This is a genomic window from Rhodococcoides kroppenstedtii, from assembly GCF_900111805.1.
GTDB classification, from domain to species: Bacteria; Actinomycetota; Actinomycetes; order Mycobacteriales; family Mycobacteriaceae; genus Rhodococcoides; species Rhodococcoides kroppenstedtii.
On the sequence record NZ_FOJN01000003.1, the window covers coordinates 1 to 114517 of the forward strand.

Annotated in this window: 106 protein-coding genes, 3 tRNA genes and 1 other RNA gene; 38 read left to right on the forward strand and 72 right to left on the reverse strand. The window is 69.9% G+C overall.

Translation table 11 applies throughout. The features are described 5' to 3' along the window. Positions 1-69 precede the first annotated feature (69 nt). Positions 70-357: an integrase core domain-containing protein gene (locus BMZ18_RS04160; protein WP_170851447.1), complete on the forward strand. Its 288-nt coding sequence runs from the start codon at positions 70-72 to the stop codon at positions 355-357. A 582-nt stretch (positions 358-939) separates the two neighbouring features. Here BMZ18_RS04160 and BMZ18_RS04165 read toward each other — a convergent pair. The 6 genes from BMZ18_RS04165 to BMZ18_RS04190 all read right to left on the reverse strand — a co-directional run bounded on the left by BMZ18_RS04165 (position 940) and on the right by BMZ18_RS04190 (position 7397). After that, a tRNA-Thr gene (locus BMZ18_RS04165) sits at positions 940-1015 on the reverse strand. 63 nt (positions 1016-1078) lie between these two features. Then, positions 1079-2266, reverse strand: coding sequence for a DNA polymerase III subunit delta' (locus tag BMZ18_RS04170; protein ID WP_068366275.1), 1188 nt, complete (start codon positions 2264-2266; stop codon positions 1079-1081). A 10-nt stretch (positions 2267-2276) separates the two neighbouring features. Continuing rightward, positions 2277-3227: a DUF808 domain-containing protein gene (locus BMZ18_RS04175; protein ID WP_068366273.1), complete on the reverse strand. Its 951-nt coding sequence runs from the start codon at positions 3225-3227 to the stop codon at positions 2277-2279. 33 nt (positions 3228-3260) lie between these two features. Continuing rightward, a complete protein-coding gene (gene topA / locus BMZ18_RS04180; RefSeq protein WP_068366270.1) occupies positions 3261-6278 on the reverse strand; it encodes a type I DNA topoisomerase in 3018 nt (1005 codons plus the stop codon). Between the two features lie 197 nt (positions 6279-6475). After that, entirely contained in the window at positions 6476-7054 is a 579-nt protein-coding gene (locus BMZ18_RS04185; protein WP_068103953.1) for a hypothetical protein, read from the reverse strand. Between the two features lie 139 nt (positions 7055-7193). Next, positions 7194-7397 carry a cold-shock protein gene (locus tag BMZ18_RS04190; RefSeq protein ID WP_005248460.1) on the reverse strand — a complete coding sequence of 68 codons (204 nt, stop codon included), beginning with the start codon at positions 7395-7397 and terminating at the stop codon, positions 7194-7196. Between the two features lie 308 nt (positions 7398-7705). Here BMZ18_RS04190 and BMZ18_RS04195 point away from each other — a divergent pair, with 308 nt between their 5' ends. Continuing rightward, positions 7706-10042: a DNA 3'-5' helicase SftH gene (locus BMZ18_RS04195; RefSeq protein ID WP_074921797.1), complete on the forward strand. Its 2337-nt coding sequence runs from the start codon at positions 7706-7708 to the stop codon at positions 10040-10042. Here BMZ18_RS04195 and BMZ18_RS04200 read toward each other — a convergent pair. After that, positions 10039-11376, reverse strand: a complete 1338-nt coding sequence (locus tag BMZ18_RS04200) for a cytochrome P450 (RefSeq protein ID WP_068366728.1) — start codon at positions 11374-11376, stop codon at positions 10039-10041. The genes BMZ18_RS04195 and BMZ18_RS04200 overlap by 4 nt on opposite strands. Before the next feature lie 91 nt (positions 11377-11467). Between BMZ18_RS04200 and BMZ18_RS04205 the strand changes: the two genes are divergently transcribed. Continuing rightward, a complete protein-coding gene (locus tag BMZ18_RS04205; RefSeq protein WP_068366726.1) occupies positions 11468-12079 on the forward strand; it encodes a DUF998 domain-containing protein in 612 nt (203 codons plus the stop codon). 65 nt (positions 12080-12144) lie between these two features. On the opposite strand, the gene BMZ18_RS04210 is transcribed toward BMZ18_RS04205, so the two are convergent. Genes BMZ18_RS04210 through ssd form a run of 7 tightly spaced genes read right to left on the reverse strand, consistent with a single transcriptional unit; the run spans position 12145 to position 16675 of the window. Further along, complete coding sequence (locus tag BMZ18_RS04210) at positions 12145-12492, reverse strand: Rv3654c family TadE-like protein (RefSeq protein WP_068366723.1); 348 nt, start codon at positions 12490-12492, stop codon at positions 12145-12147. Then, positions 12489-12800, reverse strand: coding sequence for a TadE family type IV pilus minor pilin (locus tag BMZ18_RS04215; RefSeq protein ID WP_170851448.1), 312 nt, complete (start codon positions 12798-12800; stop codon positions 12489-12491). The genes BMZ18_RS04210 and BMZ18_RS04215 overlap by 4 nt, the downstream gene beginning before the upstream one ends. A gap of 17 nt (positions 12801-12817) precedes the next feature. After that, positions 12818-13015 (reverse strand): DUF4244 domain-containing protein, encoded by a 198-nt coding sequence (locus BMZ18_RS04220; RefSeq protein WP_068103971.1) that lies wholly within the window; start codon positions 13013-13015, stop codon positions 12818-12820. Between the two features lie 57 nt (positions 13016-13072). Continuing rightward, positions 13073-13639, reverse strand: a complete 567-nt coding sequence (locus tag BMZ18_RS04225) for a type II secretion system F family protein (RefSeq protein ID WP_235606342.1) — start codon at positions 13637-13639, stop codon at positions 13073-13075. Beyond that, entirely contained in the window at positions 13636-14421 is a 786-nt protein-coding gene (locus BMZ18_RS19310; protein WP_068103975.1) for a type II secretion system F family protein, read from the reverse strand. The genes BMZ18_RS04225 and BMZ18_RS19310 overlap by 4 nt, the downstream gene beginning before the upstream one ends. Continuing rightward, positions 14418-15596, reverse strand: coding sequence for a TadA family conjugal transfer-associated ATPase (locus tag BMZ18_RS04235; RefSeq protein WP_074921798.1), 1179 nt, complete (start codon positions 15594-15596; stop codon positions 14418-14420). The genes BMZ18_RS19310 and BMZ18_RS04235 overlap by 4 nt, the downstream gene beginning before the upstream one ends. After that, positions 15593-16675, reverse strand: a complete 1083-nt coding sequence (gene ssd, locus BMZ18_RS04240) for a septum site-determining protein Ssd (protein WP_244516408.1) — start codon at positions 16673-16675, stop codon at positions 15593-15595. Before ssd ends, BMZ18_RS04235 begins: the two co-directional genes overlap by 4 nt. Positions 16676-17014: 339 nt before the next feature. Between ssd and BMZ18_RS04245 the strand changes: the two genes are divergently transcribed. Beyond that, positions 17015-17818, forward strand: coding sequence for an HAD family hydrolase (locus tag BMZ18_RS04245; protein WP_068363094.1), 804 nt, complete (start codon positions 17015-17017; stop codon positions 17816-17818). Between the two features lie 397 nt (positions 17819-18215). On the opposite strand, the gene BMZ18_RS04250 is transcribed toward BMZ18_RS04245, so the two are convergent. From BMZ18_RS04250 to BMZ18_RS04270, 5 genes are all read right to left on the reverse strand, one after another. Next, positions 18216-18965: a Fic family protein gene (locus BMZ18_RS04250; protein ID WP_068363097.1), complete on the reverse strand. Its 750-nt coding sequence runs from the start codon at positions 18963-18965 to the stop codon at positions 18216-18218. 9 nt (positions 18966-18974) lie between these two features. Next, on the reverse strand, positions 18975-20666 hold the full coding sequence (locus BMZ18_RS04255; RefSeq protein ID WP_139203840.1) for an ABC transporter ATP-binding protein: 1692 nt from the start codon (positions 20664-20666) through the stop codon (positions 18975-18977). A gap of 2 nt (positions 20667-20668) precedes the next feature. Continuing rightward, positions 20669-21595 carry an ABC transporter permease gene (locus BMZ18_RS04260; RefSeq protein WP_068103985.1) on the reverse strand — a complete coding sequence of 309 codons (927 nt, stop codon included), beginning with the start codon at positions 21593-21595 and terminating at the stop codon, positions 20669-20671. Positions 21596-21600: 5 nt separating this feature from the next. Beyond that, positions 21601-22524 (reverse strand): ABC transporter permease, encoded by a 924-nt coding sequence (locus BMZ18_RS04265; protein ID WP_068103987.1) that lies wholly within the window; start codon positions 22522-22524, stop codon positions 21601-21603. Positions 22525-22629: 105 nt separating this feature from the next. Next, positions 22630-24246 (reverse strand): peptide ABC transporter substrate-binding protein, encoded by a 1617-nt coding sequence (locus BMZ18_RS04270; RefSeq protein WP_170851449.1) that lies wholly within the window; start codon positions 24244-24246, stop codon positions 22630-22632. A gap of 398 nt (positions 24247-24644) precedes the next feature. Here BMZ18_RS04270 and acs point away from each other — a divergent pair, with 398 nt between their 5' ends. Further along, positions 24645-26624 carry an acetate--CoA ligase gene (gene acs / locus BMZ18_RS04275; RefSeq protein WP_068363100.1) on the forward strand — a complete coding sequence of 660 codons (1980 nt, stop codon included), beginning with the start codon at positions 24645-24647 and terminating at the stop codon, positions 26622-26624. Between the two features lie 86 nt (positions 26625-26710). Here the strand turns inward: acs and BMZ18_RS04280 are convergent, their stop codons facing one another. Then, on the reverse strand, positions 26711-28000 hold the full coding sequence (locus tag BMZ18_RS04280; protein WP_068363138.1) for an MFS transporter: 1290 nt from the start codon (positions 27998-28000) through the stop codon (positions 26711-26713). A 318-nt stretch (positions 28001-28318) separates the two neighbouring features. Between BMZ18_RS04280 and BMZ18_RS04285 the strand changes: the two genes are divergently transcribed. Next, entirely contained in the window at positions 28319-28840 is a 522-nt protein-coding gene (locus tag BMZ18_RS04285; RefSeq protein ID WP_068363103.1) for a phage holin family protein, read from the forward strand. Positions 28841-28848: 8 nt separating this feature from the next. After that, complete coding sequence (locus BMZ18_RS04290) at positions 28849-29793, forward strand: alpha/beta fold hydrolase (protein WP_068363107.1); 945 nt, start codon at positions 28849-28851, stop codon at positions 29791-29793. Here BMZ18_RS04290 and BMZ18_RS04295 read toward each other — a convergent pair. The 6 genes from BMZ18_RS04295 to nth form a co-directional block, all read right to left on the reverse strand. Then, a complete protein-coding gene (locus tag BMZ18_RS04295) occupies positions 29756-30796 on the reverse strand; it encodes an Rv1355c family protein (RefSeq protein ID WP_068363110.1) in 1041 nt (346 codons plus the stop codon). The genes BMZ18_RS04290 and BMZ18_RS04295 overlap by 38 nt on opposite strands. Before the next feature lie 55 nt (positions 30797-30851). After that, the gene (locus BMZ18_RS04300) at positions 30852-31970 is read right to left on the reverse strand and encodes a GGDEF domain-containing protein (RefSeq protein WP_068363113.1); all 1119 of its coding nucleotides are present in this window, start codon (positions 31968-31970) and stop codon (positions 30852-30854) included. A 150-nt stretch (positions 31971-32120) separates the two neighbouring features. Next, positions 32121-33317, reverse strand: coding sequence for a MarP family serine protease (locus tag BMZ18_RS04305; protein WP_068150652.1), 1197 nt, complete (start codon positions 33315-33317; stop codon positions 32121-32123). Continuing rightward, a complete protein-coding gene (locus BMZ18_RS04310) occupies positions 33314-33949 on the reverse strand; it encodes an NUDIX hydrolase (RefSeq protein ID WP_068363140.1) in 636 nt (211 codons plus the stop codon). Before BMZ18_RS04310 ends, BMZ18_RS04305 begins: the two co-directional genes overlap by 4 nt. Positions 33950-33990: 41 nt before the next feature. Next, positions 33991-34659: a TlpA family protein disulfide reductase gene (locus BMZ18_RS04315; protein WP_068363116.1), complete on the reverse strand. Its 669-nt coding sequence runs from the start codon at positions 34657-34659 to the stop codon at positions 33991-33993. Then, positions 34656-35342 carry an endonuclease III gene (gene nth, locus BMZ18_RS04320; protein WP_082895026.1) on the reverse strand — a complete coding sequence of 229 codons (687 nt, stop codon included), beginning with the start codon at positions 35340-35342 and terminating at the stop codon, positions 34656-34658. Before nth ends, BMZ18_RS04315 begins: the two co-directional genes overlap by 4 nt. Positions 35343-35549: 207 nt before the next feature. On the opposite strand from nth, the gene BMZ18_RS04325 reads away from it, so the two are divergent. Beyond that, the gene (locus BMZ18_RS04325) at positions 35550-35822 is read left to right on the forward strand and encodes a hypothetical protein (RefSeq protein ID WP_068104004.1); all 273 of its coding nucleotides are present in this window, start codon (positions 35550-35552) and stop codon (positions 35820-35822) included. Between the two features lie 127 nt (positions 35823-35949). Next, positions 35950-36624 (forward strand): Crp/Fnr family transcriptional regulator, encoded by a 675-nt coding sequence (locus BMZ18_RS04330; protein WP_027506688.1) that lies wholly within the window; start codon positions 35950-35952, stop codon positions 36622-36624. Between the two features lie 68 nt (positions 36625-36692). Here the strand turns inward: BMZ18_RS04330 and BMZ18_RS04335 are convergent, their stop codons facing one another. Further along, positions 36693-37475 (reverse strand): MBL fold metallo-hydrolase, encoded by a 783-nt coding sequence (locus tag BMZ18_RS04335; protein WP_068104005.1) that lies wholly within the window; start codon positions 37473-37475, stop codon positions 36693-36695. A 68-nt stretch (positions 37476-37543) separates the two neighbouring features. Here BMZ18_RS04335 and BMZ18_RS04340 point away from each other — a divergent pair, with 68 nt between their 5' ends. Next, positions 37544-38419 (forward strand): Gfo/Idh/MocA family protein, encoded by an 876-nt coding sequence (locus BMZ18_RS04340; RefSeq protein WP_068363143.1) that lies wholly within the window; start codon positions 37544-37546, stop codon positions 38417-38419. Here the strand turns inward: BMZ18_RS04340 and BMZ18_RS04345 are convergent. Together BMZ18_RS04345 and sp36 are read right to left on the reverse strand one after the other, a co-directional pair. Further along, positions 38416-38871 carry a RidA family protein gene (locus BMZ18_RS04345; RefSeq protein ID WP_068363123.1) on the reverse strand — a complete coding sequence of 152 codons (456 nt, stop codon included), beginning with the start codon at positions 38869-38871 and terminating at the stop codon, positions 38416-38418. The genes BMZ18_RS04340 and BMZ18_RS04345 overlap by 4 nt on opposite strands. Next, on the reverse strand, positions 38871-39035 hold the full coding sequence (gene sp36 / locus BMZ18_RS19610) for a Sp36 family protein (protein WP_167323208.1): 165 nt from the start codon (positions 39033-39035) through the stop codon (positions 38871-38873). The genes BMZ18_RS04345 and sp36 overlap by 1 nt, the downstream gene beginning before the upstream one ends. Before the next feature lie 67 nt (positions 39036-39102). On the opposite strand from sp36, the gene bagA reads away from it, so the two are divergent. Next, positions 39103-40140, forward strand: coding sequence for an ATPase BagA (gene bagA / locus BMZ18_RS04350; protein ID WP_371828482.1), 1038 nt, complete (start codon positions 39103-39105; stop codon positions 40138-40140). Continuing rightward, the gene (gene bagB / locus BMZ18_RS04355) at positions 40140-41264 is read left to right on the forward strand and encodes an ATPase BagB (RefSeq protein WP_068363125.1); all 1125 of its coding nucleotides are present in this window, start codon (positions 40140-40142) and stop codon (positions 41262-41264) included. Before bagA ends, bagB begins: the two co-directional genes overlap by 1 nt. A gap of 407 nt (positions 41265-41671) precedes the next feature. On the opposite strand, the gene BMZ18_RS04365 is transcribed toward bagB, so the two are convergent. Continuing rightward, complete coding sequence (locus tag BMZ18_RS04365) at positions 41672-42331, reverse strand: DUF8020 domain-containing protein (protein WP_068363130.1); 660 nt, start codon at positions 42329-42331, stop codon at positions 41672-41674. Between the two features lie 606 nt (positions 42332-42937). Beyond that, positions 42938-43261: a WhiB family transcriptional regulator gene (locus tag BMZ18_RS04370; protein ID WP_068104015.1), complete on the reverse strand. Its 324-nt coding sequence runs from the start codon at positions 43259-43261 to the stop codon at positions 42938-42940. Positions 43262-43559: 298 nt separating this feature from the next. Between BMZ18_RS04370 and BMZ18_RS04375 the strand changes: the two genes are divergently transcribed. After that, positions 43560-45929 carry a penicillin-binding protein gene (locus tag BMZ18_RS04375; protein ID WP_269465601.1) on the forward strand — a complete coding sequence of 790 codons (2370 nt, stop codon included), beginning with the start codon at positions 43560-43562 and terminating at the stop codon, positions 45927-45929. 32 nt (positions 45930-45961) lie between these two features. Here the strand turns inward: BMZ18_RS04375 and BMZ18_RS04380 are convergent, their stop codons facing one another. Next, the gene (locus BMZ18_RS04380; RefSeq protein WP_074921800.1) at positions 45962-46435 is read right to left on the reverse strand and encodes a GatB/YqeY domain-containing protein; all 474 of its coding nucleotides are present in this window, start codon (positions 46433-46435) and stop codon (positions 45962-45964) included. 111 nt (positions 46436-46546) lie between these two features. Here BMZ18_RS04380 and BMZ18_RS04385 point away from each other — a divergent pair, with 111 nt between their 5' ends. The 3 genes from BMZ18_RS04385 (at position 46547) to BMZ18_RS04395 (ending at position 49230) form a co-directional block, all read left to right on the forward strand. Beyond that, on the forward strand, positions 46547-47491 hold the full coding sequence (locus tag BMZ18_RS04385) for a metallophosphoesterase (RefSeq protein WP_206028075.1): 945 nt from the start codon (positions 46547-46549) through the stop codon (positions 47489-47491). Positions 47492-47523: 32 nt separating this feature from the next. Then, a tRNA-Pro gene (locus BMZ18_RS04390) sits at positions 47524-47597 on the forward strand. Positions 47598-47697: 100 nt separating this feature from the next. Beyond that, positions 47698-49230, forward strand: coding sequence for a DUF2207 family protein (locus BMZ18_RS04395; RefSeq protein WP_074921802.1), 1533 nt, complete (start codon positions 47698-47700; stop codon positions 49228-49230). A gap of 28 nt (positions 49231-49258) precedes the next feature. On the opposite strand, the gene BMZ18_RS04400 is transcribed toward BMZ18_RS04395, so the two are convergent. From BMZ18_RS04400 to BMZ18_RS04440, 10 genes are all read right to left on the reverse strand, one after another. Further along, complete coding sequence (locus BMZ18_RS04400; protein ID WP_068366613.1) at positions 49259-50248, reverse strand: LLM class F420-dependent oxidoreductase; 990 nt, start codon at positions 50246-50248, stop codon at positions 49259-49261. 33 nt (positions 50249-50281) lie between these two features. Beyond that, positions 50282-51082, reverse strand: coding sequence for an SDR family NAD(P)-dependent oxidoreductase (locus tag BMZ18_RS04405; protein WP_068366610.1), 801 nt, complete (start codon positions 51080-51082; stop codon positions 50282-50284). A gap of 25 nt (positions 51083-51107) precedes the next feature. After that, positions 51108-52901, reverse strand: a complete 1794-nt coding sequence (locus BMZ18_RS04410) for a glycoside hydrolase family 15 protein (protein ID WP_068366606.1) — start codon at positions 52899-52901, stop codon at positions 51108-51110. Then, complete coding sequence (locus BMZ18_RS04415) at positions 52898-53569, reverse strand: HAD family hydrolase (RefSeq protein ID WP_068366616.1); 672 nt, start codon at positions 53567-53569, stop codon at positions 52898-52900. The genes BMZ18_RS04410 and BMZ18_RS04415 overlap by 4 nt, the downstream gene beginning before the upstream one ends. 231 nt (positions 53570-53800) lie before the next feature. Continuing rightward, positions 53801-53989, reverse strand: a complete 189-nt coding sequence (locus BMZ18_RS19315; RefSeq protein WP_139203841.1) for a hypothetical protein — start codon at positions 53987-53989, stop codon at positions 53801-53803. A gap of 173 nt (positions 53990-54162) precedes the next feature. After that, complete coding sequence (locus BMZ18_RS04420; protein ID WP_068364287.1) at positions 54163-55686, reverse strand: catalase; 1524 nt, start codon at positions 55684-55686, stop codon at positions 54163-54165. 141 nt (positions 55687-55827) lie between these two features. Beyond that, positions 55828-57534: a GMC oxidoreductase gene (locus tag BMZ18_RS04425; protein WP_068364284.1), complete on the reverse strand. Its 1707-nt coding sequence runs from the start codon at positions 57532-57534 to the stop codon at positions 55828-55830. Then, positions 57531-59072, reverse strand: coding sequence for a flavin-containing monooxygenase (locus BMZ18_RS04430; RefSeq protein WP_068104039.1), 1542 nt, complete (start codon positions 59070-59072; stop codon positions 57531-57533). The genes BMZ18_RS04425 and BMZ18_RS04430 overlap by 4 nt, the downstream gene beginning before the upstream one ends. Then, entirely contained in the window at positions 59069-59647 is a 579-nt protein-coding gene (locus BMZ18_RS04435) for a TetR/AcrR family transcriptional regulator (protein ID WP_068364281.1), read from the reverse strand. The genes BMZ18_RS04430 and BMZ18_RS04435 overlap by 4 nt, the downstream gene beginning before the upstream one ends. 44 nt (positions 59648-59691) lie before the next feature. After that, on the reverse strand, positions 59692-60789 hold the full coding sequence (locus tag BMZ18_RS04440; RefSeq protein WP_068364278.1) for a glycosyltransferase: 1098 nt from the start codon (positions 60787-60789) through the stop codon (positions 59692-59694). Positions 60790-60995: 206 nt separating this feature from the next. Between BMZ18_RS04440 and BMZ18_RS04445 the strand changes: the two genes are divergently transcribed. Both BMZ18_RS04445 and BMZ18_RS19615 read left to right on the forward strand, forming a co-directional pair. After that, on the forward strand, positions 60996-61193 hold the full coding sequence (locus BMZ18_RS04445) for a PspC domain-containing protein (RefSeq protein ID WP_068104045.1): 198 nt from the start codon (positions 60996-60998) through the stop codon (positions 61191-61193). Between the two features lie 240 nt (positions 61194-61433). After that, positions 61434-62117: a hypothetical protein gene (locus BMZ18_RS19615; RefSeq protein WP_156511632.1), complete on the forward strand. Its 684-nt coding sequence runs from the start codon at positions 61434-61436 to the stop codon at positions 62115-62117. 9 nt (positions 62118-62126) lie between these two features. Here the strand turns inward: BMZ18_RS19615 and BMZ18_RS04455 are convergent, their stop codons facing one another. Then, on the reverse strand, positions 62127-63158 hold the full coding sequence (locus BMZ18_RS04455) for an aspartate-semialdehyde dehydrogenase (RefSeq protein ID WP_068364272.1): 1032 nt from the start codon (positions 63156-63158) through the stop codon (positions 62127-62129). Positions 63159-63162: 4 nt separating this feature from the next. Then, positions 63163-64428, reverse strand: a complete 1266-nt coding sequence (locus BMZ18_RS04460) for an aspartate kinase (RefSeq protein WP_068104052.1) — start codon at positions 64426-64428, stop codon at positions 63163-63165. A gap of 130 nt (positions 64429-64558) precedes the next feature. Here BMZ18_RS04460 and BMZ18_RS04465 point away from each other — a divergent pair, with 130 nt between their 5' ends. The 3 genes from BMZ18_RS04465 to BMZ18_RS04475 all read left to right on the forward strand — a co-directional run bounded on the left by BMZ18_RS04465 (position 64559) and on the right by BMZ18_RS04475 (position 68773). Further along, a complete protein-coding gene (locus tag BMZ18_RS04465; protein ID WP_139203842.1) occupies positions 64559-66322 on the forward strand; it encodes an FUSC family protein in 1764 nt (587 codons plus the stop codon). 134 nt (positions 66323-66456) lie between these two features. Beyond that, positions 66457-68274, forward strand: a complete 1818-nt coding sequence (gene leuA / locus BMZ18_RS04470) for a 2-isopropylmalate synthase (RefSeq protein ID WP_068363945.1) — start codon at positions 66457-66459, stop codon at positions 68272-68274. A 163-nt stretch (positions 68275-68437) separates the two neighbouring features. Further along, positions 68438-68773, forward strand: coding sequence for an STAS domain-containing protein (locus BMZ18_RS04475; RefSeq protein WP_068363981.1), 336 nt, complete (start codon positions 68438-68440; stop codon positions 68771-68773). On the opposite strand, the gene BMZ18_RS04480 is transcribed toward BMZ18_RS04475, so the two are convergent. Continuing rightward, entirely contained in the window at positions 68706-69668 is a 963-nt protein-coding gene (locus tag BMZ18_RS04480; RefSeq protein WP_082895073.1) for a LysR family transcriptional regulator, read from the reverse strand. The two genes, BMZ18_RS04475 and BMZ18_RS04480, sit on opposite strands and share 68 nt — an antisense overlap. Before the next feature lie 73 nt (positions 69669-69741). On the opposite strand from BMZ18_RS04480, the gene BMZ18_RS04485 reads away from it, so the two are divergent. Continuing rightward, positions 69742-70668, forward strand: coding sequence for an EamA family transporter (locus BMZ18_RS04485; protein WP_068363976.1), 927 nt, complete (start codon positions 69742-69744; stop codon positions 70666-70668). A 45-nt stretch (positions 70669-70713) separates the two neighbouring features. Here the strand turns inward: BMZ18_RS04485 and BMZ18_RS04490 are convergent, their stop codons facing one another. Next, a complete protein-coding gene (locus BMZ18_RS04490) occupies positions 70714-71334 on the reverse strand; it encodes a TetR/AcrR family transcriptional regulator (RefSeq protein WP_244516409.1) in 621 nt (206 codons plus the stop codon). Between the two features lie 195 nt (positions 71335-71529). Here BMZ18_RS04490 and BMZ18_RS04495 point away from each other — a divergent pair, with 195 nt between their 5' ends. Together BMZ18_RS04495 and BMZ18_RS04500 are read left to right on the forward strand one after the other, a co-directional pair. Beyond that, positions 71530-72840 carry a Mur ligase family protein gene (locus BMZ18_RS04495; RefSeq protein WP_068104083.1) on the forward strand — a complete coding sequence of 437 codons (1311 nt, stop codon included), beginning with the start codon at positions 71530-71532 and terminating at the stop codon, positions 72838-72840. After that, complete coding sequence (locus BMZ18_RS04500; RefSeq protein WP_068363942.1) at positions 72833-73537, forward strand: type 1 glutamine amidotransferase; 705 nt, start codon at positions 72833-72835, stop codon at positions 73535-73537. Before BMZ18_RS04495 ends, BMZ18_RS04500 begins: the two co-directional genes overlap by 8 nt. Before the next feature lie 248 nt (positions 73538-73785). Here BMZ18_RS04500 and BMZ18_RS04505 read toward each other — a convergent pair whose 3' ends face one another. The 4 genes from BMZ18_RS04505 to BMZ18_RS04520 form a co-directional block, all read right to left on the reverse strand. After that, positions 73786-74856: an AbrB family protein gene (locus BMZ18_RS04505; protein ID WP_244516410.1), complete on the reverse strand. Its 1071-nt coding sequence runs from the start codon at positions 74854-74856 to the stop codon at positions 73786-73788. A gap of 20 nt (positions 74857-74876) precedes the next feature. Next, on the reverse strand, positions 74877-75275 hold the full coding sequence (locus BMZ18_RS04510) for a universal stress protein (protein ID WP_068104087.1): 399 nt from the start codon (positions 75273-75275) through the stop codon (positions 74877-74879). 27 nt (positions 75276-75302) lie between these two features. Next, positions 75303-76685, reverse strand: coding sequence for a CitMHS family transporter (locus BMZ18_RS04515; protein ID WP_068363936.1), 1383 nt, complete (start codon positions 76683-76685; stop codon positions 75303-75305). Positions 76686-76759: 74 nt separating this feature from the next. Then, positions 76760-77743, reverse strand: a complete 984-nt coding sequence (locus tag BMZ18_RS04520) for a Bug family tripartite tricarboxylate transporter substrate binding protein (RefSeq protein WP_244516411.1) — start codon at positions 77741-77743, stop codon at positions 76760-76762. Positions 77744-77886: 143 nt separating this feature from the next. On the opposite strand from BMZ18_RS04520, the gene BMZ18_RS04525 reads away from it, so the two are divergent. Together BMZ18_RS04525 and BMZ18_RS04530 are read left to right on the forward strand one after the other, a co-directional pair. Further along, a complete protein-coding gene (locus BMZ18_RS04525) occupies positions 77887-79566 on the forward strand; it encodes a sensor histidine kinase (RefSeq protein WP_244516412.1) in 1680 nt (559 codons plus the stop codon). Position 79567: 1 nt separating this feature from the next. Beyond that, entirely contained in the window at positions 79568-80248 is a 681-nt protein-coding gene (locus BMZ18_RS04530) for a response regulator (protein WP_068363933.1), read from the forward strand. A 4-nt stretch (positions 80249-80252) separates the two neighbouring features. On the opposite strand, the gene recR is transcribed toward BMZ18_RS04530, so the two are convergent. Genes recR through BMZ18_RS04550 form a run of 4 tightly spaced genes read right to left on the reverse strand, consistent with a single transcriptional unit; the run spans position 80253 to position 81989 of the window. Further along, positions 80253-80864, reverse strand: a complete 612-nt coding sequence (gene recR / locus BMZ18_RS04535; RefSeq protein WP_068104096.1) for a recombination mediator RecR — start codon at positions 80862-80864, stop codon at positions 80253-80255. Between the two features lie 10 nt (positions 80865-80874). After that, positions 80875-81213, reverse strand: coding sequence for a YbaB/EbfC family nucleoid-associated protein (locus BMZ18_RS04540; protein ID WP_068104098.1), 339 nt, complete (start codon positions 81211-81213; stop codon positions 80875-80877). Positions 81214-81252: 39 nt separating this feature from the next. After that, positions 81253-81558 (reverse strand): hypothetical protein, encoded by a 306-nt coding sequence (locus tag BMZ18_RS04545; protein WP_068104100.1) that lies wholly within the window; start codon positions 81556-81558, stop codon positions 81253-81255. Then, positions 81555-81989 (reverse strand): SRPBCC family protein, encoded by a 435-nt coding sequence (locus tag BMZ18_RS04550; RefSeq protein WP_068363930.1) that lies wholly within the window; start codon positions 81987-81989, stop codon positions 81555-81557. The genes BMZ18_RS04545 and BMZ18_RS04550 overlap by 4 nt, the downstream gene beginning before the upstream one ends. A 209-nt stretch (positions 81990-82198) precedes the next feature. Between BMZ18_RS04550 and BMZ18_RS04555 the strand changes: the two genes are divergently transcribed. Genes BMZ18_RS04555 through BMZ18_RS04565 form a run of 3 tightly spaced genes read left to right on the forward strand, consistent with a single transcriptional unit; the run spans position 82199 to position 86046 of the window. Next, the gene (locus BMZ18_RS04555; protein WP_068363957.1) at positions 82199-83587 is read left to right on the forward strand and encodes an FAD-binding oxidoreductase; all 1389 of its coding nucleotides are present in this window, start codon (positions 82199-82201) and stop codon (positions 83585-83587) included. Continuing rightward, a complete protein-coding gene (locus BMZ18_RS04560) occupies positions 83584-84897 on the forward strand; it encodes a class I SAM-dependent methyltransferase (protein ID WP_068363927.1) in 1314 nt (437 codons plus the stop codon). Before BMZ18_RS04555 ends, BMZ18_RS04560 begins: the two co-directional genes overlap by 4 nt. Next, positions 84898-86046 (forward strand): alpha/beta hydrolase family protein, encoded by a 1149-nt coding sequence (locus tag BMZ18_RS04565; protein WP_068363922.1) that lies wholly within the window; start codon positions 84898-84900, stop codon positions 86044-86046. Positions 86047-86124: 78 nt separating this feature from the next. Here the strand turns inward: BMZ18_RS04565 and BMZ18_RS04570 are convergent, their stop codons facing one another. The 4 genes from BMZ18_RS04570 to BMZ18_RS04585 all read right to left on the reverse strand — a co-directional run bounded on the left by BMZ18_RS04570 (position 86125) and on the right by BMZ18_RS04585 (position 90510). Then, complete coding sequence (locus BMZ18_RS04570; RefSeq protein WP_068363919.1) at positions 86125-88275, reverse strand: 3-hydroxyacyl-CoA dehydrogenase NAD-binding domain-containing protein; 2151 nt, start codon at positions 88273-88275, stop codon at positions 86125-86127. A 14-nt stretch (positions 88276-88289) separates the two neighbouring features. After that, the gene (locus BMZ18_RS04575) at positions 88290-89501 is read right to left on the reverse strand and encodes an acetyl-CoA C-acetyltransferase (protein WP_068363954.1); all 1212 of its coding nucleotides are present in this window, start codon (positions 89499-89501) and stop codon (positions 88290-88292) included. A 146-nt stretch (positions 89502-89647) separates the two neighbouring features. Further along, on the reverse strand, positions 89648-90325 hold the full coding sequence (locus tag BMZ18_RS04580; RefSeq protein WP_068363916.1) for a GAP family protein: 678 nt from the start codon (positions 90323-90325) through the stop codon (positions 89648-89650). After that, entirely contained in the window at positions 90322-90510 is a 189-nt protein-coding gene (locus BMZ18_RS04585; RefSeq protein WP_068363951.1) for a hypothetical protein, read from the reverse strand. The genes BMZ18_RS04580 and BMZ18_RS04585 overlap by 4 nt, the downstream gene beginning before the upstream one ends. Before the next feature lie 109 nt (positions 90511-90619). Here BMZ18_RS04585 and BMZ18_RS04590 point away from each other — a divergent pair, with 109 nt between their 5' ends. Then, positions 90620-91765 (forward strand): sensor histidine kinase, encoded by a 1146-nt coding sequence (locus BMZ18_RS04590; protein ID WP_068363913.1) that lies wholly within the window; start codon positions 90620-90622, stop codon positions 91763-91765. Next, positions 91762-92397, forward strand: coding sequence for a response regulator (locus BMZ18_RS04595; protein ID WP_068363910.1), 636 nt, complete (start codon positions 91762-91764; stop codon positions 92395-92397). Before BMZ18_RS04590 ends, BMZ18_RS04595 begins: the two co-directional genes overlap by 4 nt. On the opposite strand, the gene BMZ18_RS04600 is transcribed toward BMZ18_RS04595, so the two are convergent. The 5 genes from BMZ18_RS04600 to ffs form a co-directional block, all read right to left on the reverse strand. After that, positions 92394-94640, reverse strand: coding sequence for a DNA polymerase III subunits gamma/tau (locus BMZ18_RS04600; RefSeq protein WP_074921803.1), 2247 nt, complete (start codon positions 94638-94640; stop codon positions 92394-92396). The genes BMZ18_RS04595 and BMZ18_RS04600 overlap by 4 nt on opposite strands. A gap of 38 nt (positions 94641-94678) precedes the next feature. Next, positions 94679-95263, reverse strand: a complete 585-nt coding sequence (locus tag BMZ18_RS04605; protein WP_068364290.1) for an HhH-GPD-type base excision DNA repair protein — start codon at positions 95261-95263, stop codon at positions 94679-94681. Between the two features lie 346 nt (positions 95264-95609). Then, on the reverse strand, positions 95610-96326 hold the full coding sequence (locus tag BMZ18_RS04610; protein ID WP_170851451.1) for a hypothetical protein: 717 nt from the start codon (positions 96324-96326) through the stop codon (positions 95610-95612). Between the two features lie 455 nt (positions 96327-96781). Continuing rightward, positions 96782-98062 (reverse strand): aspartate aminotransferase type Ic, encoded by a 1281-nt coding sequence (locus tag BMZ18_RS04615; protein WP_068104121.1) that lies wholly within the window; start codon positions 98060-98062, stop codon positions 96782-96784. A 41-nt stretch (positions 98063-98103) separates the two neighbouring features. After that, positions 98104-98198: signal recognition particle sRNA small type (gene ffs, locus BMZ18_RS04620), an RNA gene on the reverse strand. 93 nt (positions 98199-98291) lie between these two features. Here ffs and BMZ18_RS04625 point away from each other — a divergent pair. Continuing rightward, positions 98292-98379: transfer RNA gene (locus tag BMZ18_RS04625), tRNA-Ser, on the forward strand. Between the two features lie 39 nt (positions 98380-98418). On the opposite strand, the gene BMZ18_RS19620 is transcribed toward BMZ18_RS04625, so the two are convergent. After that, a complete protein-coding gene (locus BMZ18_RS19620) occupies positions 98419-98565 on the reverse strand; it encodes a hypothetical protein (RefSeq protein WP_156511634.1) in 147 nt (48 codons plus the stop codon). Between the two features lie 46 nt (positions 98566-98611). Beyond that, positions 98612-99532 (reverse strand): DUF2797 domain-containing protein, encoded by a 921-nt coding sequence (locus tag BMZ18_RS04630; protein ID WP_082895095.1) that lies wholly within the window; start codon positions 99530-99532, stop codon positions 98612-98614. Positions 99533-99560: 28 nt separating this feature from the next. Here BMZ18_RS04630 and BMZ18_RS04635 point away from each other — a divergent pair, with 28 nt between their 5' ends. Further along, positions 99561-100100 carry a hypothetical protein gene (locus BMZ18_RS04635; protein WP_068364301.1) on the forward strand — a complete coding sequence of 180 codons (540 nt, stop codon included), beginning with the start codon at positions 99561-99563 and terminating at the stop codon, positions 100098-100100. A gap of 157 nt (positions 100101-100257) precedes the next feature. Continuing rightward, positions 100258-101166 (forward strand): alpha/beta fold hydrolase, encoded by a 909-nt coding sequence (locus BMZ18_RS04640; protein WP_244516413.1) that lies wholly within the window; start codon positions 100258-100260, stop codon positions 101164-101166. Positions 101167-101232: 66 nt separating this feature from the next. On the opposite strand, the gene BMZ18_RS04645 is transcribed toward BMZ18_RS04640, so the two are convergent. Beyond that, positions 101233-102612, reverse strand: coding sequence for an MFS transporter (locus BMZ18_RS04645; RefSeq protein WP_068364298.1), 1380 nt, complete (start codon positions 102610-102612; stop codon positions 101233-101235). A gap of 173 nt (positions 102613-102785) precedes the next feature. Between BMZ18_RS04645 and BMZ18_RS04650 the strand changes: the two genes are divergently transcribed. The 4 genes from BMZ18_RS04650 (at position 102786) to BMZ18_RS04665 (ending at position 106229) form a co-directional block, all read left to right on the forward strand. Then, positions 102786-103724 carry a LysR family transcriptional regulator gene (locus tag BMZ18_RS04650; protein ID WP_068104128.1) on the forward strand — a complete coding sequence of 313 codons (939 nt, stop codon included), beginning with the start codon at positions 102786-102788 and terminating at the stop codon, positions 103722-103724. Positions 103725-103749: 25 nt separating this feature from the next. Next, positions 103750-104652 carry a tRNA glutamyl-Q(34) synthetase GluQRS gene (gene gluQRS, locus BMZ18_RS04655; protein ID WP_074921805.1) on the forward strand — a complete coding sequence of 301 codons (903 nt, stop codon included), beginning with the start codon at positions 103750-103752 and terminating at the stop codon, positions 104650-104652. Positions 104653-104765: 113 nt separating this feature from the next. Continuing rightward, positions 104766-105395, forward strand: coding sequence for an RDD family protein (locus BMZ18_RS04660; RefSeq protein ID WP_074921807.1), 630 nt, complete (start codon positions 104766-104768; stop codon positions 105393-105395). A 96-nt stretch (positions 105396-105491) separates the two neighbouring features. Beyond that, the gene (locus tag BMZ18_RS04665; protein ID WP_068104134.1) at positions 105492-106229 is read left to right on the forward strand and encodes a queuosine precursor transporter; all 738 of its coding nucleotides are present in this window, start codon (positions 105492-105494) and stop codon (positions 106227-106229) included. Between the two features lie 51 nt (positions 106230-106280). On the opposite strand, the gene tgt is transcribed toward BMZ18_RS04665, so the two are convergent. The 6 genes from tgt to BMZ18_RS20155 all read right to left on the reverse strand — a co-directional run bounded on the left by tgt (position 106281) and on the right by BMZ18_RS20155 (position 114396). Continuing rightward, positions 106281-107507 carry a tRNA guanosine(34) transglycosylase Tgt gene (tgt, locus tag BMZ18_RS04670; RefSeq protein WP_068365850.1) on the reverse strand — a complete coding sequence of 409 codons (1227 nt, stop codon included), beginning with the start codon at positions 107505-107507 and terminating at the stop codon, positions 106281-106283. Continuing rightward, the gene (locus tag BMZ18_RS04675; RefSeq protein ID WP_082895228.1) at positions 107504-109384 is read right to left on the reverse strand and encodes an ABC transporter ATP-binding protein; all 1881 of its coding nucleotides are present in this window, start codon (positions 109382-109384) and stop codon (positions 107504-107506) included. The genes tgt and BMZ18_RS04675 overlap by 4 nt, the downstream gene beginning before the upstream one ends. 38 nt (positions 109385-109422) lie before the next feature. Continuing rightward, positions 109423-111156, reverse strand: a complete 1734-nt coding sequence (locus BMZ18_RS04680) for an ABC transporter ATP-binding protein (RefSeq protein ID WP_068365852.1) — start codon at positions 111154-111156, stop codon at positions 109423-109425. Between the two features lie 4 nt (positions 111157-111160). Further along, positions 111161-113476, reverse strand: a complete 2316-nt coding sequence (locus BMZ18_RS04685) for an MMPL family transporter (RefSeq protein ID WP_068365853.1) — start codon at positions 113474-113476, stop codon at positions 111161-111163. 46 nt (positions 113477-113522) lie between these two features. Next, positions 113523-114146, reverse strand: coding sequence for a TetR/AcrR family transcriptional regulator (locus BMZ18_RS04690; protein ID WP_068365854.1), 624 nt, complete (start codon positions 114144-114146; stop codon positions 113523-113525). Between the two features lie 115 nt (positions 114147-114261). Next, entirely contained in the window at positions 114262-114396 is a 135-nt protein-coding gene (locus BMZ18_RS20155; protein WP_280141951.1) for a hypothetical protein, read from the reverse strand. Between the last annotated feature and the right edge of the window lie 121 nt (positions 114397-114517).

Below are 114517 nucleotides of genomic sequence, written 5' to 3' on the forward strand. Positions count from 1 at the left end.
AAGTTCTCGGATGGAAGACCCCGACCGAGGTCTTCACCGAGCAGCTAAGCTCACTCCAACAGCCCGGTGTTGCAACGACCGGTTGAACTTGCCCAGTACACCAGCTGGGTTTTCGGCCAACGACTGCGCACGGCAGGACTGCTCGGGTCGATGGGTCGGGTGGCCTCGAGCGTCGACAACACGATGATGGAATCGTTCTGGTCGACGATGCAACGCGAGCTGCTCGACACCCGATCATGGGACACCCGAGATCAGCTCGCCTCCGCGATCTTCGAATGGATCGAAGCCTGGTACAACCCGCACCGCCGGCACTCCGGGATCGGCTACTCCTCGCCAGTGGAATACGAACACGGGTGACGGTGATGCCGCGGGAGCCGAAGTAGCTGTACAGGTTCGGCAACTGCCGCCACCGCACCACATTCGCCGCCCCATCCAGGGCATAGGTCGCCGGTGCCCGCAACCGACCCTCCGTCAACGATCCCTGCGCGGGGGTGGCGGTGGCCCGGTTCACCATTGCGTCGGTGACGTCGACGGTCAGCTCGGTGACCAGGGCGCCGCACTCAATGACGGCGTCCTCCATCGACAGGCAGAACAACGTGGGTGCGTCCTTGGCGGCGAACGCTCTCGAAAAACGTCGCACGGATCCGGCACGGCAGCGGTGCACCGCCACATCGGACCACGGTGAGTCCGCGCACGTCCGCACCTCCAACGGGTCGCGTTACGGGTCGTGTCACCGTCGTGTCATCGAGACTGAAAGCCCTGGTCAGAGCCACCGGGACCGGGGACCTTTACAGTCTGGATGAAAAGGTCTGTTCCGAATACTTGCTGGTCAGAGCGGTGCCGCCGTGTACTCCACGGACCTGCGGCACTTCATTCGGGCACACCCAGGACTGAAAAAGCGGTCATGCGAATCGCATAACCGCTGTTCAGCTTACGTTTTGGAGCCGCCTTGGGGAATCGAACCCCAGACCTTTTCATTACGAGTGAAATGCTCTACCGACTGAGCTAAGGCGGCGCGGCCCCGCGAGGAGCCGGGACGAGTCTAACCACTCGCCCCGGCCACCACCAAAACGGGCCCCTACCTCGCCGCCGCGCCCAGCGTGGCCACCATCGCGTCGACGGCGAACTTGGGCTTGACGTTCATCTCGAGCGCCTCCCGGCACTGCAGGATCGCCTCGATGCAGGTCAGCAACGACTCCGACGAGCACACCGACGCCAGCCCCCGCGCCTGGTCGACCATGTCCGGGTGGGTGAGCGTGGACTCGGCACCGAACGACTGGGCCAACGCGTCCCGATAGAGCCCCGCGAGGTCGATGAGCGCTCGGTCCAGCGCGTCGCGGCCGGTGCGGGTCCGGCGGGACTTCTGCCGCGCCTCGAGCTCCTTCAGCACGCCCGCCGAGCCGCGCAGCGCGCCCGCCGCACCCTTGCCGGTGCCGCCCGCGCCGAGCGCGGTGCGCAGCTCCTCGGTCTCCTGCTCGTCGCGCGCCGCGTTGAGCTCGACCGCGTCGAGTTCGGCAGCCTTCACCAGCTCCTCGACGACGGCGTACTGCGTGGCGGGACGCAGCGCGGCCTTGGCGATGCCCAGGGCCCGCTGGCGGCGGTCGCGCGCGTCGGCGTCCGTCGCGAGTCGCCGAGCCCGACCGACGTGCCCACCTCCGACGGAGGCCGCCCACGCGGCCGTCTTCTCGTCCAGACCGTCGTTCTCGCGCAGGACGCGGGCGATGTCGTCGGGCTTGGGGGTGACGAGCGCGACGTGGCGGCACCGCGAGCGGATGGTGACGGCGATGTCCTCCGGATCCACCGACGGCGCGCACAGCAGGAAGATGGTCCGCGCCGGCGGCTCTTCCACCGCCTTGAGCAGGGCGTTGTACGCCCGCTCACCGAGCCGGTCCGCGTCCTCGATGACGACGATCTGCCACAGTCCGGTGGACGGACGACGCGCGGCCATCTGCACGACGTCCCGCATCTCCTTGACCGAGATGGACAGGCCTTGCGGGACGATGCGGCGCACGTCGCCGTGTGTCCCGTGCAGGGTGGTGGTGCAGGCGTGGCAACGGCCGCAGCCGACGACGTCCGGATCGGTGCACTGCAGCGCGGCGGCGAAACAGACCGCGGCGATGGACCGGCCCGAGCCGGGCGGGCCGGTGAAGAGCCACGAATGCGTCATGCGCGATCCGATGTCACCCTCACGGGCGGCGTGCGCCGCGTCGGTCAGCTCGGCCACCACCTCGTGCTGGCCGACCATTCGATCGAACACTCCCGCCATGACGGCGAGCCTAGTGCTGCGCTCCGACACTGCCCGACCGACGGCCGCGCAGGCGCGCGATGCCTGCCAGGACGGCCACCACGATCGACCCGACGATCAGACCCAGCAGGGCGGAGAACAGGGTGTTGACGATCCAGGCCAGAACTCCCCCGATCCCGCCGACGCCGTGCACCGCCTCCTCGGCGTGATGCACCAGCTCGTACAGCGGGTGGAAGCCGAGCTCGTCGATACCGACCAGCAGGATGTGGCCGCCGACCCACAGCATCGCCGCGGTACCGACCACGGACAGCACGCTCATGACCTTCGGCATCCCGCGGACCAGACCGCGACCGACGGTCTGCGCGACACCCGACGACGTGTCGGCGAGACGGAGGCCGATGTCGTCCATCTTCACGATCAACCCGACGACGCCGTAGACCACCACGGTGATCACCACGGCGACGACGGCGAGAATGATCAGCCGCGACCAGAAGCCCTCCGAGGCGATGGTGTCGAGAGCGATCACCATGATCTCGGCGGAGAGGATGAGGTCGGTGCGCACGGCTCCGGCGACGACGGTGTCCTCGTCCCGCGGGCCGTCCTCCTCGTGATCGTGCGCGCCGTGCCCGCTGATCGCGCCCCAGATCTTGTGCACCGCTTCGTAACTCAGATACGCACCGCCGACCATGAGGATCGGCGTGAGCAGCCACGGCAGGAACTGGCTGAGGAGCAGCGCGATCGGCAGGATGATGATCAGCTTGTTGCGCAGCGAGCCGACCGCGATGCGCTTGACGATCGGGAGTTCCCGCTCCGCCGCCAGGCCGCGGACGTACTGGGGCGTGACCGCGGTGTCGTCGATGACCACTCCGGCGGCCTTCGCGGTGGCCTTTCCGGTGGCGGCGCCGACGTCGTCGATGGACGCCGCCGCCAGGCGCGCGAGCGCGGCGACGTCGTCGAGCAGGGCAACCAGTCCTCCGGCCATGGGCCGACCTTACGCCGTACTCGGGTCGGCCGATCAGCCGTCCGTGGCCTCCGTCGCCGTGGACTTCGCCGCGGCCGTCTTCTTGGCCGGCACCTTCTTGGCCGCCGTCTTCTTCGCTGCCGCGGTCTTCTTGGTCGCCGCCTTCTTCGCCGGAGCCTTCTTCGCCGCCGTCTTCGTGGCCGCCGTCTTCGTGGCCGCCGTTTTCTTGGCCGCCGTCTTCTTGGCTGCGGTCTTCGTGGCTGCCTTCTTGGTGGCCTTCTTCTTCACCGGACCGCGCGCGCGACGGTCGGCGAGGAGTTCCATCGCCCGCTCGTCCGTGATCGTGGCGACCTCGTCGCCCTTGCGCAGGCTCGCGTTGGTCTCCCCGTCGGTGACGTAGGGGCCGAAGCGGCCGTCCTTGATCACCATCGGCTTCTCGCTCACCGTGTCCACGCCGAGCTCACGCAACGGCGGAGTCGCCGCACCCTGACGGCCGCGACGCTTCGGTTCGGCGTAGATCTTCAGTGCCTCGTCGAGCGTGACGGTGAAGATCTGCTCCTCGGTCGCCAGCGAGCGCGAGTCCGTGCCCTTCTTCAGGTACGGGCCGTAGCGACCGTTCTGGGCGGTGATCTCCTCCTTGGACTCGGGATCGACACCCACGACGCGCGGGAGCGACAGCAGCTTCAGCGCGTCCTCGAGCGTGACGGTCGCGAGGTCCATCGACTTCAGGAGCGAACCGGTGCGCGGCTTGACGGCCGCCGCCTTCTTCGCGGCCTTCTTGGCTGGTGCCTTCGCCTTGGTGGCCACGGCCGTTCCGCCGCCGCCGTCCGAGCCACGTTCCACCGGAACGATGTCCGGGACCGGCTCGGGCTCCTCGGGGACGATCTCGGTGACGTAGGGGCCGAAACGACCTTCCTTGGCGACGATCTCGTGTCCGCTCGCCGGATCGACACCCAGCTTGCGGCCCTCCTGCGGCGTCGAGAACAGCTTCTCGGCGTACTCGACGGTCAGCTCGTCCGGCGGCAGATCGTCGGGCAGGTTGGCGCGCTGGGAGATCGGGTCGCCGTCGGGATCGTCGGGGTTCTGCACCATGCGCTCGAGATAGGGCCCGTAGCGGCCCACGCGCACGTGGATCTCGCGTCCCTCGGCGTCGTCGAACAGCCGGATGGAGTTGATCTCGCGGGCGTCGATGTCCTCGAGGTTGGTGCCCACCATCTTCTTCAGGCCACCCGAGCGGGCAACCGACCCCTCGGCGCCGGTCTCACCGCCGAAATAGAACGCGGTCAACCAGTTTCCGCGACGCTCGCGGCCGTCGGCGATCGCATCGAGGTCGTCCTCCATGCCGGCCGTGAAGTCGAAGTCCACCAGGCGGCCGAAATGCACCTCCAGCAAACCGATCACGGCGAACGCCACCCAGGACGGGACCAGCGCGCTGCCACGCTTGTAGACGTAGCCGCGGTCGAGGATGGTCTTGATGATCGACGAATACGTCGACGGGCGACCGATTCCCAGCTCTTCGAGCGTCTTGATGAGCGACGCCTCGGTGAAGCGAGCGGGCGGGTTGGTGGTGTGACCGTCGGGATCGAGGCCGGTGGCCGTGACCGCCTGCCCCTTCTCCAGTGCGGGCAAGCGGGATTCGGCGTCGTCGGACTGACCGCCGGCCTGATCGTCGACACTCTCGACGTAGGCCTTGAGGAAGCCCGGGAACGTGATCGTCCGGCCCGACGCACTGAAGGTGCAGTCCTCACCGGTTCCCGCGGTGCCCGAGATCCGCAGTGACAGCGTGGTTCCGCGCGCGTCCGCCATCTGCGACGCGACGGTGCGCTGCCAGATGAGTTCGTAGAGACGGAATTCGTCGGTGTCGAGGGAGCTGTGCAGCTGGCCCGGCGTGGCGAAGGAGTCGCCGGCCGGGCGAATGGCCTCGTGCGCCTCCTGCGCGTTCTTCACCTTGCGCGTGTACTGCCGCGGGGAGTCGTGCACGTACTCGGGGCCGTACAGCTCGGTGGCCTGACGACGAGCAGCATCGATGGCCGACGCCGACAGATTCGTCGAGTCGGTACGCATGTAGGTGATGTAGCCGTTCTCGTACAGCCGCTGCGCGATCCGCATGGTGCGCTCGGAGGACATACGGAGCTTGCGTCCGGCCTCCTGCTGCAGCGTCGACGTCATGAACGGCGGGTACGGGCGCCGCGTGTACGGCTTCGACTCGGCCGAGGCGACGGTGAGATCGACGCCGTCGAGGGCCTCGGCGAGACGACGGGCATGGGCCTCGTCGAGCACGGTGACGCCGTCGGACTTCAGCTTGCCGTCGGCACCGAAGTCGCGGCCCGTCGCCACGCGGGCACCGTCGACCGACACCAGCCGAGCGCCGAACGCCCGCGGGGTGGCCTCGGCGCCGGCGTCGAGCTGGGCCGAGATGTCCCAGTATTCGGCTGAGCGGAACGCCATGCGCTCTCGCTCGCGCTGGACGATGACGCGCGTCGCCACCGACTGCACGCGGCCCGCCGACAGCTTCGGCATGACCTTCTTCCACAGAACCGGCGAGACCTCGTACCCGTAGAGGCGGTCGAGGATGCGGCGTGTCTCCTGGGCGTCGACGAGGTCGGTGTCGAGGTCGCGGGTGTCGTCGGCCGCGGCGAGGATGGCCGGCTTCGTGATCTCGTGGAAGACCATCCGGCGGACGGGCACCTTGGGCTTGAGCGTCTCGAGCAGGTGCCAGGCGATGGCCTCGCCCTCACGGTCGGGGTCGGTGGCGAGGTAGAGCTCGTCGGCGTCCTTCAGGAGCGACTTGAGCTCGCTGACCTTGCCCTTCTTCTCGGGGCTGACGACGTAGAGGGGCTCGAAGTCGTGATCGACGTCGACACCGAGACGCGCCCACGATTCGCCTTTGTACTTGGCGGGCACGTCGGCGGCACCGCGTGGGAGGTCGCGAATATGACCCACCGACGCCTCGACCACGTAGTCCTTGCCCAGGTAGGGCGCGATCTTGCGGGCCTTGGTGGGCGACTCGACGATCACCAGACGACGGACGCCGCCGGACGACGACCCCGTCGACTTGTCCCCTGCTGCCACGTGCTGCCGAACCTTCCTGGCCTCGCCGGACGAGACCCCTTCCAACCACGGTCGACGCCTCGAACCGCTCGAGGTCGACACCATACAGAGTGACACACGTGCACCGATCCGCCGTTTCGGCGCGATCGGCGGGGGCGTCCGCGCCTGTCACGACGCGTGGGCGGTGCCCGGTCTCACGGCGCCGTGGGCGCACGGTGTCACGGCGTCGTCGGCCACTCCACCACACCCGGCGGCGCCTCGCCCACCGTGTCGACCAGGCGCCCGAGCCGTCGTCGACCCGTGATGCGCAGTTCGGGCGTGGATCCGCGGGCGCCGGCCAGCGTCGGCGCGATGCCGACGCGCATCAACGACTCCGCGAGGACGGGATGCGTGTCCGGTGCGTGCGGGTCCAGGCCGAACGCGAAGCGGGACCCGTCGGCGGCGAGCCGGCCCGAGGCGAGCGCCCAGGCGCGCAGTGCCCGCGGTCCGGGTGTCCACCCGGCGGGCACCGCCTTGACCGCCCCGCGGGTCCAGGACCGCGCCGTCGGCATCAACTCGGGAGTCGGGGCGGACCTGACCAGCGGGTGACCCTCGTCGGTGTCCGCGATCTCGGGTGTGATGCCGCAGTCGGCCATCATGTCCGCGATCGCCTGCGCTCGCCACAGCCGGTCGACGACGACGGACACCCGCGCTCCGCCCGCGACCGTCACCACCTGACCCGGAGCAGCCAGCAACCCCGCGAGGTCGTCCACCGCGGGCGGTGTCGACTCGGCGGAGAAGAAGGACAACTGACTCACAGTCGCGACAGTAGGTCACCGATGACCCCGGCGGGCGGCGACGGGTCGAGAGCACATCGGGCCCGTGACGAACGAATCCCCCGCCACCCGGAAGGGGTGACGGGGGATTCGCGCCTCGTGCGTGGATCCGATCCGAGGATCAGACTGCGCGGACGCCCGTGGCCTGGGGGCCCTTGGTGCCCTGGCCGACCTCGAACTCCACGCGCTGGTTCTCCTCGAGGGTGCGGAAGCCGCTGCCCTGGATCTCGGAGTAGTGGACGAAGACGTCAGCGGAGCCGTCCTCGGGTGCGATGAAGCCGAAGCCCTTTTCGGCGTTGAACCACTTCACAGTTCCCTGTGCCATGCTTGTCTATCCTTCTTCTTGACCACCGGATGCGGTGAACGGCACTTACAGTTCACCGGGCCGGTTCCGACCGCCGACGTGATTTTCCCCCGGAGGGTGGAGCTTCACGCACCGCGCTCGCAACAATAGATCCTGCGAGCGTGAACACGAACACAGAAGCTGCGACCGAGAACAGTGAACCACGTCGCGCGTCCGCACGCGACAGTCGCGCGCAACAAGTTCGTAAACCTTGTCGGGGCCCGCCGTCGGTGCTCGCACCTACCATCCGACCTGCGTCCCCATCGGCATCAGAGAACAGGACAGAACAGTTGAGCGCCACCGTCGACACGTCCGCCACCAGCTTCGGCGGCGCGTTGTTGGACCGTGCTCTGGCCGGGACGCCGACGGGGGAATCGCCGCTGACCCACTCGGTCGAACTGCCCGGTCGCGAGGCCCGGACGGCACCGTGGCCGGAGTGGCTCGATTCCCGGATCGTGCGCACGTTCGTCGACTGCGGCATTCCCGAACCCTGGAGTCACCAGGCCGACGCGGCGACGCTCGCGAAATCCGGCCGGCACGTCGTCGTCTCCACGGGAACGGCGTCGGGCAAATCGCTGGGTTATCGCATGCCCATTCTGTCGACGCTGTCCGAGAATCCCCGCGCCACCGCGCTGTACCTCGCCCCCACCAAGGCGCTCGGATCCGATCAGCTCCGGGCCGCGGTGGACATGACGGACACTCTCGCTCGCGCCGGATTTCCCGACATCGCGCCGAGCGATTACGACGGTGACACTCCCGTCGAGGTCCGCCGTTGGGCGCGCGCGAACTCCCGCTGGATCTTCACCAATCCGGACATGCTGCACCTGTCGCTGCTGCAGGGCCATCGTCGGTGGGCGCACTTCTTCCGCAACCTGGCCTACGTCGTGGTCGACGAGTGCCATTCCTACCGGGGGGTCTTCGGTTCGCACGTCGCCCTGGTGATGCGTCGACTGCGCCGCATCGCCGCGCGGTACGGCGCGAATCCGACGTTCGTGCTGGCCAGTGCCACCGCGTCGGCGCCCGGCGCGGCGGCGAGCCGCCTCATCGGAGCGCCGTGCGTCGAGATCACCGAGGACGGATCCCCGCACGGTCCGCGCACCGTCGCCCTGTGGGAACCGCCGCTGCTGGACGTGACCGGCGAGAACGGCGCTCCGGTGCGCCGCGCCGCCGGGTCCGAGGCCGCGCGCATCATGGCCGATCTGGTGGTCGAGGGTGCCCGCACGCTCACCTTCGTCCGGTCGCGGCGCGGCGCGGAACTCACCGCCCTCGGCACGTCGAGACTGCTCGCCGACGTCGACCCGGACCTGCCGGGGCGCATCGCGGCGTATCGAGCCGGGTACCTCGCCGAGGACCGACGCGCCCTCGAGCGCGCCCTGTCCGACGGACGACTGCTCGGCGTGGCCACGACGAACGCGCTGGAACTCGGCGTCGACATCGCCGGCCTCGACGCCGTCGTCGTCGCCGGCTTCCCCGGCACCGTCGCCTCGTTCTGGCAGCAGGCCGGTCGCTCCGGACGTCGTGGTCAGGGATCTCTGGTGGTCCTGGTCGGGCGGGACGACCCGTTGGACACCTATCTGGTCCACCATCCGTCGGCGTTGCTGGACAAGCCGATCGAAGCGACGGTCACCGACCCCACCAACCCCTACGTGCTCGGGCCCCAGTTGCTCTGCGCCGCAGCGGAACTGCCGCTGTCCGACGACGAGATCGCCGAGTGGAACGCCGAGGACGTCGCCCACCGCCTGGCCGAGGACGGCGACCTCCGCCGTCGGCCGCACGGGTGGTACGTCACCTCCGACACCCCGCCGCACGGCGAGATCGACATCCGCGGTGGCATCGGCTCGCAGATCGCGATCGTCGACGGCACCACCGGCCGCATGCTGGGCACCGTCGACGCCGGCCGCGCCCCCGCCACCGCCCACCCGGGCGCGGTGCACATCCATCAGGGCGAGTCGTTCGTCGTCGACACGCTCGACTTCGACGACCACGTCGCCGTCGTGCACCCCGAGGAACCCGACTGGACGACGTCGGCACGCGAGGTCACCGAGATCGTCGTCGAGGACTACCTCGAGCACCGTCGGCACGGCGAGGTCGACGTCGCCCTGACGCGCGTGCAGGTCAGCCATCAGGTGGTCGGCTACCTGCGGCGGCTGCCGTCCGGGGAGATCCTCGACTCCGTCGAACTCGACATGCCGGTCCAGACCCTGCACACCCGAGCGGTGATGTACACGATCACGCCGGAGCTGCTCGCCCGCGCCGGCGTCGGGCCGGAGCGCGTGCCGGGGTCGCTGCACGCCGCCGAGCACGCGGCCATCGGCATGCTCCCGCTGGTGGCCACGTGCGACCGGTGGGACATCGGCGGCGTGTCCACCGCGCTGCACGGGGACACCGGCCTGCCCACCGTGTTCGTCTACGACGGGTACGACGGTGGGGCAGGCTTCGCCGACCGGGGACACGCGGTGCTCGCGACCTGGCTGGCCGCGACCCGGGACGCGATCGCGTCGTGCGAGTGCCGATCCGGCTGCCCCTCGTGCGTGCAGTCACCGAAGTGCGGCAACGGCAACGATCCGCTGGACAAGGACGGCGCGGTCCGCGTGCTCGACGCCGTGCTGGGCGAGCTGGCGGACTAGGCGTCCACCGTCGCGGGCTCGCCCAGCGAGACGGGCAACGACGAATATCCGTGCAGGACACGGGTGTTACGACGAGTACCGGCCCCGACGGTGGTGAGGTTCGGGAATCGATCGAACAGGGTGCGCAGCGCGACCTCGCTCTCGGCGCGAGCCAGCGCCGCACCGAGGCAGAAGTGCCGACCTCCCGAGAACGAGAGGTGCTTGTTGGCATTGGGCCGGCCGACGTCGAAGCGGTCCGGGTCCTCGAAGACCTTCGGGTCCCGGTTACCCCCGGAGAGGGCGCACACCACGATCTTGCCCTTGTCGATGGTCCTACCGGCCATCTCCACCTGATGCCTGGCCACGCGCGCGGTCATCTGCACCGGCGTCTCGAGGCGCAGCATCTCGTCGATCGCGTTGGCCCACAACGACGGATCCTCCTGCAGGCGCGCAAGCTGATCGGGGTTGCGCACCAACAGGTCGATGCCACTGCCGAGCAGATTGACGGTGGTCTCGAAGCCGGCGGCGAGGACCAGACCGGCCGTCGCGCGCAGCTCCTCGTCGTTCAGGTAGACGCCGTCCTCGGAGGCATCGATGAGCTGGCTCATCAGGTCGTCGCCGGGGTTCTTCCGGAGCTCGGCGATGTGCGCGGACAGCCACGCGTCGAATCCCCGCAGGCCCTTCTCGACTTCCTCGAACTGCGGCCACGTGAGGCCCAGATCGAGGCTGGGAGCGGCCAGCTCACCGAACTCGAGCACCCGCTGCTGCTCGCTCGCCGGCACGCCGAGGACGTCACTGATGACGGCGACGGGCAGCTTGGCGCAGTACGCGGGCACGATGTCGACGGTGGACGCCCCGCTCGCCACCAGCTCGTCGAGAAGGGTGTCGGCGACCTCCTGGACACCGTCGCGCATCTTGTTCACGGCGCGCGCCGTGAAGACGGACGACACGAGCTTGCGGTACCGGGTATGCGAGGGCGGCTCGACCGCCAGCAGTGACGGCGGGGCCAGTGGATGCAGCGCACCCGACCGCGTCCTCTTCTCGATGAGGCGCATGGGCGCCGGCATGTTGCTGCCCTGGTTGACGGTGCGGAAGTCGTCCGACCGCAGCAGATCGAAGATCAGCGCGTGATCGACGGTCAGAAAGGCCACTTTGCCCTTCACCAACGGTCCACGCTCACGGAGTTCCTGGTGGATGATCTTCGGGTTGGCGCGCGTCGCGGGGTCGGCGATCAGCTTCGCCTGCGGATCCCCCGTACGAACCCCCAGCTTGGCGACCGTACGCACCAGCCCGTGTACCGCGGCCCAGCGCAGTCGCGCCTTGGCTCCGTCTAACAGTCCTCCACCGTGTGTCATCTACTCGCCCCCGTCGTCGTCGTCGCGCACCCCAGCACGAACACTTCTCTCACTATGCGCAGTTCGCGCCGGACTGTCTACCGTCCGAGGCATGCGTTTGCGCCGTGCCGTCGCCGCCCTGTGGGTGAGCACCGTCCTCTACTGGCCCGCTCAGGTCCTGGTCGCCAAGGCGTGGCCCACCCCGTACAGCTGGCGCGACGACGTCATCAGCGCACTGGGCGCCGCGACCTGCACCGAGTACTGCTCCCCGGATCACGGCGTCATGAACGCCACCTTCGTCGCGGTCGGCGCCCTCACCGCCGCGGGGGCCGCCGTGCTGGTTCCGCAGACCACGGGTCGCGATCGCACCGGCTGGCTCCTGATCGCTGCCTCCGGACTGGCCACCTCGGCCGTCGGGTTCCTTCCCATGGACGTCTCTTCCGCCGCGCACAACCTCGCCGCAAAGATCCATTGGGCACTGCAGGTCGCGGGCATGATCGTCCTCGCCACCGGCTCGGCTGGACGAGACCGACGAGCACTGGCCCTGGCCGTCGCGTGCACTGCCGCCGCCGTGATCGGCGGCGCAGCCTTCCTCACCCCCGGCACGTGGGGGCTCGGAGCCGGGCTGTCCGAGCGGATCGCGCTGGACAGTCTGAACGTCTGGACCATCGGCATGGGTGTGCTGCTGCTCCGCGGCCTGCGACCGGTGAGCCCTTCCCGCTGACCGCTCCTGCTCTCGCGGACGGTGCACCATCCGCAGCTGCACGAACCATCCGCGGAAAGCGCCGCTCACTCCACCGGCCCCGCCCGCGACACCGCAACGGCCTCCCGGACCCCGAACCGCCCCAACCGCACGGTCACTCGGAATCGCACCTCGAGATCCCACCCCTCGGCGGCGCAGGTCGCGAGCACCGCTCCCATGCGGTCACCCACGACCCGCGCCGCCGCGCACCCCGCCGCGTCCCCCTCGACCAGGGCCGCAGCCCCGGCCAGCGCGGCGAGATCCGCAGCCGCCTGCACTCGATGTCGTGCAGCAACGGCTACCCCCACCCACATCACCGTCGCGGTGACCACCACGAGCGACAGCACCACGAACGCCCCGATCACCGAGGCCGACCCGCGATCCCCCTCGCTCACCGCGGGTCCGCCTCGGGTTCGACCACTGCGACCGCCTCGGCGGCGACTTCGACTCCGGGCAGCGGCGACGCCGCCTCGACCCGCACCGTCACCCACTCCCCGTCCCGCGTCACCACCACCTCGGCGTCCCGCGGCGCGACGCGACGGGCAGCGACGACGGCATCGGGATCCCCCAGCGCGGACAGCCTCGCCCCTTCCCGCGCCGCATCGACACAGCGGATGTGCGCGGTGACCGTCACCAGCGCCCCCACGCACAGCACCACCACCGCCACGATGGCGGCGATGGCCAGTGCCGCTTCGACGGTCACCGCCCCGGCGTCCCCCCTCAGACCGTGGTCTGCAGAGCCCGGTCGATGATTCCGGTGAGGGCGGAGACGATCGAGTCGCCCGTCACCACCGTGTAGAGCACCGCCCCGAAAGCGGCGGCCGCGATGGTGCCGATGGCGTACTCCGCCGTCGACATCCCGTCGTCCTCCGCGAGGACCTCGAGCATCCTGTTCTGCACCCTGTGCACCACGGACATGTTCTCCCCCTTCGTGATCCGCCGAGGCCGATCCCCGACGGCGTTTCTCTGGACCCGTCACGGGATCCCGCCTCCCTGAAGCACCGACCCGGCCAGTCCGACGACCACCGGCACGATGCCGAGGCAGACGAACGCGGGCAGGAAGCACAGCCCCAGCGGACCGGTGACGAGGACCCCGGCTCGATCCGCGCGGGCGACGGCCTCGTCCTCGGCCCGACGACGCTGTTCCGCCGCGGAGCCGGCCAGCGCATCGGCCACCGAGGTCCCGGACCGTGCGGACCGTCGCAGCGCACGGGCCACGGTCTCGGTCGCCGGGTGTTCGGCCAGTGGAGCCCATGCCGATTCCGGTTCGGCACCCAGAGCGAGCAACGCACCGGCGCGGGTCAGCGCGGAGGCCAACGGCTCGGGTGCGAACTCGGCGACCGCGTGCGCGGCTGCCGGGACGGTGGCGCCGCCGCGCACGCAGGCGGCGAGGAGATCGAGGGTTCCGGCGACCGCGTGCGCATCACAGCTCGGCGATGCCGTGGCCGGGGCCGACGGCTCCCGAACCGACCCACGCCGGCACACGGACCGAGCGGGGGCGACCAGCACGGCGAGCGCGAGCAGGATCGCCGCCCCCGTCACCGGACCACTCCCGCCACGATGCGATCGGTCCACAGCAGCCCCGCGCACACCAGCGTCACGCCGACGACGCCGAGCACCCCACCCGCGCCGTCCCCGCTGAGGACTGCGAGTGGCGCCGCCCCCATCGCCTGGCCGAGAGCGATACCGAGCACCGGCAACACCGAGAGCACGGTGGCCGTCGCCCTCGCCCCGGCCGTGGACGCCTCGGTGCGACGACCGAACCGCACCCGCGCGTCGAGATCGTCCCGCACGGACCGCAGGACGACGGCGGGCGCGAGGCCGTGCCGCTCGCAGATCACCCAGGCGGAGGCCATCCGGGTCCAGTCGAGCCGGCTGTCTCCTTGCTCTCCGGCGCCGGTGAGCCCGGTGGACAGGGCCCCGCCGAGCTCGGAATGGGCAGCGGCCGCGGCGAATCGGGAACCCACCTCACCGGGGTGATCACGAGCGACCGCCCGACAGGCCGCCGCGGGATCGGCACCCACCGCGAGTTCCGCGACCATCGTGTCCACGCCGCCGACCAACGCTGCGGTGACGGCGCGGTCGGCCCGGCGGCGCGTCGTCGCCCGCCGGCGCAAGAAGACCGTCGCCGTGACGACGGTGACCGCGATCGCCGGCGCCGGGCCGAGCGCAAGGACGGTGGCGAGCACGACGGCCGCAGCGGCGATCACCGGTAACCGCCCGGAGCCGATCCGGACGACACGGCGTGGCCCGTGCACCACCCGTCGGCGCGGCGGTCGCGACGGCCACACCAGAAGCGCCGCGGCGAGAACCAGCAGGCTCACCGTGCCCCCTCCGACCCGAGAAGCTCGTGCAGTCGCGCCCGGCCCGGCCCCGTCGGTGCGTCCCGCGACCACGCCGGGAGCACGCGACACACGCCGTCGTCCCCCGGCGTCACGACGCCGATCGAGGCGAGCACTCGGCGGCCGTCGTCGAGTCGCGCCGTGTGCAGCACCACGTGGACCGCGGCGGCCAGCTGACTGTGCAGGGCGGCGCGGGACAAGCCACCGAGCGCCGCCAGGGCTTCGAGGCGCGCAGGAACCTCCTCGGGCGAGTTGGCGTGCACCGTCCCGGCTCCCCCGTCGTGCCCGGTGTTGAGCGCGGTCAACAGGTCCACCACCTCCGGCCCGCGCACCTCCCCCACCACGATGCGATCCGGCCGCATCCGCAACGCCTGGCGGACGAGGTCGCGCACGGTCACCTCGCCGACTCCCTCGACGTTGGCGGGGCGGGCCACCAAGGTGACGACGTGGGGGTGGGCCGGGGCGAGTTCCGCCGCGTCCTCGACGCAGACGATGCGCTCGCGGGGGTCCACCTCACCGAGCAGTGCCGCGAGCAGGGTCGTCTTCCCGGTTCCGGTGCCACCGACCACGAGGAACGCGACCCGGCGAGAGACGATGCGCCGCACCAGATCCTCCGCGCCGTCCGCGAAGGTGCCGGCCGAGGCGAGCGCGCCGAGCCCTTGCGACGCCGGGCGCAGGACGCGCAACGACAGGCAGGTGCCGCGCCGCGCGACGGGCGCGAGGACGGCATGCAGACGCACCCCGAAGGACGCAGAATCGACCCCCGGCAGGCGGCCGTCCACCCACGGCTGGGCGTCGTCGAGGCGGCGTCCGGCCGCGACCGCCAGCCGTCCCGCGAGCCGCCGCACGGCCGCGTCGTCGTCGAACCGCACGTCGGCGCGTTCCAGTCCGCGGCCGCGGTCGACCCAGACCTCGTCCGGACGACTGACGAGCACGTCGGTGACACCCGGTTCGCGCAGTACCGCGTCGAGGACGCCCGCTCCGCGAAACTCCGTGTCGAGGACGTGCAGGACACGGAGCAGCTCCGCGTCCCCCACCACGCCACCCGCCTCGGCGCGGACGGCGGCGGCGATCGCGGCGGGCGTCGGCTCGGAGCCGTCCGCAGTCAACCGGTCGCGGACTCGCCCCAGCAGATCACCGGTGACCCAGCCCGTCACGACGGACCCCCCACCAGGGCGAGGACGGCGGCTGCAGCGGCGGCGAGCGGCGACCGGGGTCGCAGATCCAGCCCGCCGTGGTCCAGGGTTGCGGCGAGACGACGCTCGGGGCGCATGGTGGCCAGGACCGGTGCCTCCGCGGTGCGCTCGACGTCGTCCGCACGCAGTCCCCCGGGGGCCGGGCCGCGAATCACGAGACCGACGTTCGCGGTGCGACTCTGCAGAGTCGCGACGACGGCGCGGGCCGCCCACGAACCCCGCACCGTCGCCGGCACGACGACCGTGACCAGGTCGGCCGCCTCCACGGCAGCCCACTGCTCGGGCCCGGGCGAGCGCGGTGCGTCGCAGACGGCGAGTTCGCCCGCACGCCGAACGGACGCCAGCACCGCGGTGAGGGCGCCGGGGTCGACGTCCGAAGGTCGGCCTCGTGCGCAGGACAGCACGGCGAGGCGATCACGCGCGGGCAACGCGTCGTGCAGGGCACGAGCGTCGACGCGGCCGCCGACGACCAAGTCGGGCCACCGCAGTCCCGGCCGATCGTCCACGCCGGCCGCAAGGTCGAGTCCCCCACCGCACGGATCCGCGTCCACCAGCACCGTGAGCGCCGAGCGTGCCGACGTCAGGGCGAGTGCCGTCGCGAACACCGAGGCCCCGGCTCCGCCGCAGCCGCCGATCACCGTGACGACGGCGCCGTCCGCGTCGCGTCCCGGAACGGCCGCGATCAGCGCCATGAGGTCGGCTTCACGGTTCGGCAGGTCGAGCACGTGCGGTGTCCCGAGGGTGGCCGCGCTCTGCCACGCCGTCACGGTCGGCGCACCGTCCGAGACCACGACGACGCCCGGACGGCGCGGGTGCCGTCGGCGCACCGCGTCGGCGGCAGCGGACTCGGAGAGCACGACGGTGGTCGCGCCGAGCCACCCCGCTCGGTCCGGGACCGTCGACCGCACGTCGACCGCACGGCCTGCCGCGGCCACGACCCGTCGCACGTGGTCGGACAGGGTGGGCTCGCCGATCACGACGGTCACGGCGGCGTCGGACGCGGCAGCGGGGGTCGACGCGGAGAATTCGGGCGAGGTCACGCCGCCGATCGTGCGCCGCTCGCGAGACCGGGCGAGCGCGTCGACGACCACCCGGGGATGACGACGACGCCCGGGGAGAACGCCGTCGACGGGTCGGACCGGCGTGCTAGGCGACCGGCGAGAGACCCCGGACATGGGACGACCCCCGCCAGGGGGGGGAGGAGGCGGGGGTCGTCGACGTTCAGCCCCGGGGGGTCGGGCTGAACGCGCCCGATTCGTGACCGGGCACAACGAAGTCTACACCCGACTGCGCTCGGACCACATCGCCGCGCGGCGAGTCGTCACAGCAGGTCCGGCGGACTTTCGGAGACCGACAGGCCCGCCCGTTACCCTGACCGGGTGAGCAGCACCGAAGCACCCGGACGCGTCGCCGCGTTCTTCGATCTGGACAAGACGATCATCGCGAAGTCGTCGACCCTGGCGTTCAGCAAGCCCTTCTTCGACGGCGGACTGATCAACCGGCGCAGTGTGCTCAAGAGCAGCTACGCCCAGTTCCTGTTCCTGGTGTCCGGTGCGGACCACGATCAGATGGAGCGCATGCGCATCCACATCGCGAGCATGTGCACCGGGTGGGACGTCGAGACGGTTCGCACCATCGTCGCGGAAACCCTGCACGACATCGTGGATCCGCTGGTGTTCGCCGAGGCCGCCGATCTGATCGCCGACCACAAGCTGCGCGGTCACGACGTGGTGATCGTGTCCGCGTCCGGCGAGGAGGTGGTCACCCCGATCGCCGACGATCTGGGCGCCGACCATCACGTCGGTACGCAGATGGCGATCGAGGACGGCAAGTACTCGGGCGAGATCTCGTTCTACTGCTACGGGCCGGGCAAGGTCGAGGCGATGGAGAAGCTCGCCGCCGAGCACGGGTACGACCTGTCCCGCTCGTACGCCTATACCGACTCGGTCACCGACCTGCCGATGCTCGAGGCCGTCGGGCACCCGACGGCGGTCAATCCCGATCGTGGTCTGCGCAAGGAGGCCGCGAGCAAGGGGTGGCCGATTCTCACCTTCTCGAACCCGGTCTCGTTGCGCAGCCGGTTCACCGCGCCGTCGTCGAGCACCGTCGCCGGGGTCGCCGCCTCCCTCGCCGCGGTGGCGGCCGGCGCGGTCTCGTACGGCGTGCTGCGTCGCCGTCGCTGAATCGATCGGGCCGCCGGAAGCCCTTGCTGTGGCGTCGATCACAGAGTAAGAATGGACGCACGGAAAGACGGAAGGCCAAGAGCGAGCCGGAAGAGAAGGAACGCTCTCCCAGCCGGGCTTTCCCGGCACGGACCGACGGTACCCACGCGTAGCGCGCCGCTATGATGGCACAAGTGTTGTGGGCCTGCGGAATTCGGGCGGACGACGTGAGAACTCTGCACTGGTTGTGGACACGAACGAAGGTCGCCACGCATTCTCGCCGAGGCCACGTGGAGTTTCTCCACCGCAACCCACCCTGCACGCCTGGTAACCGCGGATTCCGTGCCGACGGGCGACGACGCCGGAGTGAGATCCCGGCACCGTCGCCCGTTGTCATGTGCGGGCCCGTCGGGTCGCCTCAGGCCGGCTGCGCGTTCTCCGCGATCGTCGTCGCCTCGGCGGCACCGGCCTCGAACGACCCGCAGCACAACAGGACCCAGCTCCCCACGCCGCGCTCGGTACCGCCCGCGAAGCCCTCGACACCCGTGCGGTAAGCGGCGAGCCGCTTGGCCCAGCTCTCCTCCGGCACACCCAGATTGTGGGGATCGAGGCCGGACGCGACGGCCACCAGCCGCGACGCCGCGCGCGCGACCACGCCGTCGGCCGTCCCGAACGGCCGCAGGGACACCAACTCTCCGTGGACGATCGCCGCGACCACCGGCGCCGGCGCCCGCGTCCCGCCGGTGACGAGGTCGGCCAGGATCGACAGCCGCTGCGCGACGTCGTCACCCGCCCGCGGACGACCCAGCTGGTCCTGATCGTCGACGAGGTCCGCCGCGGCCAACAGATGGAGACGAGCCAACGCCTGGAGCGGGGCGCGTCGCCACGTTCCGACGGTGCTGGTGAGCGCGTCGCCGTCGAGTGCCTGCGCCACCCGGAGCGCACCGGCGAGGATCGGCGGGGCCGTGCCGTCGTCGGCGACGGCGGTCGAGGACCCCGCGATCACCGCCGACGCGCGGGCCGCCCGCACCGCCGCCTCGGCGGCCGTGGCCGGCCACCCCCGTCGGTTCGTCTTGTGCCGGTGTACCTCGGCGAGCGCGTCGCGAGCCCGGTCGGCGGCGTCCCGGACGCCCGGTAGGTCGAGGATCGGAGCCAGCGGATCGGTCACGGGGCGAATCTACCGACCGCCCGCCTGCTCGGCGGCCAGCAGTTCCGCCCGCTCCCGGCGCCGCACGGCCTGCTGCTCGGGGTCCGGCACGGGCACGGCCGCGAGCAGACGCTTGGTGTACGGGTCGGACGGCGAGCGCAGGATGCGGTCGGTGCGGTCGAACTCGACCAGCTTGCCCTTGCTCATCACCGCGATGCGACGGGCCAATACCTCGACGACGGCGAGGTCGTGACTGATGAACAGGCACGCGAACCCGTATTCGCGCTGGAGCTCCTGGAACAGCTCGAGCACCTTGGCCTGCACCGAGACGTCGAGAGCCGACGTCGGCTCGTCAGCCACCAGCAGAGTCGGTTCGAGGGCGAGGGCCCGGGCGATGCCCACGCGCTGCCGCTGACCGCCCGAGAGCTGGTGCGGGTACCGGTTGCGCATGTCGCGGGACAGGTGCACCTGGTCGAGGAGCTCCTCCACCTTCTTGTTCCGCTGCGTGCGGTCCATCTCGGTGTGCAGGAGCATCGGCTCCGCGATGGACTGGCCGATGGGCCAGCGGGGGTTCAGCGACGACCCCGGATCCTGGAAGACGATGCCCACCTTGCTGCACACCGGGCGCAGCGCACGGGTGGACGCCGACGTGATGTCGGTACCCGCCACGGACAACGACCCGGAATGCAGCTTCAGCAGACCCACCGCGGCCTTGCCGATGGTCGACTTGCCGGAGCCGGACTCGCCCACCAGGCCGACGACCTCGCCCGGCTCGATGGACAGGCTGACCCCGTCGACCGCGCGGAACCCGCCGGTGCGGCGGGAACCGGGGTACTCGATGACGGCATCGGTGAGCTCGAGGGCGTACGTGACGTCCGGGGTGTCGTCCGTGCCCTGCTCGCCCGCCCGCGATCCCAGATGGGGAACGGACGCGAGCAGCTCGCGGGTGTAAGCGTGGTCCGGGCGATGGAAGATGTGGTCGGCGGTGCCCTGCTCGACGATGTCGCCGTTCCGCATCACCAGGATGCGGTCGGCCATGTCGGCGACCACGCCCATGTCGTGGGTGATGAGCACGATGGCGGCGTCGACTCGGCCGCGCAGATCCCGCATGAGCTCGAGAATCTCCGCCTGCACGGTCACGTCGAGCGCCGTGGTCGGCTCGTCGGCGATGAGCACGGCCGGCTCCGACGCGAGCGCCTGAGCGATCATGGCGCGCTGACGCTGTCCACCGGACAGCTGGTGCGGGTAGTAGCCGACGCGCTTCTCGGGCTCCGGCATCTCGACCAACCGCAGCAACTCGATGACGCGGTCCTTGGCCTGCGCCTTGGTGACGTCGCTGTGCGCGCGAATGGCCTCGGTGATCTGCCAGCCGATGGTGTAGACCGGGTTCAGGGCCGTCATCGGCTCCTGGAAGATCACGGCGATGTCCTTGCCGCGCACGCCGTTCAGCTCGCGTTCCTTCAGGCCCGTGAGTTCGCGACCGTTCAGCGTGATGCTGCCCGCGACCCGGCTGTTGTCGGCCAGCAGCCCCGGTATGGCCATGGCCGTCGTGGACTTGCCCGAGCCGGATTCGCCCACGATGGCGAGGATCTCCCCGCGCGCCACCTCGAAGGACACGTCGCGCACGGCCGTGCGCCAGGTCTTGTCGACCTCGAAATCGATGGTCAGACCGGAGACACCGAGGATCGGGGCCGCCGCGTCCGATGTTGCCTGTTCCGTCATCGTCAGCTCCGTTTCGGGTCGAGCGCGTCACGCAGCGCGTCGCCCATGAGGATGAAGGCCAGCACCGTCACCGACAGGAAGGCTGCCGGGAAGAGCACCAGGTGCGGCGAGGTGGAGATGTAGTTCTGGCCCAGGTTGATCTGCAGGCCCCACGAGATCGCGGGCAACTGCAGACCGATACCGAGGTAGGACAGCGTCGCCTCCGCGGCGATGAACGTGCCGACGGCGATGGTGGCGTACACCAGCACCGGCGCCAGGGCGTTCGGCAGGATGTGCCGGACCAGGATGCGGTAGGTGCTCGCACCGAGAGCCTGTGCGGCCTGGACGTATTCGCTCTGCTTGATGCTGATGACCGACGAGCGGACCAGACGCATGGCGGTCATCCAGCCGAAGGCCACCAGGGCCAGGGCGACCGTCACGACCGTGCGCTCGCTGGTCACGGTGAGGAGCACCAGGGCACCGAGAAGCAGCGGGATACCGAAGAATATGTCGGTGAACCGCGCCAGCAGGCTGTCGAGGAAGCCGCCGAAATAGCCTGCGAGAGCGCCGATCAGCACGCCCACGATCAGGACGCCGATCACGGCGAGCAGGCCGATGGTGAGCGAGATCCGCGCACCGTAGATGACATTGGCGTAGTAGTCGCAGCCCTGCAGGTCGGTACCGAACCAGTGCTCGGCGCTCGGCTTCAGCCGGGTGTTCGTCAGGGTGCAGTCGCGCGGATCGATGCCGCGGGCGAACAGCTGCGGCACCACGGCCATGAGAACGAGGACCAGGGTGATGACGGCGCCGAACCAGAAGAACGCGCTGCGCCGCAGCTTCTTCCACGCGTTGCCCCAGAGGCTGGCCTGGCCGACGAGGTCCTGCGCCTCACCGGTGACGACGTTGCCCGGCTCGCCCTCGGCGGCCGCGTGCTGTGCATCGGAGGTCATGGTGCCTACTCGTATCGGATTCGGGGGTCGAGCAGTGCGTAGAGCACGTCCACGACCAGGTTGAAGAAGATGTAGAAGAACACCATCAGCGTGACGATGCCGACGACGACGGCGCCCTCCTGGTTCTGCACGGCATCGAAGATCGCGCGCCCCAGACCGGGAATGTTGAACACCGACTCGGTGACGATCGCGCCGCCGAGCAGCGACCCGACGTCGGCACCGATGAAGGTGACGACGGGAATCATGCTGTTGCGCAGGGCGTGCCGGAACACGATGCGTCGGTATCCGACGCCCTTGGCGCGGGCGGTGCGGATGTAGTCCGCCGCCATCGCCTCCGACACCGCGGTGCGGGTCAGTCGGGCGACGTACGCCATGGACAGCGCCGCGAGCACCAGGCCGGGCAGCAGGTAGCTGTACCAGCCGGCGTTGATGCCGGCGATGGGGAACAGATCCAGCTTGTAGCCCAGCAGGTACTGGGCGACGAAGCCGAGCACGAACACCGGCACCGACACCAGCAGCGTGGTCGAGACCAGCACCAGGTTGTCGAAGAAGGAGTTCCGGCGCAGGCCGCTCAGGACACCGGCGGCGATACCGATCAGTGCCTCGAAGACGATGGCCACGATCGTCAGCCGCACCGTGACGGGCAGGCGCTGCGAGATGGTGTCCAGAACGGGTCGGCCGGCGAAGTCGGATCCGAAGTCGCCCTGCAGAAGTCCGCCGACGTACTTGACGTACTGCACCAGGAACGGATCGTCCAGGTTGTACTGCGCACGCAACTGCGCGACGACGGCGGGGGCGAGCGGGCGATCGCCCGCCAGGGCGCGAATGGGGTCGCCCGGCAGGGCGTAGACCATCGCGAAGATCAAAAAGCTGGCGCCGATGAGGACCGGAACGGTCAACAACAATCGGCGAGTGATGAAGCGACCCACTTCGGTTCTCCTCGACAGGGGCCTCGCGCCGTGCGGCACGGGCCGACAGGTCACGCACCGGTGGGGCGCTCTGCTGTCAGGCAGAACGCCCCACCGGGTGGTCGGTCAGTTGACCGTGACGTCCGCGACCTCGATGTCGCCGAACAGGTCGATCTTGACGTTGTCCACGCGGTCGCTCCACACGGCCTGGTTCAGGCCGTGGAACAGCGGGGTGGCCGGCAGGTCGCGGAACAGGATGTCCTCGGCCCGCTGGTACTGCGTGGTCGCGTCCTCCAGGCTGTCGGCGTTGTTACCGTCCGACAGGGCCGCGTCGAACTCCGGGTTGGAGTAGAACGGCTTGTTCGACCCCGCCGGCGGGAGAGCCGCCGTGCTGTACGTGGGAGCCAGGAAGTTGTACAGCGACGGGTAGTCCATGATCCAGCCGGAGCGGAACGGGCCGGTCATGCCCTTCTGATCCTGCAGCGGCAGGTACTGGGCGAACTGGAGGTCGCCGCGCAGGACGTACTCCACGCCGAGGTTGGTGCGCAGCTGATTGCCGATGGCGGTCATCCAGGTGTCGTGCGCCGCACCGGCGTTGAACCACAGGTCCACCGGCTGGGACCGGTCGAAGCCGGCCTCGTCGAGCAGCTGGTTCGCGCGATCGACGTTCAGCTCGCACTTGCTGCCGCAGGCGTCCTCGCGGTACCCGTCGACCACGGGCGAGCCGAAGGACGTCGCCGGGGTACGGGTGTTGGTGAAGATCGCCTCGGTGATCGCCTGGCGGTCGATCGCCATCGAGAATGCCTCGCGCACACGCGGATCGGAGTACCGCGGGTCGTACGTCGGGAATCCGAGGGCCGTGATGTCGGGACGTGCACGCTCGGCGTAACGGTCACCGAACTGGTCGCGGGCGGTGGCCCACGCGTCGGACGGCAGGTCCAGCATCACGTCGAGGCCGCCGGCCTGGACGTCGGTGTAGCCGGTGTTCAGCTCGGTGTAGACCTTGAACTGCACGCCCTGCGCCTGTGCGGCGTCGTCGCCCTTGTAGTCGTCGTACTTGGTCAGGGTGATGCCCTGGCCCTGGACGAAGTCCTGGTCGGCTTTGAACGGGCCGTTGCCGATCGGCTTGCGGCCGAACGCATCCGGATCCGCGTAGAACGATTCGGGCAGCGGCGAGAACGCCGAGTAGCCGAGCGTCACCGGGTAGATCGCGAACGGCTCCTTCAGCTGCACGCGAATGGTGGTGTCGTCCACCGCCGTCAAGCCGGACATCGCCGTCGCGGCGGGCGCGGCGCCGTCGGCGGCCTGCAGATCGTCGTAACCGGCGACGTTCTCGAAGAAGTACGACGCCTGGTACGCGTTGGTCGAATTCGCCGTGTAGTTCCACGCGTCGACGTAGGACTTCGCATTCACCGGCGTGCCGTCGTGGAACGTCCAGTCCGGCTTCAGCTTGATGGTCCAGGTGACCTGGTCGTCCGACTCGACGGACTCGGCGACGCCGTTGTACTCGACCTCGCTGGTCTCGTCGTTGTAGGTCACCAGCGGGGTGAACAGTGCCTTGAGGACCTGGTTGCCCTCGCTCTCGGTGGTGTTGCCGGGAACCAGCGGGTTCTCGGGCTCGCCGATGTAGAGGCTGTAGACGCCCTCCGCGCTGGAGGAACCTCCCCCGCCACCACAGGCCGCGAGCATGCCGACGGCCACGAAGCCGACCGACACGATCGCGAGCGCGCGCTTGATCCTCACAATCGATCCTCCATACATGTCCTGCGGGACAGGGTGCTGCCCTCGACAGATCCGTGGACGTCCACGGGCTCGGGTGTGGCCGCATGCGATGGTGCGACCCGGATATTCGCTTGACTGTAGACACACTCCGCACCCGTGTCGTCGACTCCCCCGAAATTGGCGGCCACCGAAACACAGCCGTAATTCGGGCAGGACCGGACCTGTCCGGTCGGACAGCCTGATGGGACGGTTTTTCGGACCCCTCGCCGCCCGTCGCCGCAGACCACCGCCCATCGCGCTCAACCGACCTCTCGGCGCACGCGCCGTCGTGCTGCCCGATGCAACGGTGCGGCGCCCGTCACACGTGACTACCCTCACACCCGTCAGAGAAGACCAGTCCGAGAGGGGCCAGGAGCACCATGACCGAGACGGTGACCGGCGGCGACGCAGCCGCGGCAACGACCGACACGACGGAGTCGGAACACCCCGTCTCCTACGCTCCGAGCGAGGAGTTCGTCCGCCGGGCCAACGCCGGCGAGGAGCTCTACCGGGCCGCCGAGCAGGACCGACTGGCCTTCTGGGCCGAGCAGGCGAACCGCCTCCACTGGCACACCCCCTTCGAGGAGGTCCTCGACTGGTCGGATGCACCCGTCGCCAAGTGGTTCGTCGGCGGCGAACTCAACGTCGCCTACAACTGCGTCGACCGGCACGTGCACGAGGGCCGCGGCGACCAGGTGGCCATCCACTGGGAGGGCGAGCCCGGCGACAGCCGCGACCTCACCTACAGCGATCTCCTCGCCGAGGTGAGCCGCGCCGCCAACGCCTTCACCGACCTCGGCCTCGTCGCCGGCGACCGCGTCGCCATCTACATGCCGATGGTCCCCGAGGCCATCGTGTCGATGCTCGCGTGCGCGCGACTCGGCCTCACGCACAGCGTCGTCTTCGCCGGCTTCTCCTCGTCCGCGCTGCGTTCGCGGATCGACGACGCGCAAGCCAAGCTCGTCGTCACCACCGACGGACAGTGGCGTCGTGGCAAGGCGGCACCGCTCAAGGAATCCGTCGACGAGGCCGTCGACGGCGCGGAGTCCATCGAGCACGTGCTCGTGGTCCGGCGCACCGAGATCGACACCCCGTGGACGGAGGGCCGCGACCTCTGGTGGCACGAGACCGTCGGGCAGGCGTCCGCGGAGCACGAGGCGCAGCCGTTCGACAGCGAGCATCCGCTGTTCATCCTCTACACCTCGGGAACCACTGGGAAGCCGAAGGGCATCATCCACACCTCCGGCGGCTACCTCACCCAGACCGCCTACACCCACCACTACGTCTTCGACCACAAGCAGGGCCAGGACGTCTTTTGGTGCACCGCCGACATCGGCTGGGTCACCGGCCACAGCTACATCGTCTACGGCCCGCTGGCCAACGGAGCCACGCAGGTGGTCTACGAAGGAACGCCGAATTCGCCCGACGAGCACCGTCATTGGAACATCGTCGAGAAGTACGGCGTCACCATCTACTACACCGCGCCGACGTTGGTCCGCACGTTCATGAAGTGGGGCCGCGAGATTCCGGATGCCCACGACCTGTCGTCGATCCGCCTGCTGGGCAGCGTCGGCGAGCCCATCAACCCCGAGGCGTGGCGGTGGTTCCGTGACGTCGTCGGCGGCGGCACCGCACCCATCGTCGACACGTGGTGGCAGACCGAGACCGGCGCCATCATGGTCTCGCCGCTTCCCGGTGTCACCCACACCAAGCCGGGATCGGCGCAGACGCCGCTGCCGGGCATCTCCGCCAAGATCGTCGACGACGACGCCAAGCCGCTCGGTCCCGGCGGCAACGGCTACCTGGTGCTCGACGAGCCGTGGCCGTCGATGCTCCGCGGTATCTGGGGCGACATGGAGCGGTACAAGGACACCTATTGGTCGCGCTACGCGACCGAGGGGTGGTACTTCGCCGGCGACGGGGCCCGGTTCGACGACGACGGCGACCTCTGGGTTCTCGGACGCGTCGACGACGTCATGAACGTCTCCGGCCACCGCATCTCCACCTCCGAGGTGGAATCCGCCCTCGTGAGCCATCACGGGGTGGCCGAGGCGGCCGTCGTCGGCGCGTCGGACGAGACCACCGGCCAGGGCATCGTGGCCTTCGTCATCCTGCGCGGCGGCGTCGAGAACACCGGCGACGAGCTGATCGCCGAGCTCAAAGCACAAGTGAGCAAGGAGATCTCGCCGATCGCGAAGCCGCGCCAGATCACGGTGGTGCCGGAGCTGCCGAAGACCCGGTCCGGCAAGATCATGCGCCGCTTGCTGCGCGACGTCGCCGAGGGCCGCGATCTGGGCGACACCTCGACACTGGTCGACCCGGCCGTCTTCGACGCGATCAGTCAGGCCAACGCGAAGTAGTTCCCCGCCTCCCCTTCCGCGCTGCCACCGTGCACCGGCGCTGCGAGCATGCAGCGCGCGAGCGCGGTGGCAGCGCGGGAGTCGGTTCAGACCCGGTCCAGGTCCGCATCCCGCGTCTCGCGCATGACCACCAGCGCGAACAGCGTCAGCGCCGCCGCCACGGCGAGGTACACCCCGACCCAGGCCACGCCGTAGGAATTCACGAGCCAGGTGGCGATGAACGGCGCGACGGCCGCACCGAGGATCGAGGCGGTGTTGTACGAGATGCCCGAGCCCGTGTAGCGCACGTTGGTCGGGAACAGTTCCGGCAGAACGGCACTCATCGGTCCGAACGTCAGACCCATCAGGGCCAGACCGACGCACATGAACACCAGCATGCGGCCCGCGGTGGCCGTCTCCGGAGCGGCGACCCACCCGAAGCTCAGGCCGAACACGATGATCGCCGACGTCACCACGATCAGCGTGATGCGACGTCCGAACCGGTCCGCGAGCCAGCCGGAGACGGGGACGAACGCGGCGAAGAACAGCACCGAGATCAGCTGCAGCCCCAGAAAATCCGTGTAGGCGATGGACACGGCGACCCCGCTGGCGTCGACCACCTTGCCGGTGCCGTAGCTGACCACCCACGTCGTCATCACGTAGAACAGCGTGTAGGTGGCCAGCATGACGAAGGTGCCGAGGACCAGCGGCCGCCAGCTGGTGCGGAAGACCTGCGCCACGGGCGTCTTGACCCGCTGCCCCTGCGCGACGGCGCGCTTGAACACCGGGGTCTCCTCCAGCTTGAGCCGGACGTAGAGGCCGATGATCACCATGACGGCGCTGAGCAGGAACGGCACGCGCCAGCCCCACGTGAGGAAGGCATGATCGGACGCCGAGGTCTTGGCGTCGTAGTCCATCAGCGTCATCAGCACGAGGAAGATGCCGTTGGCCATGAGAAAGCCGATCGGCGCGCCGAGCTGCGGCCACATCGCGGCCCACGCTCGCTTGCCCTTCTTCGCGGTCTCGGTGGCCAGCAGAGCCGCCCCGCTCCATTCCCCACCGAGGCCGACACCCTGCGCGAAGCGCATCAACGCCAACAACATCGGAGCGATGATGCCGACGCTGTCGTAGGTGGGCAGGAGCCCGATGAGGAAGGTCGCGATGCCCATCGTGAGGAGCGACCCGACGAGGGTCGCCTTGCGGCCGATGCGGTCGCCGAAGTGACCGAAGAGGATGGAGCCGACCGGCCGAGCGACGAACGCCAGGCCGAAGGTGGCGAAGGAGGCGAGCAGCGCCGTGGTGTCGTTACCCGCCGGGAAGAACAGGCGAGGGAACACGAGCACGGCGGCTGTGGCGTAGATGTAGAAGTCGAAGAATTCGATGGAGGTACCCACCATCGAGGCGACGACGATGCGGCTACGGGGAACCCCGTCGACCACGTCGGCGTCGGTTGTCGGACCGTCGGTGGGAACCTGGTCCGCGGAAGTGCTGGTCACGTGTGTGCTCCTGCGGCATGGAGATCGGAAGTACGAGAAGACCCGACCGGGGCGGGTCGACCCGGGAAAAAATACCCGAGTGCTCGCTCGGGCGGACCGAATCCCGCTGCGCGCGGTCGGTGGGACTCGGGGACGATAGGGTGAGCCCCGACGGGGTATGGATCCCATCGGGCGTGCCGGACGGCACGCGAGACGAGAGAACGTCGAAGGGGACAACACGTGAGCAGCAGCCGAGGCGATTCCCACGCCGACACCACCGTTCCGGCCGGCGTGTCCTCCATTCCGCTCACGGACGTCGACAGTCGGTCGAACCCGGCCACCGCCAGCATCGGAGCACTGGTCAAGGACGCCACCACCCAGGTCTCGACGCTCGTGCGCGCCGAGGTCGAGTTGGCCAAGGCCGAGGTCACCGGTGAGATCAAGAAGGGCCTGCAGGGCAGCGTCCTGTTCGTGCTGGCCCTCGCCGTGCTGATCTTCAGCTCGTTCTTCTTCTTCTTCTTCCTGGCGGAGCTCCTCAACACCTGGGTCGTGCGGTGGCTCGCGTTCCTCATCGTCTTCCTGATCATGGTGGCCATCACCGCGCTGCTCGCCTTTCTCGGCTACCTGCGGGTGAAGAAGCTGCGCAAGCCCGAGAAGACCATCGACTCGCTCAAGGCCACCGCGACCGTGATCCCGGGTCAGCGCGGCTCCGACGCTCCCGAACTGGCCGCGAAGGACGTTCGCGCCCCGCTCACCCGCTGACGCCGGCGGTGCCCGCACCGGATCCCGCCACGGTTCGACTCCCCGGACCGTGGCGTCACCGCGACGTGCGGGCCAACGGCATCAAGTTCCATGTCGCGGAGATCGTCCCCGACCGGTCGATCGACGACCCCACGCCCGAGCTGGTCCTGCTCGTCCACGGGTTCGCCGACCTCTGGTGCTCCTGGCGCGCGCAGGTGATCGACCTCGGCGCCGCCGGCTATCACGCCGTCGCCGTCGACCTACGGGGCTACGGGGACACCGACAAGCCACCGCGCGGGTACGACGGCTGGACCCTCGCGGGCGACATCGCCGGATTGATCCGCGCGCTCGGCCACACCGACGCCCACATCGTCGGCCACGCCGACGGTGGGTTGGTCTGCTGGGCCACGGCGGCGCTGCATCCTCGCTCGGTCCGCAGCATCGCCCTGCTCGCGTCCCCGCATCCCCTGGCGCTGCGCCGCGCGGCCGTGCGTGACCGCGGACAGCGACGCGCGCTGCTGCCCACCTTCCTGCGGTATCAACTCCCCCGCGTCCCGGAACGCGCCCTCACCGCGCAGGACGGCGCGGAGGTGGAACGGTTGGTTCGCGAGCGCTCGTCGGAGAGGTGGCAGGGCTCGCCGGATTTCCCGACGACGGTGGACGTCATGCGGCGGGCCATCCTCGTGCCGGGGGTCGCCCACAGCACGCTGGAGTACCAGCGCTGGGCCTTCCGGAGCCAGTTCCGACCGGACGGGCGCCGGTTCGCGTCCGTCGTCGACACCGTTCTGGACCTCCCGGCACTGCAGATCCTCGGCGGCGCCGACCCCTACGTCGTGAGCCGCACCGCCCGCCGCGACGCCCACTGGGCCCCTCGCATCACGACGCACGAACTTCCCGGCGTCGGCCACTACGTGCACCACGAAGAGCCGGAGCGCGTCACCGAGTTGCTGCTGGAGAATCTCCGCCGCTCGTGAGAGGGTCCTCGAGGTGGGCCACCGCCGCGTCGAGACCGACCCGTAGCCGACCCGACGGCGGCGCCTCGCCCCGCACGAAGGCCCGGACCGCGGCAGCCACCGACGCACCGCCGAGCGCCACGTCACCCGCCAGCTGCGGCCACGTCGACAACGACGTGCCGATGTGCGGCAGCGACGCCGCCATGCGCGGCGTGATCGACTCGGCGCCCAGGATGCGGGGTGCGAGGCGAGCGCGGTCATCCGCGGACAACGACGCGAGTCCGGCGAGGTCGAGATCGCCGAGCAGGCCGTGGAAGAACGGGCGGGCGCCGTCGAGATCGAACCGTTCGACGTCGAGGACTCCGCCGTCGCTGGTCTCCATGATCACCGGGATGCCCCGCCGACGAGCGTGCTCGCGCACGAGGAACTTCGCCGCGACGGAATCGCATTCCTCGATGACGAGGTCGAGGCCGTCCAGGAAGTCGTCGATCACGGCCTCGTCCACTCCCGTCGGGAAGGTGCGCACCGTGAGATACGGGTCCACCTCGGCGATCCGCCGCGCAGCGACGACCGACTTGTTCACGCCGAGGTCGAACACCGTGGCCGGGACGCGGTTGAGGTTCGACAGGTCGAGTTCGTCGAAATCGGCCAGCCGCAACTCACCGCACAGTCCCTCGAGCGCCAGGGTGTGCGCCACCGCGTGACCGACGCTGAGCCCGACGACGCCGATCCGGACATCGAGGGCGCGGGCCTGCTCGTCGAGCGTGAGTTTGTCCCGGTTCCGGTCGAGCCGCAGGCGTCGGAAGCCGACCGGGCCGAGGACCCGGACGAGCGAGCGTCGCCACGGATAGTGCACCCACCGCACGGGCTCGTCCGGACCCGCGACGGGCGTGGGCAGGAGAGCCCCGAGCGAGAGTGCCTGCTCCGCCGTCGTGTCGATCACGGTGGTCGACTCGTCGTGCAGCAGCACCTCGGCGGCGCGGGTGTCCGCATCGTCCCGGGGATCGAACACGCGGTGGGTCACACGGACTCCGTTCTGTCGTCGAAGGGCGCCGGCGGATCCACGGGCCGGCCGTCCGTCACGACGCTCCTCGGCGCAACACCTCGAGGCGATCGCGCCGGGACGAGATCCCGCCGAGCGGCCACTCCACCGAATCCTCCAGGGCGAAGGCGACGCGGTCCCGGCCGGAGGTCTTCGCGGTGTACAGCGCGCGGTCCGCGGCGTAGGTCAGGCGGTCCAGCGTCGTCTCGACGTCGACCACCGCATCCGCCGAGCCGGGCCGCACGTCGGCCTGCGCGACGCCGATACTGACGGTCACGTCGCACGACGAGCGCACGGCCTCGAGAATGTGCTCCTCGAGTCCGGTCACCGTGGCGGCCACCCGCAGGACCAAAAACTCCTCACCACCGAGCCGGGCGACGACGGCGTCGGACGGCACCTGCCGCGCGATCGCCTCCGCGACGGTCGTCAGCACGTCGTCACCCGCAGCGTGGCCACGGGTGTCGTTGACGGCCTTGAAATGGTCGACATCGACGAGCGAGACCACGACGGACTTCCGCGTGAGGCACGCACGGGCGAGCAGCGCCTCCACCTCCGGCAGCATGCCGCGACGGTTCAACAGACCCGTCAGGGGATCGGTGTTGGCGAGAGTCTCGAGTCGCTCGGTGACCGATTCCAGGGACGTTCGCATCGCGGCGATGAGCAACGCCGGCACGATCACGGTGGTGACTGCGGCGCCCGCGGCGACGAAGCGGACCACTCCCTCGGCACCGTTGATGCTCAGCGCGAGGGCGAGTATCACCGCGGCACCGGTCAGGGACAGAGTCACCCGCCGAGGCGATCCCGACGCCGCGAGCGCCGGCACGACCGCGAGCATGGCGGTGACGGCGCGCGCGCCGGACGGGTCCGCGATGAGGAACGCGCACACGGCCACGCCGAGCATGCCGCCGGATCCGAGCACGGTGAACTGACGGTCGGTCAACGTGCCCACCCGCACGGTGAAACCCACGGTCACGACGGTGAAGACGACGATGCCGACCAGAATCGGCAGGGTGCCGGGGCGGAGGAACGTCGGTTCGAGCACCGCGATCAGCAACAGCGGCAGCGCACCGCCGGCGCTGAAGATGACTCCCTTGGAGCGTGTGTCGAAATGCGATTCGCGCTCCGGCCGGAGACGCCGGTCGGCACGGCGTGTCATGCGTGCCTCACCTCCCCGGGGGACGATGCGCCGACGGAACACCGATGTCACCTCGCACCGACGAACGAGTCCGGCCACCCCCGACAGTGCGGACCCACGTCGCCACCGTACGCGGAGAACGCTGCCTGCGGCACCTCCGTCGCACAGTTCTCAGACGACACAGGCGCCGGTTCCGACGGCGTTCCCGTTCTGCAGGCCCAGAGCGACCTCTTCGGCGACTTCCGCTGCCGTGAGCACGAATCCGGTATCCGGATCGTCCACCGCCGCACCGAACACGACGCCCAGAACCAGACCGTCCGTGCTCATCAACGGACCGCCCGAGTTGCCCTGCCGGATCGACCCGCGCACCGTGTACACCTCTCGTTCGACGGTGCCCGTGCGATAGATGTCCGGGCCCGACAAGTTCAACGTCTCGCGCACGCGCGCGGGCGACGCCGTGTACGGGCCGCCGCCCGGGTAGCCGAGCACGACGGCGTCGGTCCCGGACTGCGCGCGCTCGGGGGCGAACTGCAGGACGTCCGCGCGCAGACCGGGCACGGCGAGGACCGCGACGTCGATGGACGGATCGAACAGCACGACGTTCGCGTCGAGCGGACCGTCCTGCGTGTCGACGGCGACCGACGACGTCCCTGCCACGACGTGGGCGTTGGTGATGAGCCGTTCGGGTCCGATGACGAACCCGGAGCCCTCCAGCGCGCGCTGGCAACTCTGCGCGATCCCGCGAACCCGCAGGACGCTGTCCGCGACGTCGGCGGCCACCGGCGACTGCGCGACGCTCGGGTCGGGCGGGCCCACGTCCGCGACCGGGGTGCGCCCGAAGGGGCCGATGACGTCGGGCAGTCCTGAGGTGTCGAGCAGCGCGGAGAAGTCGTTGGGAATCTCGCGCACCCAGTCCGGCGCGAGTCGGTCCACCGCGCCGAGCACCGCCGACCCGCGGACCGCGGCGGCGATCTGCGGTTGCGAGGTGGCCGTCAGGGGCACCGCGAGCAGCCATGCAGCCACCAGTACCGCCACGGCCTGCAAACCGGCGCCGATCACGCTGTCCACGCCGCGGGCCACCGGACTGTGGATGCCGCTGCGCAGCGCGCGCCCCAGCACCATGCCGGCGATCTCGCCGACGACGACCACGACCACGATGAGCCCGATACCGGCGAGAATGCGCAGGCGAGGTTCCTCGACGTGGACCAGCACCTTCGGAGCCAGCAGGATGCCCGCCACCGCGCCGATGACGACGCCCAGGAAGGCGAAGGCCGACGCGACGGCGCCCTGGCGCCACCCCGAGGACGCCGCGAGCACGGCGACCAGCACGACGACGATGTCGAGCCACGTCGATCCGGTGACCGTCACAGCAGCTCCGATCCCGCGGCGGCCAGGGCGGTCTCGAGATCTCGCACGTCCGCGGTGTCCCAGGGGACGGTCCATCCGGCCGTGTCGAGAATGCCCGCCAGCACGCCGGCGGTGAATCCCCACACCAACATGCCGCGCACGTCGAACGCCGGTCCCCGGTAGCCCAGCGGATGCCGGACGACGAATCGACGAGCCGGATCCAGCAACTCGCGCAGCGGTACCGCCTCGACCCGCGCCACCTCGGCCGTGTCGATCACCCGGACCGGCCCGGGCCGACGCCAGTAGGCCAGCACCGGCGTGACCTCGAATCCCGACGGCGGCACGAAGATCGGGTCGAACGTCGCGAGTGGATCGACCCCGTCGGCATCGAGGCCGGTCTCCTCCGCGGCCTCGCGGAGGGCCGTCCCCACGGCGCCGCCGTCGCCCGGGTCCGCGGCTCCGCCCGGAAACGCGACCTGACCGCTGTGCTGGCGCAGCGAGGACGCCCGTTGCGTCAGCAGGACCGTCGCGTCGTCGGGCAGGGAGTCCGCGGCGGGGTCACCGCCGAACAGCACCAGCACGGCAGCAGGCCGGCCGTCCGCATCCGGCGGTGTCTGCAGCCGGGTGATCGGATTGTCCGGGTGCTGCGCCATCGATCCGGCGTCGACGAGACCCTGCAGCCACGACGGCCCGCTCACGTGGCCACCCCCAGTCGGGTGCGGACCGCCTCGGCGATCTCCTCGACCGACCGGAACGGTTGCGGCAGTACGGCGGCGACGTCGCCGGACGGGTCCAGCAGCACGGACACCGGCAGCACCGCCGGCGCGCCCACCGCCGCGGCCACGGACTTGCCGCCGTCCTGCACGCCGGGGAGGCGAACGCCGTAGTCGGTGAGTCGGGCAAGCGCGCTGCCCTGCTGCGGATCCTCGTGCACCGTCAGAACGGTAACCGCATCACCGGCGCGCGCCGCGTACTGCTGCAGATACGGCAGTTCCTCGGCGCACGGTTCGCACCAGTGCGCCCACAGATTGAGCACGACGGGCCGACCGGCCACCGCGCGCCCGAGATCGATCGGTGCGCCGTCCGCGAGGCACGTCACCTGCAGGCCGGCCAGCGGGCCGGTGGAATCCGCGGCACCACCATCGGCCGGCCGCGGACACTCCGCGAGACCCGCCGCGGCCCGCTCGGCGCCGAGGTCGACGGTCGGCGCGTCACCGGTGGCGGTGGTGCCCGCCCGGTCGCGGTACTCGGCGAAGCTGCCCGGCGTCGACACGTCGTCGTTGCGAGGCCAGATGGCGACGATCAACGCGATCACCACCACGAGCGCAGCGAGCGACCACCGAGCGGCCGACGACGGTCTCACCGCTCCACACCGGCCAACGCGAGAATGTGGTCGGTCTCGGGACCGCGCACGAGGGCGGCGGCCTTGCGCGCGTCCGTGGGCCCGGTGCCGTTGGCGGGACACAGCGGAGCGAGCAGACAGACGCCGCACGCGGGCGTCCGGGCATGACAGACCCGGCGGCCGTGGAAGATCACGCGGTGCGAGAGCACCGTCCAGTCCTTTTTCGGAATCAACGCACCCACCGCGTGCTCGACCTTGACCGGATCTTCGTCGGCGGTCCATTCCCATCGGCGCACGAGCCGACCGAAGTGCGTGTCGACGGTGATCCCCGGGACGTCGAACGCGTTGCCGAGCACGACGTTGGCCGTCTTGCGACCGATCCCCGGCAGGGTGACGAGGTCCTTCAAGCGGGGCGGGACCTCGCCGTCGAACCGCTCGAGCAGCTCCCGACCCAGGCCGATCAGCGACGTCGCCTTGTTCCGGTAGAAGCCGGTGGAGCGGATGTACTCCTCGAGTTCCGTCCGGTCCGCCTCCGCGTAGTCCCGCGCCGAGCGGTACCGGGCGAACAACGCGGGCGTCGTCTCGTTCACCCGCTTGTCCGTGCACTGCGCCGACAGGATCGTCGCCACCGCGAGCTCGAGCGGCGTGGTGAAGTCCAGCTCACAGTAGACATGCGGGAACACCTCGCCCAGCTGTCGGTACATCCGCCGGGCGCGGCGCGTCAACGCCAGCGGAGTCTCCGACCGAATACCCACGTGAGGGCTGTTTCCGGGTGTTCTGGGCACGACCACGACTCTACGGACACGCTCCGACAGAGCCCTCGATCCGTCCGGCGGACCACCCCGCCGCCGTGGCCGAGGCGGGTCGCCACCGTGTTCTCCCCGTGACCGAGGCAGTGTTTACTCCTCGGTATGCAAGCTCTCGCTGTAGTGCTGTTCCCGGTCTTGCTGATGCTGTTCGCGCTCGCCATGGAGCGCTTCGAGGTCCGCCTCAACCGCGTCGGCGTCCGCGAGCAGGAAGTGCAGGAGTTCCTCGACGCCGCCAGCTCCTCCGAGGTGGCGACGCTCGCGGCCGAGGGCTTCCCGCACGCCCTCGCGCGCTTCAAGACCCGTCGTCGGCGCGGCGGCGAGGTCGCCGACGACGACATCGCCATGCTCGACGACAGGGCGCGCCGCGCCAGCTGACACACCCGTGGGTGGCCGTGCTCACTCCCCGACCGCCCGAGCGACGTAGACTTCCCTCCCGGTACGACTGGACGCAGTCGGATGGCTACGAACGGCGCAGTCATTCGCGGATCGGCAAGGAGCACACGTGGACGAGGTTCTGGCACGGGCCGGCATCTTCCAAGGGGTCGAGCCGTCGGCGGTGTCGGCGCTCACGAAGCAGCTGCAGCCCGTCGACTTTCCGCGTGGACACGTGGTCTTCAACGAGGGCGAGCCCGGGGACCGCCTCTACATCATCGTGAGCGGCAAGGTGAAGCTCGGCCGCCGCTCCCCGGACGGCCGCGAGAACCTCCTGACGATCATGGGACCGTCCGACATGTTCGGCGAGCTGTCCATCTTCGATCCGGGCCCGCGCACGTCCACCGCCACCACGGTCACCGAGGTCCGCGCCGTGAGCATGGACCGCGACGCTCTGAAGGCCTGGATCGATCAGCGTCCGGAGATCGCCGAGCAGTTGCTCCGCGTGCTCGCACGTCGCCTCCGTCGCACCAACAACAGCCTCGCCGACCTGATCTTCACCGACGTGCCCGGTCGCGTCGCCAAGGCACTGCTGCAGCTCGCGCAGCGTTTCGGCACCCAGGAGGCCGGCTCCCTGCGCGTGGTGCACGACCTCACGCAGGAGGAGATCGCGCAGCTCGTCGGCGCCTCCCGCGAGACCGTCAACAAGGCGCTGGCCGACTTCGCACACCGGGGTTGGTTACGCCTCGAGGGCAAGAGCGTTCTGATCTCCGACTCCGAGCGCCTGGCGCGTCGCGCCCGATAGTCGCAGCGCGTCGCGCCCGATAGTCGCAGCGCGTCGCGCCCGACAGTCGCGCCCGATGACGACAGCGGTCAGCTGCGCAGGTACTCCAGCTGCGCCTTGACCGACATCCGGGCCGCCGGCCACAGCCGCTTGTCGACGTCCGCGTAGACGTGGCGTACCACGGCCCGTGCCGACGCGTCCGCACCGAGGACGTCCAGGGCCCCACGTACCTGGTCCAACCGCTGTTCGCGGTGCGCGCGGTAGGCGCGAGCGAGCACGGCGGTGTCGGGATGGTCGGGTCCATGGCCGGGCAGGACGGCTCGCCCCTCCCCCAGTTGTTCGAGCCGGTCGAGGGAGGCGAGATAGTCGCCGAGGCTCCCGTCCTTCCCGTCGAGCACCGAGGTCCCGCTGCCCAGCACGGTGTCACCGGTGAGGACGGCGTCGGGCAACAGGAAGCTCACCGAGTCGGCGGTGTGACCGGGCGTGGCGACGACGGTGAGGTCCAGTCCGGCCGCGGTGATCACCTCGCCGTCTTCGAGCGGTGCGGCGTCGCCGCGAAGGTAGGTGGAGGTCACGGCGCGTACGGGCGCGCGAGTCAGGCGGTGCAGCCGGGCGATGCCGCCGGTGTGATCGTGGTGGCGGTGGGTGACGAGCACGAGGGCGACGGGTCCGCACGCGGCGACGGCGTCGACGTGGGCGCGGCTGCGCGGTCCCGGATCGACCACCACGCACCGGTCCTCGCCCGGTGCGCGCAGAATCCAGGTGTTCGTCCCGTCGAGGGTCATCTTGCCGGGGTTGTTCGCCAGCAGGACCGACGCCGTGGGTGTCACCCGGCGGAGTTGCCCGTAGGCGGGATGCGCGAGACCGGCCATGATCCCACCCAACCACACCCCGGATCGGCACAGTCGGGGTGCAGCTCGAGAAGAACGAGGAGAGAACCGTGCGTATCGGACTCGTCGGCGCCGGCCCTTGGGCGCGCCAGGCCGCCGTTCCCGCCCTCACGGCACACGACGGCGTCGACTTCGTCGGCATCTGGGCGCGCCGCCCGGAGGCCGCGGCGGAGGTGGCACCGGGGGTGCCGATCGTCGACTCGGTCGACGCGCTCATCGACTCGGTCGACGCAGTGGCGTTCGCCGTGCCGCCCGAGGTCCAGGCGGACCTGGCGGTGCGGGCGGCGGAGGCGGGCCGACACGTGTTGCTGGACAAGCCGATCGCCGGGACGGTCGACGATGCCGAGCGGCTGGCGGCGGCCGTGGAGCGGGCCGGCGTGGGCTCGATGGTGACGCTGACGCGTCGCTTCGCCGAGGAGACGCGTTCGTTCCTTCGCTCGGCCGGCGCGCAACGCACGGCCGGCGTCACCGCGACGTGGCTGTCCGGGGCGTTGCTGGGCGGTGAGTACGCCGGCTCGACCTGGCGTCACGACGGCGGCGCGCTGATGGATGTCGGTCCGCACGTCGTCGATCTGGTGGAGGCCGTGCTGGGCCCGGTCACCGACGTGCCCTTCGCGCGTCGTGACGTCGACTCCGACACGTGGGCGATCACGCTCGACCACGACGGCCGGGTGAGCCAGGTGACGCTGTCCATGCGAACGCCCGTGCGGCCGTCCGTGCTGCGTGTGTCCGCGAGCGGGCCCGACGGGCTGGTGGAGCTGCAGGAGCGCACCACCCCGCCGGACCGGTGCTACGCGGTGTTGCTTGAGGAGTTCCTGGCGTCGGTGCGGCTCGGAGTGCCGCACGAGTGCTCGGTGCACCGCGGCCTGCACCTGCAGCGCGTCCTGGCGCAGGTGACCGCGCGGCTCACCGAGCAGGGCGGCTAGGTCCGCACCTCGACGATCAACTCCACCTCGACGGGGGCGCCGAGCGGCAGTTCGGCGACACCGACCGCGGATCGGGCGTGGACACCGGCGTCGCCGAAGACGTCACCGAGCAGGTGGGAGGCGCCGTTGATCACGCCGGGTTGTCCGGTGAAACCCGGTGCGGAGGCGACGAATCCGACCACCTTGACCACGCGGGTGATCGACTCGAGACCGACCAGCGCGTCGATCGCGGCAAGCGCGTTCAACGCGCAGAGTCGGGCGGCCTCCGTCGCGACCTCGGGATCGACCTCGGCGCCGACCTTGCCCGTCGCGTGGAGAGCGCCGTCCACTATCGGCAGCTGCCCGGACGTGAAGACGTGGTTGCCGCTGCGCACGGCCGGGACGTAGGACGCCACCGGCGGCACGACCGGCGGCAGGGTCAGGCCGAGCTCGGCCAGGCGCTCGCGGATCATCAGCCGACGGGACGCTTGAAGTAGGCCACGAGCTGCTCGCCGGTGGGCCCGGGGGTCACCGTGACCAGTTCCCAGCCCTGGGATCCGAAGTTGTCGAGGATGGTCTTGGTGTTGTGGATCAGCAGAGGTGCAGTGAGGTATTCCCACGTCGTCGATGCGCTCATGGGTGCAAACCCTAGCGAAGACCCGTGAAAGACCCTCGCCAACCGGACTTTCTATAGGCTCGGCGCTGTGTCCGACAAGCCCGACATTCCCGAGAACCCGGCGACGCACGAGTCCACCGGCTGGCCACCCGAGGCGGCGCGGGCGCGTCTGCACTTCGTCTCCGGCAAGGGTGGCACCGGGAAGTCGACCGTCGCGGCCGCGTTGGCCCTCGCTCTCGCCGCGGGCGGCCGGAAGGTCCTGCTGGTCGAGGTGGAGGGCCGCCAGGGCATCGCGCAACTCTTCGATGTCCCGCCGCTGCCGCCCGTCGACACCAAGGTCGCGTCCGCGGAGGGCGGCGGCGAGGTGTACGCCCTGGCCGTCGACATCGAGACCGCGTTCCTCGAGTACCTCGACATGTTCTACAACCTCGGTTTCGCGGGGCGTGCGATGCGGCGAGTCGGGGCGATCGAGTTCGCCACGACGATCGCGCCGGGGCTTCGCGACGTGCTGCTCACCGGCAAGGTGAAGGAGCGCGCGGTCGCGACGAGCAAGGACGGTCGCCCGCTCTACGACGAGATCGTGGTCGACTCGCCCCCGACGGGCCGGATCGGCAGCTTTCTCGACGTCACCACGGCCATGCGGGATCTGGCGAAGAGCGGGCCGGTGCGGTCGCAGAGCGAAGGCGTGGTGCGCCTGCTGCACTCCGAGCAGACCGTGGTGCACCTGGTGACGCTGCTCGAGGCCCTGCCCGTGCAGGAAACCGCCGACGCCGCAGCCGAACTCGCCGCGGCCGACCTACGGCTGGGCACCGTCGTGGTCAACCGGAGTACCGCGTCGTACCTGCCGGACGCGGTGTTGGACGAAGCCGCCGACGGTGTCATCGATTCCGCCGCGGTGCAGCGCGTGCTCGCCGGGGCGGGAATCACGTTGTCCGAGGACGACTTCGCCGGATTGCTGACCGAATCCATCGAGCACGCCGCGACCGTGCGCACGCAGCGGGAGAGCGCGCGCCGGCTCGAGACGCTGCCGGCGGCGCGGCTGGTGCTGCCCACGCTGCCCGACGGGATGGATCTCGGCGGTCTGTACGAACTGGCTGCTCACTTGACCGAACAGGGAGTCCGCTGATGGCCACCGTGCCCACTCTCGACGTCGCGTCCATTCTCGAGAACCCCGCATCGCGCATCGTGGTGTGCTGCGGTTCCGGCGGCGTCGGCAAGACGACGACGGCCGCGTCGATGGCCCTGCGCGCCGCCGAAAGCGGCCGAAAGGTGGTGGTGCTCACGATCGATCCGGCCCGACGGCTCGCACAGGCACTCGGGGTGGGCGAGCTCGACAACAGCCCGCAGCCCGTCGCGCTGGGCCCCGAGGCCACGGGCGAACTGCACGCGATGATGCTGAACATGCGGCGCACGTTCGACGAGATGGTGATCGAACACTCGACGCCGGAGAAGGCCCAGCAGATCCTGAACAATTCCTTCTACCAAACCGTGGCGTCGTCGTTCTCCGGCACGCAGGAGTACATGGCGATGGAGAAGTTGGGGCAGTTGGCCGCCGACGGCGAGTGGGACCTGGTGGTGGTCGACACCCCGCCGTCCCGTAACGCCCTGGATTTCCTCGACGCACCTCAGCGGCTCGGCTCGTTCCTCGACGGCCGCATGATCAAACTGCTGATGGCCCCCGGGCGGGGTATCGGCCGCGTCGTCACCGGCGCCGTCGGGCTGGCGATGCGGGGCGTCTCGTCCATCGTCGGCTCTCAGATGCTGTCGGACGCTTCGGCGTTCGTGCAGTCGCTCGACTCGATGTTCGGTGGCTTCCGCGAACGCGCACGCCACACGTACGAGCTGCTCCGCCACGAGGGCACCCATTTCGTGGTGGTGGCGGCGGCCGAGCCGGATGCCCTGCGAGAGGCGTCGTTCTTCGTCGACCGCCTCAGCGCCGACGGGATGCCCCTGGCCGGCCTGGTGCTCAACCGAACGCACCCGACGCTGAGCTCGCTGTCCCCGGACCACGCGTCGAGCGCGGCGGACACGGTCTCCGGCTCCGGCGATCCCGACGACGAGCTCGCTGCCGGGATCCTGCGCGTGCATGCCGATCGGGCCCGCACGGCCACCCGCGAACTGGCCTTGCTGCGCCGCTTCACCGCGGCCCATCCGCGGGTGCCGGTGGTGGGTGTGCCGTCGTTGCCGTTCGAGGTCTCGGACCTGACCGCCCTGCGCGCCGTGGGCGATCAGCTCACCGGAACGGCCTGATCGCGACCGGCCGGAATCCTGCGCCCGCGCCGGTCCGAGTGACCTCGCGCACGATCGACTCCATGGTGGTGACCACCGCCGGGCCGACGCAGGGCACGCCGAGGTAGGCGCGGCGGTGTCGTAGTCGGGCAGGACCCGCACGATGTGTCCGATCACGCGATCCCGCTCGAACTCCGGCGTCACCGCGTCGCCGGGATCACCGCAGTGGCCCGCGGTGAGTCCGACGCTCCGGCCCGCGTCGTCCGTTCCCACGACCGTCACCGTGCAGATGGATCGGTCGGCGACCACCACGGGGGACCCGCCGCCGACGGGCACCGGGTCGGCAGCGGAGGCGATGCCTCCGCCGCCGACCACGAGACCGGCGAGCACGAGGGCCGACGCAGCGACGTGACGCGCTCGCACGATGCCTACTTCTTCGGAGCCGGCGGCGCCTGCAGCAGCGTCACGAACTGCTGAGCGTTGCCCGCGACCGCACCGAGACCGCCGATTGCCGTGCCCGCCAGGGACGCGCCCGAGCCGAGCAGCACCGCGCCGCCGATGCAGCCGGCGAGCGGGCCCGCTCCGAAGAGGAGCGCCACGGGTGCCGACACGACGCCGGCCGCGGTGGCGCCGAGGAGGCAGCCGCCGACCAGACCGCTGGCGGCACCGAGGAATCCGCCCACCGAGGCGCTGAGCGCGATGTTGTCCTTGACGCCGGCGACGGCGGCCGGGAGGTCGACCGGCACGGTGCCGGGGAGGTCGTAGACCGGGGTGGTCGGCGCCGCGGCGTCGACGGCGAGGGTGGCGGTGTTGCCGTCCACCTGCGCGGAGACGGGGTGGACCACGCCGTCCAGCGCCAGTCCGAGCGGAACGGAGTCGACGACGACACCGGCGGCGTCGCGCACCACGAGGTGGTTGTTCTCGGTGCTCAGGGTGCCCGAGTCCGTCGTCACCACGACGCCGGTGCCGGCGGCCACCGCGTTCCAGTGCACCTCGGGTGCCGTCGGGTTCGCATACGCGGTGGCCGACGCCCCGCCCAGAGCCACGATCGTCATGGCGGCGACCGCCGCCATCCTGTTGAGCTTCATGCCAGTCCTTTGCCGCGTCGAGGTCGAGCCCGGGTGTCGGGCCGACTAATGCGGAGCCGTCGAGCTCCGGGCACGGCGAAACAGACCGTCTCGTCAGAGGTGAGGTGGTCGAAAGTCGCTGTGCCGACGGAAGTCTCGGTGGGGCCGGGGCACGTGTCAATCGACGGCGAGGTGTCCGCCGGGCGACGGAACGGCGGCGGGACGGACCGGGGACACGGGACCGGAACGAGCGGTCCGCGGGCGATGGAGCGGGCGGGCTGTCGGCGGCGCGTCGAGTGGCGGGCGACGGCGTCGACAGGGCATCACCGCAGGTGACGGGGCCACGAGGCGGCGGGAGGCGGCGAGGTGATCCCGCTCGGCGGACCGACGAGGATCGGGCGAACGGGACGGACCGGCGGGCGAGAGCACGAGACCGCGTGACGACGAAACGGGACGGATCGGACGACACCGTCGCGGCGGGACGGCGATACCGGCCCCACCCGTCCGTCGTCCGTTCACCGAGAATTCATGCTCCGGCGGACCCGCAACATGGTGGCCGATAGTGAACTGTCCCACCGCAATTCGGACATCGCGGTGGGACAGGACAAGCGTGCGTCGGATGCGGAGTCAGACCGCCGACTGGTGCTGACGCTGCGCCTCGAAGAATTCGGCCCACGACTCGACGTCGGGGTGCTGCTTGATCAGAGCGCGCCGCTGACGCTCGGTCATGCCGCCCCAGACACCGAACTCGACCCGGTTGTCCAGAGCGTCGGCTCCGCACTGCATCAGGACGGGGCAGTGACGGCAGATGGTGGCGGCCTTGCGCTGCGCCGCACCGCGAACGAAGAGCTGGTCGGGGTCCACACCCCGGCACCGCGCCTGCGAGACCCACGCGATGCGCGCTTCGGCCTCTCCGATGTCGAGCGCGGAGTTCGACGTTCCTGCGTGCATTCGAAGATCCCTTCACCGTCCGAGAACACCGGGACCAGCCGGTGTCCGGTACCGCTGCCGTGATGCGCCACCTGCTGCACACCCACCCGAGCGCTACCCCACTAACCGGAGTGATTGTTAGCTGAATCACAACGGCCTGATCAATGTAAGCGACAGCCCAGCAGCGAAGCAAGGTGGGCGGTCAGATTTCTGGTACGGGCGTGCGGACTGCGACGTAAGCCCAGGTCACGGGGTCGACGCGGGCGGGCTGCCGCCGAGACCACCGGCCCGCGGCCCGGCGACCCGTACTCTGTTCAGCGTGTCGATCGCCAGAACAGTCGCCAAGCTCGCCGGGTGCAGCGCCCTCGCGGGTGCCTTGCTCGCCGGAGTGATGTTTCCGCTCGCCGGTGGGTTCGGCTACGCCTCGAACCGCGCGGCCGACACCGTGGACAACGTCTCCGCCGAGTTGGTCGAGGGCACGGTTCCGGCGGTGTCGACCATGGTCGACGCCGCGGGCAACCCCATCGCCTGGCTGTACGAGCAGCGCCGATTCGAGGTGCCGAGCGATCGCATCTCCAACGAGATGAAGCTCGCCATCGTCTCCATCGAGGATCGTCGCTTTGCCGAGCACGACGGCGTCGACTGGCAGGGCACCGTCCGCGCGTTCCTCACGAACACCACCAGTGGTCAGGTAGAGCAGGGCGCGTCGACGCTCGATCAGCAGTACGTGAAGAACTACCAGTTGCTCGTCGTCGCCAAGACCGACGCGGAACGCCGGGCGGCGATCGAGACGACTCCCGCTCGCAAGATCCGTGAGATCCGCATGGCGCTCACGCTGGACAAGCGACTGACCAAGGACGAGATCCTCACCCGCTACCTCAACCTGGTGCCGTTCGGTAACTCGTCGTACGGCATCCAGGACGCGGCCCGGACCTACTTCGGGGTGGACGCGGCCGACCTCACGCTCACCCAGGCCGCCATGTTGGCCGGCATGGTCCAGTCGAGTTCCGCGTTGAACCCGTACACGAACTACGACGGCGTCATGGACCGTCGCAACACCGTGCTCGACACGATGATCCAGAACATCCCCGAGCGCGCCGCGGAGATCGAGGCCGCGAAAGCCGAGCCGCTCGGTGTCCTGCCGGAGCCGAATCAGCTTCCGCGCGGATGCATCGCGGCCGGCGATCGCGGGTTCTTCTGCGACTACGCCCTCCAGTACCTCGCCGACGCCGGCATCAGCAAGGAGCAGGTGGACAAGGGCGGGTACCTCATCCGCACCACGCTCGACCCCGAGGTGCAGGCCAGCACGTCCGCCGCGCTGACCGGGAACAGCAATCCCAACCTCGACGGCGTCGCGACGGTGATGAACGTGATCGCGCCGGGCCAGGACGATCACCGCATCCTCGCGATGGGCTCGTCGCGGCGCTACGGGCTGAACGGCGACGCCAACGAGACGGTGCAGCCGCAGCCGTATTCGCTGGTCGGCAGCGGTGCCGGATCGATCTTCAAGATCTTCACGACCGCCGCGGCCATGGAGAAGGGACTCGGCACGTCGGCCGTTCTCCAGGTCCCCAGCCGCGTCGAGGTCAAGGGCCTCGGTGACGGCGGTGCACGCGGCTGCCCGCCCTCGACCTACTGCGTCACCAACGCCGGCACCTACCCGGCGGCCCTCTCGGTGACCGACGCCCTCGCCCAGTCCCCCAACACCGCGTTCGTGAAACTGATCGAATCGGTCGGCGTCACCCCGACCGTCGACATGGCCGTCCGCCTCGGACTGCGGTCCTACACCCTGCCGGGCACCGCCGGCCAGGGGACGGACCAGAGCCTCGCCGACTACCAGAAGGAGGCCAACCTGGGCTCCTTCACCCTCGGCCCCACGTACGTCAACCCGTTGGAGCTGTCCAACGTGGCCGCCACCATCGCCTCCGGGGGCAAGTGGTGCCCGCCGAACCCGATCGACAGCGTCTTCGATCGCAGCGGCAAGCAAATCCCGGTGACGCATCAGGCCTGTGAGCAGGTGGTCGAGCCCGGGTTGGCGAACACCCTGGCCAACGCGATGAGCAAGGACGACCAGCCGGGCGGGACCTCCGCGTCCGCGGCCGCGTCCGTCGGATGGACGCTGCCGATGGGCGGCAAGACGGGGACCACGGAGTCCCACCGGTCCTCGGGCTTCCTCGGCTTCACCAACCGCTACGCGGCGGCCGCCTACACCTACGGCGACTCGCCGACGCCCAGCGAGATCTGCTCGTTCCCGCTGCGCCCGTGCGGATCGGGCAACCTGTTCGGCGGTAACGAGCCCGCCCGCACCTGGTTCGACGCCATGGATCCCGTGGCCACCAAGTTCGGCGACGTCTCGCTTCCCCCGGTCGATCAGAAGTTCGTCCGCGGGTCGGCCAACGGCCAGGTTCCGGACGTGGTGGGACTGAACCAGGGGTCGGCACAGTCGCAGGTGCAGGCCGCCGGCTTCCGCGTGTCCATCGCCACCACTGCATCGTCGGAACGACGAGGCACGGTGGTCAGCACGTCGCCGTCCGGTTCGGCGATCCCCGGCTCGACGATCACGCTGTACGTGTCGGACGGCTCCGTGCGTCCGTCGCCGGCCCGGCCCGCGCCCGGCCTCACGCTGCCGTCGTTGCCGCCGGACGTGACCATCCCGCCGATCCCCGGCCTCACCGCACCCCCGCGGTAGGGTCCGGCCGGGGCTCGGCCTCCGGGCTCGCGTCAGAGGCGGGCGCGCACCGCGGCGGAGAGCCGTGAGCCGTCGGCCTTGCCCGCGGCAATGGCGGTGGCGGCCTTCATGACCTGGCCCATCTGCCGCATGCCCGGCCGCTCGCCGAGCTCCTCGGCGACCTGCGCGATGGCGGTGTCGGCGACGTCCGCGAGTTCCGCGTCGTTGAGCGGGGTCGGCAGGTACTCGTCGATGATCTGTGCCTCGGCGCGCTCCGTCGCGGCAAGTTCGCCGCGCCCGTTCTGGGTGTAGATCTCGGCGGACTCGCCGCGCTTCTTCGATTCCTTGGCCAGCACCCGCAGCACGTCGTCGTCGGTCAACTCGCGTGCTTCCTTGCCGGCGACCTTCTCGGCGCCGATCGCCGACAGCAGCATGCGCAGCGTGGCGGTCCGCAGCGCGTCCTTCGCCTTCATCGACGTGGTGAGGTCCGCGCGCAGGCGCTTTTCGATGTCAGAGTTCTCGGCCATGCTCGAAACGGTATCCTCGACGAGGTGTCCGGCAAATCCGCGTTCCCTTCTCGTCCGGCCTCCGCCGCGTCCGTCGGTGCTGCCTCGTCCGCTCGCGCGGCCCGTGAGGTTCTGTCCACCCCCGCCGGCGTCGCCGCCCTCGCGGTCGGCAGTGCGGCCGCGGGACTGACGTACGCGACGGCCGTGGAGCGCAACGCCTTCACGCTGCGGGAGGCGACCCTCCCCGTCCTGGCGCCCGGCAAGCCCTCGCTGCGGGTGCTCCACATCAGCGACCTGCACATGATGCCGAACCAGAAGCTCAAGCAGACCTGGCTGCGAGAGCTCGACCGTCTCGAGCCCGATCTGGTGGTGAACACCGGGGACAACCTGTCCCACCGGAAGTCGGTTCCGGCGGTGGTGCAGTCCCTGGGCGGTCTGCTCGGTCGGCCCGGCCTGTTCGTCTTCGGCTCCAACGACTATTTCGCACCGGTGCCCAAGAACCCCCTGAAGTACTTCCGGAAGAACCACACCCGCGTGTTCGGCGACGCGCTGCCGTGGCAGGACCTGCGCGCCGCGTTCACCGAGCGCGGGTGGCTCGACGTGACCCACGTCCGTCGTGAACTCGAGGTGTCCGGCGTGCGGATCGCCACCGCCGGCGTCGACGACCCCCATCTCCAGCGCGACCGGTACGACACGATCGCGGGCAACCCCAACCCGGTGGCGGACGTCAGCATCGGACTGACCCACTCCCCCGAACCCCGCGTGCTCGATCGCTTCGCCGCGGACGGGTACGACCTGGTTCTGGCCGGGCACACGCACGGGGGGCAGCTGTGCCTGCCGTTCTACGGTGCGCTGGTGACCAACTGCGGACTCGACCGATCGCGGGTGAAGGGTCCGTCGCGGTGGGGCGCGCACACCCGTCTGCACGTGTCGGCCGGCCTGGGCACCTCGCCGTACGCCCCCTACCGGTTCTGCTGCCGCCCCGAGGCCACCCTGCTCACGCTCGTGCCGAGCGGTCGCGCACGGGAAAGTGCGCCCGAGGTGGGCGTTTCGCGTTCCGAGGCGGTCGTGCGTTAGAGTGATGCGGCTGCCCGCGAGGGTGGTGATCACGGGGTGTGGCGCAGCTTGGTAGCGCGCTTCGTTCGGGACGAAGAGGTCGTGGGTTCGAATCCCGCCACCCCGACTCGTGGTTGAGACACGAAGGAAAGGCCCTGCGCCGGGATGCCGGTGCGGGGCCTTTCCGCTTGCCCGGGCGCACCGCGCGGTCTGCTTATCATGACGGCATGACCCGCACCCGGCTCGTCGTTGCGATCGTTGCCCTCGGGGTGGTTCTGGGGCTCACCGGATGTTCGACGTCGTCCTCGGCGGACGCTCGCTTCGACGGGCTCGTCGCCGGTGAGCGCGTCTACGACCTGACGGAGTTCTCGCTCGACGGCGCGGAAACGGACGCCCTCGACCGACGGCTCGAGTCACTGCGGGCGGAAACGGGCGCCGACGTCGTCGTCTACGTGCGCGAACTCGACGCCGATCCCGACGACACTCTCGACCAGGTGGAAGCGCTCCAGCAGACCTGGGTCGCGGCCACCGGCGTCGACCAGGACGTCGCCGGTGCGATCCTGGTCAACCGCGAGCCCGGCACCACCGACGAGGCTCGCGCCGGCATCTTCGTGGGGTCCCGGTTCGACGACGGCAACGTCCCGTCGGACGAGCAGGAGGCCATCGTCGAGGACGCCCTGATCCCGCCGCTGAAGGACGGAGACGTGGCGGGCAGCCTGAACGCCGGACTCGACCGGCTGCAGTCGTCCATCGTGAACGGGCCGCCGGTCACCGCGCTGGATCGGTTCGCCGACGGGCCGGGGTCGACGTGGCTCCCCTGGACCGGACTGATCGTCGTGCTGGTCGGCGCCGTCGCGGCGTTCTCGCTCTACCGTCGTCGGCCACGGCCGAGTCTGCCCCCCGACTCGCCGACGACGTACCGACCGGACCACCACACCGACCCGGCGGTGGCGACGGCCCTGGTGCACCGCAGCAACCAGGCGAGCGCCACGTCGGCCACCGTGCTGGCGCTCGCCGCCGACGACGCCGTCGCCTTCGAACCCGACGGGAAGAAGCACGGGAAGCCGACGATCCGCGTCCGACTCCTGGACGAGAGCAAGGCCCGGGGAGAGGTGCCCCGCGCCGTGTGGGGCCGGCTGGCCGAGCACGCCGTGGACGGCGTCGTCGACCACGCAGCGCTGACGAAGGTCGCGTCGAACACCCGCTCGATCGGTCGGGTGGTCGAAGCCGAGTTGGACGCGCGGGGGTGGCGTGCCCACGGAACCGGACCGGTGCGCTGGGCGTTCGGTGGACTCGCCTTGCTCGGCGGCGCGGTCATGGTGGGCGCGGCGGTGGTCGCCGCGGCCGGGGCACCGATCATGCTGGTCGCGGCGATTCCGGGCGGGTTGTTGCTCGTGACCGGCCTGATCATGACGGTGGCCTACCCGGGCCTGACCGCCGCCGGCCTCGACGCCGCCCGGCCGTGGGAGGCGTACCGGGACGGCCTGAAGGCGGCGGCAAAGAAGGACGACACGGCCGTCGACCTCGACGCGGCGCTGCCCGACATCGTCGCTCTGGGTCTCGGTTCGGCGTACCGGAAGCGGCTCGAGTCGGGCCCGGAACTGCGGGCGTTCACCGCGCCCGCCGGACTGCCGCTCGCCGTCGATCCGTCGGTGGTGAACTGGGCCGCGTTCACCGCGACGTTCGGAGCGAGCTCGTCGTCCGCCACGGTGTCCGGCGGGGGCGCCGGGGGCGGGGGCGGCGCGGCGGGCAGTACTTGAGCCGGCCCCGTCCTCACCGCGGCGCCGGTCAGGACGACGCTGCCCGCAACTTCTCCAGCAGCGGACCCGCCGCCTCGGCCAGGAAACGCTCCTGCGTCTCGTCCCCCACCTGCACCAGCGCGATGTCCGTGAACCCGGCCTCCCAGTAGGGCTTCACCTTCTCGACGATCGCGTCGAGGTCCGGTCCGCACGCGATGGTCTCCGCGACATCTTCGGGCCGCACGAACTGCGTGGCCCCGGCGAAGCCCGCCGTGGTGGGCAGGTCGGCATTGACGGCCCACCCGCCCGCGAACCACCGAAACTGCTCGTGCGCCAGCGTGATCGCCGCCTGCTCGTCCGGACCCCAGCAGATCGGGATCTGGCCGATCTTCTTCGACTTCTGTGCGAGGCCGGTGCCGACGTGCCGCGCCTTGTCCCAGCCCTCGATCAGCTCGGGCTTGGGCTCGGTGGAGATCATGTGGTCGGCCAGCGGGGCGAACCGCTCGATGGACTTCTCGCCGCTGACCGCGACGCCGATCTCGAGCGGGGTGTCGGGGGTGTCCCACAGCCGCGCCGAATCGACGCGGTAGTGCTCGCCCTCCCACGTGATCAGCTCGCCGGACTGCAGCTGTCGGATGATCTTGACGGCTTCCTCGAACATGTCCTGCCGCTTGTCCACCGACGGCCAGCCCTGGCCGACCACGTGCTCGTTGAGGTTCTCACCGCTGCCGAGACCCAGGGTGAAGCGTCCGTCCGCGAGGATCTGGAGGGTGGCGGCCTTCTGCGCGACGACGGCGGGGTGATAGCGGATGATCGGGCAGGTCACGTACGTGTAGAGCTCGACCCGCGAGGTCACCTGCGCGACCGCGCCCAGCATCGTCCAGGCGTAGGACGCGTGGCCCTGCGCCGACAACCACGGCGAGTAGTGATCGCTCGAGACCTCGAAGTCGAACCCGACGTTCTCGGCCTTTTCCGCGTAGTCGACGAGCTGCTTGGGCCCGCTCTGCTCGGTCATGAGGGTGTATCCGAAGCGTGTCATGTGTTGTCCGTTCGTGCGTCGAGTGTTCGGGACCTAGATGGTGGCGACGGATCCCGAGTCGACGCGGTAGTTGCTGCCGTTGACGAAGGCGGCGCGCTCGGAGCACAGGAACGTCACCACGGCCGCCACTTCCTCCGGGGTACCCCGTCGACCGAGTTCCATGAACGGACGTTCTTCCTTCAGGAAGCTCTCGATTGCCTCGTCACGATCGGTGCCACGCTCGTCGGCACGCTTGTCCATCATGGCGTCGGTCATCGGCGTGTGAATGAAGGCCGGTGACACGGCGTTCACCAGGACACCCTCCGACGCGTAGGTCTTGGATAACCCCTTGGTGAGCGAGAGGATGCCGGCTTTGGCTGCGCAGTACGGCAATTCGTCGATGTAGGGCTGCTCGGCGTCCTCGGAGGCCAGCAGGACGATGCGACCCCATCCGCCCTGGCGGAGTTCCGGGAGGAACGCGCGGATCAGCCGCACCGGTCCGAGCAGATCGATCTCGACGGTCGATGCCCACCCGTCGTCGTCGATCTCGTGGAACAGTCCCTGCGCACCGGTGACGCCGGCGCTCTGCACGAGGATGTCGACGGAGCCGAGGGCCTCGACGGCGCGCCGATGCAGGTTCGCGACCGACTCCGAATCGGTCACATCCGCCGCGATCGCGGTGACGGCGCCGTCCGGTCCGGTCAGCTTGCCGGCCGATTCGGTCAGCTTCTCCTCGTCCTTGTCGCTGACGACGACGCGGACGCCCTCGTCGAGCAGCATCTGTGCGGTGCACCAGCCGATGCCCGAGTCGGCACCCGTGACGACGGCCGTGCGGCCCTTGATTCCGAGATCCATGAGTGCGCTCCAGTTTCGTTGTGGGTCAGGCGGTGTGGTCGTGGCCGCGAGCGAGGGTCAGCGCGGAATTGATGAGGGCCAGATGGCTCAGGCCCTGCGGGAAGTTGCCGAGGTGCGTGGTGGTGCCGCGGTCCGGAGTGCGGTGCGGATCCACCATCTCCGCCCACAGCCCGACGTCGTTGGCGCTGGCGACCAGGCGATCCATGAGATCCGACGCCTCGTCCTCGCGGCCGATGTGCGCCAGAGCGTTCACCACCCAGAACGAACAGGCCACGAAGGTGCCCTCGACGGTCTGCATCCCCGAATAGCGGTACAGGTGATCACCCGCACCGAGTTCGGAGCGGAGGGCGTCGATGGTCGACGACATGCGTGCGTCGTCGGTGCACGGGCTGCCGGCGTGCAGTAGGACCGACGCGTCCAGCTGATCGGTGCCGGGGTACCAGACGTAGGCCTGTTTGTCCTCGGACCAGCAGTGATCGCGAATCCACTCGGCGATGCGGTCGCGTTCGGTGACCCAGCGGTCCGCGATGCCCGGGATCATGCCCTGCTCGGACAGGTGGACGGCTCGGTCGAGGGCGTGCCAGCAGCCCATTTTCGACGACGTGTAGTGCTGTTCGTCCGGAAGCTCCCACAGTCCGGCGTCCTTGCTGCGCCAGATGTCGCACGTCGTGTCCGCGATGGCGGCGAGCAGTCGACCGGTCGGCGCGTCGAGGATGTTGCCGGCGTCGACGTACAGGGAGACGATGTCGAACAGATCGCCGAAAATGCCCTGCTGCAGCTGGGTCGCCGCGTCGTTGCCGGCGATCACCGGGCCGATTCCACGCCACCCCGGAACATCGGGATACGAACTGCCGCCAGGGATTTCACCGTTCAGCGTGTAGAAGACCTGGGTGAGCTTGTCGTTGCGGCGGATGATGCGCAGCAGCCAGGCGACGGCCGCGTGCACCTCCTCCCGCAGACCGAAACGGATCATCGCCTTGATGGTGTAGGCGGCGTCGCGCACCCACGCGTAGCGGTAGTCCCAGTTCTTCGCACCCGCCCACCGCTCCGGGAGCGAGGTGGTCGCGGCAGCAGCGATTGCCCCGGAGGGGCTGTACAGCAACAGTTTCAGAGCCAGCGCACTGCGGTGCACCGCCTCCTTCCACGGCCCGTCGTACCGGAACTCCTCCGACCAGTGCTGCCAGTTGCGCACGGTGCGGTCGATGCCGGCGTCGACTTCCTCCGGGGTGGGCAGGTACAGCGGTTCGACCTCGGTTCCGACGACGGCGACGGTCGACCGCGAACCGGTCGTCGTGGTGAACCGCCCACGGATGGACCGGGTGTCCTTGTCGACGTCGTCCGCGTTCAGGGTGCGGACACCGAGAGTGATGCCGTCGACCCGCAGGACCGTGCCGTGCACGGTGTCGTACGCCCACGGCGAGGCGTTGCCCAAGCAGGTTCCGGGGACGACGGCCCACTCCATGTCGACGGTGCCCGACACGCCCTCCACCCGACGGGCGAGCTCGGTCCACGGAAGACGTCCCGCGACACCGGTGTTGAGGGAGTCCGTCATCCGTGCCACGCCCGTCTCGGTGGTGAACGTGGTGATGAGGACGTTGGTGCCGTCGTAGTAGGAGCGCTCGGTGGTGTACTCACCCACCGGATGCAGCGCGATGTAGCCGCCCTCGTCCGCATCGAGCAAGGCCGCGAAGACCGGCCGGGTGTCGAGGTTGGGGACGGGAAGCCAGTCGATCCGCCCGTCCGTGGCGATGAGAGCCACAGTCCGACCGTCGCCGATCGCCGCGTAGTTCTCGATCCCGGTGTAGCCGTCCTGCCTCATCGTCGGTCGAGCAACCGTGCGATCGCCGAATCGTCCAGCGAGGACCGAAGATCCGCGGGGTCGTCGTACACCTCGATCGCCCCGGCGTCCCGCAGTTCTGCGGCCGAGATGCCGCCGCTGCGCACCCCGATGCAGTCGACCTTCGCCGACCTCGACGCCTCGACGTCCCACACGCTGTCTCCGACGAACACGGCGCGATCCGCCGGCACACCCGCACGCTCGAGCGCGATGTCGACGATGGGCGGCTCGGGCTTGGCCGTCTCGACGTCCTGCGACGACGTGGACTCCGAGACGATGTCGTCGACACCCAGAACGTCACGGAGGATGGACAATTCGTTCTCCGGCGCCGACGTCGCAAGCACCACCTGCAGGCCGCGTCGCTCGATTTCGGCGAGAAGCTCGCGCGTTCCGGGCAGCGGCTCGAGCATCGGAGCGAGTTCCTCGTAGTACTGCGTGTGGAGTTCCTTCGCGTGCTGCGCTCGCTCCTCCTCGGCGTCACCGGTGAGCGACTCGAGGAGCTTGCCGCCGTCCATGCCGATCGACCGATGCGTCCGCCACGCCGCCACCGGAATCCCCGCCTCACGGAAAGCGCGGGTCCAGGCGTGGACATGGGCGTAGTTCGAGTCGACGAGGGTGCCGTCGATGTCGAAGAGCACGGCGGGGGACATGGTCACCCCGGTCGGCTACCCGGCGGTCCATTTCCACAAACGGTCGGGGGGTTCGGCTCGGGGTTTTCGGTGGGGGCGGGTGCACCTGCGCAGGTTGCAGCCAACCTCACCGGTTGCAACCCGCGCACTTGGCGGGAACCTGAGCAGGTGCAGCCGCCACTGCGAACCTGCTTCCCTTTCCGCAACCTGCTCCGGTTACAACAGAAGCAACCTGCGGGAACCGGAGCAACGTCAGCCGCGGACCGCCGACACCACCCTGACCGGCGCGCCGTCGGTCGTGCGGGGTGTCCACACTCCCTGCACCGTCGTGGCAGCGACCGCACTCGGAGTCACCGCATCGGTCGAGATCATGGTGCCGTCGTCGCAGCTCAGTCCTCCGCCGTCGGCCGCGGCGCACACCACTCCGTCTGCGGTGGTCAATGACATCGGACTGACGAACCGGTCACCCGCCGGAAGCCATGGCAGGTGGCTGTTACGCCGCCACGAAGAGCCGACGCGACAGGATACTGGACACGCCCGCCCTAAACGTGATTTACATCACACATAGGTACACCCCACCCCGGCGGACCGGGGTGGGGTGCGGGGACCTGCGATCAGACCCGAGCAGCCTCGTCCGCTGGGTCGTCGACGGCACCGGCTCCGGTGGTGGGAGCGGTCTCGCCCTGCCCGGCGCGCACACCCTCCTCGACCTTCTTGCCGATCTCGGGGTCGACGTTCCGCCAGTACTCGAACACGCGCAGCAGCACCGGCTCGGTCACGCCGTTGAGGGCGTGGCCGACGATGTTGTCGACCAGCCGGTCACGGGCGTCGTCGTCCATGACCTCCCGCACCAACTGCCCGGCCTGGACGAAGTCGCCGTCCTCGGGGTGCTGGACGTAGCCGGTTCGAACGAACCGCGGCTCGAAATCCCATGCGCCGTCGTCGCCGTAGCGGTTGCTGTCGGCAGCGGGACCGCCGTACGAGTTGGGCGCGTACACCGGCGTGTCCGCCGAGTTGTAGTGGATGTTCATCGCGCCCTCCTTCGAGTAGGAGTTGATTTCCGCCTTGGCGCGGTTCACCGGCAGCTGCGCGTAGTTGGTGCCGATGCGGTAGCGATGCGCGTCCGCGTAGCTGAAGATGCGGCCGAGCAGCATCTTGTCCGGGCTCGCGCCGATGCCGGGCACCAGGTTGGACGGCTCGAAGGAGCTCTGCTCGATCTGGGCGTGGAAGTTTTCGGGATTGCGGTTCAGCGTCATCCGGCCGACCTCGATCAGCGGGTAGTCCTTCTGCGACCACACCTTGGTCAGGTCGAACGGGTTGAAGCGGTAGTTCTCCGCCTCGTCGTACGGCATGATCTGCACCTTCACGGTCCAGCTCGGGAAATCGCCGTTGCGGATGGATCCGAACAGATCCTGACGGTGGTGATCGGGCGACGTGCCGGCGAGTTCGTCGGCCTTGTCCTGCGTCAGGTATTCGATGCCCTGATCGGTCTTGAAGTGGAACTTCACCCACGACTTGGTGCCGTCCGCCGCGATGAACTGGTAGGTGTGCGAACCGAAGCCGTCCATGTGGCGGAACGACTTCGGGATGCCACGGTCGCCCATGAGCCACGTGACCTGGTGCGCCGACTCGGGCGAGAGCGTCCAGAAGTCCCACTGCATGTTGTTGTCCCGCAGGCCTGAATCCGGCATGCGCTTCTGGCTGCGGATGAAGTCCTGGAACTTGAGGGGATCGCGCACGAAGAAGACCGGCGTGTTGTTGCCGACCATGTCCCAGTTGCCCTCGGTGGTGTAGAACTTCAGCGCGAAACCGCGCGGGTCACGCCAGGTGTCCGGGCTGCCCTGCTCACCGGCGACGGTGGAGAAGCGCGCGAGGACCTCGGTGGTGGCGCCGGGCTGGAACACCGCAGCGCGCGTGTACTTCGAGATGTCGCCGGTGACCTCGAACGTGCCGAAGGCACCCGATCCCTTGGCATGCACCACGCGCTCCGGCACCCGCTCCCGGTTGAACTGCGCCATCTTTTCGATGAGGTAGTGATCGTGCAGGAGAATCGGCCCCTGCGCACCGGCGGTCAGCGAGTGCTCATCGCTCGGGACGGGAACTCCCGCGTTGTTGGTGGTGGGCTTGGGCGTCGTCATGGATCCACTGCCTCCTGCTGATCGGGGGACGCGGGGGCAGCCGCGTCATCGGAACGGCTACCCGCTCCCCCGCTCACGCAACCGTGACCCGGTCCGAACATCGTCCGGACCGGGCTGGGGCCGAGTGAGGACCGGGCAGCGTCAGCGATCCTGGCCGACCACCGTCAGCGGTAACCGGAGAGCGCCCGGTGCGTGCGCCGGCACCACCGGTGCGGCCGGCGTCTGCGGCGGCAGGGACACGTAGTCGCCCTGCATCGGCGGACGACGGTCCTCCTCGCCCTTGTTCGGCCACAACGCCAGAGCGCGCTCGGCCTGGGCGGTGATGGTGAGCGATGGGTTGACGCCGAGGTTGGCGCTGACCGCGGAGCCGTCCACCACGTGCAACCCCTCGTACCCGTACACCCGGTGGTAGGGATCGATGACGCCGCGCTCGGGCGTGGCCCCGATGACACAGCCACCGAGGAAGTGGGCGGTCATCGGAATGTCGAAGACGTCGGCGAAGGACCCGCCGGGATCGCCGCCGATCTTGTCCGCCGCCTTGCGAATGGCGACGTGACCCTCCGGGATCCATTTGGGCGGCGGGGTGCCACCGCCGGGCCGCGAGGTGAGGCGCCGACCGAATCGGCCCTTCTTCGACCCCAGTTCGAGCGAGTTGTCGTCCGTCTGCATGACCAACGCGATGACCGTGCGCTCCGACCAGTTGCGCACCGACAGGCTCCGCAGCGTCGCAGCCGGATGCCGCACGGCGACGCCCAGGGTCTTCAGCGGCCGGGGCAGTCGACCGCCACCGTCGCTGAGCACGGTCTGCAGGAGCCCGATGGCGTTGCTGCCCTTGCCGTATCGCACCGGCTCGATGTGCGTGTGGTCGTTCGGGTGGAACGACGACGTGATGGCCACGCCCTCGGTGAAGTCGATCTGGCGGTCGCGGGCGGTGGCCGCGAGCACCGCCTCGGAGTTGGTGCGCACCACCGAGCCGAGTTTGTCCGACAGGCGGGGCAGCTCACCGCTCTCCTTCATGGCGAGCATGAGCTTCTGGGTGCCGTAGGTGCCGGCCGCGAACACCACCTGAGAGGCGGTCATCACGGTCTCGCTGCGGCGCAGCTTCGCGCCCGTGCGGCGCACGCGTACCTCGTACCCACCGCCGGACCGAGGGCGCACCGAGGTCACCGTGGTGAGCGGATGCACGGTCGCCCCGGCACGTTCGGCCAGGTGCAGGTAGTTCTTGACCAGCGTGTTCTTCGCGCCCACCCGGCAGCCGGTCATGCAGGACCCGCATTCGGTGCAGCCGGTTCGGGTGGGACCGACGCCCCCGAAGTAGGGATCGGGAACGTCCTTGCCCTTCTGTCCCGGCGCACCGAAGAACACGCCGACGGGCGTCGTGCCGAAGGTGTCGCCGACGCCCATCTCCTCGGCGATGTCGCGCATGATCTTGTCGGCGGGGGTGATGGTGGGATTGTCCTCGACGCCGAGCATGCGCTTGGCCTGGTCGTAGTACGGCGCCATCTCCTTCTCCCAGTCGGTGATGTCACCCCACTGCGGATCCCGGAAGAAGGGGGTCGGCGGCTGGTACAGGGTGTTCGCGTAGTTCAGCGACCCACCACCGACACCCGCACCGGCCATGACGAGGACGTTCGGCAGCAGGTGGATCCGCTGCAGCCCGTAGCACCCGATCAGCGGCGCCCACAGGTACTTTCGCAATCGCCAGCTGGTCTTGGGCAGTTCGTGATCCTCGAACCGTCGACCCGATTCGAGGACGCCCACTCGGTAGCCCTTCTCGGTGGCGCGCAACGCCGCGACGCTGCCGCCGAAGCCGGACCCGATCACGATGACGTCGTACGTGTCCTTCATGCCTCCACCTTCTCGGTCGCGCGGTCGTCCTGCGTCGCAGCCACCGGACGCAGCGTCCGGTAGTTCTCTCGATCGAAGTTCTTGGTGGCCCGACGGAAGAGCCAGGTGAACGTCGGCCACATCGCCGAATTGCGGCCGCTGGCATCGAGATACCAACTCGAGCACCCGCCCGTGTTCCACACCGTGCCGGCGAGATCGCGGTCGAGGCCGGCGTTCCAGGCGTCCATCGCGTCCGGACGCACGTCCACCGCGTCGACGCCGGCGTCGGACATCTCCCGCAACGCGGATTCGAGATAGGCCGACTGCGATTCGAGCATGTAGACGATCGAGCTGTGCCCGAGGTTCGTGTTGGGCCCGTACATCATGAACAGATTGGGGAAACCGGCGACGGTGGTGCCGCGGTACGCCCGCGGGCTGCCCTGCCACCGCTCGGCGAGCGTGACACCCTCCCCGTCGCGGATCAGGTGCGCCACAGGGGGTTCCGTCGGGGTGAACCCGGTTCCGAAGACGATGACGTCGACCTCGCGCTCGCGACCGTCGCGGTCGACGACGCCCGTGGGCGTCACCGCCGTCAACCCGGAATCGACCAACTCGACGTCGGGACGCTGCAGCGTGTCGTACCAGTCGTTGGAGAGCAACATGCGCTTGCAGCCGATGGTGTACGACGGCACGATGCGCTCACGCAGCGTCCGATCCCGCACCTTGCGACGGAGGAAGGCCGTGGCCACCAGATGCGCTGCGCCGAGCAGCTTCGGGCGACGGGCCATCATCTCCACGTACATCTCGCGGTAGGCGTAGATGGCGCCGCGCTGCGCCTTGAGCGTCCAGGGCGCGCGGCGGTACAGAGCGCGCTCCAACGGTCCCCTGGTGCGGTCCGCGCGCGGGACCACCCACGCCGGGGTGCGCTGGAACACGACGGTGCGGTCGGCGATCGGCGCGATCTCCGGCACGAACTGGATGGCCGAGGCCCCCGTCCCGACGACGGCGACCCGCTTGCCGGCGAGTTGCACGTCGTGATCCCAGGTGGCGGAGTGGAAGGTCTCTCCCTGGAACGTGTCCAGACCCGGGACCGCGGGCAGCTTGGGGGTCGAGAGGGTGCCCGTCGCGGCGACGAGGACGCGCGCCGTGCACTCGCCCTTCTCGGTGGTCACCTGCCATCGGCAGCGATCGTCGTCCCAGCGCGCCTCCACCAGGGCGCACCCGGTGATCAGCCGCTCGCGAATGCCGTGTCGGTCGGCCACCCCGCGCAGGTACTCGTGGATCTCCGGTCCCCGCGCGAAGGTGTGCTTCCAGTCGGCGTACGGGGCGAACGAGAACGAGTAGAGGGACGTCGGGACGTCGCAGGCGACACCGGGATAGGTGTTGTCCCGCCACGTGCCCCCGACGTCGTGGGCCCGTTCGATCACGGTGATGTCCGCGGCCGGGTTCTGCCGCAGGACGCGGGCGACGACGCCCATCCCGGCAAACCCGGACCCGACGACGAGAATGTCGGTGTGCGCGGGCAACTCTCGCGTCGACGGATCGAGTGAGGTGGTCATGCCTCCGTCACCGCCTTCTCCCACACCGGCAGCAGTCGTGCCCGCATGTCCTTCTCCTCTCCGGGTGAGCGCAGGATGGCGGACACCGCCATGCCCCTGGCCAGTTCGATGCTCAGTTCGAAGGCGGCGGGACTCATCCGGTCGCCGTAGATCTCACGTCCACCGAGTTCGAGCGCCTCGGTGACCTTGCGTTCGAGCGGCAGTACGGCCGCGTGCAGCGACGAATCCGTCCGGGCGGCCACCCACAGCTCGAGAGCCGCGTGGAACAGCGGCCCCGAGAACGCCTCGAGCAACAGCTCGAGCCCGGCCGCGTCCCGATCGACCGTCAGGAACTCCGCGAGCCGACGGTCGACGAGGTGCTCGACGGCGGCGACCACCAGGGCCTCGCGAGTGGGGAAATGGTGCAGCTGCGCTCCGCGCGAGACGCCGGCGCGACGGGCGATCTCCTGGGTCGACGTCCGGGCGTAGCCGAGGTCGACCAACACGTCGATCGCGGCGTCGAGCAACCGCGCGCGGGTCGACGCCGTGCGCTCTGCCTGGGTGCGCCGCGCCGGGACCGTAGTGGTGTCGCTCACATCGACGACGATAGCGACAAACTTACAAACAGTCCAGACTGACTTTAAGTTGCTCGACGCGCCGCGTCGGCCAGGATGCCCAGCATCGCGTCGACGGCGACAGGCCACGCGAACTCCTCCGCGCGGGCACGGGCGGTGTGCCGGCCGCCGCCCGGCAGTGCCAGCGCCTCCGCGATGCCGTCGGCGAAGTCACGCCCCGTGTTCGCCACGGCCGCGCCGCACGCCGGGGTGACGATCTCGGCGGAGGCCGACGTCGCCGAGACCACGGCCGGCGTGCCCGACGCGAGGGCCTCGAGCGCGGCGAGCCCGAAGGTCTCGTGGGGACCGGGCGCCAAGGCGACGTCCGCACCTGCGAGCAGGCGCGCCACCCGGATCCGATCATCCACGAAACCGGTGAACTGCACCGGCAATCCGGCCGCTCGACGCTCCAACGCCGCCCGACGCGGTCCGTCACCGACCACGGTCAGCTCCGCGTCGACGCCCGTCCGTCGCAGGTGGGCCAGGGCCTCGATACTGCGTTCCGCGTGTTTCTCCACCGACAGCCGCCCGCAGTGCACCAGGCGGACGAGGCGACCTTCGTTCCGACGACGCCGTCGCGGATGGAACAGGTCGAGATCGACGCCCAGCGCCACCCGCCGGGCGTCGACGTCGATGCGGTCGAACTCCTGTTGCGCGAACTCGGTGGTGCACACCACCGCGTCGTGACCGGCCGCGCTCCGACGGTTGGCCAGGTCCGCCAGCCGCCGCGCCGCGGAGCCGGGCAGTACCTGACCGAGCAACCGGTCCAGCCGCTCGTGACTGATCATCACGCTCCCCACGCCCCGCTCGCGCGCCCACGCGCCGAGCCCGCGCAGCGTCAGCCGGTCCGACACCTCCAGCACGTCCGCGCCGATCTCGTCGACGACCTCGGCCGTGGGTCCGGGGCGCGCGGCGCGATAGCCCCCGGTGAACGGCAGTCCCGACGACGGGACCTCGATCCGTCGCACCCCGTGGGCCGTCGTCCACTCGGCGTACGACGTCCCCGGCACGATCAGTGTCACCCGGTGGCCGCGGGCGACGTAGCCCGCGCCGAGCTGGTCGACGGCGGTCCGGAGCCCGCCCGATCGCGGGCCGTAGAAATTGGCCACCTGCACGATGCGCATGGCGGGAGTATCGGCAGGCGGGGTCCGAGAACCGGTGTACGGCGACGGGCCGTGCGGCGAACGTCGAACGAAATCGCCGCGTCGGGCCTGCCGAGGTGACCGACCCGGTCGCGCCGAGGAGGCCGACCCCGGCCGGCCGCCGGGGAACCCGTGCCCGACCGGGCGCGTTGTCTCGATGACCGATCGCCCGACCCGGAGGACTCGCCATGACCACGCCCGCACGTCGCCTCACCCGTTCCCGTCGCAGCAAGGTCGTCGCGGGCGTCTGCGGCGGACTGGCCGAGCGGTTCGGGCTGAGCCCCAATCTGGTTCGGCTGCTCTTCGTGCTCTCGTGCATTCTGCCCGGACCGCAGTTCGTGGTGTACCTCCTGCTCTGGATCGCGATCCCCAAAGCGGCATACTGACCGACCCGGCCTGCGCACCTGCCGATCGTCCCGATCGGACCCCCGAATCACGGGAGGACGGACACTTGCGCCCATTCCCAAGGGCGTCCTAGTGTCGATCCGACGCCCGCGCCGGGCCCGCCTCGCGGCGGCGATCCGGACGGGCCACCCTCGCTCGTGACGATCGAACCCGCGTCGTCCGCGCACGTGCCCCGCCGATCACGATTCGCCCTCACCCTTCGGGGCGATCCGAGGACGCCGATGCCTGCTCTACCCCCGAACGACCCGTCGGTCCCCCCGCCCGACCCCGCCGGGGCGCGTTACGCCTGGCGGTCGCTGGACCGACACGACGCCGCCCGCCTGTGGGACGACCTGGTGGACTGGGTCTGGTGGTTGCGTGATCGGTACGAACTCACCGAAACCGTTCCCCGGTGCTGGTACCGCCACGGCCCGGTGGTCGAGGAGTTCACCGCATTGTTCGCCTGGTGGCGGGCCGCTCACGCCGCTGTCGACGTGCCCGGACAGCAGGACGACGCCGCGATGCGACGCCTGGCCGACTGGCACTCCGACGGATTGTGGGCCCTGATCGACCGGCTGCACCGCCTCACCGATTTCGATCGCTGTCGCGCCGAGGGCTGCACGCACACCTCGGGGTTCCTCCACGCACCGGACGGCGCAGCCGAGTCGATGGAGCCGATCGAAATCGAGCCCGTGGCGATCGACGCGGACTACGCGGGGGACTACACCGGCGACGACGTCGCCGACGCGGACGTCGTCGCCGTGCTCGGCGAGAACCTCATGCTGTCGGCCGTCGTCAGCGGCGAAGCCACGGCTCTGGACACCGACTCTCGACACGGGCGCTACCGCATGGGCGGCCGGTTGTGGTCCTGGAGTCCCATACTCGGCGGGTACATCCCGTCGGAGGATTCGATCTCGCAGAACTGAGCCGCGTCGTCAGGTCGCGAGCAGTTCCGCGATCTGAATCGTGTTGAGCGCGGCGCCTTTCCGCAGATTGTCGCCGGAGACGAAGAGCGCCAGGCCGCGTCCGTCCGGCACACCCGGGTCCTGCCGGATGCGACCGACGAGCGACTCGTCGATGCCTGCCGCCGCCAGCGGCGTGGGAACGTCGGTGACCCGCACACCCGGTGCCGACGACAGCAGCTCCGTCGCCCGCTCGACCGACAGTGGCGAGGCGAACTCGGCGTTGATCGACAACGAGTGCCCGGTGAAGACGGGCACCCGCACGCAGGTGCCGCTGACGAGCAGGTCCGGCAGACCCAGGATCTTCCGGGACTCGTTGCGCAACTTCTGATCCTCGTCGGTCTCGCCGCTTCCGTCGTCGACCAGCTTGCCGGCGAGCGGCAGCACGTTGAACGCGATCGGGGCGGTGTAGACCTGCGGATCGGGGTAGGTGAGTGCGCTGCCGTCGTGCACCAGCTTCTCCGCGTCGGCGACGACGGCGCGGGCCTGGGTGGCCAGTTCCTCGACTCCGGCGAGACCGCTGCCGGACACGGCCTGGTAGCTGGAGACGATCAGACGCTGGAGGCCGGCCTCGTCGTGCAGCACCTTGAGCACCGGCATCGCGGCCATGGTGGTGCAGTTGGGGTTGGCGATGATGCCCTTCGGCAGGTTCCGGACGGCCTCCGGATTGACCTCGCTGACCACCAGCGGCACGTCGGGGTCCTTGCGCCATGCCGACGAGTTGTCGATCACGGTAACGCCTGCCGCGGCGAACCGCGGAGCCTGCTCGCGGGACATGGTGGCGCCCGCCGAGAACAGGGCGACGTCCAGACCCGTCGGATCCGCGGTGGACGCGTCCTCGACCACGATCTCGCCGTCGCCCCAGGGCAGCGTCTTCCCGGCCGACCGGGCGGACGCGAAGAAACGCACCGACGCGGCGGGGAACTTCCGCTCCGCGAGGAGCGTACGCATGACCGCACCGACCTGCCCGGTGGCGCCGACGACGCCGATGTTCAGTCCGCTCATGGTCCTACCGTCCTGTTCCGCCGTGGACCACGGCGAGCTCGTCGCCGCCCAGTCCGAACGCCGCGTGCAGCACGCGCACGGCGTCGTCGAGCTCGGAGTCCTTGGTGAGCACCGAGATTCGGATCTCCGAGGTGCTGATGAGATCGATGTTGATGCCGGCCTCGGCGAGCGCCTCGCAGAACGTGGCCGTGACGCCGGGGTGGGACTTCATGCCCGCACCGATCAGGGAGACCTTGCCGATGTGGTCGTCGTAGAGGACCTTCGAGAACCCGATCTCTTCCTGCATCGCCGTCAGCTTGGTGACGGCCGTGGGGCCGTCGGTCTTCGGCAACGTGAAGGTGATGTCGGTCTTGCCGGTCTCCACCTTCGAGATGTTCTGCAGGACCATGTCGATGTTGATCTCGGCGTCGGCGACGGCGCGGAAGATCTTGGCCGCGTAGCCGGGCTCGTCGGGCAGGCCGACCACGGTCACCTTGGCCTCGCTGCGATCGTGCGCGACGCCGGTGAGGATGGCTTCTTCCACTGGGATGTCCTCCATGGATCCGGACACGATGGTCCCTGGCTTGGTGGTGTACGACGAGCGGACGTGCACCGGAACGTCGTACCGGCGGGCGTATTCGACGCACCGGAGCATGAGCACCTTGGCGCCGCACGCGGCCATCTCGAGCATCTCCTCGAAGGAGACCTTCTCGAGATGACGGGCGTCCGGAACGATGCGCGGATCGGCGGTGAAGATGCCGTCGACGTCGGTGTAGATCTCGCAGACGTCGGCGTTCAACGCGGCCGCGAGGGCGACGGCGGTGGTGTCCGACCCGCCGCGACCGAGGGTGGTGACGTCCTTGCTGTCCTGGCTCACGCCCTGGAAGCCGGCGACCAGCACGATCGACCCCTCGTCGAGGGCGTCCCGCACCCGGCCGGGGGTGACGTCGATGATCTTGGCGTTGCCGTGGACGCCGGTGGTGACGACGCCGGCCTGCGACCCGGTGAAGGACCGCGCCTCCGCGCCGAGCGAGTGGATGGCCATCGCGACCAGCGCGTTGGAGATGCGCTCGCCGGAGGTGAGCAGCATGTCCATCTCGCGGGCGGGCGGGGCCGGGCTGACCTGCTGGGCGAGATCGAGCAACTCGTCGGTGGTGTCGCCCATCGCGGAGACGACCACGACGACGTCGTCGCCGCGGCGCTTGGTCTCGACGATCCGCTCCGCCACGCGCCGAATGCGCTCGGCGGTGGCCACCGAGGACCCCCCGTACTTCTGGACGACGAGTGCCACGCTGGTACTACCTCCTGCTTGTCGACGAGATCGGTACGGTGCTGACTTCGCTCCTGGTCGGGTCGGCGAGTCAGCCTACCGAGAACGCCTCCGATCGGGGCAATCGCGTGCTCGCTCCTACCATCGATCCGTGACCCGACCCGATTCCCCAGCCCTTCCGCCGCGGCAGGGATTGCGACGGATGTTCGTCGAGGTCCCCCCGCGCGGCCGACGGTGGCCTGCCGGTGTCCGGGCCGCTCTGGCCTTCGGCGTTCCGGCGTTGGTCCTGCTCGCGCTCGGTCACCAGACGGAGGCGCTGCTCACGGCGGCGGGCGGATTCGCCGTCGTCTACGGCGAGGGACGCGCGTTCCGGGCGCGGTGGGCGGTGGTGCTCGTCGCCGGTGCGGCCCTCGTGGCGTCGGCGGCCGTGGGCGGCCTGGTCGGGCAGTACGCCCCCGCGCACACGGTCACGGGCGGCGCGATCCTCGTCGTGGTGCTGGCGGTGACCGCGGTGATCGGCGCGGTCGTGGTCGATGCGCTGCGGCTGGGTCCGCCCGGCCCGTTCTTCTTCGTGTTGACGTGCGCCATCGGATCGGTGGTGCCGCTCGCGGGGGTGTCGTGGGCCGTCAACGCCGGCTGCGTCGCGATCGGCGCGGCCTGGGCCGCGATGGTGTCGATGTCGCCGGCGGTCCGAGACCCGATCCGGAGACGACGCGCCGACCCCCGCCGGGCCCCCGAGCGTGACGCCGTCGCCGCCGCCGAGCGTGCGGTCGCGGCGTTCCTCACCGCTCTCGACGACACCGCTCGGGACGATGACGGCTCGGACGGCACCGCCGGTCACGAGCATGCGTCCGGCAATCGCGTCGTCTCCGCTCGACATCGGGCGGCCACAGCCGTCGACACCGCCTGGGCGACGCTGCACGACGCGCGGATTCCGGCCCGCCGACCGGACGATCCGCTGGTCGCGCGCCTCCTGACCGTGCACCACACGTTCGCGACGGCCGGCGCCGGCCTGCCCCCGAGCCCCGACCACGCCGCCGACGCCGTGCACGACGGCATCCCCATGGCTCGACCGTCGGTCGCCTTCCGACTTCGCCGGGCCCTCCACCCGCACTCGCACGCGACCACCACCGCGGTGCGCGTCGGCGTCGCCTCGCTCGTCGCAGGCGGTCTGGCCGTCGCCGCCGGGCTCGGCCGACCCGACTGGGCCGTGGTCGGTGCGGTGCTGGTGCTCCAGCAGGGGCCGGATCGACCACGGGGCCTGGTGCGTGCGGCCCACCGACTCGCGGGGACCGCGCTGGGCGTGGTGTTCTTCGCGGCGATCTTCTCGCTGCACCCGTCGGGGTTCGTTCTGGTGCTGATCCTCATGGGACTGCAGTTCCTCGTCGAGTTGGTCATCGCCCGCAACTACGGCATCGCCGTCGTCTTCATCACCCCGCTGGCCCTCCTGATCGGCGGCGCCTCGCACCCCGGCGCGCAGGCGTGGCCCCTGGCGGCGGAACGGCTGCTCGAGACCACCATCGGCGTCGCGTGCGCGGTGGCGGCGCTGTGGGTGGTCCTGCCCCGGGCTCACCGGCGGTGCCTCGACTGGTGCCTCGTCCGGACCGTCACGGCCTGCGAGACCCTGCTGGTCCACCTGCGCGGCGCCACGGTGGACGCGCCGTCGTCGATGGCCCTGCGCCGGGACGTCCAGTTCGAACTGACCGGGGCCGCGCTGGCCGCGGAACACGCCGTCGGGGACGACCGTGCGTGGGCGTCGAGGCAGTGGAATCGCTACCTCCGAGTGGACACCGTCGGGCACGGACTGCTGGCGGCGTGCCGGACTCGCGGCGTGGGCACGATCGATCCCGCACCGTGGCTCACCCGACTGCCACGAGAGAACCCCCGGGATGTTCCGAGCGGCGCATCGGAGTAAGGTGACGCCCATGTTCGGCGCCGGGTACGCCCTCCTCCTTCGTCGCCGCGACGGGGTCTGACCACCAGACCGGCACCCTGTCGCGGGTCTTTTCGGCGCCGGTCGACCCCTCATCTCGCCAACGGAGAGTCACCATGTCACCCGCCGACGCATTCGTATCCGGTTCGCGCACCGTCACCACCCCGACGAAGCCCGCGCCCTCGGACCAGCCCGCCTGGAACACCCAGAAGACCTCGTCCATGCCGACGTTCCGGTACCGGCCGTTCGCCGACGAGGTCGAGACCGTCACCCTCCCGGACCGCACCTGGCCCGACAAGGTCATCGACCGCGCCCCCCAGTGGTGTGCCGTCGACCTGCGGGACGGCAATCAGGCGCTGATCGATCCCATGAGCCCGGCCCGCAAACGGCGGATGTTCGAACTGCTGGTGCGCATGGGCTACAAGGAGATCGAGGTCGGGTTCCCGTCCGCGAGCCAGACCGACTTCGACTTCGTCCGCGAGATCATCGAGGACGGCGCCATTCCCGACGACGTGACCATCCAAGTGCTCACGCAGTGTCGGCCCGAGCTGATCGAGCGCACGTTCGTCGCCTGCGAGGGCGCGAACAAGGTGATCGTCCACTTCTACAACTCGACGTCGATCCTGCAGCGGCGGGTGGTCTTCCGGGCGGACGCCGACGCGATCGAGAAGATCGCGACGGACGGTGCCCGCAAGGTTGTCGAGGAGTCGCTGAAGTTCCCCGACACCGACTGGCGGTTCGAGTACTCCCCCGAGTCCTACACCGGCACCGAGCTGTCCTACGCCAAGCGGGTGTGCGACGCCGTCACCGAGATCATTGCTCCCACTCCGGAGAAGCCGATGATCCTGAACCTGCCGGCCACCGTCGAGATGACCACGCCGAACGTCTATGCGGACTCCATCGAGTGGATGCATCGCAACCTCGCCCGGCGGGACTCGATCGTGCTGAGCCTGCATCCCCACAACGATCGCGGAACCGGCGTCGCCGCAGCCGAACTCGGCTACGCCGCCGGCGCCGACCGCATCGAGGGCTGCCTGTTCGGCAACGGTGAGCGCACCGGCAACGTCTGCCTGGTCACCCTGGGGCTGAACCTCTTCACCCGCGGTGTCGATCCGCAGATCGACTTCTCCAACATCGACGAGATCCGCCGCACGGTCGAGTACTGCAACCAGCTGCCCGTCCACGAGCGCCATCCCTACGGTGGCGATCTGGTCTACACCGCGTTCTCGGGCAGCCACCAGGACGCGGTCAACAAGGGTCTCGACGCGATGAAGGTCGCCGCCGACGAGCAGGATCAGGACGTCGACGACATCCTGTGGCAGGTGCCGTACCTGCCCATCGATCCGAAGGACGTCGGGCGCACGTACGAGGCCGTGATCCGGGTGAACTCGCAGTCCGGCAAGGGCGGCGTCGCCTACATCATGAAATCCGATCACGGTCTGGCCCTGCCGCGTCGGCTGCAGATCGAGTTCTCCTCCGCCGTCCAGCGCGTCACCGACGGCGAGGGCGGCGAGGTCTCGCCCAAGGCCATGTGGGACGTCTTCGCCGAGGAGTACCTGACTCCGATCACCCCGCTCGAGCGCATCCGTCAGCGCGTGGCGGCGTCCGAGGTGGACGGGGGCACCGACTCCATCACCGCCACCGTGAAGATCGACGGCACCGAGCAGGAGATCACCGGCGCCGGCAACGGCCCGTTGGCGGCGTTCGTCGACGCGCTCGGTTCCACGGGGTACGACGTGCGCGTGCTCGACTACTCCGAGCACGCGATGTCCGCCGGGGACGACGCGCAGGCCGCCGCGTACGTGGAGGCCTCGGTCACCCTGCCGGGCGGCCAGGAGCACACGGTGTGGGGCGTCGGCATCGCCACGTCCATCACCACCGCGTCGCTGCGGGCCGTGGTCTCGGCGGTCAATCGGGCCGCACGACGCAACTGACCACATTTCGCCCCCGCACCGCCCACGGGTGTGACAGGCTGCAGGCCTGTGGGCGGTCGCGGTGGGCGAACTGCGCCCCGGACCCCATCCGAGACCGGCGCGGACGTGGGTGAGCCGAGCGGAGTCGAAGGGGAGGGTGTTGGCCGAGCGTGACCCGGGCTCGATGTCGAATCCCGTCGGCGCCGTCGTCGCCGAACACACCGAGCAGGATCTCCGGATCGTCACCGTCCGCGGCACCCTCGACCTGAGCTCGTCGATCCACCTCGCGCCGGTCGACACGTCCGTGCGGGCGGTCCTCCTGGACCTGCGCGACGTCGACTTCCTCTCCTCCGCGGGCATCGCGGCGCTCATTCGCGTGCGCAACGACGTGCCCCCGCACACCCCTCTCGTGGCGGTCGCCGATCACCAGGAAGTGGTGCGGCCCTTCGAACTCAGCGGCCTCGATCGGCTGATTCCGGTGGTTCCGGACCTCGAGACGGGCCGTCGCCGGGTGGAGTGACGGCGTCCAGCAGCGCGGACACCTCGTCGTCGAACGCGCGCAGGACCGCGCGCACGGCCGGGCGCAGCTCCGCGCCGGGTCGGGTGGCGACGTCGTAGACCCGCGCCGCACGGACCCCGGCCAGACGACACCGCGCCACCGCCGGGTGGGCCGAGGCGTACCGGGGCATGAGGGCGATGCCGTGACCGGCCGAGACCAACTCCTCGATGAGACGGAAATCGTTGATGCGCATGACCACTCGCGGCTCGACGCCCGTCACCGCCGCCACCGAGAGCAACACGTCGTCGACCGGGAAGCCGCCGCGCACGCTGATCCAGCGCTCGTTCGCGAGCTCACGCACTTCCACCGACTCCCGTCCGGCCAACGGATGGTCCGGGGGCACCACGAGATCGATGGGCTCGCGCAACACGGTGCGCACCGCCACGCGCTCGGAGGCGATGGTCGGGGCCCGCTCGTCGCGATGGGTGAGCACGACGTCGTAGTCGGCCAGCAACCGCGGCACCGCAGAGGCCGGCACGTCCTCGTCACGGGCGTCGACGGTGACGCCCGACGTCGCCATCCGGTGCAGCACGCGGGGCAGGAGCAGGGCTGCACCCGACGGGAACAACGCCACTCGCACCGTGCCGCGCGGCGTTTCCGAGAACGACTCCATCTCCGCCACGGCCCGGTCGAGCGCGGACAGCACCTCGTCGACGTGCGGCAGCAAGGCCCGACCCGCCGCCGTGAGTCGGAGCCGACGCCCGTCGGGCTCGAGCAGCGCCACGCCCGCCTCCCGGGTCAGCACCTTGAGTTGCTGCGAGATCGCGGACGGGGTCGTGGACAGCGCCGCCGCGGCAGCGGCGACCGTGCCGCGATCGGCAACCTCCCGCAGCACCCGCAGACGACGGACATCCATGTAGTGAAACTACATGGACAGGTCGGAACAATTCGATGGTGCTACAGCCACGCCGGGCCTCACCATGAAGGTCATGACCACCCGCGACCGCCTCCTCGGCCTCACCGTCGTCATCCTGTGGGGCCTGAACTTCCTGGCCATCCGCGCCGGTCTCGACCAGTACCCCCCGTTCTTCTTCGCCGCGCTGCGGTTCGCGGTCATCGCCGTTCCCGTCGTGCTGTTCGTCCGCCTGCCCCGTGTTCCGAAGCGCTGGCTTCTGCTGTACGGCACCGGGTTCGGGCTCCTGCAGTTCGCCTTCCTGTTCGCTGCCATGAACGCGGGCATGCCCACCGGACTCGCCTCGCTGGTCCTGCAGTCCTCCGCCCCCTTCACGGTGGTGCTCGGGGCGCTGCTGCTGCGGGAGCACGTCGGACCGCGGCAGTGGCTCGGCATCGGCGTCGCCGTCGGCGGCATGGTCCTCATCGGCTGGGACCGCGCGCAGACCGCCACCCTGATCCCCGTCCTCCTCACCCTCCTCGCCGGGCTGAGCTGGGCCTTCGGCAATCTCGGCAACCGCCTGGCCAAGTCCACCGAACCGATGCGGCTGATGCTGTGGATGACCGTCGTCCCGCCGCTGCCGCTCTTCGCGCTGTCCGCCGCCGTCGAGGGCCCGACGGCCGGCTGGTCCGCCCTCGCCGTGTCCGTCACCACCGGACAGCTCTGGGGCCTGGTCGGACTCGCCTACATCGTTTTTCTCGGCACCATCGTCGGCTCCGGGCTGTGGACCGTGCTCATCGCCCGCAACCCCGCCGGCGTGGTCGCGCCGTTCTCGCTCCTGGTGCCGGTGGTGGGCATCGCCGCCTCGTGGATCGTGCTGGACGAGACACCGTCGGTGCTCTCCCTCGTCGGCGCCGCCGTCGTCATCGGCGGTTGTCTATGGGGTCTCGGGACCACCCGGCGCGGCGCCGAGCTGGTACGGCCGGAACTGGCGGCGGTCGGTCCGGTGCCCGCTCGGCAATGACGCGCCGGTCGACACCGAACCCGGGTCCAACCCTTCGACCGCCTTTCACACGGAGAGCTTGCGCAGCAGCTCGCACATGAAGTCGGCCACCGCCGTGGCCTGCTTGCGAGTACGGCAGTGCAGCACCACTTCTCGCGACGACTCGACGATCACGTCCGTGACGACGTCGAGCATGATGCGATTGCGGCTGGTGTCCGCCGGACCGAGCAACGCCGAGTTCTGACGTATCCATTCGAGGCGGTCCTCACGCCGACGACGCTCGAAGCCGGGTGGCCCGTCGTTGTCCAGAAAGACCGCGGCCACGTCGCGGCGCTGCCAACTCCCGTCGAGAAACGCCCGGGCCCCCACACAGAACAACTCGAGGGGATCGCTCGTACCGGCGCGTCGCGCGGCGGCCACGGCCGCCCTGACCTGCTCGAGATGCGCCGAATCGTGCCGGTCCCACAGTGCGGTGTAGAGCTCGGCCTTGCCTCCGAAATGGTGGTAGAGACTGCCTGTGCTCGACCCGGCACGCTCGACGATGTCCGCGATGTTCGCGTCGAGATAACCGGATTCCGCGAAGACGTCCCGGGCAGCGTCGAGCAGCCGACGTTGCGTCTCACCGGTCTTGCTCCATCGCCACGACGCGGCCCGCTTCTCGGCCATGATCTCCCCCTGATTCGTCATCACGACTTCGCGGCCCCGATTCTAGAATTCGGGTCCGTCGACGGAGTCGGGCGCAATACCGGTGTCGTCCTTCGGCGAACGCTCCTCCGCGTGGCGTCGCACTCCGAGCCGGGGTCCGGCTGCGTCCGTCACCCCCGTCACCTCGGCCGTCCGCCGCCCGGGCGGCTCGGTCGAGGTGTGGGAGAATCGATCACCATGGTCGACAGCACTTCGTCCCGGCGCGCCGCCGCCCCCCGCGGCTCGATCGGCCTGCGGGGCCGGATCGCCCTGGGAGCCGCCTCGGCCACCGCCTGGGCCTCCCGGAAGGCCGGTCGCGGTCAGGGGTCGATGATCGGCGGCCTCGTCGCACTCAAGATCGACCCCGCGCTGATGACGCGCCTGGGTCGCGGGCGCCGCACCGCCGTGATCACCGGCACCAACGGCAAGTCCACGACCACCCGAATGACGGCCGCCGCCCTCGGCACCCTCGGCGAGGTGGCCACGCAGGCCGACGGCGCCAACATGGACGCCGGCATCGTCGCGGCGCTGACGGCCCGTCGCGCCGCCCCCCTGGCCGCGCTCGAGGTGGACGAGCTGCACGTCCCCCACGTCTCCGACGCGGTGAACCCCGAGGTCGTCGTGCTGCTCAACCTCAGCCGCGACCAGTTGGACCGCGTCGGCGAGATCAACATGATCGAGCGGAAACTGCGAGCGGGCCTGGCCCGTCATCCCGAGACGATCGTCGTCGCCAACTGCGACGACGTCCTGGTCACCTCGGCGGCGTTCGACGCGCCGAACGTGGTGTGGGTGGCCGCGGGTGCAGGCTGGGTGAGCGATTCCGTCAGCTGCCCACGCACCGGCGAACCCATCGTGTGGGACGGACCCCGCTGGCGCAGCACGGCGCCCCTCGCGGACGGCCGCGAGTTCGCCCGGCCGGAGCCGTCGTGGTGGCTCGACGACGAAAACCTGTACGGCCCCGACGGTCTCGTGCTGCCGATGTCCCTCGCGCTGCCGGGCCGCGCCAACCGCGGTAACGCGGCCCAGGCCGTCGCAGCCGCCGTCGCGATGGGTGCGCGTGCCGAGGACGCCGTCGCCGCGGTGTCCACGGTCGGTGAGGTCGCCGGACGCTACGGCACGGTGCAGTACGGCCCGCACACCGTCCGAATGTTGTTGGCCAAGAACCCCGCCGGGTGGCAGGAAGCCCTGTCGATGATCGACCCCGACGCCGACGGTCTGGTCATCGCCGTCAACGGTCAGGTCCCCGACGGCGAGGATCTGTCCTGGCTGTGGGACGTGCGATTCGAACATTTCGAGAACACCCGCGTCGTCGCGTCGGGCGAGCGGGCGACCGACCTCGGCGTGCGCCTCACCTACGCCGCCGCCGAGCACGAGGTCGTCGCTGATCCGTTGCGCGCCATCGAGTCCTGCCCTCCCGGCCGGGTCGAGGTGCTGGCGAACTACACCGCGTTCCGCGACCTGGGTCGAGCGCTGGCCCGCGAGACCGCCAAGGAGGCTCCCGGTGCCTGACGCCGTCCGCATCGGCCTGGTCCTGCCCGACGTCATGGGCACCTACGGCGACGGCGGCAACGCCCTCGTTCTGCGTCAACGACTCCGGATGCGAGGACAGGACGCCGAGATCGTCTCCATCACACTGAACGATCCGGTCCCGGACTCCCTCGACGTCTACGTCCTCGGCGGCGCCGAGGACTCGGCGCAACGACTCGCGACCCGACACCTGACGCGGTACCCCGGATTGCAACGTGCCGCCGAACGAGGGGCGCCCGTACTCGCGATCTGCGCCGCCATCCAGGTGCTCGGCCACTGGTACGAGACCAGTTCCGGGGAGCGCGTCGACGGGGTCGGCATGCTCGACCTCACCACCGCGCCGCGGACCGAACGCGCCATCGGCGAGGTGGTCACCCGGCCCGCGACCTCGGCACTGACTCAGACCCTCACGGGCTTCGAGAACCACCGCGGCGGAACCACTCTCGGGTCCGACGCCGTCCCGTTCGCTCGCGTCGAGCGTGGGGTGGGCAACGGTGTCGGCGACGGGACCGAGGGTGTGGTGCAGGGCTCCGTCATCGGCACCTACATGCACGGGCCGGCCCTCGCGCGGAACCCCGAGTTGGCGGATCACCTCCTGGAGACGGCGCTGGGGCGGACGCTGGAGCCGCTGCACCTGCCCGACGTCGAGCAGCTGCGCACGGAGCGTCTGCGCCGCTGACGTCCGCGGGCGCCGGTGCCCACAACTCGCCCGCTCCGACGGGATCCCGGCGATCCGACCGAGTTGTGGACGATCACGCCCGGTTCCGGCGCGAGTTTCGCCACCCGATCCGCCCCGAACCCGCGGATTCGCAGAACTTTCCCCGAGAATGTGCCGAAACTCGCGCGCCGGGCGCCGGTGCCCACAACTCGCGTGAGACGACGGGATCCCGGCGATCCGACCGACCTGTGGACGATCGGGCCCGGCGCTCAGACCCCGACGGCCTCCTGACGCCGTAAGGCCCGCCGGGTGAGAAGCGTGGCGATCACGGGCGCGGCGATCAGCATGAGCACCAGCCGGATCAGCTGCACGCAGGCGACGAAGGTGACGTCGGACCCCGTCGAGGCGGAGACCGCGAGCACTGCGGCCAGGCCGCCGGGGGTGGTGGCGAGGTAGCCGGTGAGCATCGAAGTCCCGGTCAGCTCCGCGAGCAGCCACCCGAACAGCGCGCAGACCACACCCACGCCGACGACGAGGGCCACGGCGTAGGGGAACAGGCGGCCGATCGACCGCAGACTCTGCAGGGTGAAGGCGAGCCCCGCCTGCCATCCGATGATCAGGAACGCCACCGGCAGCACCGCCGCCGGAACGTCGAGCTCGCCGGGCCGGCCGGACAGGGCGCACGCCCCGGACACGAGCAGCGGACCGAGGGTGGCCGGTGCGGGGAGGCGCAGCAGCCGACCGGCGACGATGCCCACCACGACCGCGGCGACGACGAAGCCGAGGGCTGCCCACCACGGGTACGACCGGCCGCCCGTGTCCGGCGCCACCACCGCGTGGGTGTCGGCGTGGAACGCGAAGGTCACCACCAGTGGCATGGTGACCACCACGAGCGCGACGCGCAGGTACTGCACCACGGCGACGACCCGCTCGTCCCCGCCGAGTTCCCGCGCCGCGGCGACGAGTCCGGTGGCGCCGCCCGCGATGAGCGACAGCATCCCCGTTGCGGCGGTCACCTCGCGGTTCAGTGCGAGAAGGGCGCCGGCACCCGCGCTGACCACCAACGTCGCGACGCCGACGAGCACTGCGGGAATCGCGTTGTCGCCCAACGACCTCAACGTGTCCGGATCGATCATGAGCCCGATCGTCACCGCGAGGGCACCCTGCGCCGCCATCGATCCGAGACGCGGCACCCGCGCGGGCCCCAGCCCGGTGAGCGCGAAGATCACCGCGACCACCAGGGCCGCGAAGAGCGACGGCGCCGTCAGACCGGCGGCGTCCAGCGCGACCCAGCCGGCCACGGACACGGCCGTGAGCGCCACCCAGCGGGCGGCGCTCACGGCGACGGTACGAGCTCGGGTCACTTGACCAGCAGCACCGGAATCGAGGTCTCGAGCAGCAGTCGCTGCACCGACTGACCCATGAGGAACTTTCCGACGGCGGAGCGGTGACGCGAACCCACCACCAGCAGTTCGGCTTTCGCGTCCTCGACCAGTCCCAGGAGGGTGCTGACGGCGTCGGGATCCGGCTGGCCCGCCAGCAGCGTCCAGGCCGCGTCGGGTTCCCCGATCTCGTCCAGGCCGGCGAGCACGGCATCCCTGACCGCAGCCGATTCCTTGGCCTCGGACGCCGGGTCCGGCGATCCCGAGAAGGCATGCAGAACAACCAGATCGGTGCCGAGCACGCGAGCCTGGGTGAGGCCCGAGGCCAGCGCGCGACGCCCTTCTGCGGCGGTGTTGTGGACGACGGCGACACTCATGACGTGGTCTCCTCTCGACGGTCGGGATCAGCCCATGGGGATCTGGCCGAGGAGCACACCGACGGCCAGCATCGCCAGCGAGACGACGGTCGCGCGCCAGAGCACCTTCTTGTGGTGGTCGGCCAGCGAGACACCGGCGAGGGTGACCAGCAGCAGGATGGCCGGGACCAGCGGGCTCTGCAGGTGGACGGGCTGACCGGTGATGGAGGCCCGCGCCATCTCGACGGGCTCGATGCCGTACTGGGCGGCGGTCTCGGTGAGCACCGGGAGGATGCCGAAGTAGAAGGCGTCGTTGGTCATGAAGAACGTCAGCGGGATCGACAGCACGCCGGTGATGACGGCGAGGAACGGCCCCATCGAGCTCGGGATCACGCCGAGCAGCCACTCGGCCATGGCCTCGACCATGCCGGTGCCCGAGAACACGCCGGTCAGGACGGCCGCGGCGAGCACCATGGCGACGACGGAGACGATCGAGGCGGAGTGCCGAGCGATGGCCTCGCCCTGCTCCTTGACCTTGGGGAAGTTGACGGTCAGCGCGATCGACGCCGCGATCATGAACAGCACCGGGATGGGCAGGATGTCCATGACGAGGACGACGAGCAGAGCGACGGTCAGAGCCGCGTTGAACCACAACAGCTTCGGGCGCAGGGTGTCACGCTGCGGGTCGAGTCCGTCGATGAACTGGCCGGCTCCGCCGTCGGCGTCGCCACCCGCACCGCCACCGGTCCGGCGCGCGGGGCGAGCCGTGTCGCTGCCGGCACCGCCGACGGACACCATCTCCTGGTCGAAGACGAGCGAGCCGAGACGACGCCGCTCCATGAGACCGAGGTGGACCGAGAAGAGCAGGACGATCACCAGGCCGGCGACGAGCGAGGGCACCATCGGAACGAAGACCTCGGACGGCGAGATGCCGAGCGCGGACGCCGCCCGCACCGTCGGGCCACCCCACGGGATGATGTTCATGGTGCCGTTGGCCAGACCGGCCACGACGGTCAGGATGACCGGGGAGACACCGAGTTTCAGGTAGAGCGGCAACAGCGCGGACGTGACGATGATGAAGGTCGTCGATCCGTCGCCGTCCAGCGAGACCACCATGGCCAGCACGGCGGTGCCGACGACGAGCCTCATGGGATCGTTGCGCACCAGTCGCAGAATGCCGCGCACCAGCGGATCGAACAGGCCGACGTCGATCATGATGCCGAAGAAGATGATCGCGAAGAACAGCAGGGCGGCGGTGGGGGCCAACGACTTGATGCCGTCGGTGATCATGTCGCCGATCCCGAGCCCCGCGCCGGCGAACAGGCCGAAGATGACGGGCACCAGGATCAGCGCGACCACGGGGGTCGCGCGTTTGGTCAGGATCAGGAACATGAAGGCGGCCACCATCAGGAAGCCGAGAATCACCAACATGGGGTCACTCCTCGTTCGGGGTCGGGCAGGGCAGCAGGACGCAGCAGGGCAGGGGTGGAACGGGTGGGCCGCGCTCAGGCGGCGGGATCGAGCGTGGCGGCGACCATGTCCGCCTGATCGCGCAGGAAGGCGCGGAAATCGTCACCGGTCAGGAGGGCGTTCTGCCATCCGTTCCGTTCGGTGAGGCGGGCCCAGTCGTCCGAGGCGACCAGCTCGCCGACCTGCCGGATCAGGGTCCGAACCCGGTCCGGCGGTAGGCCCGGCGGCGCCATCAGACCCCGCCAGTTGTCGAAGACCAGGTCGACGCCCTCCTCGCGCAGGGTGGGTGCGTCGACCCCTGCGACGGCGTCGTCCGAGCTGACGGCCAGTGCACGAACGGTGCCCGACGCGAGCTGGTCCAGGTATTCGCTGACGCCCGTGGTGGCCACGTCCACCTCGCCGGTCAGCAGCGCGGGGAGAAGTTCACCGCCGCCGTCGAACACCCGGTAGCCGGTGGCGTCGGGATCGACGCCGACCGCGCGCGCCAGACGCGTCCGGAACAACCCGTCGGGCCCACCGGTGGCGGATCCGCCGCCGAAGCGGAGGTCGTCGCCGGCCCGCCAGCGGGCCACCAGATCGTCGAGAGTGCGCAGCGGCGACGCCGCCGGCACCAACACCACCTCGGGCTCGGTGACCAGGCGGGCGATCGGCGTCACGTCGTCCAGCGTGTACTCGGACGGGATGGTCGCCAACGCGCCCACGAGGCCGAGGCCCATCATGAGCAGCAGGTGTTCGTTGCCGCGTTCCGCGGCGAGCCGGCCGAGACCGACCACACCGCCCGAGCCGGGCAGCACCAGGACGTCGTCGACCGCGACGCCCTGTGCCGCCCAGGCCCGGGACACGCTGCGGGCGGTCAGGTCGTAACCGCCTCCGGCGACCGACGGGGCGATGATGCGCAGCCCGGGTTGGGGCGCACCGGTCACCATCGACGTGACCGACCCACCGCACGCGGACAGCGCGAGGGTCAGCGCCGTGAGCATCACGAGGATGCCGCGGCGAACACGTCGGATGTCGGTCACGAGTCTCACTCTGGCGCAGCTTGTGACTGTGGTCACCCTTTGGTGCACAGTTCGCGTTGTGTTCATTCTGCGCGCTGCGTCCGCTCCTTTCGGCCCTTCCGATCGGAACGTCCGGGCGACGCGTCGGCGGTACCGTGCAGGTCGTGAGTCGACGGCTGCGGGTCAGACGGACCCTGTCGGCGCAACTCCTCGCGCTCCAACTCCTGATCGTGGTGGCGGTGCTCGTGGTGGTGGGTGCGCTGTCGCTGGCGCAGTCGTCGGCGACGTTCCAGCGTGAGCAGGGTCTACGGGTGCAGTCGGCGGCGGAGAACCTGGCCGCCAACCCCACGGTCCGGCAGTTGCTGCCGAGCGCTCAACCGCGCATCCGCTCGGGTCTGCAGGGCGCGCTGGACTCGGTGCGCGCGGTGTCCGGCCTCGACTACGCACAGCTGACGGACACCGATGGCCGGATCGTCGCTGCGACCGACCCCACGCGCATCGGGGAGACCTCGGCCGACGAAGGCGCGGGCGCACGCGTCGGACGCAGTTGGACGGGACTCGCCGAGACGAGCGAGAACACGGCGCTCGAACCGGGGAAGTCGGTGCAGTCACAAGTTCCCGTGCTCGGTCCCGACGGGGGCATCGTCGGCGTTGCGATCGTGGGTCGCGAGTACCCGTCGGTGTGGTCGAGGCTCGCGCAGTCGACGCCGGACCTGGTGATCTACCTCGCCGTGGCGACGCTGCTGGGAGCGGTCGGCTCGATCCTGCTGGCCCGGCGGGTCAAACGGCAGACGATGGGCCTCGAGGCGGGCGAGATCGTGGACCTGGTCCGCCAACGCCAGGCGATGCTCGAGGGTCTGAAGGAAGCCGTCGTCGCGCTCGACCCGAAGGGCACGGTGCTCCTGCTGAGTCGCAGCGCCCACGACATGCTGGGACTCGGGGCCGACAGCGTGGGCAAGCAGGTCGACGACCTGGGCCTCGACGACCGCATCGAGCGCGTGCTCCGCCACCCGAGCGACGACGGCGATCAGCTGGTGTTGACCGGCGACCGCATCCTGGTCTTCAACACGGTCCCCATCGAGGAGTCGGGACGCATCGTCGCCACCGTGACGACGTTCCGCGACCGGACGGAACTCAGCGAGATCGAGAGCAAGCTCGACATCAGCCGCACCAGTTCGACCGCGCTGCGCGAGCACATCCACGAGTTCGACAACCAACTCCACACCATCTCCGGACTGGTGCAGCTCGGCGAGTACGACGAGGTGGAGCGGTACGTCGACGGCATCACCGAGCACCGCGAAAGGCTCACCTCGGCCGTGACCGACCGCGTCGCCGACCTGGGGGTCGCGGCGCTGCTCATCGCCAAGATCGGCGCGGCGGCCGCCCGGTCGGTGACCGTCGAACTCACCCCGGATTCGTCCCTGCGGCGCGCCGACGACGACGCCTCGCGAGACCTGTGCACGGTGGTGGGCAATCTCGTCGACAACGCCGTCGACGCCCTCCTCGAGCACGGAACGCCGGATGCCACCGTGCGGGTGACCATCACGCAGGACGACGACGACCGCGTCACGGTGACGGTGGCCGACAACGGTCCCGGCATCGCCGACGCCGACGTCGACCGCGTCTTCGAGCAGGGGTGGAGCACGAAGGGGACGTCGACGGACGGGCACGGTTTCGGCCTCGCGCTGGTGCGGGTGGTCTGCCGCCGCGGGAGCGGCGAGGTCCGGGTGCGGACCGTGGGCACGACCGAGGCGGCGGAGAATGGTCGCTGGACGGTGTTCGTCGCGACCCTCGACGTCCCGTCCAGGGCGCACGAGGCGGCGAGCGCGGGGAAGGAACGATGACGTGCTGAAGGTCCTGGTGGTCGACGACGACTTCATGGTCGCCCGTGTCCACACCGGTTTCGTGGGCAAGGTGCCCGGGTTCGAGGTCTGCGGCGTCGCCCACACGGCGCAGGAGGCGTTGGAGAAGGTGGAGTCCGCCCGGCCCGACCTGGTGCTGCTCGACGTGCACCTGCCCGGGGTGACGGGCCTCGATCTGATCGCCCCGTTCCGCGAGATCATCCCGGACCTGGACGTGCTGGTGATCACCAGCGAGCGCGAGGCCGACTCGGTGCAGCGGGCCCTGCGCTCGGGTGCGGTGCACTATCTGATCAAGCCGTTCAAGTTCGCTGCGCTGCAGGAGCGACTGGACCACTATCGGCACACCCGTGAGGCGTTGGCGGCCGCGCAAGAAGCGGAGCAGGACGCCGTCGACAAGGCGTTCGGCCTGCGCGGCTCGCCGTCCCGACTGCCGAAAGGGCTGAGCGCGGAGACGCTCGCCACCGTCGAGCAGCAGCTGCGCGAGGTGGAGACCGAGGACCCGGGGCGAGCGGTGTCGGCCAGCGCGATGGCCGACCGCACCGGCATGTCCCGGTCCAGTGCGCGTCGGTACCTCGAGTACCTGTCGGACGTCGACAAGGTGCTCGTCTCGCTGGACTACGGCAGTGTGGGGCGCCCGGAACGGCTGTACCGGTTGCGGCGGTAGGGGGCTACCCCATCACGCGGCGGCCGGCCACCGCGCGTCCGAGCGTGAGCTCGTCGGCGAACTCGAGATCGCCGCCCATCGGCAGTCCCGACGCGAGCCGGGTCACCGACAGGCCGGGGAAGTCGCGCAGCATGCGCAGGAGGTACGTCGCGGTCGCCTCGCCCTCGGTGTTGGGATCGGTTGCGATGATCACCTCGGTGACGTCGACCCCGTCATCCTGAGTGCCGATGCGCGTCAACAACTCTCGCACCCGCAGTTGGTCCGGGCCGATGCCGCTGAGCGGATCCAGCGCGCCCCCGAGCACGTGGTAGCGCCCCTTGAACTCGCGGGTGCGCTCCACGGCCTGCACGTCTTTCGGCTCCTCGACCACGCAGATGATCGAGCGGTCACGCCGCGGATCGGCGCAGATGCGGCACTGCTCCTTGTCCGAGACGGTCCCGCAGATGGTGCAGAACTGCACCCCGTCACGAATGCGGGCGAGCGCGTTCTGCAACCGGTCTATGTCCGGCGCCTCGACTCCGAGAAGGTGAAAGGCGATGCGCTGCGCGCTCTTCGGACCGACCCCGGGCAGCTTGCCCAACTCGTCGATCAGGTCCTGAACCGGTCCCTCGTACACCCCGAGCGACCTAGAAGCCGGGCAGACCCGGCATGCCGCCACCGCCCAGCCCGGCCAGCGGCCCGAGCTTCTGCGAGGCCACCTCGCCGGCCGCGCGCGAGGCGTCGGCGAGGGCGCCGACGATGAGATCCTGCAGCGTCTCGACGTCCTCGGGATCGACCACCTTGGGGTCGATGGTGATGCCCGTGACCTCGCCGCTCCCGGTGACGGTGGCGACGACGAGCCCGTTCCCCGCGCTGCCGGTGACCTCCGTCGCGGCGATCTCGGCCTGCGCGGCCATCAGTTGCTGCTGCATCTGCTGCGCCTGCTGGAGCAGCTGGGACATGTCGGGCTGATCGCCGGGTTGCACCGTCGGTGTCCTCTCGGAGGGGGAAAGCGTGCGTCCAGCCTAGTCGTCCGTACCGACATCGCCCGGCCGCGGGACCCGGGCCTCCCAGCGTCGTCGGCGTTCGTCGTCGCTCTGCTCCCACCACGGGGTGCCGCGCTCGCCGAGCGCGACCTTGGCCGCCTGCACACCGGCGCGCGACTCCGGCGCGCCGCCGGTGCGCCGCACGTCGCGTCGCCACGCCATGAGAATCGACCGCAGTTCGGCCTGCCGGTCCTCCGGGATGGCCGGATCGGTCGCCCGCCAGCGACGCCCGTCGATCACCACGTAGTGGCCGTCGGGCGTTCGCTCGGGGCCGGACTCGCTCACCCGACCTGGCGGGAGAGGTTCCTGAGGACCTGCGCCTGGATCTTCTTCAGGCCGAGCGGGGCGAACGTCTTCTCGAAGAACCCGCCGATGCCGCCGGCGCCGGTCCACTCGGTGGTGGTGGTGACCTCGGTGCCCTGACCCGCCGGCGCCACGCGGTACGTGGTGACCATGGAGGAATTGGCGTCCGTCTCGGTGATCGTGTCGCCGACGACGCGAACGGTGGCGCGGACGTCGCGCGCACGCTTCTTCGTGGCCTGCAGGGTCCAGGTGGCCACGGTGCCGTCGCCCTGACCGCCCTCGACGACGGTGAAGTCCCGGTACTGCTCGGGCAGGATCCGCGGGCGCACGGTCTGGTAGTCCGACAGCGCCGCCAGCACCTGCTCCGGGGTCGCGGCGACGGTGTGGGACGTGCTGGCGCTGACCTTGGCCATGAACGCATTCCTCCTGAGCGTCGGGGGTCTTTCGTCCCATTCTTCCACGGTGCGCACGGTCCCCTCGACGCTGCCGAGAGACGTCCACCCGGCAACGGTTGCGTGACGGACCCCCACCATCCGTAGTCCTGCGAACGATCGCGATATAGCGTTCTCGCGTGGATCGCACCGTTCAGTCTCCGACCGGCAACACTCCGGGCCCGCACGAGGTGGGCGCGGCCGCGCACGCCGAGGGCGTCCGACGCCTGGTCGCGAGCTATCGGGCCATCCCGCGCGAGCAGACGGTCCGGCTGGCCAAGAAGACCTCCAACCTCTTCCGGGCCCGCCAGGACACCCGCGTTCCCGGACTCGACGTGTCCGGTCTCGGCAAGGTGATCTCGGTCGATCCCGTCGCGCGCACCGCCGACGTGCAGGGGATGTGCACGTACGAGACCCTGGTGGACGCGACCCTGCGCTACGGACTGGTGCCGCTGGTGGTGCCGCAGCTCAAGACCATCACCCTCGGCGGCGCGGTCACGGGCCTCGGCATCGAATCGACGTCGTTCCGCAACGGCCTCCCCCACGAGAGCCTGCTGGAGGTGGACGTGCTGACCGGCGCGGGCGAGGTGGTCACCGCGCGCCCCGAGGGCGAGCACGCGGACCTGTTCCACGCGTTCCCCAACTCTTACGGCACGCTCGGCTACTCGACCCGCCTGCGCATCGAACTCGAGGCCGTCCCGCCCTACGTCGCGCTGCGCCACGTCCGGTTCCACGACCTGCAGTCGGTCCAGGACGCGATGGACGCGATCGTCGACGCCGGTGAGTACCGCGGCGAGCGCGTCGACTACCTCGACGGTGTGGTGTTCACCGACTCCGAGGCGTATCTGACCCTCGGCCGGCAGACCGACGAGCCCGGGCCGGTGAGCGACTACACCGGCATGCAGATCTACTACCGCTCGATCCAGCACGACGACCACGACGACGCAACCACGCCCCGCACCGACCGTCTCACCGTGCACGACTACCTCTGGCGGTGGGACACGGACTGGTTCTGGTGCTCGCGAGCGTTCGGCACCCAGAACCCGCGGATCCGACGGTTCTGGCCGCGCCGCTACCTCCGGAGCAGCGTCTACTGGAAGCTGATCGCGCTCGACCGGAAGTACGACATCGCCGACCGGCTCGAACGCCGCAAGGGCAACCCGATCCGCGAACGCGTGGTGCAGGACATCGAGGTCCCGATCGAGAACACCGCCGCGTTCCTGCGGTGGTTCCTGGACGAAATCCCGATCGAACCGCTGTGGCTCTGCCCGCTGCGCCTTCGCAGTGGCACGCGGGAGTGGCCGCTGTATCCGCTGCGCGCCGGCCACACGTACGTCAACGTCGGGTTCTGGTCCTCGGTGCCCGTCGAGGAGGGCGCTCCCGAGGGCGCCGCCAACCGCCGCATCGAGCGCCGCGTGTCCGAGCTCGACGGCCACAAGTCCCTCTACTCGGACTCGTTCTACGACCGGGACGAGTTCGACGCGCTCTACGGCGGGAACCAGTACTCCCGCGTCAAGAAGATCTACGACCCCGATTCACGTCTGTTGGATCTGTACTCGAAGGCGGTGCAACGTCGATGACCCTGTTCCGAGAGAACTACAAGGACTATCAGGTCGGCTCCCCCAAGCTGACGATCGCGGAGATCCTCGAGCAGTTCACCGAGGGCGACATTCCGGTGCGCTTCAGCGCGTACGACGGCTCCGTGGCGGGCGACCCCGACTCGGCCTACGGACTGAACCTGCTCACGCCCCGCGGAACGACGTACATCGCCACGGCTCCCGGCGATCTCGGGATGGCGCGTGCGTACGTCTCCGGTGACCTCGAGATCGTCGGCGCCCACCCGGGCGACCCGTACGACGTGCTGCGCATGCTCGGCGACGACCTCCACTTCAAGCGCCCCTCGGCGCGGACGTTGGCGGCGATCACCCGCTCGCTCGGCTGGGAACTGTTGCGTCCCATCGCCCCGCCGCCGCAGGAGTCGCTGCCGCGGTGGCGGCGGATCGCCGAAGGACTGCGGCACAGCAAGACTCGCGACGCGGACAGCATCCACCACCACTACGACGTCTCGAACACGTTCTACGAGTACGTGCTCGGCGAGTCCATGACCTACACGTGTGCGGCGTACCCGACGGAGGACGCGACACTCGAGGAGGCCCAGGAGAACAAGTACCGCCTGGTCTTCGAGAAGTTGCGGTTGAAGGAAGGCGACCGGCTGCTCGACATCGGCTGCGGATGGGGCTCGATGGTGCGCTACGCCGCCCGCCGCGGCGTCCGCGTCATCGGCGCGACCCTGTCGGCGGAGCAGGCGGAGTGGGCCCAGCGGGCCATCGAGGCAGAGGGCCTCGGCCACCTCGCCGAGGTGCGCCACAGCGACTACCGCGACATCGCCGAGACCGGCTTCGACGCCGTGTCCTCCATCGGGCTCACCGAACACATCGGCGTCGCGAACTACCCGGCGTACTTCGGCTTCATCGCGAGCAAGCTGCGGCCCGGCGGGCTGGTTCTCAACCACTGCATCACCCGACCGGACAACCGGTCCGCCGCCCGCGCGGGCGGGTTCATCGATCGGTACGTCTTCCCCGACGGCGAACTCACCGGATCCGGCCGCATCATCACCGAGATGCAGGACATCGGCCTCGAGGTGCGGCACGAGGAGAACCTCCGCGAGCACTACGCCCTCACGTTGCGCGACTGGTGCCGCAACCTCGTGGACAACTGGGACGCGTGCGTTGCCGAGGTCGGCGAAGGTACCGCCCGCGTCTGGGGTCTCTACATGGCCGGATCGCGACTCGGCTTCGAGCGCAACGTCGTTCAACTCCACCAGGTTCTCGCGGTCAAGCCCGACGGCAATCGCTCTCGCCTGCCGCTGCGTCCGTGGTGGAATGGCTGAGTGACCCTCTCCTTCCGCCGCGCCGCCGCCGTCGTCACCTGCGTTGTCGCGGGCCTCGTGCCCACCGTTCTCACCGGGCCGGCTGCGTCGGCCGCACCGGCCTCCGAGCCCGGGGCGCTGCTGTCGAGCTCGCCGCTCGCGGAGGATCTGCTTCCCGACGGTGCGGCGTCCGGCACGCTGGTGCGCTACAGCACGCTCCGCACGGCGGGCCAAACCGGGGAGTCGACCGGGCTGGTCTACGTGCCCGAGGGCGAGACGCCGGCCGGCGGATGGCCGGTGGTCTCGTTCGCGCACGGCACCACGGGCGTCGCCGACGCCTGCACCCCCTCGCTGACCGGCGGGACGGAGTACGAACGGCCGGCCATCACCGAGTGGCTGCGGAACGGCTATGCCGTCGCCGCCACCGATTACGCCGGCCTGGGCACGCCGGGTGTGCACGCGTACCTCGACGGCCCCGCATCGGGGGCCAACGTCGTCGACATCGTGCGCACCGCACACCGGCTCCTCGGCGACGAGCTGTCCCCGCGCTGGCTCGCCACCGGACTCTCGCAGGGCGGCAACGCCGCGTACTTCGCCGCCGCCGTCGGGACCGAGCGCGCGCCGGAACTCGACTACCGCGGCGCCGTTCCCATCGCCGGGCCGACGCAGCTGGACACGCTGCTTCCTCCGTCGGGACCGGTCTTCCCGCCGATCGCCCCGAGCGGATACGTCGGGTACGTGATGTACATCCTGGCCGGATTGAACGATCAGCGGCCGGACCTGCACGTCCCGAGCTACCTCACGCCCCGCGGGCTGGATTACCTGAACGCCGCGACCACGTTGTGCGGCAACGACTTCCGAGCGTTCCGAGAGGCCAACCCGGTGGTGCTGCGCGATCTGCTCACGCGCCCGCTCGACGACCCCGCGATGAACGCGACGCTGCGCGAGATGCAGGCCGTCCCCATCGCGGGGTACGACCGGCCCCTGCTGGTCACGCAGAGCCTGGTCGACCAGACCGTGCCGGCGCCGCTGACCTTCGTGCAGACCGCGCGCATGTCCGCGGCCGGCACGGATCATCGGCTCGTCACGTTCCCGGACGCCGACCACGTGGGCACGCTGATGGCCTCGATGCCGGCGGCTCTGGACTTCGCTCGCACCGTGATCGGCTGACCACCGACCGACCCCGACCAGCACGCGACCCCCGCCCTCCCGTTGCCGGGAGTGCGGGGGTCGCGTCGTTCTCGTGCGTCAGCGCAGGGACTGGGGCGGGGTGAACCGCTCGCCGTACTGCTTGGCCAGCTCCTCCGCGCGGGCCACGAAGGCCTCCTTGCCCACGGTGCCGTCCGCGGCCTCGTAGCCGACGATGTACTGGTGCACACCACCGGTCCACGCCGGGAAGCCGATGCCGAAGATGGAACCGATGTTGGCGTCGGCGGTGGTGTTCAGCACGCCCTCGTCGAAGCACTTCTGCGTCTCGATGGCCTCGATGAACAGCATGCGCTCCTTGAGATCCTCGAACGGGATCTCGGCGGTGCCGGACTTGAACGCGTCACGCAGCCCGGACCACAGACCGGCGCGCTTGCCGTCGACGTACTCGTAGAAGCCGGCACCCTTCGCCTTCGACGGACGCTCGAACTCGTCGACCATCTTGTCGATCACGGAGCCCGCAGGATCCTCCGGCGGCGTGCCGCCGGCGGCGACCACCGCGTCGTAGGTCTCCTTGCGGATCTTCTGCATGAGGGTGAGCGTCAGCTCGTCCGACAGCTGCAGCGGCGGCGCGGGGTAGCCCGCCTGCAGGCCCGCCTGCTCGATCGACGACGGCTCGACGCCCTCGCCGAGCATCGCGATGGCCTCGTTGATGAAGGTGCCGATCACGCGCGAGGTGAAGAAGCCGCGGCTGTCGTTGACGACGATCGGGGTCTTCTTGATGGCCTGCACGAGGTCGAATGCCTTGGCCAGAGCCGCATCCGAGGTCTTCTCACCGCGGATGATCTCCACCAGCGGCATCTTGTCGACGGGCGAGAAGAAGTGGATGCCGATGAAGTCCTCCTGCCGCTTCACACCGGTGGCGAGACCGGTGATCGGGAGCGTGGAGGTGTTGGAGCCGAGCAGCGCGTCGGGTGCCACCAGGTCCTCGATCTCCTGGAAGACCTTGTGCTTGAGGTCCTGCGACTCGAAGACGGCCTCGATCACCAGATCCGCGCCCTCGACGTCCTTCGCGTCGGCGGTGGGGTGGATGCGGGCGAGCAGCGCGTCCGACTTCTCCTGCGTGGTCTTGCCGCGCGAGAGGGCCTTCGCCTCGATGGCCTCCGAGTACGCCTTGCCCTTCTCGGCGGACGCGAGCTCGACGTCCTTGAGCACCACGTCGATTCCGGCCTTGGCGCACACGTAGGCGATGCCGGCGCCCATCATGCCGGCGCCGAGCACGGCCACCTTGGAGAACTGCGTCTTCTCGTAGCCGTCGGGACGCGACTTGCCGGCGTTGATCGCCTGCAGGTCGAAGAAGAACGCCTGGATCATGTTCTTCGACACCTGACCGGTGACCAGCGAGGTGAAGTAGCGCGACTCGATGGTGGACGCGTTGTCGAAGTCGACCTGCGAACCCTCCACGGCCGCAGCCAGAATGGCGAGCGGAGCCGGCATGTTGGCGCCCTTGATCTGCTTGCGCAGGTTGGACGGGAAGGCCGGAAGGATCTGGGCCAGCTTGGGATTCGACGGCGTACCGCCGGGGATCTTGTAGCCCTTGACGTCCCACGGTGCGACGCCGCCCTCGGGGTTGGCCTTGATCCACGCCTTGGCGGCCGGGACCAGTTCCTCGACACTGCCGACGACCTCGTCGACCAGACCGAGTTCCTTCGCCTTGGCGACGCGGAACCGGGTGCCCTGCGAGAGGACCGACATGAAGCCGTTCTGAATGCCCATCATGCGCGTGATGCGGGTGACGCCGCCGCCGCCGGGGAGCAGGCCGAGAGATACCTCGGGCAGACCGAGCTGCACGCCGGGCACGTCCGCCGCGATGCGGTGGTGCGTGGCCAGCGCGATCTCGAGGCCGCCGCCGAGCGCAGCGCCGTTGATGGCGGCGACGACGGGCTTGCCGAGGGTCTCCAGGCGGCGCAGCTGCGCCTTGATCAGCTGCACCTCCTCGAACACCTGCGCGGCGTCGTCCTTGGTCGCCTTGATCATGTTCTTGAGGTCGCCGCCGGCGAAGAAGGTCTTCTTCGCCGAGGTGACGACGACACCGGTGATGGAGTCCTTCTCGGCCTCGAGGCGGTCCACGGTGGCGCCCATCGAGTTCTTGTAGGTCTCGTTCATCGTGTTGGCGCTCTGGCCGGGATCGTTCATCGTCAGCGTGACGATGCCGTCGGCGTCCTGATCCCACTCGATCATGTTCTCGCTCATGTGTTGTCGGTTCCTCAAACTCGCTCGATGATGGTGGCCACGCCCATGCCGCCGCCGATGCACAGGGTGATCAGTGCGTAGCGGCCGTTCCGACGCTCGAGCTCGTCGAGCACGGTGCCGGTGATCATGGCGCCGGTGGCACCGAGGGGATGGCCCATCGCGATGGCGCCACCGTTGACGTTCAGCTTCTCGCCGGGGATCTTCAGATCCTTCTGGTAACGCAGCACCACGGAGGCGAAGGCCTCGTTCAGCTCGAACAGGTCGATGTCGTCGACCGTCAGCCCGGCCGCGGCCAGCACCTTCTTCGACGCGGGCGTCGGCCCGGTCAGCATGATGGTGGTGTCGGCACCCGACGTGGCCGTCGCGACCACGCGGGCGCGCGGCGTCATCCCCATCGACTTGCCGGCGTCCTCGCTGCCGACGACCACCAGAGCGGCGCCGTCGACGATGCCCGACGAGTTGCCGCCGGTGTGCACGTGATGGATCTTCTCGACCCAGTGGTACTTCTGGAGCGCCACGTCGTCGAAACCGCCCATCGCGGCGACGCCCTCGAAGGCCGGCTTGAGCTTGCCGAGCGACTCCGGCGTCGTGCCGGGGCGCATGTGCTCGTCGTTGTCGAGAATCACCAGGCCGTTCTGGTCCGTCACCGGGACGACCGACTTGGTGAAAAAGCCACCCGACCACGCCGCCGCAGCGCGTTCCTGCGACTGCACGGCGTACGCGTCGACGTCGTCACGCGTGAATCCCTCGATGGTCGCGATGAGGTCGGCGCCGATGCCCTGGGGCACGAAGTACGTGTCGTACGCGGTCTGCGGGTCCATCGCCCACGCGCCGCCGTCGGAGCCCATCGGCACGCGGGACATCGACTCGACGCCGCCCGCGATCACCAGCTCGTCCCAGCCCGAACGCACCTTCTGCGCGGCCAGGTTCACGGCCTCGAGGCCGGAGGCGCAGAAGCGGTTGAGCTGGAAGCCGCCGACGGTGTCGGGCATCTTCGCGGCCAGCACGGCCGTGCGGGCGATGTCCGCGCCCTGGTCCCCCACCGGGGAGACGACACCGAGGATCAGATCGGAGATGCGGTCCTCGTCCATGTCGGGAAATCGACGACGAAGCTCGTCGATCAGGCCGGTGACCAGCGAGATCGGCTTGACGGAGTGCAGCGCGCCGCCCTTGCCCTTCCCTCGCGGTGTCCGGATCGCCTCGTAGATGTATGCCTCTGTGGTCACTGCGCGCAGTTCCTTCCGAGAAGTGGATCGGGCGCGTCGACGCAGCGCGTCGGCGCCCACGAGGTACAGACCTCGACGATGGTCACACTAGGCGCGCGGGCGCGCGCTCGACAGGTCCGAAACGAGCACGAGATGTGACCGCGCGGTCAGGAGAAGAACAGTGCGTTCGCCGCCGACGCCGCGAGAACGAACCCGACGATCCCGACGACCCAGCCGACCACGGTGTCGGCCCGTGCCGAGAGGACGCGATCGATCCGGGTGAGCGGGCCGTCCAACCGCTGCCCGACGGCCAGCCGCGCACCCGTGATCGCCGCGGCCGGCGCGATCATGACCAGGCAGTACGCCACCAGGGTCACCGCCGCCGTCGGCGCCGAGACCCCCGCGGACACCAGCAGCCCGATCGCGCCGAGATACGGCAGCATCGTCGCCAGCTCGGACAGACCGGCCACCAGCGCGAGCCCGACGACGCCGGCCCCCGACGTCGTCACCCGCTCGCGCCACCGCGCCACGTCGTTCGACCCGCGTCGCGAGTCGAACCGGAAGCTCCAGGCGAACAGGGCGAGACCCAGCACCAGCTGCGCCCCGCGGACGGCCGGGTGATCGACCCACCCGGACGCCACGGTCACCCCGAGCCGGGCCAGCGACCACAACGCCATGCCCACCACGGCGTAGAACGACGCCAGCACGGCCAGATACCCGGCGAGGCGTCCGACCCGCGGTCGGCCCGGCGCCAGCAGGAACCACAACGGCACCACGAGCGTCCCGAGGGACGTGCTGTCGACGAGCGCCAGACCGGCGAGCGCAGCCAGCAGGGTCGCGGTCATTCGACGCGCCGCCGATCACGGGACCACAGCGAGCCCACCAGGTCGACCACACCCACGGCGACGAGCACCACCCCGAGCGGCCCGCCGCGGAACCACAGGAACTCCGTGTCCCGAGCGAACACCCACAGGCAGACACCCACCACGATCAGCGCCGCCGAGCCGAGAACCTTCCACCACTGCGTCATGCCGGTCAGACTGCTGCGCCGAGCCTCCGTCGGCATCGGTCGTCGGAGTCACTCCGTGGTCATCCGAAGGAGTGACGACCTGCGGTCGCGGACGTGCTGTGATGGGCCGGTGAGCCCCCGACGGATCCCGCTCGACGTCGCCATCGCCGGCGGCCTCTTCGCGGTCGGGGCGGTCCTGTACCTCTCGGGGCTGTTCTCCCTCGGCACCGGCCGCGCCGACGTTCCGCTGGGCGTTCGCCTCTCGCTGCTCGCCGCCCTCTGCCTCGTCGGGTGCGCGCGTCGCACCCGACCGGGAACGGCCCTCGCCCTCGGAACCCTGCTCTTCGCCGTCGATCTCGTCCTCGGCCCGTCGGTTCCCGTGTGGATCGTCCTCGCCGACCTGCTCTACGCCGCCGTCCGACACGGGTCGCCGCGAGTGGGTCGAGCAGCCGGCTATGCGACCGGCATCGGCGTCGTCGTCCTGGCGGGCGTCGTGCTGGCGGTGGAGCACGACATCCGACCCGCCGCGGGCGCGCTCGTGGTGAGCGCCCTGTTCTTCGGGACTTCCCTCTGGTGGGGCCTGGCCATCAGGCGGCAGGTGGAACTGACCGGTATCGAACGCGAACGGGTGCGGGCCCACCGCATCCTGGCGGAGCGTGACCGCGAGGCCGCCGTCGCCGAGGAGCGCAACGCCATGGCCCGCGACCTGCACGACGTCATCGCCGGACATCTGTCGTCGATCGCCATCCACTCCACGGCGGCGCTGTCCCGCGACCTCGACCCGGCCGTACGGGAATCACTGATCGCGATCCGCACCGGCAGCACCGCCGCGCTGACCGAGATGCGCGCCATGATCGACGTCCTCCACGCCGACGCCGCCGACCCCGCCGTCGCCCCGCCCCGGTTGGCGGACCTGCACGTCGTCGTCGACGCCGCCCGTGCGACCGGCACCGACGTCTCGGTCGCCCTCGACGTCGGCGATCTGCCCACCGTCGTCGACCACGCGGCGTACCGGATCGCCCACGAAGCCGTGGTCAACGCGATGAAGCACGCGGCCCGTCGGCCCATCGACGTCACCGCGGACCGCACGGGCACCGAGCTGCACCTGGTCGTCCGCAACGACGTCGGGGCGGACGTCGGCGAGACCCGGCGGGTCGGCCGCGGGCTCGCGAACATGAGGCACCGCGCGCAACTGCTCGGCGGCGACTGCACCGCCGGTCCGTGCGGCCCGGACTGGGTTGTCCGAGCGCGCCTCCCGGTGGGGTCGGCCTCGTGATCACGGTGGTGCTGGCGGACGACCACGCCGCGATCCGCGCCGGCCTCCGCATGCTGCTGGGCGGGCACGACGACATCGACGTGGTCGCCGAAGCCGAGAACGGCGCGTCGGCCGTCACGGTGGTGCGGACGCATCGCCCCGACGTGGTGCTCATGGACATTCGGATGCCAGGGATGGACGGCATCGAGGCGACCAGGCACATCGTCGAGACGACGGCGAGTCGAGTCCTGGTACTCACCACGTTCGATGTGGACGACTACGTCTTCGCCGCCCTGCACGCCGGCGCCTCGGGGTTCCTGCTCAAGACGGCGTCGGCCGACGAGTTGGTCGGCGCCGTGCGCAGCGTCGCGGCCGGGGACGGCGCGCTGGGTCCCGGCGCCACGCGGGCGGTGATCGAACGGTTCGTCGCCAGTCCCCGTACGACGACAGCACCGGTCGGGTACGACGACCTCACGCCCCGCGAACGCGACGTGCTCCACCTGCTGGGCCGGGGACTGTCCAACCACGAATTGTCGACGTCGCTACAGGTCAGCGAGGCCACGGTGAAGACCCACGTGTCGCGCGTACTGGCCAAACTCGGACTGGAATCACGCGTGCAGGCCGCGATCGCCGCCGCCGAGGCCGGACTCTAGACCTCCTTGATCGGCGTCGCGCCGAGCTCGGTCTGGAGCAGTTCGAGGGCCACCTCGTCGGGGTCCCGACGCGTCGCGGGATCGACCGGCTCCTTCGCCTGCTCCATCATCTCCTCCTGCTCCTCCGGACTTTCCGGAGGCGGAGGGCCGTCGTAGGAGTCGTACCCCGGATCCGGATAGTCCGGCTCCTCGGGGGGCGGCGGGATGTCGTCCGACCCGTCGCGGCCGTCCGGGGATCCGTTCGACTGCGTGGGCGGCGGCGTCGACCGGGACGGGCGCGAGAACCGAGGCGGCGCCGGACGCTCCTTCGGCGCCGCTGCGGGTGCCGCGGAGGGCGTGGGGGCGGCAGCAGCACCGCCCACCTCGCACTGCACCGTCCACTCGACCCCGAACACGTCACGCAACGCGTCGACGATGACCGCGGCGTTCCTCGGCTCGACCAACCGCTTCGCCAGCGGGGCGGAGTCGTGGGCGAGCACGAGGGTGCCGTCGTTGACCGCCCGGACGGTGGCGCCGGACAGCATCACCTCGACCGTCCGGCTTCGCTCCCGCACCTTGCTGCGGACCTCCGACCACACCGCGCGGATGTCGGCGGCGTCCGGGCCGGTCGCCGCAACGGGTTCCGGTTCCGGCTGGGGTTCCGGGGTGGGCTCGGGTGCGTACTCGGGGGCGGCATGAGGTTGCGGCTCGGGGGTGGGTTCCGGGGTCGGTTCCGGGCGCGGCGGTTCCTGCGCTGCGGGTTCGGGCGCCGCTGGTTCCGGCGCCGCGGGCTGCGGAGTGGGCTGCTCCCGGCGCGGAGGTTCCGGGGCAGGGTGTTCCTGGCGCGGGGGTGCCGGGGCGGGGGATGCCGGGGCAGGCGGCTGCTCGACCGGACGTTCCTGGCGCGGCGGCTCGGGGCGCTGCGGCTCCGGGCGCGCCGGTTCCGGGGCGGGTGGTGCGGCGGCGGCGCGCTCGGACGGTCGGACGAACCGCGGTGCGGCCTGCGTTTCCGCGGGCGCAGCGGTGCGCGGGGTGTCGGAACGCTCGGCGGCGGCGCGGTCCTGCCGGTGCTCGGCGTCCACCGCAGCCTGCTCACCGGCCGGGAGGCTGACGTCGAGACGTCGTTCCAAGCGTTCGATACGTTGCAGCACAGCGCTTTCCGCGTCCGACGCCGCCGGCAACAGCATGCGTGCGCACATGACCTCGAGCAGCAACCTCGGCGCCGTGGCGCCACGCATCTCACCCAGCCCGGCGTGCACCGTCTCGGCGTAGCGCGCCAGGGTTGCCGGCCCGATGCGCTCGGCCTCGTCCCTCATGCGCTCGATCATGTCGGCGGGGGCGTCGACGAGACCGCGCTCCCCGGCGTCGGGCACCGCGCGCATGAGGATCAGATCGCGGAAGCGGTCCAGGAGGTCGACGGCGAAGCGGCGCGGATCGTGACCCGCGTCCATGACCTTTTCCACCGTTCCGAACAGCGCGGCACCGTCCTGCGCGGCCAGGGCGTCGACCGCTTCGTCGATCAGCGCGACATCGGTGACTCCGAGGAGCATCAGCGCCCGGGAATACTGGACACCCTCGTCCCCCGCGCCGGCGAGCAGCTGGTCGAGCACGCTGAGCGTGTCACGCGGCGACCCCCCACCGGCCCGAATGACCAACGGATACACCGCATCCTGGACCGTCACGTTCTCTTCGGCGCAGATACGTTCCATCAACCCGCGCATCGCGACGGGCGGGAGCAACCGGAACGGATAGTGGTGCGTCCGACTGCGGATGGTCGGCAGCACCTTCTCCGGCTCCGTGGTGGCGAACACGAAGATCAGATGCTCCGGCGGCTCCTCGACGATCTTGAGCAGCGCGTTGAATCCGGCCGTGGTGACCATGTGCGCCTCGTCCACGATGAACACGCGGTAGCGCGACTCGGCCGGGGCGTAGAACGCCCGATCCCGAAGCTCTCGTGTGTCGTCGACACCGCCGTGGCTGGCGGCGTCGAGCTCGATCACATCGAGGTTGCCGGGACCACCGGGCGCCAGGGCCACGCACGAAGGGCAGACACCACACGGCGTCGACGTCGGGCCCTGGACGCAGTTGAGCGAGCGAGCCAGGATGCGCGCCGACGACGTCTTGCCGCACCCGCGCGGGCCGGAGAACAGGTAGGCGTGATTGATGCGGCCGGAATCCAGGGCGACGGACAGCGGCTCGGTGACGTGCTCCTGGCCCACCACTTCCGCGAACGACGCTGGACGGTACTTCCGGTACAAGGCCACGTCGAGGAGACTACCGACGTCGTCCGACAGTCGAGAATCTACGAGCCGGCGCTCTCCTTGGCCGCCTTCTTCGCTGCCTTCTTGAACTCGCGGACCTGCCCGAGCGACTCCGCGTCGACCACGTCGGCGATCGACCGCCTCGACCCGTCCTCGCCGTAGGCACCGGCGGCCTCCCGCCACCCGGGCGGGTCCACACCCATCTGCTTGCCCAGCAACGCGAGGAAGATCCGGGCCTTCTGGTCGCCGTATCCGGGCAGCGCCTTCAGTCGCTTCAGGACTTCCTTGCCGTTCGGCTCGCCGTCGGTCCAGATGGCGTCGGCGCGCCCGCCCCACTCGTCGACGATGTACGCGCACAGCGCCTGGATACGCTTGCCCATCGAACCGGGAAAACGATGCACCGCCGGCGTGGTGCTGCAGTACTCGAGGAACGTCTCCTCGGGCATCTCGGCGATCGTGTGCACGTCGAGCGACCCGATCCGATCGACCAGCTTCTTCGGCCCCGCGAACGCCGACTCCATCGGCACCTGCTGGTCGAGCAACATCCCGATGAGCAGGGCGAGCGGGTCGGAGGCAAGCAGTGCGTCGGCGTCCGGGTCGCCGACCAGATGGAGGGTCCTGGCCATGGGTCCAGTGTGGCACGGGGCAGTCGCGCGCTCGGGTTCCCGCGCCACGCTCACTGGTTGGGACCCGTGCAGGTAACCAGAACCTGCGCAGGTGACCGACCACCCTCACCCGCTCAGGTGTCCGCCACCCTCACCGGTTGCAACCCGCGCACCTGACCGGAACCTGCGCAGGTGCTCGTCCACCCCCACCCGCTCAGGTTCCCGCCACCCTCACCGGTTGCAACCCGCGCACCTGACCGGAACCTGCGCAGGTGCTCGTCCACCCCCACCCGCTCAGGTTCCCGCCACCCTCACCGGTTACAACCCGCGCACCTGACCAGAACCTGCGCGGGTGTGCGGCAACCGGTCAACGAGCCGCCACGGCCGCGAGCACTCGACGCGCGAGTCGGCCGTCCGCGAGGTCCGCCCAGGTCCAGCGGATCACCACGTATCCCGCGGCCCGGAGCGCGTCTTCACGCAGCTTCTCGCGGACCACGGCGTCACCACCCTGGTCGCCGGCGTACTTGCTCAGCCCGTCGAACTCACCCACGACCCCGTCCCACAAGAAGTCGACGCGGAAGGTCTTCCCGTCGACCACGATCTCGACCTGCAGGTCCGGGGCCGGGACGTCGAACCGGTCGAAGTAGGCCCGGCTGCGCGATTCACCGATACTCTCGCTGCGGCCGTCGACGAACGGCAGAACCCGTCGTGCCTTCGCGGTTCCCCGACGACGACCGCACCGCGCGAGTGCCGCCGCAAGGAGTTCGGAGGTGACGGCCCGCGAGCGCAGTGCCGAGTCCCCGACACAGACCGCCTCGTCGAACGGTAGGGCGCACGCGAGGTCGGCGACGGTGCGCGCCGCCGTGGTGATCGGGAGCCCGTGCCGTTCTGTGACGTCCTCCGCGTCGAGCCGGTGGGCGTGCACGTGTCGCGTGCGGTCGATTCGTCCGCCCGTCGGTCGATCGGTGGTGAGATGCACCAGCTCGGGCGCACCCCGCCAGAGATCGAATCCCCAGGCGAGGGCGGCCGACTCGTGACTCAGAACCAGGTTCGACGAGGCTGCGTCGAGTGCAGCACGAGCCATGAGGAGGTGTCGCTCTTCCGGGCTGGACGCCGTGATCTGCGCCGTCTCCGCGAAGCACCCCCGCCGGACAGGAACGATGGTGCCGCTCCGCCTGGCCGTTCTGATCTCCGTGTCCGTCACCCCGCGGCGGAGCAAAGCGCGTCGGGTCAGCAACGGATCGTTCTCGGTCGAGCGAAACTCGGGCTGTGCAGTCACCACGGCAGCATGACGGGCCGACAGACGGCGGCAAGACCGTCATCCACAGGGCTCGGAGTTGTCCACACCCACCGACCGGGTGCACCTGCTCAGGTTCCCGCCACCCTCACTGGTTGCAACCCGCGCACTTGACCAGAACCTGCGCAGCAACCCCGCGACCACCACCTGCTCAGGTTCCCGCCACCCTCAACGGTTTCAACCCGCGCACTTGACCAGAACCTGCGTAGGTCCGGGTGCGCAGCCCAGCAACCCCCGGCGACCTACCCCCGCAACTTCTCCGTCGCGGCGAGCAGCACGCAGGTCGCCACCCCGTCCATGGCGGCGGCGAGCTCGTCGGTGGAGGGGAAGCTGGGGGCGAGGCGGATGTTCTTGTCCTCGGGATCCTGCTTGTACGGGAAGGCGGAGCCGGCGGCGGTGAGGGCGATGCCCGCATCCTTGGCCAGGGCGATGGTGCGGGCGGCGGTGCCCTCGAGCACGTCGAGGCTGACGAAGTACCCGCCGGTGGGCTCTGTCCAGGACGCGACCTTCGACGCACCGAGCCGGTCTTCGAGAATCTCCTGCACCAGCGCGAACTTCGGCGCGAGGATCTCCCGGTGCTTCGCCATGTGTGCCCGCACGCCGTCGGCGTCACCGAAGAAGCGCAGGTGGCGCAGCTGGTTGAGCTTGTCGGGGCCGATGCTCTTCTTGCCGAAGTGCGACAGGTACCAGTCGAGGTTCGCGGTGGAGGCACCCAGGAAGCTCACGCCGGCGCCGGCGAAGGTGACCTTGGACGTCGACGCGAAGACGTACGGGCGGTTGGGGTGACCGGCCTCGTCGGCCATGCCCAGCACGTCGTACGCCGGGGGGAAGGCCTCACCGAGCGGATGCACGGCGTAGGCGTTGTCCCAGAACAGCCGGAAGTCGGGGGCGGCCGCGGGCATCGTGGCGAGTGCCCGCACGACCTCGTCGGAGTACACGGCACCGGTGGGGTTGGCGTAGTTGGGCACGCACCACATGCCCTTGATCTGCGGATCGGCGGACAGCAGCCGCTCCACCTCGGCCACGTCGGGGCCGTCGGGGTTCATGCGCACCGGGATCATCTCGATGCCGACGCTCTCGGTGATCGCGAAGTGCCGGTCGTAGCCGGGACTGGGGCACAGGAAGCGCACGACGGGCTCCTGCGACCACGGCCGCACCGAGTCGACGGTCCCGTGCAGCAGCGCCCACACCACGAGGTCGTGCATGATCTCGAGGCTCGCGTTGTTGCCCGCCACCAGGTTGGCCACGGGGATCGACAGCAACTCACCGAAGATGGCCCGCAGCTCGGGCAGCCCCTGCAGTCCGCCGTAGTTGCGGCAGTCGGTTCCGGACCCGTCGCGGAAATCCGCCCCCGGGAGCGTGAGCAGCTCCGACGCGAGGTCCAGCTGCTCGGGCGACGGCTTGCCGCGGGTGAGGTCGAGGGCGAGGCCACGGGCCTGCAGCGCGCGGTACGCCTCGGTCTGCTTCTCGTGCTCCGCAGCCAACTCGTCGGGGTTCATCAGTCCGAGTTGCGTCGTGGGCATGACGAGAGGGGCCTTTCGAGGGGCTGACCGCGCGGGAGAAATCAAGGGGACCCCGCGCACCCGGCAGAGCCCGTTGACCCTTGCTGCCTTCCGGCCCTGGGGGAGTTCACAGGATGCGCGCCGCGCGGGATCCGCCGACGAGTCTAGCCGTACTCCCGCTGCGGCACCGAACCCCCTGGTCGCGGGACCGATTCGCCCCGAACGGGGTGACGCCGGTATGGTGATCCACGGAGGATTCGCCTAGTGGCCTATGGCGCTCGCCTGGAACGCGGGTTGGGTTAACGCCCTCAGGGGTTCAAATCCCCTATCCTCCGCCACGTCGAGGCCCCGCACAGCACGTGCGGGGCCTCGCCGCATTACTGGTCCCGTTCCAGCACCCACGTCACCGGCGCAGGGTCGGCGTCGCTCACCACGACGGCCGCCCATGCCTCTGCGGTGGAGACGTCCTCGTGGACCGCGGTGGCCAGCACGTCGTCGGTGGCGGTGTCACGAACTCGATACATCGGCATGGCCGTCGAGTGCCCGGACCGACGCACCCGAAAACGACCGTCAGAACAGCGCTTCCTGCACCGCCGGCAGCACGGTCTCGTACTCACCGAACTCGATGCGGCGCCCCCGCAGCCGGGACAGGTCCGCGACGTAGATCGTGCCGGGGTCGGTATCCACCTCCCCGCCCACCGCCGACCCGACGCCCCAGCGCACGTCGAGTCCGTGCGTGCCGACGCCCGGATCGAGGGGGTACGACGTCCGTCGCCCGGCGAACACGTCGTCCCGCGTCGGCGCCTCCCACCGTTCGTCGACGACGGCGAAGGTGTCGTCGGCCACGTCGGAGGACGGATCGGCGGACAGCTCCCCCAGCACCTCCCGGGCGAACGACGCCGCGTCGGCGTTGGCGGCGTCGAGTGCCGCGAGAGCCGCGAGGTCCATGGGCCGGGCGAGTCCCGCGACCTTGACCGACGCGCGGACGGCTTGTCGCAACCCGGCCGCGTCGGTGGTGGCGTCCTCGAGGATGCGCACCACGCGGCCGTCGACGGCGCGGGCGACGTACCGTCCGACCAGTGCGCCCTGCTCGAGAAGCCGGGCGCTCTTGCGGGGGTCCGCTGCGGTCCCCACCTTGGTCTCGCCGCCGGCGAACGTGGCCACGTACAGCCAGTGCGGTTGCAGCACAACGCGTTCGAGTGACTTCGACAGGAAGTTCTGCCGATGGACGATGTGGACGAAGCGGTAGGGGTCCGCGGCGGCGCAGTCGGCACAGTGGACGCCGGACGACGCCCGATTCCCGCGCGGACAGGCGCTCGCCCGCCCCTCCTCGTCCCGCCGCCCGATACACCACAGGATTCCGGCGTCGTCGACCGCGCGATAGCGGAGCGAGCCGAGGACGTCGCGCGTGGTCGTCTCGCCCGTGGCGACGTTCGTGAGCGCGAGCCGCGGCCCCGGCCACTGCACTCCGCGAACGACGTGCCGATCCATGCGCGCCCTCTCCTGTCACGATGCGTCGATGCCGCTGCCGTCCCTCGTCCGCTCCGCCCGTCACCGCCTGACCACCCGGCACGGGGGAACGATGTCGCCGGAGCGGGCGTCGCGTCGACTGTCCGCCTACGTGTACGGCAACGTGCTGGTGCTGGCGGCGGTCGCGGCGTCCCCGCTGGGCTACGTCGAGGACGGTACGGCCGCGCTCCTGGTGCTGGGCACCGGGGTCTCGACGTTCCTCGCCCACATCTTCGCGGACACGGTTGCGGCGAGCGCGATCCGCGCCGAGCGCCGTCACGTCCTCGAGGAACTGCGCGACTCCGTCCCCATCGCATCGTCCGCGGCGGTGCCCGCCGCCCTGCTGGCGGTGGCCACCACGGACCTGGTCTCCGCGGCGCTCGCGCAGGCCCTGTTGGCAGGGCTGATCGCGCGGCGGGTGTCCGGCATCCCCGTCGTCGCGGCGCGGTTGCGCGGAAGCGAGGTGTCCTTCCGCGTCGTGGTCGCCGGCATCGTTCTCGCGCTGGTGGCCGCCGTCGTCATCGCCGTGAAGATCGTGCTGACGCACTGACCTGCAAGGACCTCGTCGTGACCATTCGTTCGCGTCGCAAACCCCTTGTGATCGATGACGCTCTCGCCCCCAGAATGTCGGACTTCTCGTGACGCCGGAATGCCGATCTCGCCGCGGCGCCGGGGCACACTGAGGACAGTTCGACGGAGGGACACTCATGGCGGCATTCGAGTCCGCACATCCGACGATGCACACGCTCGTCGTTCACGGTGACGCGCTGCGCTATCTCGACGTGGGCACCGGCCCCGTGGTGGTACTGATCCACGGTCTGCTCGGCAACCACCGCAACTGGGCACCCCAGGTGGAGACGCTGTCGCAGAACTACCGCGTGATCGCACCGGATCTCCTCGGCCACGGCGAATCGGACAAGCCTAGCGGTGACTACTCCCCCAGCGCGCACGCCGCGACCGTGCGTGATCTGCTGCGGTCCCTCGACATCGAGTCGGCCACCTTCGTCGGGCACTCGCTCGGCGGCGGTATCGCGATGCAGACGCTGTATCTGTTCCCCGAGCTGGTGGAGCGGATGGTCCTGGTGGCCAGCGGCGGCCTCGGTCCCGAGGTCAGCCCCCTGCTGCGGGCGGCGACGCTCCCCGGCAGCGAGCTGGTGCTGCCGTTCATGGCCAACCGGGCGCTGCGCGGCATCACCGACCGCGCGCTGAGCGGCCTCGACAAACTGGGGCTGCCGCTGATGAGTCCCAGCGCCGCGGAGGCGTGGGACGCGTTCGGCAGCATCGAGGACCGCGGGACCCGCCGCGCCTTCCTCGCCACGGCTCGGTCCGTGATCGGCTTCCACGGTCAGACCATCAGCGCCACACCGCACTTCGCGAGCTTCCCGACCATCGACGCCATGCTGGTGTGGGGCGAGCGGGACACCATCATCCCGTTGTCCCACACCGACAACGCCCGCGCGGAACTCCCCACCGGCCGCGTCGAGATCTTCCCGCGCGCCGGGCACTTTCCGCATCTGGACTATCCGGACCGCTTCCACCGCGTGTTCGAGGAGTTCATGGCCGAGACGGCCGGCATGCCGCGTCCGGAACTGGTCGCGGCCGAGACCCACGGCTGACCGAACCACCCGAGACAGAACGAGGGCCGCACGGGATTCCGGTGCGGCCCTTCGTCTCTGCTCGCCCTACTTCAGCCCGACCTTTGCCAACTCGGCCTCGGTGGCCAGGGTCTTGGCGTCGGCGACGTCGATGGACTCGAGCGCGATACCGCGCGTCTCCCGCGCCACGACGACCGCGACGAACGTGATGGCCGCCGACGCGAAGAGGTACCAGGCGATCGGCACCGACGAGCCGTAGACGTCGAGCAGCTTGACCGCGATGATCGGCGCGAGCGACCCGGCGACGATCGAGGTCACCTGATAGCCCAGGGACACACCGGAATAGCGCATCCGCGTCGGGAACATCTCGGACATGATCGCCGGCTGCGTCGCGTACATGAACGCGTGGAACACCAGGCCGATGATGATGGCCAGCATGATGACGACGTTGTGGCCGCTGTTCATCATCGGGAAGGCGAAGAAGCCCCACGACGCCGTCGTGATTGCCCCCACCAGGTACACCGGACGACGTCCGACCGTGTCGGCGAGCCGGCCGACCATCGGGATGACGGCGAAGTGGACCGCGTGCGCGGCGAGCATCCACCACAGGATGGTGCTGGTGTCCGTTCCCACCTCGACCTTGAGGTAGGTGATGGAGAAGGTGACCACCAGGTAGTACATGACGTTCTCGCCGAAGCGCAGGCCCATCGCGGTGAAGACGCCGCGCGGGTATCGCTTGACCACCTCGAACACGCCGTAGGACGCGGCCTTGATGATCTCGGTCTGCTTCTGGGCCTCGAGGAAGATCGGGGCGTCGGTGACCTTGGTGCGGATGTAGTAGCCGACGAACACGATCACGGCCGACAGCCAGAAGGCGATGCGCCAACCCCAGGACAGGAAGTCGTCCTCCGGCAGCGTGGTGGTGAGGATCAGCAGCACGATCGTCGCGAGGAGGTTGCCGCCGGGAACGCCGGCCTGCGGCCAGCTGGCCCAGAAGCCACGACGCGCGTTCGGGCTGTGCTCGGCGACGAGCAGCACGGCACCGCCCCACTCACCGCCGACCGCGAAGCCCTGGATGAACCGCAGCGCGACCAGCAACGCCGGGGCCCAGTAGCCGATCTGGTCGAACGTCGGTAGGCAGCCCATGAGGAACGTCGCGCTGCCCACCAGGACCAGTGAGAACTGCAGCAGCTTCTTACGGCCGTACTTGTCGCCGAAGTGGCCGAAGACGATGCCACCGAGCGGGCGGGCGACGAAGCCGACGGCGTAGGTGACGAACGCGGCCAGGATGGCGTCGAGCTCACTGGTGCCCTCGGCGAACATGATCTTGCTGAAAACCAGCGTCGCCGCCGTGCCGTACAGGAAGAACTCGTACCACTCGACCACGGTGCCCGCCATGGATGCGGCGACCACCTTCTTCAGACCCGACGGTTCCTCGTCGCGGTCGACCCTGTCGGTCACCGACATGTCCCACTCCTCGCTTATCGACCCCGCGACCGGGGTCCGAGCCCTGTCGAGCCCGTGACCGGGCTCTATTGTCGACGACTCCTGTGATCAGGAGCACATGTGCCGAGTATCGGCGGTCGTGCGCTCGCACCACAATGGACGCTCCCGCACGACGAGCCTGCAAAGATGCACACATGTTCCCGATCGGTCGGTCGCTCCCCAGCGCCGACGACCTGCTCGTGCTGCTGGCCGTCGGCCGCAGCGGACGGTTCACGACGGCGGCGGACACCCTGGGCGTCAACCACACCACCGTCTCCCGCCGGATCGCGTCGCTCGAACGCGCGCTCGGAGGTCGGGTGCTGGTCAAGACGTCCGGCGGATGGGAACTGACCGCCCTCGGACGGCGAGCGCTCGACGCCGCGGAGCACGTCGACGGCGTCGTGCGCGGGTTGGTGGACCCCGACGGTGCTCCGCTGGGCGGCGTCGTGCGCATCTCCGCGACCGACGGCTTCAGTGCGTACATCGCCGCGCCCGCCGCGGTGGAGGTACGACGACGGCACCCGGCCGTCTCGGTCGAACTCATCGCGGCCACCCGACGGGCGTCGGAGGCGCGGTCGGGCATGGACATCGAGGTCGTCGTCGGGCAACCGCGCGTCCACCGGGCGGAAGCGATCCGGGTGGCCGACTACTGCCTCGGCCTCTACGCGACGCGCGAGTACCTCGCCCGCCACGGCACACCGGCCAACCGGACCGAACTCGAGACGCATCCCCTGGTCTACTTCGTCGACTCGATGTTGCGGGTCGACGATCTCGACCTGGCCCACACCGGCGCCGGAACCGGCGTCCGGCTACCCGCGATGGCGGGGTCCGTCAGCTCCACCAACGTCTTCGTCCACATCGAGGCCACCCGCGCCCACGCGGGCATCGGCCTGCTCCCCTGTTTCATGGCGGACCGGCACGACGACCTGATCCGCGTCCTCCCCGACGAGGTCACCGTCACCCTCGCGTACTGGCTGGTGGCGCGGACCGACACGTTGCGACGCCCGGAGGTGGCCGCCGTCGTCGACGCGATCCGGGCGCAGGCACGCTCGCGCACCGCCGAGCTGCTCGGCCGCGCCGGGGCGGCGCGGTGACGATGCGCGCCGCCGGAGCGGCGCGGTGACCGGTGCGGGCCGGTTCGCACCGAGCCCGTCGGGCGATCTGCACGTCGGCAACCTGCGCACCGCGGTGTTGGCGTGGCTGTTCGCACGCCGGAGCGACCGGGCGTTCCTCATCAGGATCGAGGATCTCGATCGGGTGCGCGAGGGGTCGGCGGCACGCCAGCTGGCCGATCTCGCCGCGCTCGGTCTCGTCTCCGACCAGCCGGTCCTGACCCAGTCGTCGCGCCGGGCGGCGTACGACGGCGCGATCGCGACCCTGCGCGCGGCCGGCCGGGTGTACGAGTGCTTCTGCACGCGTCGCGAGATCCAGCAGGCGGCCTCGGCCCCGCACGCCCCCCAGGGCGCGTACCCCGGCACCTGCCGGAATCTGACGGACGCGGAGCGGGACGAGCGACGACGCGCGGGCCGACGCGCGGCGCTGCGACTGCGAGCCGACGTCGCCACTGCGACGGTGCACGACGTCCTGCTCGGCCCGTACACCGGCGTCGTCGACGACCTGGTCCTGCGTCGTACGGACGGCGTGCCGGCCTACAACCTGGCCGTCGTCGTCGACGACGCGTTCCAGGGCGTCGACCAGGTCGTGCGCGGCGACGACCTGCTCCCGTCGTCACCTCGTCAGGCGTATCTCGCGGGCCTGCTGGGCGTGCCTGTCCCGGAGTACGTCCACGTCCCCCTCGCGCTCGGGCCGACGGGCGCACGCCTGGCCAAACGGGACGGCGCCGTCACGCTGCGTGACCGGCTGGACGCGGGCGCGACGGCCGGGGACGTCCTGGCCGAGATCGCCCGCTCGATCGGCGTGGACGAGTCGACGTCGTCGTGGTCGATCGAGGACGTCGCCGACGTATGGTCGCCGAGCCGACTGCCGCGCGAGCCGTGGTACGTGCTCGGTCACCACACCTAGGGGTCCCGACTGTGCGTCGCACCTGACACCAGGGACGTCGTCGCCTTATTGTGAGCGGGAACAACAGGAGTTCCCAGCCCAGCGACGACCCCCCAGCGACGAGGTAGGCAGCGATGACCAGTGGCGGTTTCGACCCCGGCAAGGATCCGCAGAACCTCGGTGGCTATCCCCCGCCGCAGGGCAACTACCCGCCCCCGCAGGGCAGCTATCCCCCGCCGCAGGGCAACTACCCGCCCCCGCAGGGCAACTACCCGCCCCCGCAGCAGCCGTACCAGGGCGGCGGGTACCCCACGCCGCCGCAGTTCCAGAACACCGGACCCGGCGCGGGACGGCCGGGCACGTTGGGCCGTCGGTTCGGAGCGCGTCTGATCGACGGCATTCTCGTCGGCATCGTCGTCGCCGTGCTGTCCCTGCTCACCGGCACCGAGAACAGCATCCTGGCGACGGGCCTCTTCTCCGGCTTCCTGCTGTTCGTGTACTTCGTCGCGATGGAGGTCACGCAGGGCGCGACCCTGGGCAAGAAGATTCTCGGCCTGTCGGTGCGCGGACCCGGCGGAGGGACGATCACCCTGCAGCAGTCCGCCATTCGGAACGCCTTCATGCTGCTGACGATCATCCCCTTCCTTGGTGGGCTGCTCGCGTTCATCGCGTACATCGTCATCGCCGTGACCATCAACTCGAGCCCCACCAAGCAGGGCAAGCACGACGAGTTCGCCGGCGGCACGCAGGTGGTCGAGGCCTAGTCCGTCACGACACCACCGCGACGCTTCTCGACCGACCGGGCGCGAATCCCCTTCCGGGATTCGCGCCCGTCGTCGTCTCGGTGCTTGGATCGACCGGTGACTGCTACCAACACCACCGACACCGACGGTGACACCAAGTCTGGGCAGGTCGCGTTCGCCCATGTCAGCCGCGGGTACTACCCGACGATCGTCGCGCTCTTCGTCGCGACGCTGCTGATCTCGAACGTGGCCGCCAGCAAGGGTGTCGCCTTCTTCGGCACGTCCGAGCTCGCGCTCGGCCCCCTCCAGATCCTGCCCATCAACACCGACGGCGCGTTCTTCCTCTTCCCCCTCGCCTACATTCTCGGCGACGTGCTGTCCGAGGTGTACGGCCTGAAGGCCGCGCGCCGCGCCATCTACCTCGGCTTCGGCTCCCTGCTGCTGATGTCCGTCTGCTTCTGGGTGGCCATCGAGCTGCCCGCGGCCTCCTTCTACGAGAACCAAGCAGCCCTCGAGACCGTGGTCGGCGTCGTGCCGCGCCTGGTTCTCGCCGGACTCGCCGGCTTCGTCGTCGGCCAACTGCTCAACGCCGTCGTGCTGGTGAAGATCAAGGAACGCACCAAGGAAAAGCACCTCTGGGCGCGCCTGATCGGATCCACCGTGGTGGGCGAATTCTTCGACACCCTGATCTTCTGCGCCATCGCCGCCGGCGTCATCGGCATCTCCACGTGGGCGGACTTCGTCAACTACGTCGTGGTCGGATTCCTGTGGAAGACGCTCGTCGAGGTGATCGTCCTGCCCATCACCTACGCCGTGATCGGCTACATCAAGAAGCGCGAACCGACGTACGCCTGACGGCCCGTGCGCCTTTTGCGCATCCAGGGATGCGCAAAAGGCGCACGGACGCTAGTAGAACCGGCCGAGGGTCTCGGCCTTGAACTCGTCGAACCGACCGTCGTGGATCGACGCCCGGATGTCGTCGACCAGGCGCACCGTGAAGCGTTCGTTGTGGATCGTCGCGAGCGTGGAGGCCAGCATCTCCTTGGCCTTGAACAGGTGGTGCAGATACGCGCGCGTGTAGTGCGCGCAGGTGTAGCAGTCGCAGTCCCCATCGAGCGGCGTGAAGTCCCGGCGGAAACGCGCGGTGTTGACGTTGTACCGCCCGTCGCGGGTATAGATGGCCGCGTTGCGGGCCACCCGGGAGGGATTCACGCAGTCGAACGTGTCCGCCCCGTTCTCGATGGCGACGAAGAAGTCGTCCGGCTCGCTGATCCCGAGCATGTGGCGCGGCTTGTGTTCGGGCAGTTCCTCGTTCACCCACCGGACGATCGCGCCGAGATTCTGCTTCTCGAGCGCCCCTCCGATGCCGTAGCCGTCGAATCCGCGTCCCGACTCGCCGACGATCGACTCGAGTCCGCGCGCGGCCTGGCGGCGAAGATCCTCGTACTGCGCGCCCTGGACCACCCCGAACAGGGCTTGGTAGGGCTTGTCCGCTCGCTCGCGGGTCAGACGCTCGTGCTCGGCGATGCAGCGCACCGCCCAGGCCTGCGTCCGGTCCAGCGAGAGTTCCTGGTACGCACGGGTGTTCATCAGCGTGGTCAGCTCGTCGAACGCGAACATGATGTCCGCACCGAGCTGGTGCTGGATCTGCATCGACACCTCGGGGGTGAAACGATGACGCGATCCGTCCAGGTGGGACTTGAACGTCACGCCGTCGTCGTCGACCCGAGCGAGTCGCTCCTTGCCCTCGGCGATCACGTCGTCGGACTGCACGCGCGAAGCGTCCATCGAGATGACCTTCTTGAACCCCACGCCGAGGGACATCACCTGGAAGCCGCCGCTGTCGGTGAACGTCGGTCCGTCCCAGTTCATGAACGCACCCAGGCCGCCCGCCTCGTCCACGATGTCCGGCCCCGGCTGCAGGTACAGGTGATAGGCGTTGGCCAACAACGCCTGGGCGCCCAGTTCCTTCATCGTTTCCGGCAGAACGGCTTTCACCGTCGCCTTCGTTCCGACGGCGATGAACGCCGGGGTCTCGATCGTGCCGTGCGGCGTGCGCAGCGTGCCCGTGCGCCCCAGCTGTCCGTCCAGTCGGGTTCCGACGGTGAAGAAATCGTCCTGCGGTGCGCTCACGATCCCATCGAACCAGACGCCACCTGCTGCTCCTGCAGGCCCGAGGCCGACAGCCGATGGTAGGCGCCGCGAGCGGCGAGCAGCTCCTCGTGCGTGCCCTGCTCCACGATGGACCCGTTCTCCATGACGAGGATGAGATCCGCGTCCCGAATGGTCGAGAGCCGGTGCGCGATCACGAAACTCGTCCGATCGCTGCGCAGCGCCGCGGTGGCCTTCTGCACGAGCAGTTCGGTCCGCGTGTCCACGGAGCTGGTGGCCTCGTCGAGAATCAGCACCGAGGGGTCGGCCAGGAATGCCCTCGCGATGGTGATGAGCTGCTTCTCGCCGGCGCTGACGTTGCCGCCCTCCTCGTCGATGACGGTCTCGTACCCGTCGGGCAAGGAGTGGACGAAGCGGTCCACGTAACTGATGCGAGCGGCCTCCATGACCTGCTCGTCCGTAGCGTCGACGTTGCCGTAACGGATGTTCTCCCGGATAGTCCCGCCGAACAACCAGGTGTCCTGGAGGACCATGCCCGTGCGAGATCGCAGCTGGGCTCGGGTCATGTCGCGAATGTCGACACCGTCGAGGGTGATGGAGCCGGAATCGACGTCGTAGAACCGCATCACGAGATTGACCAGAGTGGTCTTGCCGGCGCCGGTCGGGCCGACGATGGCAACCATACGGCCGGGTTCGGCAACGAACGAGAGGTTCTCGATCAGCGGCCGCTCGGCGTCGTAACGGAAGGACACGTCCCGGAACTCGACCCGTCCGCCGCCGGCCGAGCCCCGGGCGTCCGCCGGGTCGACCTCCTCTTCCTCGGCGTCGAGGATCTCGAAGATGCGCTCGGCGGAGGCGACGCCGGACTGCAGCAGGTTCACCATCGACCCGATCTGCGTCAGGGGCTGGGTGAACTGCCGGGAGTACTGGATGAACGCCTGCACCTCACCGAGACTCAGACTGCCCGACGCCACCCGCAGACCACCGACGACGGCGATGGCCACGTAGTTGAGATTCCCCAGGAACATGATGGCGGGCATGATGATTCCGGAGATGAACTGGGCACGGAAGCTGGCGCGGAACAGACCCTCGTTGCTCTCGTGGAACACCCGGGCGGTCTCGTCCTGTCGGCCGTAGGCCTTCACCAGTTCGTGTCCGGTGTAGGCCTCCTCGACCTGGGCGTTCAGCGAGCCCGTCTGCGTCCACTGAGCCACGAAATGGGGCTGCGACCGCTTGGCGATCACCGCGGTCACCAGCACCGACACCGGCACCGTGAGCAGGGCGACGAGGGCGAGCAGCGGCGAGATCCACAGCATCATCCCGAGGATGCCGACCACGCTGATGACCGAGATCACCAGTTGGCTCAGCGTCTGTTGCAGGCTCTGCGAGACGTTGTCGATGTCGTTGGTGACCCGCGAGAGCACATCGCCACGCTTGGTGGAATCGAAGTAGCGCAACGGAAGTCGGTGGATCTTGGACTCGACCTCGGTGCGAAGCCGCTTGATCACGCGCTGCAGGGCGATGTTCAGCAGGTAGCCCTGGAACCACTGCAGCACCGCCGACGCGACGTACAGCGCGAGCACGATGAGCAGGACTCGGCCCACCGCGTCGAAATCGACTCCCCGGCCGGGCACCAGGTCCATCGCCGAGATCATGTCGGCGCGCGACGAATCCCCCTGCGCGCGAAGCCCGTCGACCACCTGCTCCTTGCTCAGCGACGGATCGAGCGATCGCCCGACGATGCCGTCGAAGATCAGGTCGGTGGCCCGGCCCAGCACGCTGGGCGCGACAACCGTGAGCACCACGCTGGCCACGGCCAAGAACAGGATCACCGCGAGGACGGCGCGCTCCGGAGCCAGGCGCCCGACCAGTCGCTTCACCGACGGTCCGAAGGTCATCGCCTTCGTGCCCGGCGCCCCGGGTCCGGCGGGCCGCGTCACGACACACCCGCCGCGCTGCGCTGCGAATCCACGATCTCCGCATAGGTCGGACAGGTCTCGAGGAGCTCCTCGTGCGAACCGTTCCCGACCATACGACCGTCGTCGAGAACGACGATCCGGTCGGCGTCGCGCACGGTCGAGATCCGTTGCGCCACCACGAGAACGCACGACTCGCGGGTGATCGGGGCCAACGCCGCCCGCAGACGAGCATCGGTGGTGAGGTCCAGGGCGGAGAACGCGTCGTCGAAGACGTAGACGGCGGGCCGACGGATGACCGCGCGGGCGATGGCGAGGCGCTGGCGCTGACCTCCCGACACCGTGGTTCCCCCCTGGGCGATCGCGGTGTCGAGCCCGTCGGGCATGGCCCTGACGAAGTCGGCCGCCTGAGCGACCTCGAGCGCCTCCCACATCTCGGCCTCCGTCGCGTCCTGTTTGCCGTACCGCAGGTTCGACGCCACCGTGCCCGAGAACAGGTACGGACGCTGCGGCACCAGGCCGATCTCGGCCCGCAGCACCGCGGGGTCGAGATCGCGGACGTCGGTTCCGCCGACGCGCACGACGCCCGTCGTCGCGTCGATCAGGCGGGGCACCAGGTTGATCAGGGTCGACTTGCCGGACCCGGTGCTGCCCACGATCGCCGTCGTCGTACCGGGGTCGGCGCGGAACGACACGTCGCACAGGACGGGCGATTCCGCTGCGGGGTAGGCGAAGCCGGCACCGACGAACTCGACGGTGGAGGGCGAGGTGGCGAACGGCTGCGGGCTCGACGTCGGCACGACCGACGACGACGTCGCGAGCACCTCGGAGATGCGCTCGGCACAGACGCCGGCGCGCGGGATCATCATCGCGATGAACGACGCCATGATGACCGACATCAGAATCTGCATCATGTAGCTGAGCAGTGCCGTGAGCGACCCGATCTGCATCCGGCCGTCGTCCACCGCGTGCCCGCCGAACCAGATGACCGCCACGCTGGTGACGTTCGAGATGAGCATGACGACGGGGAACATCAGGGCCATCAACCGACCGACCTGCAGGGCGGTCGCGGTGAGGGCGGTGTTCGCCTCGTCGAATCGCCGGATCTCGTACGGCTCCCGCACGAAGGCGCGGACCACGCGGATACCCGTGATCTGTTCGCGCAGAATGCGGTTGACGGAGTCGATCCGCTTCTGCATCACCTTGAACGCCGGGATCATGCGCGCCACGACGATGCCCATCGCGATGGCCAACCCGGGCACGGCGACGCCGAGCAGCCAGGAAAGCCCGAGATCCTCGCGCAGCGCCATGACGATGCCGCCCACGCACATGATCGGGGCCATCACCAGGATGGTGCAGCCGGCGAGCACCAGCATCTGGACCTGCTGCACGTCGTTGGTGTTGCGGGTGATGAGCGACGGCGCCCCGAACGTACCGACCTCCCGCGCGGAGAACGTGCCCACCCGATCGAGCAGCGCACCGCGGAGATCCCGTCCCGCTGCCATCGCTGCCTGCGCCCCGCAGTACACGCCACCGATCGAGCAGGCGATCTGCACGGCGGAGACCGCGAGCATGATCGACCCGGTCGACAGGATGTAGCCCGTGTCGCCGAGCGTCACACCGTTGTCGATGATGTCGGCGTTCAGGCGCGGCAGGTACAGCGAGGCGGCGGTGGCGACGAACTGCAGGACCACCACGCCGAGCAACAGCCGTCGGTACGGCGCGAGGTAGCGACGGAGCAGCGGGATCAGCACCGCATCAGCCTGTCACCTGTTCCTTCTCCCGTTCCACCGTACGAACCAGCTTCTCGCCCTCGATGTCGACGTTGGGCAGGATGCGGTCGAGCCAGCGCGGGAGGTACCAGGCCTTGTCGCCCAGCAGCGCCATGACCGCCGGGATGAGGACCATGCGCACCACGAAGGCGTCGAAGAAGACGGCCGCGGCCAGGGCGAAGCCGATGGACTTGATGAACGCGTCCGGTTCGAGCATGAACGCCGCGAACACGGAGATCATGATGACCGCGGCGGCCGCGACGACGCGCGCTCCGTACTTGAAGCCGGTCACGATCGCCTCGCTCGCGTCGGCACCGTGCACGTAGGCCTCCCGCATCCGCGAGACCAGGAACACCTGGTAGTCCATCGCCAGACCGAACACCACACCGATCAGGAAGATCGGCATGAAGCTGACGATCGGCTGCGGGTTGGACACCAGGCCCAGTCCGCCTTCCTGGAACAGGAACACGGTGGCACCGAAGGTCGCGAGCACGCTGAGCAGGAAGCCGAGCGTCGCGGTGAGCGGCACCAGGATGGAGCGGAAGACCACCATGAGCAGCAGGAACGCGAGTCCGACCACGACGGCGAGGTAGGGCACCAGCGCGTCCTGCAGCCGCTCCGAGACGTCGATCTCGAGCGCGGTCTGCCCGGTGACGCCGTAGGTCACGCCGTACTGCGACTCCAGGTCGCCCTCGGCGCCGCGCAGGGCGGTGACGAGATTCTGCGTGTCCTCGCTGATGGGCGAGCTCTTCGGGGTCACCGACACCAGTGCGGTGTCGCCCGCCGGGTTGAGACCGGCCTGCTGGGCGTTGGCGACGTCGGGCTCCGACGACGCCCGCTCGACGACGGCCGCGAACGCCGCCGCGCGATCGGCCTCCGGCACCGCGCTGCCGTCGACCACCATGAGCAGCTGACCGTTGCGGCCCGGGCCGAAGCCCTTGTCGATCAGGTCGTACGCCTCGCGGGCCGGTGTGCCCGGTTCCGCCGTGGCGACGGACGGCAGGGCCAGTCGCAGCGACGTCATGGGGCCGGCGATGACGCCGAGCACGATCACACCCAGGACCAGGACGATCGCCGGTCGCTTCAGCACGATGCGGACCCAGCGCAGACCGTTGGTCGGCTTGTCGCTGTGTTCGGGATCCGGGACGGTACGGATCTTCCCGGCGAACGCCTTCCGGCCGAACAGGCCGAGCACCGCGGGCAGCATCGTCAGCGCCACCAATACGGCGACGAACACGCCGAACCCGGCCGCGAGACCCATCTGGGAGAGGAAGGGAATGCCGACCACCCGCAGCGCGACCAGCGCGATGAGGACCGTCGTCCCCGCGAACACCACGGCGCTACCCGCGGTGCCCACGGCCCGCCCGGCGGCTTCCTCCCGATCCTCGGTCGCCGAGAGCTCGTTCTTGAATCGCGCGACGATGAACAGCGAGTAGTCGATGGCGACGGCCAGACCGATCATGATCGCGAGGATCGGCGTGAACTGGGTCAGCTCTGCGAAGCCCGACGCCGTGGTGATGGTGAGACTGGTGACGCCGATACCGACGATGGCCGTGATGAGCGGCAGGCCGGCGGCGACGAAGGATCCGAACATCACCACGAGGACGACGGCCGCGACGGCCAGACCGATGAGCTCGGCCGTCCCGCCCGGCGGGCTGGCCGACTGCATGGCGCTGCCGCCGATCTCGACGGTCAGGCCCGCGTCACGGGCGGGCTGGGCGGCGTTCTCGAGGTCGGTGCGGGTCTGGTCGGTGATGTCGGTGACCGTGCCGGAGATCGGCACGGTGACGATGCCGACGGTCTTGTCGGGCGAGAGCGGTGAGACTGCTGCGGCATCGGCCGCGGCCACGTCCGGCGGCGCGCCGGCCTGCGCGTACTGATCCACGATCGCCTGATTGCCCGCGACCGGATTCAGCAGCGGCTGCGCGCCCTCCGGCACGGGACCGGCGGCCGGATCGACCTTCGCGCTGTCCTTCACGGCACCGATGCCGCGGATGTTCGCGATGGTGGCGTCGATGGCCGCGGTGGCCTCGGGGCTCTCCAGGGTGGTTCCGGCCGGCGCCTCGAACACGTACTGGGCGGAGGCCGCCGTCAGCGGGTTCTCGCCCCCGCCGAATCGCTCGGACTGCAGGTCCAGGGCCTGCTGCGCCGGTGTCCCGGGGATGGAGAACGACGTGCTGGTGGGGCCGGACAGCGTCGCGGCGCCGACGCCGGCGAGCACGAGGATCGCGAGCCAGATCGGCAGCACGATGCCTTTGCGTCGGTACGCGAACCGCCCTATGCGGTACAGGAAGGTGGCCACGGGTTTTGCTCCTCGGTCGGATGGTTCGACGGTCGGGTGGTTCGAGTCAGACGGACGGGGACGGGCCCGGGAGGGGCGTGTTGAACCCCTGCTCGAGCTGCTGCAAGGCGTGTTCGACGACCGCGCGGGCCGATCGGTGCTCGGGATCCTCGGCGACGTAGGCCAGCGCGGCGCTCACGGCGGCGCCGACGGAGGCCTGGGCGAGGGTGGGGAAGAGATCGCGGCGGGCGTCGAGGCCCGTGCGCTCGGCGACCACCCGACGGAACTCGTCGGACAGCGACTTGTCGAAGGCGAGCTTCTTGGCCAGGAGCGACGGCGTCTCCTCGATGAAGCGCGCCGTCTCGATGGTCTCCGCCAGTTCGCGCTCGGGGGCGGTCACCACCTCGAGCAGCAGGTACCGCACGGAATCCCAGAAGTTCTCGTCCGCGGGGCGGTTCTCGAGCAGGTCGACCCACTCGAACGCTGCCTGCTGGAGATGGAAGAGCGCGGCCTCCTCCTTGCTGGAGAAGTAATTGTGGAACGTCCGCGTGGAGACGCCCACGTGGGCTGCGATGGCCTCGGCGGTCACGCCGTCGAAGCCCAGTTTGCGCCCGAGGCTGACCGCCGCGGCGCTGAGTGCGCTGCGTGTCTCCGCCTTCTTGCGGTCACGCAGGCCGGGTTCCGTCGTCACCGCACCCAGGGTACGGAACTTGCGCAGCTCGGCAAGTTTGCAGACGAACGCAATTATGTGACGGTCCCCACCCCGTCAAGCGGTGTCGCCGGGCCGGTGGCGGGGTACCGGCGCGTCAGCTCCGGTCGGAGAAGAGATGGGTGTAGTCGGGCTTGGCGACGGGGGTGCTCGCCTCGGCCGCGGGCGTCTCGGTGACATCGCCCTCGGCGGACGCGTCGACGGGTGCGAGGAAGAGCGGAGAGGAGTCCATGTGACCCTTTCGGGCAAGGGGAGGGAGCGCAGAGTGCCGAAGAGTTCGATGCCCGAACTCGGCGCGCTTCGATCTCGACCCTACGCCATGTCCCGGTCGACCGGATCGCCCCCGCCCCGGC

Excerpts from the sequence above, each read along its gene's own strand:
- BMZ18_RS04570 (WP_068363919.1), bottom strand. The coding sequence starts at position 88,275 with ATGAGCGAGAACATGATCGAGTGGGATCAGGACGCCGACGGCATCGTC.
- BMZ18_RS04300 (WP_068363113.1), bottom strand. The coding sequence starts at position 31,970 with ATGACACGCCGTGCCGACCGGCGTCTCCGGCCGGAGCGCGAATCGCAT.
- BMZ18_RS04345 (WP_068363123.1), bottom strand. The coding sequence starts at position 38,871 with ATGATCCGCGAGCGCCTGGCCGAGCTCGGCCTGACCCTGCCGCCGGTC.
- BMZ18_RS04440 (WP_068364278.1), bottom strand. The coding sequence starts at position 60,789 with ATGCGCATCGTGCAGGTGGCCAATTTCTACGGCCCGCGATCGGGCGGG.
- BMZ18_RS04560 (WP_068363927.1), top strand. The coding sequence starts at position 83,584 with ATGACCCTGTTCCGAGAGAACTACAAGGACTATCAGGTCGGCTCCCCC.
- bagB (WP_068363125.1), top strand. The coding sequence starts at position 40,140 with ATGGCCACCGTGCCCACTCTCGACGTCGCGTCCATTCTCGAGAACCCC.
- BMZ18_RS04630 (WP_082895095.1), bottom strand. The coding sequence starts at position 99,532 with ATGGATCGGCACGTCGTTCGCGGAGTGCAGTGGCCGGGGCCGCGGCTC.
- leuA (WP_068363945.1), top strand. The coding sequence starts at position 66,457 with ATGTCACCCGCCGACGCATTCGTATCCGGTTCGCGCACCGTCACCACC.
- BMZ18_RS04205 (WP_068366726.1), top strand. The coding sequence starts at position 11,468 with ATGCGTTTGCGCCGTGCCGTCGCCGCCCTGTGGGTGAGCACCGTCCTC.
- nth (WP_082895026.1), bottom strand. The coding sequence starts at position 35,342 with ATGTACCGACAGCTGGGCGAGGTGTTCCCGCATGTCTACTGTGAGCTG.
- BMZ18_RS04490 (WP_244516409.1), bottom strand. The coding sequence starts at position 71,334 with ATGACGAATCAGGGGGAGATCATGGCCGAGAAGCGGGCCGCGTCGTGG.
- BMZ18_RS04190 (WP_005248460.1), bottom strand. The coding sequence starts at position 7,397 with ATGGCACAGGGAACTGTGAAGTGGTTCAACGCCGAAAAGGGCTTCGGC.
- BMZ18_RS04675 (WP_082895228.1), bottom strand. The coding sequence starts at position 109,384 with ATGACCTTCGGACCGTCGGTGAAGCGACTGGTCGGGCGCCTGGCTCCG.
- BMZ18_RS04175 (WP_068366273.1), bottom strand. The coding sequence starts at position 3,227 with ATGGCCGGAGGACTGGTTGCCCTGCTCGACGACGTCGCCGCGCTCGCG.
- BMZ18_RS04220 (WP_068103971.1), bottom strand. The coding sequence starts at position 13,015 with ATGTCCGTGGTGCACAGGGTGCAGAACAGGATGCTCGAGGTCCTCGCG.
- BMZ18_RS04370 (WP_068104015.1), bottom strand. The coding sequence starts at position 43,261 with ATGCACGCAGGAACGTCGAACTCCGCGCTCGACATCGGAGAGGCCGAA.
- BMZ18_RS04445 (WP_068104045.1), top strand. The coding sequence starts at position 60,996 with ATGACCACGCCCGCACGTCGCCTCACCCGTTCCCGTCGCAGCAAGGTC.
- BMZ18_RS04310 (WP_068363140.1), bottom strand. The coding sequence starts at position 33,949 with ATGGCGCAGCACCCGGACAATCCGATCACCCGGCTGCAGACACCGCCG.
- BMZ18_RS04365 (WP_068363130.1), bottom strand. The coding sequence starts at position 42,331 with ATGAAGCTCAACAGGATGGCGGCGGTCGCCGCCATGACGATCGTGGCT.
- BMZ18_RS04510 (WP_068104087.1), bottom strand. The coding sequence starts at position 75,275 with ATGAGTGTCGCCGTCGTCCACAACACCGCCGCAGAAGGGCGTCGCGCG.
- sp36 (WP_167323208.1), bottom strand. The coding sequence starts at position 39,035 with ATGAGCGCATCGACGACGTGGGAATACCTCACTGCACCTCTGCTGATC.
- BMZ18_RS19620 (WP_156511634.1), bottom strand. The coding sequence starts at position 98,565 with ATGTATCGAGTTCGTGACACCGCCACCGACGACGTGCTGGCCACCGCG.
- BMZ18_RS04635 (WP_068364301.1), top strand. The coding sequence starts at position 99,561 with ATGCCGCTGCCGTCCCTCGTCCGCTCCGCCCGTCACCGCCTGACCACC.
- BMZ18_RS04495 (WP_068104083.1), top strand. The coding sequence starts at position 71,530 with ATGGTCGACAGCACTTCGTCCCGGCGCGCCGCCGCCCCCCGCGGCTCG.
- BMZ18_RS04475 (WP_068363981.1), top strand. The coding sequence starts at position 68,438 with ATGTCGAATCCCGTCGGCGCCGTCGTCGCCGAACACACCGAGCAGGAT.
- BMZ18_RS04615 (WP_068104121.1), bottom strand. The coding sequence starts at position 98,062 with ATGCCCACGACGCAACTCGGACTGATGAACCCCGACGAGTTGGCTGCG.
- BMZ18_RS04455 (WP_068364272.1), bottom strand. The coding sequence starts at position 63,158 with ATGAGCGGACTGAACATCGGCGTCGTCGGCGCCACCGGGCAGGTCGGT.
- BMZ18_RS04550 (WP_068363930.1), bottom strand. The coding sequence starts at position 81,989 with ATGGCCAAGGTCAGCGCCAGCACGTCCCACACCGTCGCCGCGACCCCG.
- BMZ18_RS04255 (WP_139203840.1), bottom strand. The coding sequence starts at position 20,666 with ATGACGGAACAGGCAACATCGGACGCGGCGGCCCCGATCCTCGGTGTC.
- BMZ18_RS04395 (WP_074921802.1), top strand. The coding sequence starts at position 47,698 with ATGACCCGCACCCGGCTCGTCGTTGCGATCGTTGCCCTCGGGGTGGTT.
- BMZ18_RS04280 (WP_068363138.1), bottom strand. The coding sequence starts at position 28,000 with ATGGTGGGTACCTCCATCGAATTCTTCGACTTCTACATCTACGCCACA.
- BMZ18_RS04200 (WP_068366728.1), bottom strand. The coding sequence starts at position 11,376 with ATGACACACGGTGGAGGACTGTTAGACGGAGCCAAGGCGCGACTGCGC.
- acs (WP_068363100.1), top strand. The coding sequence starts at position 24,645 with ATGACCGAGACGGTGACCGGCGGCGACGCAGCCGCGGCAACGACCGAC.
- BMZ18_RS04610 (WP_170851451.1), bottom strand. The coding sequence starts at position 96,326 with ATGGCTCGTGCTGCACTCGACGCAGCCTCGTCGAACCTGGTTCTGAGT.
- BMZ18_RS04170 (WP_068366275.1), bottom strand. The coding sequence starts at position 2,266 with ATGGCGGGAGTGTTCGATCGAATGGTCGGCCAGCACGAGGTGGTGGCC.
- BMZ18_RS04660 (WP_074921807.1), top strand. The coding sequence starts at position 104,766 with ATGACCAGTGGCGGTTTCGACCCCGGCAAGGATCCGCAGAACCTCGGT.
- BMZ18_RS04585 (WP_068363951.1), bottom strand. The coding sequence starts at position 90,510 with ATGACGCAGTGGTGGAAGGTTCTCGGCTCGGCGGCGCTGATCGTGGTG.
- BMZ18_RS04485 (WP_068363976.1), top strand. The coding sequence starts at position 69,742 with ATGACCACCCGCGACCGCCTCCTCGGCCTCACCGTCGTCATCCTGTGG.
- BMZ18_RS19615 (WP_156511632.1), top strand. The coding sequence starts at position 61,434 with ATGCCTGCTCTACCCCCGAACGACCCGTCGGTCCCCCCGCCCGACCCC.
- BMZ18_RS20155 (WP_280141951.1), bottom strand. The coding sequence starts at position 114,396 with ATGGACTCCTCTCCGCTCTTCCTCGCACCCGTCGACGCGTCCGCCGAG.
- BMZ18_RS04640 (WP_244516413.1), top strand. The coding sequence starts at position 100,258 with ATGGCGGCATTCGAGTCCGCACATCCGACGATGCACACGCTCGTCGTT.
- BMZ18_RS04410 (WP_068366606.1), bottom strand. The coding sequence starts at position 52,901 with ATGAGGCAGGACGGCTACACCGGGATCGAGAACTACGCGGCGATCGGC.
- BMZ18_RS04415 (WP_068366616.1), bottom strand. The coding sequence starts at position 53,569 with ATGTCCCCCGCCGTGCTCTTCGACATCGACGGCACCCTCGTCGACTCG.
- BMZ18_RS04400 (WP_068366613.1), bottom strand. The coding sequence starts at position 50,248 with ATGACACGCTTCGGATACACCCTCATGACCGAGCAGAGCGGGCCCAAG.
- BMZ18_RS04425 (WP_068364284.1), bottom strand. The coding sequence starts at position 57,534 with ATGAAGGACACGTACGACGTCATCGTGATCGGGTCCGGCTTCGGCGGC.
- BMZ18_RS04605 (WP_068364290.1), bottom strand. The coding sequence starts at position 95,263 with ATGGCCAGGACCCTCCATCTGGTCGGCGACCCGGACGCCGACGCACTG.
- BMZ18_RS04515 (WP_068363936.1), bottom strand. The coding sequence starts at position 76,685 with ATGTTGGTGATTCTCGGCTTCCTGATGGTGGCCGCCTTCATGTTCCTG.
- BMZ18_RS04480 (WP_082895073.1), bottom strand. The coding sequence starts at position 69,668 with ATGGATGTCCGTCGTCTGCGGGTGCTGCGGGAGGTTGCCGATCGCGGC.
- BMZ18_RS04325 (WP_068104004.1), top strand. The coding sequence starts at position 35,550 with ATGCAAGCTCTCGCTGTAGTGCTGTTCCCGGTCTTGCTGATGCTGTTC.
- BMZ18_RS04580 (WP_068363916.1), bottom strand. The coding sequence starts at position 90,325 with ATGACCGCGACCCTGCTGGCTGCGCTCGCCGGTCTGGCGCTCGTCGAC.
- BMZ18_RS04430 (WP_068104039.1), bottom strand. The coding sequence starts at position 59,072 with ATGACCACCTCACTCGATCCGTCGACGCGAGAGTTGCCCGCGCACACC.
- BMZ18_RS04645 (WP_068364298.1), bottom strand. The coding sequence starts at position 102,612 with ATGTCGGTGACCGACAGGGTCGACCGCGACGAGGAACCGTCGGGTCTG.
- BMZ18_RS04650 (WP_068104128.1), top strand. The coding sequence starts at position 102,786 with ATGTTCCCGATCGGTCGGTCGCTCCCCAGCGCCGACGACCTGCTCGTG.
- BMZ18_RS04405 (WP_068366610.1), bottom strand. The coding sequence starts at position 51,082 with ATGGATCTCGGAATCAAGGGCCGCACGGCCGTCGTCACGGGTGCCGAC.
- BMZ18_RS04260 (WP_068103985.1), bottom strand. The coding sequence starts at position 21,595 with ATGACCTCCGATGCACAGCACGCGGCCGCCGAGGGCGAGCCGGGCAAC.
- BMZ18_RS04420 (WP_068364287.1), bottom strand. The coding sequence starts at position 55,686 with ATGACGACGCCCAAGCCCACCACCAACAACGCGGGAGTTCCCGTCCCG.
- BMZ18_RS04380 (WP_074921800.1), bottom strand. The coding sequence starts at position 46,435 with ATGGCCGAGAACTCTGACATCGAAAAGCGCCTGCGCGCGGACCTCACC.
- BMZ18_RS04335 (WP_068104005.1), bottom strand. The coding sequence starts at position 37,475 with ATGGCCGGTCTCGCGCATCCCGCCTACGGGCAACTCCGCCGGGTGACA.